This is a genomic window from Corynebacterium hiratae (assembly GCF_009708045.1).
GTDB lineage: Bacteria > Actinomycetota > Actinomycetes > Mycobacteriales > Mycobacteriaceae > Corynebacterium > Corynebacterium hiratae.
In genome coordinates this window covers 115,211-230,553 of record NZ_VIOG01000001.1, presented here as the reverse complement: position 1 = coordinate 230,553, position 115,343 = coordinate 115,211, and the positions used below count along the sequence as shown (strand labels likewise).

General features: G+C 61.8%; 106 protein-coding genes, 3 tRNA genes and 2 pseudogenes (2 of these 111 running past the window's edge). 37 read left to right on the top strand and 74 right to left on the bottom strand.

What is annotated here, in order from left to right; translation table 11 throughout:
* Positions 1–531 carry the 5' portion of a heme o synthase gene (locus tag FME68_RS01030; RefSeq protein WP_049157448.1) on the bottom strand. The gene continues 414 nt to the left of window position 1, outside the view, so the window shows 531 of its 945 coding nt (coding positions 1–531); it begins with the start codon at positions 529–531; its stop codon lies beyond the left edge, outside the window.
* Positions 532–846: 315 nt separating this feature from the next.
* Here FME68_RS01030 and tkt point away from each other — a divergent pair, with 315 nt between their 5' ends.
* From tkt to pgl, 5 genes are all read left to right on the top strand, one after another.
* Positions 847–2,922, top strand: a complete 2,076-nt coding sequence (tkt, locus tag FME68_RS01025) for a transketolase (RefSeq protein WP_158395614.1) — start codon at positions 847–849, stop codon at positions 2,920–2,922.
* Positions 2,923–2,963: 41 nt separating this feature from the next.
* Positions 2,964–4,052, top strand: a complete 1,089-nt coding sequence (gene tal / locus FME68_RS01020) for a transaldolase (protein WP_102233915.1) — start codon at positions 2,964–2,966, stop codon at positions 4,050–4,052.
* A gap of 209 nt (positions 4,053–4,261) precedes the next feature.
* The gene (zwf, locus tag FME68_RS01015; protein ID WP_369816149.1) at positions 4,262–5,713 is read left to right on the top strand and encodes a glucose-6-phosphate dehydrogenase; all 1,452 of its coding nucleotides are present in this window, start codon (positions 4,262–4,264) and stop codon (positions 5,711–5,713) included.
* A gap of 21 nt (positions 5,714–5,734) precedes the next feature.
* The gene (locus FME68_RS01010; protein ID WP_158395446.1) at positions 5,735–6,667 is read left to right on the top strand and encodes a glucose-6-phosphate dehydrogenase assembly protein OpcA; all 933 of its coding nucleotides are present in this window, start codon (positions 5,735–5,737) and stop codon (positions 6,665–6,667) included.
* 55 nt (positions 6,668–6,722) lie between these two features.
* Positions 6,723–7,484, top strand: a complete 762-nt coding sequence (pgl, locus tag FME68_RS01005; protein ID WP_046649107.1) for a 6-phosphogluconolactonase — start codon at positions 6,723–6,725, stop codon at positions 7,482–7,484.
* A gap of 113 nt (positions 7,485–7,597) precedes the next feature.
* Here the strand turns inward: pgl and secG are convergent, their stop codons facing one another.
* The 29 genes and pseudogenes from secG to pyrR all read right to left on the bottom strand — a co-directional run bounded on the left by secG (position 7,598) and on the right by pyrR (position 39,918).
* Positions 7,598–7,831 (bottom strand): preprotein translocase subunit SecG, encoded by a 234-nt coding sequence (secG, locus tag FME68_RS01000; RefSeq protein ID WP_046649106.1) that lies wholly within the window; start codon positions 7,829–7,831, stop codon positions 7,598–7,600.
* Positions 7,832–8,011: 180 nt separating this feature from the next.
* Positions 8,012–8,791, bottom strand: coding sequence for a triose-phosphate isomerase (tpiA, locus tag FME68_RS00995; RefSeq protein ID WP_046649105.1), 780 nt, complete (start codon positions 8,789–8,791; stop codon positions 8,012–8,014).
* Between the two features lie 44 nt (positions 8,792–8,835).
* On the bottom strand, positions 8,836–10,053 hold the full coding sequence (locus FME68_RS00990) for a phosphoglycerate kinase (RefSeq protein WP_102233912.1): 1,218 nt from the start codon (positions 10,051–10,053) through the stop codon (positions 8,836–8,838).
* A gap of 207 nt (positions 10,054–10,260) precedes the next feature.
* On the bottom strand, positions 10,261–11,268 hold the full coding sequence (gap, locus tag FME68_RS00985; RefSeq protein WP_046649103.1) for a type I glyceraldehyde-3-phosphate dehydrogenase: 1,008 nt from the start codon (positions 11,266–11,268) through the stop codon (positions 10,261–10,263).
* 444 nt (positions 11,269–11,712) lie between these two features.
* Positions 11,713–12,702, bottom strand: a complete 990-nt coding sequence (gene whiA, locus FME68_RS00980) for a DNA-binding protein WhiA (protein ID WP_328287669.1) — start codon at positions 12,700–12,702, stop codon at positions 11,713–11,715.
* Between the two features lie 101 nt (positions 12,703–12,803).
* On the bottom strand, positions 12,804–13,802 hold the full coding sequence (locus tag FME68_RS00975; RefSeq protein ID WP_158395608.1) for a gluconeogenesis factor YvcK family protein: 999 nt from the start codon (positions 13,800–13,802) through the stop codon (positions 12,804–12,806).
* 87 nt (positions 13,803–13,889) lie between these two features.
* Entirely contained in the window at positions 13,890–14,771 is an 882-nt protein-coding gene (gene rapZ / locus FME68_RS00970; RefSeq protein ID WP_070511748.1) for an RNase adapter RapZ, read from the bottom strand.
* 62 nt (positions 14,772–14,833) lie between these two features.
* On the bottom strand, positions 14,834–16,888 hold the full coding sequence (gene uvrC / locus FME68_RS00965) for an excinuclease ABC subunit UvrC (protein ID WP_328287668.1): 2,055 nt from the start codon (positions 16,886–16,888) through the stop codon (positions 14,834–14,836).
* Complete coding sequence (locus tag FME68_RS00960) at positions 16,888–17,514, bottom strand: PH domain-containing protein (RefSeq protein WP_046649098.1); 627 nt, start codon at positions 17,512–17,514, stop codon at positions 16,888–16,890. The genes uvrC and FME68_RS00960 overlap by 1 nt, the downstream gene beginning before the upstream one ends.
* A gap of 85 nt (positions 17,515–17,599) precedes the next feature.
* The gene (gene ribH, locus FME68_RS00955) at positions 17,600–18,082 is read right to left on the bottom strand and encodes a 6,7-dimethyl-8-ribityllumazine synthase (protein ID WP_158395443.1); all 483 of its coding nucleotides are present in this window, start codon (positions 18,080–18,082) and stop codon (positions 17,600–17,602) included.
* 75 nt (positions 18,083–18,157) lie between these two features.
* Positions 18,158–19,420 carry a bifunctional 3,4-dihydroxy-2-butanone-4-phosphate synthase/GTP cyclohydrolase II gene (locus tag FME68_RS00950; protein WP_046649096.1) on the bottom strand — a complete coding sequence of 421 codons (1,263 nt, stop codon included), beginning with the start codon at positions 19,418–19,420 and terminating at the stop codon, positions 18,158–18,160.
* 11 nt (positions 19,421–19,431) lie between these two features.
* Entirely contained in the window at positions 19,432–20,070 is a 639-nt protein-coding gene (locus tag FME68_RS00945) for a riboflavin synthase (protein WP_144013160.1), read from the bottom strand.
* Positions 20,071–20,095: 25 nt separating this feature from the next.
* The gene (ribD, locus tag FME68_RS00940; RefSeq protein ID WP_328287667.1) at positions 20,096–21,121 is read right to left on the bottom strand and encodes a bifunctional diaminohydroxyphosphoribosylaminopyrimidine deaminase/5-amino-6-(5-phosphoribosylamino)uracil reductase RibD; all 1,026 of its coding nucleotides are present in this window, start codon (positions 21,119–21,121) and stop codon (positions 20,096–20,098) included.
* Positions 21,118–21,795, bottom strand: coding sequence for a ribulose-phosphate 3-epimerase (gene rpe / locus FME68_RS00935; RefSeq protein ID WP_158395441.1), 678 nt, complete (start codon positions 21,793–21,795; stop codon positions 21,118–21,120). The genes ribD and rpe overlap by 4 nt, the downstream gene beginning before the upstream one ends.
* A gap of 28 nt (positions 21,796–21,823) precedes the next feature.
* A complete protein-coding gene (locus FME68_RS00930; protein ID WP_158395439.1) occupies positions 21,824–23,458 on the bottom strand; it encodes an RsmB/NOP family class I SAM-dependent RNA methyltransferase in 1,635 nt (544 codons plus the stop codon).
* Complete coding sequence (gene fmt / locus FME68_RS00925) at positions 23,455–24,456, bottom strand: methionyl-tRNA formyltransferase (protein ID WP_328287666.1); 1,002 nt, start codon at positions 24,454–24,456, stop codon at positions 23,455–23,457. The genes FME68_RS00930 and fmt overlap by 4 nt, the downstream gene beginning before the upstream one ends.
* A 53-nt stretch (positions 24,457–24,509) precedes the next feature.
* A complete protein-coding gene (def, locus tag FME68_RS00920; protein ID WP_158395437.1) occupies positions 24,510–25,019 on the bottom strand; it encodes a peptide deformylase in 510 nt (169 codons plus the stop codon).
* A 127-nt stretch (positions 25,020–25,146) separates the two neighbouring features.
* A complete protein-coding gene (locus FME68_RS00915) occupies positions 25,147–27,189 on the bottom strand; it encodes a primosomal protein N' (protein ID WP_158395435.1) in 2,043 nt (680 codons plus the stop codon).
* Between the two features lie 11 nt (positions 27,190–27,200).
* Positions 27,201–28,424: a methionine adenosyltransferase gene (metK, locus tag FME68_RS00910; protein ID WP_328287665.1), complete on the bottom strand. Its 1,224-nt coding sequence runs from the start codon at positions 28,422–28,424 to the stop codon at positions 27,201–27,203.
* Positions 28,425–28,539: 115 nt separating this feature from the next.
* Positions 28,540–29,807, bottom strand: a pseudogene (gene coaBC / locus FME68_RS00905) (bifunctional phosphopantothenoylcysteine decarboxylase/phosphopantothenate--cysteine ligase CoaBC).
* 151 nt (positions 29,808–29,958) lie between these two features.
* Complete coding sequence (gene rpoZ / locus FME68_RS00900; RefSeq protein WP_046649090.1) at positions 29,959–30,261, bottom strand: DNA-directed RNA polymerase subunit omega; 303 nt, start codon at positions 30,259–30,261, stop codon at positions 29,959–29,961.
* 38 nt (positions 30,262–30,299) lie between these two features.
* Complete coding sequence (gene gmk / locus FME68_RS00895) at positions 30,300–30,869, bottom strand: guanylate kinase (protein ID WP_158395433.1); 570 nt, start codon at positions 30,867–30,869, stop codon at positions 30,300–30,302.
* An 8-nt stretch (positions 30,870–30,877) separates the two neighbouring features.
* A complete protein-coding gene (mihF, locus tag FME68_RS00890; protein ID WP_010186801.1) occupies positions 30,878–31,198 on the bottom strand; it encodes an integration host factor, actinobacterial type in 321 nt (106 codons plus the stop codon).
* A 270-nt stretch (positions 31,199–31,468) separates the two neighbouring features.
* Complete coding sequence (pyrF, locus tag FME68_RS00885) at positions 31,469–32,317, bottom strand: orotidine-5'-phosphate decarboxylase (protein WP_158395431.1); 849 nt, start codon at positions 32,315–32,317, stop codon at positions 31,469–31,471.
* On the bottom strand, positions 32,301–35,642 hold the full coding sequence (gene carB / locus FME68_RS00880) for a carbamoyl-phosphate synthase large subunit (protein WP_158395429.1): 3,342 nt from the start codon (positions 35,640–35,642) through the stop codon (positions 32,301–32,303). Before carB ends, pyrF begins: the two co-directional genes overlap by 17 nt.
* Before the next feature lie 30 nt (positions 35,643–35,672).
* Positions 35,673–36,836, bottom strand: coding sequence for a glutamine-hydrolyzing carbamoyl-phosphate synthase small subunit (carA, locus tag FME68_RS00875; RefSeq protein WP_070701925.1), 1,164 nt, complete (start codon positions 36,834–36,836; stop codon positions 35,673–35,675).
* Positions 36,837–36,951: 115 nt separating this feature from the next.
* Complete coding sequence (locus FME68_RS00870) at positions 36,952–38,313, bottom strand: dihydroorotase (protein ID WP_158395427.1); 1,362 nt, start codon at positions 38,311–38,313, stop codon at positions 36,952–36,954.
* 42 nt (positions 38,314–38,355) lie between these two features.
* Positions 38,356–39,327, bottom strand: coding sequence for an aspartate carbamoyltransferase catalytic subunit (locus tag FME68_RS00865; protein ID WP_144013576.1), 972 nt, complete (start codon positions 39,325–39,327; stop codon positions 38,356–38,358).
* Positions 39,328–39,918 carry a bifunctional pyr operon transcriptional regulator/uracil phosphoribosyltransferase PyrR gene (gene pyrR / locus FME68_RS00860; protein WP_046649084.1) on the bottom strand — a complete coding sequence of 197 codons (591 nt, stop codon included), beginning with the start codon at positions 39,916–39,918 and terminating at the stop codon, positions 39,328–39,330.
* 161 nt (positions 39,919–40,079) lie between these two features.
* On the opposite strand from pyrR, the gene FME68_RS00855 reads away from it, so the two are divergent.
* Genes FME68_RS00855 through FME68_RS00835 form a run of 5 tightly spaced genes read left to right on the top strand, consistent with a single transcriptional unit; the run spans position 40,080 to position 43,562 of the window.
* A complete protein-coding gene (locus FME68_RS00855; protein WP_328287664.1) occupies positions 40,080–41,477 on the top strand; it encodes a TIGR01777 family oxidoreductase in 1,398 nt (465 codons plus the stop codon).
* Between the two features lie 28 nt (positions 41,478–41,505).
* Positions 41,506–42,021 carry a YbjN domain-containing protein gene (locus FME68_RS00850; RefSeq protein WP_046649083.1) on the top strand — a complete coding sequence of 172 codons (516 nt, stop codon included), beginning with the start codon at positions 41,506–41,508 and terminating at the stop codon, positions 42,019–42,021.
* Positions 42,014–42,535, top strand: coding sequence for a YbjN domain-containing protein (locus FME68_RS00845; RefSeq protein WP_158395425.1), 522 nt, complete (start codon positions 42,014–42,016; stop codon positions 42,533–42,535). Before FME68_RS00850 ends, FME68_RS00845 begins: the two co-directional genes overlap by 8 nt.
* Positions 42,532–43,047: a hypothetical protein gene (locus FME68_RS00840; RefSeq protein ID WP_175972908.1), complete on the top strand. Its 516-nt coding sequence runs from the start codon at positions 42,532–42,534 to the stop codon at positions 43,045–43,047. The genes FME68_RS00845 and FME68_RS00840 overlap by 4 nt, the downstream gene beginning before the upstream one ends.
* 2 nt (positions 43,048–43,049) lie before the next feature.
* Positions 43,050–43,562 carry a hypothetical protein gene (locus FME68_RS00835; protein ID WP_158395423.1) on the top strand — a complete coding sequence of 171 codons (513 nt, stop codon included), beginning with the start codon at positions 43,050–43,052 and terminating at the stop codon, positions 43,560–43,562.
* Positions 43,563–43,565: 3 nt separating this feature from the next.
* Here the strand turns inward: FME68_RS00835 and FME68_RS00830 are convergent, their stop codons facing one another.
* From FME68_RS00830 to FME68_RS00795, 8 genes are read right to left on the bottom strand one after another with little or no spacing between them, the layout of a single operon-like run.
* Positions 43,566–44,420, bottom strand: coding sequence for a PPK2 family polyphosphate kinase (locus tag FME68_RS00830; RefSeq protein WP_158395421.1), 855 nt, complete (start codon positions 44,418–44,420; stop codon positions 43,566–43,568).
* Between the two features lie 25 nt (positions 44,421–44,445).
* The gene (locus FME68_RS00825; RefSeq protein ID WP_144013571.1) at positions 44,446–45,201 is read right to left on the bottom strand and encodes a sulfite exporter TauE/SafE family protein; all 756 of its coding nucleotides are present in this window, start codon (positions 45,199–45,201) and stop codon (positions 44,446–44,448) included.
* Positions 45,202–45,207: 6 nt separating this feature from the next.
* Positions 45,208–45,684, bottom strand: a complete 477-nt coding sequence (gene coaD, locus FME68_RS00820; RefSeq protein WP_070511700.1) for a pantetheine-phosphate adenylyltransferase — start codon at positions 45,682–45,684, stop codon at positions 45,208–45,210.
* Positions 45,685–45,686: 2 nt separating this feature from the next.
* The gene (gene rsmD / locus FME68_RS00815) at positions 45,687–46,313 is read right to left on the bottom strand and encodes a 16S rRNA (guanine(966)-N(2))-methyltransferase RsmD (protein ID WP_070681172.1); all 627 of its coding nucleotides are present in this window, start codon (positions 46,311–46,313) and stop codon (positions 45,687–45,689) included.
* A 42-nt stretch (positions 46,314–46,355) separates the two neighbouring features.
* Positions 46,356–48,452: an ATP-dependent DNA helicase RecG gene (locus tag FME68_RS00810; RefSeq protein ID WP_158395419.1), complete on the bottom strand. Its 2,097-nt coding sequence runs from the start codon at positions 48,450–48,452 to the stop codon at positions 46,356–46,358.
* A 3-nt stretch (positions 48,453–48,455) separates the two neighbouring features.
* Complete coding sequence (locus FME68_RS00805) at positions 48,456–49,895, bottom strand: DAK2 domain-containing protein (RefSeq protein WP_158395417.1); 1,440 nt, start codon at positions 49,893–49,895, stop codon at positions 48,456–48,458.
* A gap of 10 nt (positions 49,896–49,905) precedes the next feature.
* Positions 49,906–50,514, bottom strand: a complete 609-nt coding sequence (locus FME68_RS00800) for a uracil-DNA glycosylase (protein WP_158395598.1) — start codon at positions 50,512–50,514, stop codon at positions 49,906–49,908.
* A 35-nt stretch (positions 50,515–50,549) separates the two neighbouring features.
* Entirely contained in the window at positions 50,550–51,515 is a 966-nt protein-coding gene (locus FME68_RS00795; protein ID WP_102233886.1) for a thiamine-phosphate kinase, read from the bottom strand.
* Positions 51,516–51,607: 92 nt separating this feature from the next.
* Here FME68_RS00795 and FME68_RS00790 point away from each other — a divergent pair, with 92 nt between their 5' ends.
* Positions 51,608–52,522, top strand: coding sequence for a DUF3515 domain-containing protein (locus tag FME68_RS00790; protein ID WP_046649072.1), 915 nt, complete (start codon positions 51,608–51,610; stop codon positions 52,520–52,522).
* Positions 52,523–52,588: 66 nt separating this feature from the next.
* Here FME68_RS00790 and FME68_RS00785 read toward each other — a convergent pair whose 3' ends face one another.
* Complete coding sequence (locus tag FME68_RS00785) at positions 52,589–53,659, bottom strand: D-alanine--D-alanine ligase family protein (protein WP_046649071.1); 1,071 nt, start codon at positions 53,657–53,659, stop codon at positions 52,589–52,591.
* A 21-nt stretch (positions 53,660–53,680) separates the two neighbouring features.
* The gene (locus tag FME68_RS00780) at positions 53,681–54,679 is read right to left on the bottom strand and encodes an NAD(P)H-dependent glycerol-3-phosphate dehydrogenase (protein WP_070681350.1); all 999 of its coding nucleotides are present in this window, start codon (positions 54,677–54,679) and stop codon (positions 53,681–53,683) included.
* Between the two features lie 149 nt (positions 54,680–54,828).
* On the opposite strand from FME68_RS00780, the gene FME68_RS00775 reads away from it, so the two are divergent.
* Positions 54,829–55,827: an NUDIX hydrolase gene (locus FME68_RS00775; RefSeq protein ID WP_158395413.1), complete on the top strand. Its 999-nt coding sequence runs from the start codon at positions 54,829–54,831 to the stop codon at positions 55,825–55,827.
* 46 nt (positions 55,828–55,873) lie between these two features.
* On the opposite strand, the gene FME68_RS00770 is transcribed toward FME68_RS00775, so the two are convergent.
* From FME68_RS00770 to leuC, 3 genes are all read right to left on the bottom strand, one after another.
* Positions 55,874–56,758 carry a sulfur globule family protein gene (locus FME68_RS00770; protein WP_158395411.1) on the bottom strand — a complete coding sequence of 295 codons (885 nt, stop codon included), beginning with the start codon at positions 56,756–56,758 and terminating at the stop codon, positions 55,874–55,876.
* Between the two features lie 75 nt (positions 56,759–56,833).
* Positions 56,834–57,424 carry a 3-isopropylmalate dehydratase small subunit gene (gene leuD / locus FME68_RS00765; protein ID WP_158395409.1) on the bottom strand — a complete coding sequence of 197 codons (591 nt, stop codon included), beginning with the start codon at positions 57,422–57,424 and terminating at the stop codon, positions 56,834–56,836.
* Positions 57,425–57,440: 16 nt separating this feature from the next.
* Positions 57,441–58,883 carry a 3-isopropylmalate dehydratase large subunit gene (gene leuC, locus FME68_RS00760; RefSeq protein ID WP_158395407.1) on the bottom strand — a complete coding sequence of 481 codons (1,443 nt, stop codon included), beginning with the start codon at positions 58,881–58,883 and terminating at the stop codon, positions 57,441–57,443.
* Between the two features lie 48 nt (positions 58,884–58,931).
* Here leuC and FME68_RS00755 point away from each other — a divergent pair, with 48 nt between their 5' ends.
* Positions 58,932–59,645, top strand: coding sequence for an IclR family transcriptional regulator (locus FME68_RS00755; RefSeq protein WP_070511683.1), 714 nt, complete (start codon positions 58,932–58,934; stop codon positions 59,643–59,645).
* Positions 59,646–59,685: 40 nt separating this feature from the next.
* Here FME68_RS00755 and FME68_RS00750 read toward each other — a convergent pair whose 3' ends face one another.
* The gene (locus tag FME68_RS00750) at positions 59,686–60,489 is read right to left on the bottom strand and encodes a chymotrypsin family serine protease (protein WP_158395405.1); all 804 of its coding nucleotides are present in this window, start codon (positions 60,487–60,489) and stop codon (positions 59,686–59,688) included.
* A 172-nt stretch (positions 60,490–60,661) separates the two neighbouring features.
* Between FME68_RS00750 and FME68_RS13130 the strand changes: the two genes are divergently transcribed.
* Complete coding sequence (locus FME68_RS13130; protein WP_070681158.1) at positions 60,662–60,952, top strand: hypothetical protein; 291 nt, start codon at positions 60,662–60,664, stop codon at positions 60,950–60,952.
* 131 nt (positions 60,953–61,083) lie between these two features.
* Entirely contained in the window at positions 61,084–61,839 is a 756-nt protein-coding gene (locus FME68_RS00740) for a hypothetical protein (protein WP_158395403.1), read from the top strand.
* Positions 61,840–61,897: 58 nt separating this feature from the next.
* Here the strand turns inward: FME68_RS00740 and FME68_RS00735 are convergent.
* Positions 61,898–61,970, bottom strand: a tRNA-Glu gene (locus tag FME68_RS00735).
* A 636-nt stretch (positions 61,971–62,606) separates the two neighbouring features.
* On the opposite strand from FME68_RS00735, the gene FME68_RS00730 reads away from it, so the two are divergent.
* Positions 62,607–63,011: a hypothetical protein gene (locus FME68_RS00730; protein WP_158395401.1), complete on the top strand. Its 405-nt coding sequence runs from the start codon at positions 62,607–62,609 to the stop codon at positions 63,009–63,011.
* Complete coding sequence (locus tag FME68_RS00725) at positions 63,004–63,333, top strand: transcriptional regulator (RefSeq protein ID WP_144013562.1); 330 nt, start codon at positions 63,004–63,006, stop codon at positions 63,331–63,333. Before FME68_RS00730 ends, FME68_RS00725 begins: the two co-directional genes overlap by 8 nt.
* Here FME68_RS00725 and FME68_RS13125 read toward each other — a convergent pair.
* Positions 63,328–63,600 carry an alpha/beta hydrolase gene (locus FME68_RS13125; RefSeq protein ID WP_158395399.1) on the bottom strand — a complete coding sequence of 91 codons (273 nt, stop codon included), beginning with the start codon at positions 63,598–63,600 and terminating at the stop codon, positions 63,328–63,330. The genes FME68_RS00725 and FME68_RS13125 overlap by 6 nt on opposite strands.
* 321 nt (positions 63,601–63,921) lie before the next feature.
* On the opposite strand from FME68_RS13125, the gene FME68_RS00715 reads away from it, so the two are divergent.
* Both FME68_RS00715 and FME68_RS00710 read left to right on the top strand, forming a co-directional pair.
* A complete protein-coding gene (locus tag FME68_RS00715) occupies positions 63,922–64,152 on the top strand; it encodes a hypothetical protein (protein WP_143342263.1) in 231 nt (76 codons plus the stop codon).
* Between the two features lie 232 nt (positions 64,153–64,384).
* Positions 64,385–64,606: pseudogene (locus FME68_RS00710) on the top strand (IS1249 family transposase); the annotation flags it as partial.
* Positions 64,607–64,671: 65 nt separating this feature from the next.
* Here FME68_RS00710 and FME68_RS00705 read toward each other — a convergent pair.
* From FME68_RS00705 to gltX, 3 genes are all read right to left on the bottom strand, one after another.
* Positions 64,672–64,747 (bottom strand) — tRNA-Glu (locus FME68_RS00705).
* Between the two features lie 56 nt (positions 64,748–64,803).
* Positions 64,804–64,875 (bottom strand) — tRNA-Gln (locus tag FME68_RS00700).
* Between the two features lie 174 nt (positions 64,876–65,049).
* Positions 65,050–66,549 carry a glutamate--tRNA ligase gene (gltX, locus tag FME68_RS00695; protein ID WP_158395397.1) on the bottom strand — a complete coding sequence of 500 codons (1,500 nt, stop codon included), beginning with the start codon at positions 66,547–66,549 and terminating at the stop codon, positions 65,050–65,052.
* Between the two features lie 161 nt (positions 66,550–66,710).
* On the opposite strand from gltX, the gene FME68_RS00690 reads away from it, so the two are divergent.
* From FME68_RS00690 to FME68_RS00655, 8 genes are all read left to right on the top strand, one after another.
* The gene (locus FME68_RS00690; RefSeq protein ID WP_328287663.1) at positions 66,711–69,065 is read left to right on the top strand and encodes a choice-of-anchor M domain-containing protein; all 2,355 of its coding nucleotides are present in this window, start codon (positions 66,711–66,713) and stop codon (positions 69,063–69,065) included.
* A 12-nt stretch (positions 69,066–69,077) separates the two neighbouring features.
* On the top strand, positions 69,078–70,157 hold the full coding sequence (locus tag FME68_RS00685; protein WP_328287662.1) for a choice-of-anchor M domain-containing protein: 1,080 nt from the start codon (positions 69,078–69,080) through the stop codon (positions 70,155–70,157).
* Complete coding sequence (locus FME68_RS00680; protein WP_158395395.1) at positions 70,157–71,656, top strand: anchored repeat ABC transporter, substrate-binding protein; 1,500 nt, start codon at positions 70,157–70,159, stop codon at positions 71,654–71,656. Before FME68_RS00685 ends, FME68_RS00680 begins: the two co-directional genes overlap by 1 nt.
* On the top strand, positions 71,649–72,542 hold the full coding sequence (locus FME68_RS00675) for a choice-of-anchor M domain-containing protein (protein ID WP_158395393.1): 894 nt from the start codon (positions 71,649–71,651) through the stop codon (positions 72,540–72,542). The genes FME68_RS00680 and FME68_RS00675 overlap by 8 nt, the downstream gene beginning before the upstream one ends.
* Positions 72,535–73,263 (top strand): anchored repeat-type ABC transporter ATP-binding subunit, encoded by a 729-nt coding sequence (locus FME68_RS00670; protein ID WP_328287661.1) that lies wholly within the window; start codon positions 72,535–72,537, stop codon positions 73,261–73,263. The genes FME68_RS00675 and FME68_RS00670 overlap by 8 nt, the downstream gene beginning before the upstream one ends.
* Positions 73,260–74,156 (top strand): anchored repeat-type ABC transporter permease subunit, encoded by an 897-nt coding sequence (locus FME68_RS00665; RefSeq protein ID WP_158395391.1) that lies wholly within the window; start codon positions 73,260–73,262, stop codon positions 74,154–74,156. The genes FME68_RS00670 and FME68_RS00665 overlap by 4 nt, the downstream gene beginning before the upstream one ends.
* Entirely contained in the window at positions 74,153–75,457 is a 1,305-nt protein-coding gene (locus FME68_RS00660) for a choice-of-anchor M domain-containing protein (RefSeq protein WP_158395389.1), read from the top strand. Before FME68_RS00665 ends, FME68_RS00660 begins: the two co-directional genes overlap by 4 nt.
* A gap of 79 nt (positions 75,458–75,536) precedes the next feature.
* Positions 75,537–76,640, top strand: coding sequence for an isochorismate synthase (locus FME68_RS00655; RefSeq protein ID WP_158395387.1), 1,104 nt, complete (start codon positions 75,537–75,539; stop codon positions 76,638–76,640).
* Between the two features lie 8 nt (positions 76,641–76,648).
* Here the strand turns inward: FME68_RS00655 and FME68_RS00650 are convergent, their stop codons facing one another.
* The 10 genes from FME68_RS00650 to FME68_RS00605 form a co-directional block, all read right to left on the bottom strand.
* A complete protein-coding gene (locus FME68_RS00650; RefSeq protein ID WP_185963798.1) occupies positions 76,649–77,458 on the bottom strand; it encodes a fumarylacetoacetate hydrolase family protein in 810 nt (269 codons plus the stop codon).
* An 80-nt stretch (positions 77,459–77,538) separates the two neighbouring features.
* Positions 77,539–78,153 carry an exonuclease domain-containing protein gene (locus FME68_RS00645; protein WP_439329101.1) on the bottom strand — a complete coding sequence of 205 codons (615 nt, stop codon included), beginning with the start codon at positions 78,151–78,153 and terminating at the stop codon, positions 77,539–77,541.
* A gap of 2 nt (positions 78,154–78,155) precedes the next feature.
* Entirely contained in the window at positions 78,156–80,024 is a 1,869-nt protein-coding gene (locus tag FME68_RS00640; protein ID WP_158395385.1) for a DUF294 nucleotidyltransferase-like domain-containing protein, read from the bottom strand.
* A 17-nt stretch (positions 80,025–80,041) separates the two neighbouring features.
* A complete protein-coding gene (locus FME68_RS00635; protein ID WP_158395383.1) occupies positions 80,042–81,061 on the bottom strand; it encodes a 3-isopropylmalate dehydrogenase in 1,020 nt (339 codons plus the stop codon).
* A 135-nt stretch (positions 81,062–81,196) separates the two neighbouring features.
* A complete protein-coding gene (gene serA / locus FME68_RS00630; protein WP_049156496.1) occupies positions 81,197–82,783 on the bottom strand; it encodes a phosphoglycerate dehydrogenase in 1,587 nt (528 codons plus the stop codon).
* A gap of 44 nt (positions 82,784–82,827) precedes the next feature.
* On the bottom strand, positions 82,828–83,712 hold the full coding sequence (locus tag FME68_RS00625; protein WP_328287660.1) for a hypothetical protein: 885 nt from the start codon (positions 83,710–83,712) through the stop codon (positions 82,828–82,830).
* A gap of 28 nt (positions 83,713–83,740) precedes the next feature.
* Positions 83,741–85,534, bottom strand: coding sequence for a GmrSD restriction endonuclease domain-containing protein (locus FME68_RS00620; RefSeq protein WP_158395380.1), 1,794 nt, complete (start codon positions 85,532–85,534; stop codon positions 83,741–83,743).
* Between the two features lie 133 nt (positions 85,535–85,667).
* Positions 85,668–86,681 carry a ketol-acid reductoisomerase gene (gene ilvC / locus FME68_RS00615; protein WP_046648105.1) on the bottom strand — a complete coding sequence of 338 codons (1,014 nt, stop codon included), beginning with the start codon at positions 86,679–86,681 and terminating at the stop codon, positions 85,668–85,670.
* A gap of 109 nt (positions 86,682–86,790) precedes the next feature.
* Positions 86,791–87,306 carry an acetolactate synthase small subunit gene (gene ilvN / locus FME68_RS00610; RefSeq protein WP_010186907.1) on the bottom strand — a complete coding sequence of 172 codons (516 nt, stop codon included), beginning with the start codon at positions 87,304–87,306 and terminating at the stop codon, positions 86,791–86,793.
* A 5-nt stretch (positions 87,307–87,311) separates the two neighbouring features.
* On the bottom strand, positions 87,312–89,132 hold the full coding sequence (locus FME68_RS00605; protein ID WP_070701967.1) for an acetolactate synthase large subunit: 1,821 nt from the start codon (positions 89,130–89,132) through the stop codon (positions 87,312–87,314).
* A gap of 314 nt (positions 89,133–89,446) precedes the next feature.
* Between FME68_RS00605 and FME68_RS00600 the strand changes: the two genes are divergently transcribed.
* Genes FME68_RS00600 through FME68_RS00590 form a run of 3 tightly spaced genes read left to right on the top strand, consistent with a single transcriptional unit; the run spans position 89,447 to position 93,116 of the window.
* Positions 89,447–89,980 carry a PH domain-containing protein gene (locus tag FME68_RS00600; protein WP_070681125.1) on the top strand — a complete coding sequence of 178 codons (534 nt, stop codon included), beginning with the start codon at positions 89,447–89,449 and terminating at the stop codon, positions 89,978–89,980.
* Positions 89,981–89,982: 2 nt separating this feature from the next.
* On the top strand, positions 89,983–91,836 hold the full coding sequence (ilvD, locus tag FME68_RS00595) for a dihydroxy-acid dehydratase (protein ID WP_328287659.1): 1,854 nt from the start codon (positions 89,983–89,985) through the stop codon (positions 91,834–91,836).
* Positions 91,837–91,847: 11 nt separating this feature from the next.
* The gene (locus FME68_RS00590; protein ID WP_158395378.1) at positions 91,848–93,116 is read left to right on the top strand and encodes a glycosyltransferase 87 family protein; all 1,269 of its coding nucleotides are present in this window, start codon (positions 91,848–91,850) and stop codon (positions 93,114–93,116) included.
* An 83-nt stretch (positions 93,117–93,199) separates the two neighbouring features.
* Here the strand turns inward: FME68_RS00590 and FME68_RS00585 are convergent, their stop codons facing one another.
* The 4 genes from FME68_RS00585 to FME68_RS00570 form a co-directional block, all read right to left on the bottom strand.
* Positions 93,200–93,514, bottom strand: a complete 315-nt coding sequence (locus FME68_RS00585) for a transcriptional regulator (protein ID WP_158395376.1) — start codon at positions 93,512–93,514, stop codon at positions 93,200–93,202.
* Positions 93,511–93,948: a hypothetical protein gene (locus FME68_RS00580; RefSeq protein ID WP_158395374.1), complete on the bottom strand. Its 438-nt coding sequence runs from the start codon at positions 93,946–93,948 to the stop codon at positions 93,511–93,513. The genes FME68_RS00585 and FME68_RS00580 overlap by 4 nt, the downstream gene beginning before the upstream one ends.
* Before the next feature lie 133 nt (positions 93,949–94,081).
* Entirely contained in the window at positions 94,082–95,077 is a 996-nt protein-coding gene (locus FME68_RS00575) for a DoxX family protein (RefSeq protein ID WP_158395372.1), read from the bottom strand.
* A gap of 28 nt (positions 95,078–95,105) precedes the next feature.
* Positions 95,106–95,990, bottom strand: coding sequence for a LysR family transcriptional regulator ArgP (locus FME68_RS00570; RefSeq protein ID WP_158395370.1), 885 nt, complete (start codon positions 95,988–95,990; stop codon positions 95,106–95,108).
* 70 nt (positions 95,991–96,060) lie between these two features.
* Between FME68_RS00570 and FME68_RS00565 the strand changes: the two genes are divergently transcribed.
* Complete coding sequence (locus tag FME68_RS00565) at positions 96,061–96,750, top strand: LysE/ArgO family amino acid transporter (protein ID WP_158395368.1); 690 nt, start codon at positions 96,061–96,063, stop codon at positions 96,748–96,750.
* On the opposite strand, the gene FME68_RS00560 is transcribed toward FME68_RS00565, so the two are convergent.
* From FME68_RS00560 to FME68_RS00535, 6 genes are all read right to left on the bottom strand, one after another.
* Positions 96,747–98,171 (bottom strand): YkvI family membrane protein, encoded by a 1,425-nt coding sequence (locus FME68_RS00560; protein WP_328287658.1) that lies wholly within the window; start codon positions 98,169–98,171, stop codon positions 96,747–96,749. The genes FME68_RS00565 and FME68_RS00560 overlap by 4 nt on opposite strands.
* A 185-nt stretch (positions 98,172–98,356) precedes the next feature.
* On the bottom strand, positions 98,357–99,412 hold the full coding sequence (locus FME68_RS00555) for an NAD(P)-dependent alcohol dehydrogenase (protein WP_158395366.1): 1,056 nt from the start codon (positions 99,410–99,412) through the stop codon (positions 98,357–98,359).
* Between the two features lie 55 nt (positions 99,413–99,467).
* The gene (gene gatB, locus FME68_RS00550; protein ID WP_010186967.1) at positions 99,468–100,973 is read right to left on the bottom strand and encodes an Asp-tRNA(Asn)/Glu-tRNA(Gln) amidotransferase subunit GatB; all 1,506 of its coding nucleotides are present in this window, start codon (positions 100,971–100,973) and stop codon (positions 99,468–99,470) included.
* A gap of 43 nt (positions 100,974–101,016) precedes the next feature.
* A complete protein-coding gene (locus FME68_RS00545) occupies positions 101,017–102,615 on the bottom strand; it encodes an aspartate:alanine exchanger family transporter (RefSeq protein WP_144013544.1) in 1,599 nt (532 codons plus the stop codon).
* 39 nt (positions 102,616–102,654) lie between these two features.
* The gene (locus FME68_RS00540; protein WP_070511628.1) at positions 102,655–103,686 is read right to left on the bottom strand and encodes a 6-phosphofructokinase; all 1,032 of its coding nucleotides are present in this window, start codon (positions 103,684–103,686) and stop codon (positions 102,655–102,657) included.
* 22 nt (positions 103,687–103,708) lie between these two features.
* Positions 103,709–105,085: an MFS transporter gene (locus FME68_RS00535; RefSeq protein ID WP_158395364.1), complete on the bottom strand. Its 1,377-nt coding sequence runs from the start codon at positions 105,083–105,085 to the stop codon at positions 103,709–103,711.
* A gap of 48 nt (positions 105,086–105,133) precedes the next feature.
* Here FME68_RS00535 and FME68_RS00530 point away from each other — a divergent pair, with 48 nt between their 5' ends.
* Positions 105,134–105,457 (top strand): hypothetical protein, encoded by a 324-nt coding sequence (locus FME68_RS00530; protein WP_158395362.1) that lies wholly within the window; start codon positions 105,134–105,136, stop codon positions 105,455–105,457.
* A 244-nt stretch (positions 105,458–105,701) separates the two neighbouring features.
* Complete coding sequence (locus tag FME68_RS00525) at positions 105,702–106,976, top strand: HNH endonuclease signature motif containing protein (protein ID WP_158395360.1); 1,275 nt, start codon at positions 105,702–105,704, stop codon at positions 106,974–106,976.
* A gap of 204 nt (positions 106,977–107,180) precedes the next feature.
* Here the strand turns inward: FME68_RS00525 and gatA are convergent, their stop codons facing one another.
* Positions 107,181–108,665, bottom strand: coding sequence for an Asp-tRNA(Asn)/Glu-tRNA(Gln) amidotransferase subunit GatA (gene gatA / locus FME68_RS00520; protein WP_070547388.1), 1,485 nt, complete (start codon positions 108,663–108,665; stop codon positions 107,181–107,183).
* Positions 108,666–108,667: 2 nt separating this feature from the next.
* Positions 108,668–108,970 carry an Asp-tRNA(Asn)/Glu-tRNA(Gln) amidotransferase subunit GatC gene (gatC, locus tag FME68_RS00515; protein WP_046649343.1) on the bottom strand — a complete coding sequence of 101 codons (303 nt, stop codon included), beginning with the start codon at positions 108,968–108,970 and terminating at the stop codon, positions 108,668–108,670.
* Positions 108,971–109,180: 210 nt separating this feature from the next.
* On the opposite strand from gatC, the gene FME68_RS00510 reads away from it, so the two are divergent.
* Positions 109,181–109,840, top strand: a complete 660-nt coding sequence (locus FME68_RS00510) for an ACT domain-containing protein (RefSeq protein ID WP_046649342.1) — start codon at positions 109,181–109,183, stop codon at positions 109,838–109,840.
* Here FME68_RS00510 and FME68_RS00505 read toward each other — a convergent pair.
* Genes FME68_RS00505 through ligA form a run of 3 tightly spaced genes read right to left on the bottom strand, consistent with a single transcriptional unit; the run spans position 109,833 to position 113,379 of the window.
* Entirely contained in the window at positions 109,833–110,591 is a 759-nt protein-coding gene (locus FME68_RS00505; protein ID WP_158395358.1) for an HAD family hydrolase, read from the bottom strand. The genes FME68_RS00510 and FME68_RS00505 overlap by 8 nt on opposite strands.
* Positions 110,588–111,358: an HAD family hydrolase gene (locus FME68_RS00500; RefSeq protein ID WP_158395356.1), complete on the bottom strand. Its 771-nt coding sequence runs from the start codon at positions 111,356–111,358 to the stop codon at positions 110,588–110,590. The genes FME68_RS00505 and FME68_RS00500 overlap by 4 nt, the downstream gene beginning before the upstream one ends.
* Complete coding sequence (ligA, locus tag FME68_RS00495) at positions 111,355–113,379, bottom strand: NAD-dependent DNA ligase LigA (protein ID WP_070515613.1); 2,025 nt, start codon at positions 113,377–113,379, stop codon at positions 111,355–111,357. Before ligA ends, FME68_RS00500 begins: the two co-directional genes overlap by 4 nt.
* Before the next feature lie 127 nt (positions 113,380–113,506).
* Between ligA and FME68_RS00490 the strand changes: the two genes are divergently transcribed.
* From FME68_RS00490 to FME68_RS00480, 3 genes are all read left to right on the top strand, one after another.
* Positions 113,507–114,178, top strand: a complete 672-nt coding sequence (locus FME68_RS00490) for a 3'-5' exonuclease (RefSeq protein WP_049157228.1) — start codon at positions 113,507–113,509, stop codon at positions 114,176–114,178.
* 62 nt (positions 114,179–114,240) lie between these two features.
* Complete coding sequence (locus FME68_RS00485; protein ID WP_049157229.1) at positions 114,241–114,753, top strand: ArsR/SmtB family transcription factor; 513 nt, start codon at positions 114,241–114,243, stop codon at positions 114,751–114,753.
* Positions 114,753–115,343, top strand: partial view of a serine hydrolase domain-containing protein gene (locus FME68_RS00480; RefSeq protein WP_158395354.1) — the 5' portion only. The gene runs 408 nt beyond the window's last position; only the first 591 of its 999 coding nucleotides appear in the window; it begins with the start codon at positions 114,753–114,755; its stop codon lies off the right edge, out of view. The genes FME68_RS00485 and FME68_RS00480 overlap by 1 nt, the downstream gene beginning before the upstream one ends.

The window sequence follows — 115,343 nt, the reverse complement described above, 5'->3', positions numbered from 1 at the left end:
CACCACGGCCTGCCACCAACGGTCCGGCTCCCCTGCCGGTGCATTATCACGAATGACGGCCCAACCCACCATGGCGGGCATACAGCCAGCGAGGCCACCCCAGACGATGTTCTGGGAGTTCCGCATCTTGAGGAACTTCGTGTAGACGATGACATAAAAGAAGTTGGTCAAGAGCACGAAGAACGCGGCCAACCACGAGTTAGCGAGCACACCCAGCCAAAAGACGGAAAGCGCCAACATGATCCACGCGAAGATCGCGGCGTTGCGCCGCGAGATGGTCTTGCGCACTAGCGGCCGGGCACGGGTGCGCTGCATCTTCTGGTCGATCTCATAATCGACGACGTTGTTAAATGTGTGGGCAGCCGCGGCACCCATCCATCCACCGAAGATGGTGGAGACGATGAGCCAGAAGTTGGAGGACACAGCTTCGAATCCACGCTGCGCCTGGAGCATAGCCGGGATTGCCGCCACGAGGAGGAGCTCAATGATCCTCGGTTTCGTTAGCGCAAAATAGGCCTTGATGGTCTCCAAGGAACAATCCTCCGTATATCCGGCACGTGGGTGTATGGCTTATGGGTCTGACGTACTGGTCGGCTGCCCGCGCTAAAAAGTTCCCGAGAACTTTGTGGCGAATCCCCGAAGCGTTCTTTGGGGATAGTCGCCGCCCACTGGCTGGCAGCGGGGCAACAGCGTCAACCATGCCAGACTACCGCCCGAAACCTGGTTTATATAATCCCCCGCCGAAGATCGAAAAACCTTTACACTGATTAACGGTATATCTGTTTCCAGAAGCGAAGTGAGGTTTTCGCCGTGTCGAACGAAAAGTTGTCCCCGGAACTGCAGGCTATGGTTGAGCGCCGTTATCCTTCGGACTGGAGTGACCTCGACACTCGCGCCGTGGACACCGTGCGCGTCCTAGCTGCCGACGCCGTCCAGAACTGCGGCTCCGGCCACCCCGGTACCGCCATGTCCCTGGCACCGCTGGCCTACACGCTCTACCAGCGCGTGCTTAACCACGATCCGGCCGATGTTCACTGGGCAGGGCGCGACCGCTTCGTACTCTCCGTTGGACACTCTTCCCTGACGCAGTACATCCAGCTCTTCCTCGGCGGTTTCGGTCTCGAGATGGAGGATCTCAAGTCGCTGCGCACCTGGGGCTCGAAGACTCCGGGCCACCCCGAGGTTCACCACACCGATGGCGTCGAGATCACCACCGGTCCCCTGGGCCAAGGCTTAGCGTCCGCGGTCGGCATGGCAATGGCCGCACGCAAAGAGCGCGGCATGTTCGATGCCTCGGCCCCGGCCGGCGAATCCCCCTTCGATCACTTCGTTTACGTCATCGCCTCCGACGGTGACTTGCAAGAGGGCGTCACCGCTGAGGCTTCTTCCTTGGCGGGCACCCAGAAGCTGGGCAATCTCATCGTCTTCTGGGATGACAACCGCATCTCCATTGAGGACGACACCAACATTGCCTTCAACGAGGACGTGGCTAAGCGTTACGAGGCCTATGGCTGGCACGTGCAGACCGTGGAGTCCGGCGAAGATGTCGAAGCCATCGAAGCAGCTGCCGCCGCGGCACGCGCCGAAACCTCCCGCCCCTCCTTCATCCGAGTTAAGACCGTGATTGGTTACCCTGCACCGAACAAGATGAACACCGGCGGCGTCCACGGTGCAGCTCTTGGCGAGGATGAGGTAGCCGCCACCAAGGAGGTCCTCGGCTTCGATCCGGCGGAGTCCTTCCACATCGACGAGGAAGTCCTCGCGCACACCCGCGAGCTGACCACTCGCGGTGCCGCGAAGCACGCAGAGTGGCAGGAAAAGTTTGACGCGTGGGCAGCTGCCAACCCGGAGGAGAAGAAGCTCTTCGACCGCCTCCAGGCTCGCGAGCTGCCGGCTGACTTCGCCGCAGAACTTCCGTCCTGGGAAGCGGGCGAATCCTTGGCAACGCGCAAGGCTTCCGAGGCCGCCATCCAGGCACTTGCAGCCTCCCTGCCGGAGATGTGGGGCGGCTCCGCCGATCTGGCAGGCTCCAACAACACGGTGATCAAGGGCGCGGATTCCTTCGGCCCAGAGTCCATCACCACCGATACTTGGACTGCCACCCCCTACGGCCGCAACCTGCACTTCGGCATCCGCGAGCACGCCATGTCCGCAGTCATGAACGGCATTGCACTGCACGGCAATACCCGCGTCTACGGTGGTACCTTCCTCATTTTCTCTGAGTACCAGTACCCGGCTGTCCGCCTCGGCGCGCTCATGTCCACCGATACCTACTACGTCTGGACGCACGATTCCATCGGGCTGGGCGAAGACGGCCCGACCCACCAGCCAGTGGAAACGCTCGCTGCCCTGCGCGCCATCCCCAACCTCTCCGTCATCCGCCCGGCAGATGCTAACGAGACCGCTCAGGCGTGGGCGGCGGCCCTTGAGTACAAGGCCGCTCCGAAGGGCCTCGCTCTGTCCCGCCAGAACCTGCCTGTACTCGAAGGAACCAAGGAGAAGGCTGCCGAAGGTGTGCGCCGCGGCGCCTACGTCCTCGTTGAGGCATCGAAGGAAACCCCGGACGTGATTCTTATCGCCACCGGCTCCGAGGTACAGCTCGCCGTGGAGGCCGCCAAGCAACTCGAGGCGGACGGTACCGCGACCCGCGTGGTGTCCGCGCCGTGCCTAGAGTGGTTCGACGAGCAGGACGCTTCCTACCACGAGTCCGTCCTCCCCTCCTCCGTCCGCGCGCGCGTCTCCGTCGAGGCCGGTATCTCCTTGCCGTGGCACAAGTACACCGGTTCCTTCGGCCGCACCGTGTCCTTGGAGCACTTCGGCGCTTCCGCACCTGCTGCGGAACTCTTTGAGAAGTTCGGCTTCACTGCCGAGGCCGTTGCTGACGCCGCCCGCGAGTCCCTCACCGCTGCTCAGGCAGGCTAACCCCCTACTGCTGTCCATTACGAAAGGACCCTGCACACACCATGACACATATTGATGAGCTCGCCCGTCTCGGTACCTCGACGTGGCTCGATGATCTCTCCCGCGAGCGCTTGGATTCCGGCAACCTCCGCGAACTCCTCGACACCAAGTCCATCGTGGGTGTTACCACGAACCCGGCAATTTTTGCTGCCGCAATGTCCTCCGGCACCTCCTACGATGCCGACATCGCAGAGCTAAAGGAAAAGTCCGCTACCGCGGACGACGCGGTGTACTCGCTCGCCATCGACGATGTCCGCAATGCCTGCGATCTCTTCACCGAGATCTATGAATCAACCGATGGCCGGGATGGGCGGGTGTCCATCGAGGTTGATCCACGAATCTCTGCGGATGCGGAGGCAACCTTGGCACAGGCCCGCGAGCTGTGGTCCAAGGTCAACCGCCCCAACCTCATGATCAAGATCCCGGCAACCGACGGTTCCCTTCCCGCCATATCCGATGCTCTGGCAGAAGGTATTTCCGTCAACGTCACCCTGATCTTCTCTGTCGAGCGCTACGCGCAGGTGATTGCCGCCTACAAGGAGGGAATTCAGCGCGCCGCCGAAGCAGGTAAGGATGTCTCCACTATTCACTCCGTGGCCTCCTTCTTTGTCTCCCGCTTGGACACCGAAGTCGACAAGCGCCTCGAGTTGAACGGCTCTGATGAAGCCCTCGCGCTGCGTGGAAAGGCCGGCGTGGCCAACGCCCAACGCGCCTATGCGCTTTTCCTGAAGGAGTTCAAGGACAACGGTAGCGACTTGCCTTCCGGTGCCCACCCGCAGCGGCCACTGTGGGCGTCAACGGGAGTCAAAAACCCTGACTACCCTGCCACCTTGTACGTTTCCGAGCTCGCTGGGCCGGAGACCGTCAACACGATGCCCGAGAAGACCATTGATGCGGTTCTTGCGCAGGGGAACCTGCACGGCGATACGCTGACTGAAGCTTCTGACGACGCAGAGAAGGTATGGGCACAGCTGGAGGCTGTCGGCATCGACTTCGCCGATGTTTTCACCGTGCTCGAGCAGGAGGGCGTCGACAAGTTCGTCGATGCATGGGAGGAACTGCTTGCCTCGATGACAGACCGCCTCTCCTAAAAGAGCATGAGGTTTTAAGTGCTCACCATCGGCGCGCGCCACCAACGGCCATGCAACTGTGGCCGGCGGGGCGCGTGTCGCTATGCTGAGCTGTTGGACTTATCTCACACAGACCGAAAGGACACTTAGTGAGCACTACCAGCGCGTGGGTCAACCCGTTGCGCGACGCGAAGGACAAACGCCTGCCACGTATCGCCGGGCCATCCGGCATGGTGATTTTCGGCGTCACGGGTGACTTGGCGCGCAAGAAGCTCCTCCCTGCCATCTACGACCTAGCCAACCGAGGGCTGCTGCCCGCCGGCTTCACGCTGGTGGGCTACGGCCGCCGCGACTGGGACAAGCAAGCCTTTTGCGACTACGTCCGCGAGGCCGCCGAGGCGGGTGCCCGAACGACCTTCAGTGAGCATGTGTGGGAGCACCTCGCCAAAGGAATCGAGTTTGTCCAAGGCAACTTCGACGACGCTGGCTTTGATAGGCTCTCCGCCCGGTTGTCTGAGCTCAACGCTTCCCGCGGCACCGGTGGAAACTGGGCCTATTATCTTTCGGTTCCGCCAGAGTTCTTCTCCGATATTTGCCACCAGCTAGAGCGCGTCGGCATGGCGGACAGCACGGAAAGCTCCTGGCGCCGCGTCATCATTGAAAAACCTTTCGGCCACGATCAGGCTTCCGCGCGCCAGCTCAATGAGATCGTCAATGCCGTCTTCCCGGAGTCTTCGGTGTTCCGCATCGATCATTACCTGGGCAAGGAAACAGTGCAGAACATCATGGCGCTGCGCTTTGCCAACCAGATCTTCGAGCCGATGTGGAACGCGCACTACATCGATCACGTGCAGATCACGATGGCCGAAGACATCGGATTGGGCGGACGTGCCGGCTATTACGACGGCATCGGCGCTGCGCGCGACGTCATCCAGAATCACCTCCTGCAGCTACTAGCCCTCGTCGCCATGGAGGAACCCTCCTCCTTCGACCCAGAGGCGCTCCAGGCGGAAAAGATCAAGGTGCTGCGCGCTACCAATGCGGTGCACCCGCTTAACAAGACCACCGCCCGCGGCCAGTACTCCGCCGGCTGGCAGGGCTCAGAGTATGTCAAGGGCCTGCGGGAGGAGGAAGGATTCGATCCGGAATCCACGACGGAGACCTATGCCGCGTGCACCCTCGAGGTTAATTCCCGTCGCTGGGCGGGCGTTCCTTTCTACCTGCGTACCGGCAAGCGGCTGGGCCGCCGCGTAACCGAGATTGCACTGGTGTTTAAGACCGCCCCGCACCAGCCTTTTGATCAGGGCCAAGCCGATGCGCTGGGTCAGAATGCCGTGGTGATCCGCGTCCAACCTGATGAAGGCGTCACCATGCGCTTTGGTTCCAAGGTTCCGGGCTCCACCATGGAGGTGCGTGACGTCAACATGGACTTCGCCTATGCCGAGGCCTTTACGGAAGAATCGCCGGAGGCCTATGAGCGCCTGATTCTCGACGCCCTCTTGGACGAGTCCTCCCTCTTCCCCACCAACGAGGAAGTGGAGCTGTCGTGGTCCATCCTCGACCCCATCATTGAGTACTGGTCCAGTATCGGACAGCCGGAGCAATACCGCGCTGGCACGTGGGGGCCGGAGTCCGCTAATAGAATGCTGCGCCGCCGGGGTCATTCCTGGCGCCGTCCGTAGGTCCTTAGGAGGAATGGCCTTATGATTATCCCCTTGCCCGATACGACGACGCGCAAGATCTCTAAGAAGCTTGTAGAGATGCAGGAGCACTACACGCTCACGACCGGCCGGGTCCTCACGCTCATCGTCATGACCGAAGAGGGCGATGACCTGGACAACCTGCTCGCATCGGTGCGCGATGCCTCCCACGAGCACCCTTCCCGTGTCATCGTCATCGCTACTGGAAATCTCGACGAGGACACTCGGCTCGACGCCGAGTTGCGCGTCGGTGGCGAAGCGGGTGCCTCTGAGATCGTCGTCATGCACCTGCATGGCGCCCTCGCGGATCAGGCAGAAGCGGTAGTGACTCCACTGCTTCTTCCCGATACACCAATCGTGGCGTGGTGGCCTACGGCATGCCCGCCGTCCCCGTCCTCTGTTCCGATCGGTGCGCTGGCCCAGCGCCGTATTACCAACGTTGCCTTCGGCAGTGGAGTCGATCAGTACGACCTCCACGTGCTCTCCTCTGGCTATAAGCCCGGAGATTCCGACATGTCGTGGGGCGCCATCACCCTCTGGCGCGGTATCGTCGCTTCGGCCCTCGACAGGTTCCCGCACGAGCCGATCACCTCTGTGAAGATCTCCGGTGCCGAGCACCACGCCGCCGTCGACTTTGCTGCCGGCTGGCTTCTCGACGCCCTCTCCGTCCCCGTTACCCGTACCGTGTCGGACTGCGCGGCGGGTACTTTCCCGATTACCTCGGTGGTTTTCCATCGTCCCACTGCCGATGTCAGCGTCACAGTTGTGGACCCCGCGACAGTGAAGGTCAGTGTTCCGGGCTCCCCGGAATCACTCGTTAGCCTCGCGGTGCGTTCCGAAGCAGAAGTGCTTTCGGAAGAACTCCGCCATCTCGATGCGGATAAGACATACGCTCACGCTCTCCGCGCCTTAGCCCGCGTGGACTACAGTGTGTAGGCATAATCATTTCATCGTTTCCTAGTCTCATCATTCAGAAGGATCTTTCTGCACCATGGTCACGCTTCGCCGCGTTAGCGACATCGACGAGCTCATATCCTCCGCCGCACTCGCCTTTATTGAGACGGTTGCGGCGATTCAAGCCCCAGGCGGCGGCCTCCACAAGGATGGTGTCGCCCGCGTCGTGCTCACCGGTGGCGGAGCAGGAATCGGCATGCTGCGCGAGCTGGCACGGCTTCACGACGCCGCACAACAGCAAGGCAGCGACTACCCAGCATTGGCTGTGGACTGGACGCGCATCCATGTTTTCTTCGGCGATGAGCGCAACGTGCCGGTAAGCGATCCGGACTCTAATGAGGGCCAAGCCCGTGAGGCTCTCTTGGCACACGTGGATATCCCGGAGCGCCACATTCACGGCTATGACCTGGGAGCCGTATCCATGGAGCACGCAGCACAAGCCTATGAGGGCGAGATCCGTGACTTTGCGCCGGAAGGCTTCGATATTCACCTGCTGGGCATGGGTCACGAAGGCCACATTAACTCCCTGTTCCCGCATTCAGAAGCGGTCTATGAAGACACCGATTATGCCTTCGCGGTCCACGACTCCCCCAAGCCGCCTTCTGAGCGCGTGACGTTGACTTACCCGGCCATCAACCGCTCCCAGCGCATTTGGTTCCTGGTTTCCGGTGAGGAGAAGGCCGAGGCTGTCTCCCACCTCGTGGCTGGCGCTGCGGCTGAGGACTGGCCGGCCGCAGGTGCTCAGGGCACTGAGGAAACGCTGCTGTTCTTAAGCGACGATGCCGCGCAGCGTCTCTAACAACAGCTCCCCGGCGGCTTCTCTAGGGCCGCCAATGAAAACTACAACGCCGCGTCCTTCACCTTTATTGGAGAAGGGACGCGGCGTTTGGCGTATGTGTGCGGCGGGACCTTTTAGCTATAAGCCTGCAGCAGGTTCAGAGCCACGATGCAGGCAAGCCAGATAACCACCATGACCACGGTGTAGCGGTCAAGGTTCTTCTCTACCACGGTGGAACCAGAGAGGTTGGACTGTACGCCGCCGCCGAAGAGGCTCGACAGGCCACCACCTTTACCCTTGTGCAGCAGCACGAAGATAGTCATCAAGATTGCGGCAATCACGAGGAGGATTTCCAGTGCCAAGATCATGAAGTAGTTCCTTGTTTACGCGTATGTACAGTGAGTATGACGCGCGTTAGTGAATCACCGTGGTGAGCCACCGTCACGCGTGGGAAAAAGGGCGCGAAGACAGCGCGCAATAATCCTCGATGATACACCACGTGGCGGGCCAGAAACTATTCCGACCCGCCACGGCAGGATGCGGGGAGATTAGGCGCCCTGGGCGGCGTTAGCCGCCAGCTTGGCGAACTCCTCGCCCTTGAGGGAGGCGCCGCCGACGAGACCACCGTCAACGTCGGGCTTGCCCACGATCTCCGCGATAGAGTCCACCTTGACGGAGCCGCCGTAGAGGATGCGGATGCCTTCAGCAACCTCGTCGCCGCCGAGCTCGCGGACGAGCTGACGAATAGCTGCGCACACTTCCTGTGCATCCTCAGCGGAAGCAACCTTGCCGGTGCCGATAGCCCAGACAGGTTCATAAGCGATGACGGTCTTTGCCAGATCCTCAGCGGACAGGCCCTCCAGGGAGTTGCGGGTCTGGGTCACCACGTAATCGACGTGAGTGCCCTTCTCGCGGACATCCAAGGGCTCGCCGACACACACGATGGGGCTGATGCCGTTGGCCAACGCTGCCGCGGCCTTTTCTGCGACGAGCTTGTCGGTTTCGCCGTGGTACTCGCGGCGCTCGGAGTGGCCCACCACTGCCCAGGAGCAGCCCAGGGCGGAGAGCATCTTGCCGGATACCTCACCGGTGTAGGCGCCGGATTCGTGCTTGGAGATGTCCTGCGCGCCATAGGTGAACTGCAGGTCGTCGCCGTCGACAAGCGTCTGGACCGTGCGGATGTCGGTGAACGGGACCATGAAAGCCACGTCGACCTTTTCGTAGTATTCCTTCGGCAAGGAGAAAGCGAACTTCTGGAGGGAGCCGATAGCTTCCTTGTGGTCGAGGTTCATCTTCCAGTTACCAGCGATAAGCGGGGTACGTGCCATGATTAGCCTTTCTCGAAGTCAGACTGTGTTGGGAGGATGGTTGATTAGGATTCCAGGACCTTGACGCCCGGCAGTTCCTTGCCTTCCAGGAACTCCAGGGAAGCGCCACCACCGGTGGAGATGTGGGAGAAGCCGTCCTCGTCGAGGCCGAGCAGTCGGACGGAAGCTGCGGAGTCACCGCCACCCACGACGGTGAAGGAACCATTCTTGGCCGTGGCATCGATGATGGACTGCGCCACACCTGCGGTGCCCTTGGAGAAGGCTTCCATCTCGAACACACCCATCGGGCCGTTCCAGAAGACGGTCTTGGAGGAAGCGATGACCTCATCGAACTTCTTCACCGACTCCGGTCCGATATCGAGGGACATCCATCCCTCCGGGATACCGTCGAGGCCCACAACCTTATTTTCTGCATCGGCATTGAACTCGGTGGCAGCGACGAGGTCGACCGGCAGGACGATCTTATCGCCGAAGCGCTCCAGCAGCTCCTTGCAGTTGTCGATCTGGTCTTCCTGCAGCAGGGAGTTCTGGACGTTGTAGCCCTGTGCTGCCAGGAGGGTGTAGCACATGCCGCCGCCGATGATGACCTTGTCGGCCTTACCGGCGAGCGCCTCAATCACACCAAGCTTGTCGGATACCTTGGCGCCGCCAAGAACAACCACATACGGGTGCTCTGGCTTCTCTGCTACCGCCGCCAGGGTTTCCACTTCCTTCTGCACGAGCTTGCCGGCGTAAGCAGGCAGGCGCTTGGCCACGTCGTACACGGAAGCCTGCGCGCGGTGAACGACACCGAAACCATCGGAGACGAAGGCGCCGTTGTCTGCAGCCAGGGCGACGAGTTCGTCAGCGAAGGCGCCACGCTCTGCCTCGTCCTTCGAGGTCTCGCGTGGATCGAAGCGGACATTCTCCAGCAACAGGACATCGCCCTCGTTCAGACCGTTAGCGCGCTCGTGGGCGTCCTCGCCGCTGACATCCCCGGCGAGGGCGACATACTGATCCAGTGCCTCAGACAGAGCTTCTGCTACTGGGGCCAGCGAGTACTTCGGGTTGACCTCGCCCTTCGGGCGGCCCAGGTGCGCCGACAGGATGACCTTCGCACCGCCTTCAATCAAGGCCTTGATGGTGGGCAAGGAAGCGGTGATGCGGCCGGAGTCGGTGATGTTTCCTTCATCATCAAGTGGGACGTTGAAGTCAGAACGGACGAGGACGTGGCGGCCGGAGACGCCTTCTGCGAGCAGGTCGTCCAGAGTCTTGAAAGCCATGATGTTCTCCTTAAAAGTAGGTACTCAAGCTAAAGGTTAATGCTATTCAATGGGAAAGTGTGCTGGTTCCTTATAAACGACTATCGGCCCAGCGCACGCCACGAAATTATGGAGGGTGAGGCGTGGCGCATGGGCCGGTGTCTAGCCTGTGGAGCTGTCACAGGCGATCACAGCTTGGTTCACTGTGGTCATTCTAAAGAGTCAGTTTTAGAGCTTGGAGGCAACCAGGGAGGTGGTGCGCACGAGCTGGCTGGTATAACCCCACTCGTTGTCGTACCAGCCAAGGACCTTGACGAAGTTGCCGTTGGAAACCTTGGTCATGCCCGCATCGAAGATGCAGCCGTGGGAGTCGGTGATGATGTCGGTGGAGACAATCGGATCCTCGGTGTAGCCCAGGGTCTCGCCGAACTCGCCGGTGGCGGCTTCCTTGATAGCAGCGTTGATTTCCTCAGCGGTGACGTCGCGGGATGCCTGGAAGGTCAGGTCCGTGGCGGAACCGGTGATGGTCGGAACGCGCATTGCGTAGCCGTCGAGCTTGCCCTCCAGCTCCGGGAGAACCAGGGAGACGGCCTTTGCTGCACCAGTGGAGGTCGGAACCATGTTGACGGCTGCGGCGCGGGCGCGGCGCAGGTCGCGGTGCGGGGCATCCTGGATGCGCTGGTCACCGGTGTAGGCGTGGATGGTGGTCATCAGGCCCTTCTCGATACCGAACTTCTCGTGCAGGACCTTGGCCATCGGGGCCAGGCAGTTGGTGGTGCAGGATGCGGCGGAGATGACGTTGTGCTTCTCAGCGTCGTACTCATCGGAGTTAACGCCGTAGACGAAGGTTGCGTCGACGTTCTTGCCCGGAGCAGAGATGATGACCTTCTTGGCGCCGGCCTCAATGTGAGCCTTGGCGGCCTCACCATCGGTGAAGAAACCGGTGGACTCGATGACGATGTCGACGTTGTGCTCGCCCCAGTTCAGGTTCTTCGGATCGCGCTCTGCGGAGACTGCAATCTTGTGACCGTTGACGGTGATGGACTCGTCGTCGTGCTGGATCTCACCGTCGAAGCGGCCCAGAACCGAGTCGTACTTGAGCAGGTTGGCCAGGGTTGCGTTGTCGGTCAGGTCGTTGACTGCGACGACCTCGAGGTCATTGTTGCCCTGTGCGACTGCACGGAAGAAGTTGCGGCCGATGCGGCCAAATCCGTTGATACCTACGCGAATGGTCACTGTAATGTCTCCTCAAATAATCGAGTGAAGTTCTATCGTGGGGGCTTCCGAGACTTTGTCTTTATAGGCAGTGCGGTGGACCGTTCTTGCGGAACCGTTGCCCCTGCCACTTCCGTGACGTGCTCGGTGGTTTTCCCAACACGGCCGATAGTACCCACGGTTTCTGCATCCCGCAGTGCTCCTGACCGTCCCCAACGCGAGTGGTCGCACGAGGCCAAAAAGAGGCGTATAGTGGTTGGGCCGTCGCAGAGAATTTGAGACAACCCTCGAGCTATACACCTGCAGTTATGCCCGTTTGTGTGGGATTATGTTGGGGACTTTCACTGCGGGGTGGGATATCTCACTAAAGCAAAAAAGAGCGGATTAATCCAAAAAGAAATGCGGCAACAGCCGCACGGAAATCGGGCGTGATACCCGGTCTAATGCCCGAACGGGCACGAGTAACTAGGACTCTTCGAAAAGATCCTCAGTGACGGCCTTCGTCGTATCTGGGATCCCAAGCTCCTTGGCACGCTTGTCCGCCATAGACAAAAGGCGCCGAATGCGCCCGGCCACCGCATCCTTAGTCATTGGCGGATCAGCCAAACGGCCGAGCTCTTCCAAAGAGGCTTCACGATGCTGCACGCGCAAGCGGCCGGCATCCGCGAGATGCTCCGGAACGTCATCGCCCAAGATGACCATCGCGCGTTCGACGCGTGCTGCAGCCGTCACGGCCGCGCGGGCAGAGCGGCGCAAGTTGGCATCATCGAAATTATCGAGACGGCGAGACGTATCGTGGGCTTCTCTCTGGATGCGCTTCTTTTCCCATGTCAGGCGCGTCTCTTGGGCGCCCATACGGGTCAGGAGCGCGCCAATGGCGTCGCCGTCGCGCACGACGACGCGGTCCGCGCCGCGCGTTTCCTTTGTCTTCGCCGCCACGCCCAAACGGCGCGCGCAGCCGACAAGAGCGAGTGCAGCCTCCTGGCACGGGCAGGTCACCTCAAGCGCTGAGGAGCGGCCCGGTTCGGTCAAGGAACCTTGCGCCAAGAAGGCGCCGCGCCAGGCTGCTTCATTATCGGCTACAGAACCAGAGATGACTTGTGGAGGCAAACCCACCACGGGGTGGCCGGAGCGTGTTACCAAACCAAGGCGTCTGGTCAGTTCCTTGGCACCGGTGGTGATGCGCACTTGCACGCGACTCTTCTTGGACGAAGCCGCAGGCCCAGCGACGTGGGTGCTGGCGGAAATCGAATAGAGCTCATCGAGTGCGGTGACGAGGCGGTTCGCTACGCTCTGCGACTCCAGTTCCACCTCGTACATCACGCGGTCCCCGGTGATGTGGAGCTCGCCAGCGAACCTGAGGATCGCGGCAACCTCCGCCGCGCGGGCGGACTGGCGCGGCACGGACACCGCCGTAAGTTCCTCCTTGACCTGATCGGTCAATGACGCAGACACCTCGTGCCTCCCCTTTCAACTCGTGGACGTAGCGCACCGCGCAGATTGGCGTGGGCGAGACGCGGCGGTGAACGATGAATGCCCCATAGTCTATCGCGCGCTTAACCGCGATGAGTGTCTGGGGCTCCCGCTGTGGCATCGCGTTCGGCGGCATACTCGGTGTAAAGCTCGGTGAGCACCTGCGCCAGCTTGTCTGGGCAGTGCTTATTAATCGACCTTCCGTCCTCGTCGTATTGGCACACGTCTCGGAAGACTGCCGTAGCGCCCAGAACACTGGCGGCGCGCTGAACAAAGACGCGCTCCGACTCGTTCGGAAGCCCGGATGCATCAACGATAACGCGGTCTACCCGCAGGCTCGGGGCGTGCTGCGCTAGGACATGCAGGTGGCGCTCGGCAGAAAAACCTTGGGTCTCACCCGGCTCAGCAGAAAGATTGAGCACCACCACGCGGAGAGCATCCGACGAGGTAATCGCGTCGACGATATCCGGCACCAGGACGTGTGGAAGAACGGAACTAAACCAGGATCCAGGACCTAGGGTGATCAGGTCCGCGTCGTGGAGCGCGCTAATGGTTTCCGGGTTGGCCCGAGGCTTCTCCGGAATGATGCGCACCCGGCGCACCTGCCCCACGGTCGATGCAACAGCCACCTGGCCGCGGACCGAGCGAATGATACGGGGGTCGTCGTCAAGCCCGGAAACATCCGCCTCAATCTCCAGAGGTAAGTTCACGGCTGGCAGTACCCGGCCGGCTGACTCCGTCAAGCGTGCAACGGCATCGAGAGCGGCCTGGAAATCCCCCAACACCTCAGTGAGTCCAGCGATGAGGAGGTTGCCCACGGCGTGGCCGGCCATCGCACCGGTGCTCTGAAAACGATGCTGCAGCGTCTCGGCCCACAGCTGGCCTTCCTCCGTATCGCTGGATAAAGCGGCGAGCGCCATGCGCAAATCACCTGGCGGAATAATGTCCATCTCGCGGCGCAACCGGCCGGAAGAACCGCCGTCATCGGCCACGGTGACGATGGCGGAGATTGCCTCCGCGCCCGTGCGGCGAGCAGCGAGCAAGGTTTGATAAAGACCATGGCCGCCGCCCAGGCTAGCCATGTGGAGTGGGAGAGTCGTCACGTAAGTACTAGCTTTCAGTCATGTAATAAAAGGAATGAATACGAATCTTCTCGATACGTATCGCGCCTAGTCGCGGGCGATGTCTCGGTGCAGGGTGCTCACGTCCAAGTCTCCGCGCTCGCTAAGGCGGCGGGCGATCTCTTCCGTGACGGCCACGGAACGGTGGTGCCCACCCGTGCAACCAATGCCTACGGTGATGAAATTCTTCCCCTCGTGGCGATACCCCGTGAGCATCGAGTCCAACATGTCGATGAAGCGCTCGATAAAAGGCTCAGCGGCGTCTTGGGACAGAACGTAATCCGACACCGGCTCATCGGTGCCCCGGTAGCCCCGCAGTTCCGGTACCCAATAAGGATTGGGAAGAAAACGGACGTCGACGACAAGGTCAGCGTCCCGCGGAGAACCATGCTTGAAGCCGAAGGACTGGAGCGTGACGTGCTGGCGTTCCCCGCGCATGTCACCGAAGGCAGCCTCGATGGCACGGCGTAGGTCATGAACAGACAAGTTCGTCGTGTCGATGATAATGTCCGCACGCTCACGAATGGATTGCACGGCGGCGCGCTCGCGTTGGATGCCCGCTTTCAGCGTTTCACCGTCCTGCAGCGGGTGCGTGCGACGCACCGAATCGAAGCGGCGAATCAGTACGTCATCGCGCGCATCGAGGAAAAGCAGGGTCGGCTTCATATCCAGCTGCTCTAGTTCATCCAAGGTTTCTGCCAAAGAACCAGGGAACATGCGGGAGCGTACGTCGGTGACCGCGGCGATTTTCGTTACAGGAGAATCCGGACGTGCACACAGCTTCAAGAGGTCAACGATGGCCTTCGGCGGGATGTTGTGGGCGACGTAGTAGCCCTTATCCTCCAACACTTTTGCCGCCGACGTCAGGCCGCCGCCCGACATGCCGGTAATCAAAATGGGCGGAGAATCAAACAACGTCATGGCCTCCATTCTTACCACTTAAGTGGTTGCCACGGTAGGAATCCGGTCTAGGAATACGGTGGGAATCCCTCCTAAGAGTCGTGAAGGTGATCAAAGACGGTCTGAGCTAGTTTGGGACCGAATCCCTTCACCTCAGCAATGTCCTCCACGCTTGCGTCCTTGAGCTTCTTTACCGAGCCGAAGTGCTTCACTAGGTCCGTGCGACGCTGCGGCCCCAAGCCCGGGACCGCGTCGAGGGCGGAGGAGCGCATCCGCTTTGAACGCTGCTGGCGGTGATAAGAAATAGCTACGCGATGGGCCTCGTCGCGCAGGTGCTGGAGTAGAAATAGCGCCTGCGAATTGCGCGGTAGAATCACCGGTTCGTCATCACCAGGCACCCACACCTCCTCCAAACGCTTGGCCAGACCGATGAGTGTTACATCGACGATGCCGAGCTCATCAAACACAGCTTGCGCAGCTGCCACCTGCGGTGCGCCGCCATCTACGATGAAGAGCTGAGGCGGATAAGAGCTGCGTTTGGTCTGGCTCGCCGCCTCTTCGCGCACCAGCTCCTCAGCGAAGGTGGTGTTCTCTAGCTCTTCGTCAGGCACCGCCCGCTTATCGTCATGGTGATGCTTAAACCGGCGGCGGGTGACTTCGGCGATGGAACCGACATCGTCCGAGCGGCCATCGCCCGCCGCTTCCTTGATGCGATAACGCCGGTAGTCGGACTTACGGGGCAGCCCATCCTCGAAAACCACCAGGGAGGCCACAACATCGGTGCCCTGAATGTGGGAGATATCCGTGCACTCGATGCGCAACGGCGCGGAATCCATGCCCAGTGCTTCCTGCAGCTCCTGGAGTGCGGCGGAGCGCGCAGTGAGGTCGCCAACACGCTTGAGTTTGTGCTGTTTCAGTTGCTCCTTGGCATTGCGCTCGACGGTCTCCATCAGCGCGCGCTTATCCCCTCGCTGCGGAACGCGCAGATCGATCTGGGCGCCACGCAGCTCCTCCAAAACGATCTTGACCTCATCGGCTTCATCGGGCAGTTCCTGGACCAAGATCTCCCGCGGAATAGCGTTTCCACAATGCTCCTCGGCATGGGATTCCTGGTCCACTCCCCTACGCTCCAACTTCGCGTCTTCTTCAGCCTCTAGGCGCTGGCGTTCTGCCGCGTCAGAATAGAACTGAATAAGGAAGTTTTGAATCAAAGCCGGCAGACCAGGATCTGGCTCGCCTTCGCGCACCGCGTCAGTCGTTGCCTGATCTCCGGAACGCTCCACAACCCAGCCGCGCTGCCCGCGGATGCGTCCCGAACGCACATGGAAGATCTGGACTGCAGCTTCCAGTTCATCCGAGCTAAACGCAATGAGGTCCGCATCCGTGCCATCAGGCAACACCACTGCCTGCTGCTCCATCAACTTGTCGATGGCACCCAAGTCATCGCGCAGGCGGGCCGCCAATTCAAACTCCAGGTTTTCCGCGGCCTCCTCCATGCGCTGCGTGACCCGCTTGCGAACGGGTGCGGTGTTACCGTTCATGAAGCTGATGAGTTGGTTAACCGTATCGCGATGTTCTTCCGGGCTAACGCGGCCGATGCAGGGGGCATCGCACTTGCCGATATACCCCAGCAAACAGGGCCGCCCCAAGCGCTCGTGGCGGTTGAACACACCCTTGGCGCAGGTACGCATGGGAAAGATGCGAGTGAGAAGATCCAGGGATTCACGCACCGCCCAGGCATGGGAATAGGGACCGAAATAGCGCACGCCTTTGCGGCGTGGGCCCCGGTAGAAAAACGCACGCGGAATGGTCTCCCCAACGGATACCGCGAGCATGGGATAAGTCTTATCATCGCGGTACATCACGTTAAAGCGCGGATCGAAGCGCTTAATCCACGTGTACTCCAGCTGCAGCGCTTCCACCTCGCTGGCCACCACGGTCCATTCCACCGAGGCCGCCGTCAGCACCATCTGGCGAGTGCGCGGGTGTAGTTGAGTGATGTCCTGGAAGTAATTGGATAACCGCGCCCGCAGGTTCTTTGCCTTGCCCACATAGACGACCCGGCGGTTCTCATCACGGAACTTATAAACGCCCGGATCTGTAGGGATACTTCCGGGCGCGGGACGGTACTGAGAGGGATCAGCCACTAGTCATCCTGCGGCATGTAACGGGCTTCTAGGTCGCGGAAAGAGCGGACATTGGTGATCACGTCGTCCTTATCGCCCGACTGCAGGGCCCAGACCGGCACGTATTCAAAGTCCGGAAGCTCGATGCGCGCCATGCGGGAGCCTTCGGGGAAGGACAGTCCGTAGATGACCTGCCACGGGTAGAAACGGGTTCCCACGATATTGCGGACCTCCACCCCGTCGGAGTTCGCGCGCAGCCGCGGGCGAGTCAGAGCCAGCCAAGACAAAATGGAAATCACCACGCCGACGCCGGGGAAAGCGAACTTATCAATCGTCGTTACCGTCGCGCCGGTAAAGGACAGACCCACCGTAAAGCCCATGAAAAGGTGCGCGGCCATAACGAGAATGATCCAGATGATGGCCACCTTGCGCAGGTAGGGAGAGGTAACTTCATACTCCCAGGGCTTGGACGACGTCTGGGCGAAAGGATCCGCGCTGGTATAGGCCAGCATTTGCTCATCGCTCATGCCGCGTCCTGGTCCCCCGGCCGCCATCGACGCAGCCGGCTGCGAAGAGGCGGAGGACTGGTTGGCATGGGCCGACTGTGCCCGCTCTTCGTGCCCGGAAGGCACCTGTGAGTCCGTCATCGAGTTTTCCATCTCCTCATCACTCCGCTGAGGCAGGCCACTCCCCCTGCCGGATACGCAAGGCGGCGTGGTTGCACTTGGCAGCCTACTTTTGGTTTGACTCGTTCAGTGTACGCAACGTGTGTACGGTTTCTAAAGCTGCGTGCATGGCCTCGGCACCTTTATCCTCTTCAGAGTCCGCAAAGCCGGCGCGATCGACGGCTTGCTCATAATCGTTGACCGTCAGCACTCCATTGGCCACCGGGGTCGACTCATCGAGCGCGATGCGCGTCAGGCCCTGCGTCACGGAATCGCAGACGTAATCAAAGTGCGGGGTGCCACCACGAACAACGCAGCCCAACGCAACCACGGCATCATGGGTGCGCGCGGCGGCTTGGACCACGACGGGCAGTTCGAGGGCCCCGACCACGCGCAGGGGCGTGACCGCGGCGCCGGCGGCTTCGGCAGTCTCGAGCGCTCGACGATGCAGCTGATCACAGATCTCTGCGTTCCACGTTGCGGTAACGACAGCGACGCGGATACCTTCCCCGGAGACATTGTTCGGGGTGGGCAGGCCTTCCTTGCTCATAGTGTGCTCCTTGTGCTCAAAGCTTGATACTCAATGCGTGATGGTTAGGGGCGCTGAAGCGCTTTATCCCCAACTCTAGGAGTGTTTCTGATCCCATTCGGCTACCTGGGGCAGATCATGCCCCATCCGGTCACGCTTGGTGCGCAGATAGCTGATGTTCTCCGCTGTGGCGGGGGTAGCCAGCGCTGTGCGCGCGGTGGCATCAATGCCGAAGCCTTGCAGCCCCTCGCCCTTGTGCGGGTTATTGGTCAAGAGGTTCACGGATTTCACGCCGACGTCGCGTAGGATTTGTCCGGCCACGGAGTATTCGCGTGCATCCTCCGGCAGGCCCTGCTCCACGTTGGCATCAACGGTATCGAGGCCTTCGTCCTGCAGGCGGTAGGCCTTGAGCTTGTTGACCAGGCCAATTCCGCGTCCTTCCTGTCCACGCAGGTAGATGACGATGCCGCGTCCCGCTTCTTGCACCGCACGGAGGGATTCCTGCAGCTGCGGACCACAGTCACAGCGCTGGGAGGAAAAGACGTCACCTGTAAGGCACTCAGAGTGAACGCGAACGGGTACATCCTCGGCACCGGAATAGCTTTCCACATCACCAACGAAAAGGGCGATGTGCTCGCGCTTGTCGACGTCATTCGAATAACCTACCGCGCGAAACTCGCCGTACTCGGTGGGCAGGCGGGTTTCGACTTGGCGGTGAACCTGCTGTTCGTTGTGGCGACGCCACTCGATGAGCTGCTCAATGGAGATCATCGTCAGCCCGTGGGCGTCGGCAAAGCGACGCAGCTCCGGGGAGCGCGCCATGTCCGTGGGATCCTCTTCAGAGACGATCTCACAGAGCACGCCAGCTGGGCGAAGGCCTGCCAAGCGAGCCAGATCGATGGCGGCTTCCGTGTGCCCGTCACGTTCGAGCACGCCATTCGGGCGCGCGGCGAGCGGGACCACGTGTCCGGGGCGGGTAAATTCCGAGGGCTTAGAGGAGGGATCGGCCAACCTGCGGATAGTTTCGCAGCGCGAGGTGGCAGAGATACCAGTGGAACCATTAGCCAGGTCCACCGTGACGGTGTAGGCGGTCTGCCGTACGTCCTGGTTCACCGCGAACATCGGGGGTAAGTTCAACCGCTCACAGTCCTCCGGGAGCAGCGGTGCGCAAATGTAGCCGGAGCTATAGCGCACCATAAAGGCCACGAGCTCCGGGGTGGCGAGCTCAGCGGCAAAAATGAGGTCACCTTCGTTCTCGCGGTCCTCATTGTCCACGACGACGACCGCCTTGCCGGCCGCAATGTCCGCGATGGCTTGGTCGACGCTATCTAAACTAAAAGCTGAATCTGCAGCGCTCATAAGGACTTACTCTATCCCTCCGCGCCACTGGCGGAGGCGTTGGGGTGAACCATTTTCTCCACATACTTTGCAACCACGTCTACCTCGAGGTTGACGCGAGCGCCTGGCACCATCGAACCGAACACGGTATCGCGCAGCGTGGTGGGAATGAGTGAGACTTCAAAATAGCTCTCCGCGTCAGGCTCTCCCTGTCCGTCTGACAAGGCCGATACCGTCAGGGAGGTTCCCTGCACCGCGATGGAACCCTTCTCCACCACGTAGCGCTCCAGCTCGGCCGGCAGGCTAAAGCGCAGCACCTCCCAGTGCTCCGACGGTGTGCGGCTCAGCAAGGTCCCGGTGCCATCGACGTGCCCTTGCACAATGTGGCCACCCAAGCGCGTCGTCGGGAGCACCGCACGCTCGAGGTTGACCGGCGCGCCCACTTCGAGTTCGCCGAGGGAACTGCGGTTCAAAGACTCCTTCATGACATCTGCGATGAAGGTTCCTTCTCCCAACTCAGCAACGGTCAGGCACACGCCGTTGACCGCGATGGAATCTCCCAGTTGGGCGTCCCCCAGCACGGTGGTTGCGGCGACGCCGAGGCGCACGGCATCACCCTGCGGCTCCACGCTATCGACGTGGCCAATTTCTTCAACGAGTCCAGTAAACATAGCTAGTACTCCCCTTCCCTATCTTTTAACCTTTGAGCTTTCTATATTCCACGAGCAGGTCCTCGCCTAGCTCAGTAACCGCCACGCGCTGCCACCTCTCAGCCTGGGCCAGATTCTGGGACAGAGCTCGAGTGAGAACTCCTCTGCCCTCGCCAAGAATGACGTTGCCCAGGTAGGCCTGAATACGCTCGACGTAGCCCAACTCCATGAAGCTGGTGGCTAGCCCTGCGCCGCCTTCGACAAGGATGTCTCGCGCGCCGCTGGCGTACAGCTGATCTAGTGCCTCCTGCGGCGTGGAATAGTGCTCGAAGCCGAGCTCGACCAGGTTACTAGCCCCGCCCCGGCTAACATCGCGGGAACCGATGACAACGCGCCGCGGCTGCCGCTCACGCAGCGAACCATCCGGGTAGCGCGCCGTCAACGAGGGATTATCCGCTAACGCCGTGCCGGTTCCAATAAGGATGGCATCGCGCTGCGCCCTATCACGATGCACGTGCTCGCGGGCCCGCTCTCCGGTAATCCACTGGCTACTGCCATCCGCCGCGGCGGTGAAACCATCCAGGCTTTGTGCAAATTTGAGTGTGACGTGCGGGCGGCCGAGACTCACCGCGCTCAACCACGGTTCGAGCGCATCGTCCACGCCCTCCGGCGGCGCGAGCTGTCCCACCGTGACTCCGGCGCGGCGCAGTGTTGCTGATCCGCCCCCGGCTTGTGGGGTGGGGTCCGGGTGGAGGTAGTACACGGCGGCCACGGAGGCATCGATAAGCGCCTGCGCGCAGGGCCCAGTACGACCCGTGTGATTGCAGGGCTCCAGGGTCACCACGGCGGTTCCACCGCGGGCCTTGTCCCCTGCATCGCGCAGCGCCATGACTTCAGCATGCGGCCCGCCCGGGGGCTGGGTGGCGCCGACGCCGGCGACCTGGCCGGCAGCATCGAGAATCACCGCGCCGACCGGCGGGTTCGGACTCGTCGTACCGCGAACCCGCTCGCCGGCCTCCATGGCTACGCGCAATGCTTGCGATAGGACAGCAGAATCGTGGCGTGGAATCACAGCGTGGCCAGTCGGCGCAGCTCCTCGACGGCCGCCGCCTTATCTGCTTGCTTGTAAATGGCCGAACCCGCGACAAAGGCATCACAGCCCGCCTCGGCGGCGGAGCGGATCGTCTCAACAGAAATACCGCCATCGATTTCGATGAGGACATCGAGGCCACGCTCATCGATGGCTGCGCGCAAGGTGCGTACCTTATCCAGCTGATCCGGCATGAAGCTCTGACCACCAAAGCCGGGTTCGACAGACATGACGAGAACCTCGTCGAAGTGCTCAAGGGCATCCAGCCAGGGCTCAATCGGGGTGCCCGGCTTGATCGAGAAGCCCGCGCGCACCCCTAGGTCCCGAATCCTGCGGGCCAAGGCGATGGCCGCGTCCTTGTCGGCCACGGCCTCGACGTGGAAGATGATGCAATCAGCGCCCGCCTTGGCGTAGGTTTCCACCCATTTCTCCGGCTCCTCGATCATGAGGTGAACGTCGAGGGTCTGCGAAGTAATCCCGTCCACCGTCGCCGTAATATCCGGGCCGAAAGACAGGTTCGGCACGAAGTGACCGTCCATGATGTCAACGTGGATCCAATCCGCGTTGGCCACTGCTTTGACCTCTTCGCCCAAGCGGGTGAAATCGGCGGCCAGAATGGATGGGGAGATAATGGGACCAGACGAGTGTGCAGACATGACACTCAGCCTAGTCCCTCACGCGCCGCTAGTCCGCTACTCGGCGAAGGACAGCGAAAAACATCGCGTCGGTGCCGTGACGGTGCGGCCACATCTGGGCAGAGAGCTCGCTGCCGAGATCCCCCATGTCCGGAAGCACGTCGCGCGCATCCAGCTCCTCGACGCGGATCTCTGCCCCAGCGCCATGGCGCTCCACGGCAGCGTCCACGATGCCCCGGGTCTCGCGCAGGTCGGGCGAACAGGTGGAGTACACCACGACACCACCTGGGCGTACGAGGGCCAACGCGGACTCGAGGAGTTCGGTCTGCAGTGTGTTGAGCTCCGCGATATCGGACTCGGCTTTGCGCCAGCGGGCTTCGGGGCGGCGACGGAGTGCACCGAGGCCGGAGCAGGGGGCGTCGACAAGCACGCGGTCGAATCCCGCGTCGAGCCCCGGCGCACGACCGTCCGCACGGTGCACGCGCACGGGTAGGTCACCCACTGTTTTTTCCACCAAGGTAGCGCGGTGCGGGGAGACTTCTACGGCATCGACCTCCGCCCCCTCAACGCGAGCGATAGCCCCCATCAGGGCGGCCTTGCCACCGGGGCCGGCGCACAGGTCCAACCAGCGTCCGCTGTCCTCGCCAATAAGTTCAGCTTCCGTCACCGCGCGTGCGATGAGCTGGGAGCCTTCGTCTTGCACCGCTGCCAATTTCTGACGGACAGGCTCGAGGGAGCCCGGGTCACCCTGCTCAAGGTAGACCGCATAAGGGGAATAGCGTCCCTCTTCGCAGCCGGTAATGAGCGCGAGTTCTTCGGCGGATATCTCGCCCGGTCGCGCTACGAGGTGCACGAGGGGCCGCTCAGAGTCCGCCTCGAGTGCGCGCTCCAGCTCCGCTGTCTGCTCGGCGCTGAGCGCATTATCGTCAGCGGTGTCGAGGAGTCCCAACGCACGGCCGAAGGAGCGGGCGATCCACTCGGGATGAGCGTGGCGGAAAGCCAACGCCGCGACCTCTCCGCTCGGAGCTAGCTTGTCCAGCCACTCTTGCGCAGGTGTGCGGGTGATAGTCCGCATGATGCCGTTGGCAAAGCCCTTGGCTTTCTCGTGGCCGGCCGTCTCCACGAGGCGAACGGTGGTATCGACCGCCGCGTGCGCCTCCACCCGGGTGTAGAGCACCTGGTAGGTTCCCAGTCGCAGGGCCGTGAGCACCTCGGGCGCAATGGCGTCGAGCCCGCGCGACGAGCATTCAGCGATGACCGCATCGAGAACGCCCTCGGTGCGCAGCGTGCCATAGGTCAGTTCCGTGGCAAAGGCGGCGTCGCGGCCGCTGAGCTTGTTCGTGCTCACGGCCTTCGGCAGCGTGAGGTTGGCAAAAGCGTCATCCGCCGCAACCCGCTGCAGTACCTCGAAGGCGACCGCGCGCGGCACGTCCACCCCGCTGCGCCGTGCCGCGGAAATCAGCGACGGGTTCTGGCGATTGCGGTGAGCAGTCTGGGGCTGTCCGCCTCGGCGGTCACGCTGCGCACCGGTGTTCTTATAACCTCCGCGTCCCTTGTGGTCGCGTCCACCGCGCGAGTTTCCACGCTGTTGGCTGCCCCGCTGCTGCTTTCCCTTCTCTGCGCCTGTCCCCGCGCGCTGCGCCGGGTCACCAGACTTGCTGCGGGACCTAAACCCTCCGGTCATGAGAACTTCACCTCGTCTGTGTCTGTGGAATCCGTGCCACGAGAGCCTTGGCCAGCAAGACCTCGGCCCCAATCGGCGGCGTTCATCATCTTCTTGCCGGGCGGTTGAATCTTGCCCAAACGTACCGGGGAGCTACCGGTGCCGACCATGACGGCATTTCTGGCCACGTGCACTTCTCCTGGCTGGAGTGCGCGCACTGCGGCAGCCTCTGGGAGCGCCTCGAATTCAGCGGCTGCCACGCTGTTTACCGGCCCTACCTTCAGGCGGGATTCCCCCATTAAGGTCCAGGCTCCCGGCCCCGGGGTATGGGCGCGGATGTGGCGATCAATGACGTCAGCAGGCAGGGTCCAGTCGATGCGGGCGTCGTCGGTCGCGATCTTGTGCGCATAGGTGGCCTCACCTTCCTGCGGTTGCGGCGTAATGCTGCCGTCCTCCAGTCCATCCATGGTCTGAACAAGGAGGTCACCACCCGCATACGCCAGTCGCGTGAGCAGGTCATCAGCGGTGTCGGTGGGCAGTATTGCTTCCTCGATGGTGGCCAGGATGTCCCCGGTATCTAGGCCCTGATCGATGCGGAAGGTCGTGGCGCCAGTGCGTTCGTCGCCGGCCGCAATCGCTGCCTGGACCGGTGCGGCGCCGCGCCACGCTGGAAGCAGGGAGAAGTGCAGGTTGACCCAGCCGTGCGTTGGGAGGCCCAGCAGATCCTCGGTGATCAGGTTTCCGTAGGCCACCACCGGAATGGCCTCCGGTGCAATCTCCGCCAACCGCGCGCGCAGGGCGTCGCCGTCCTCGGTGCCTGGCTTGAGTGTGGTTGGCGTAAGAACCTCGATTCCGTGTTCCTGGGCCAGCGCCTTCACGGGACTGGGGTGCAGGGTGCGCCCGCGGCCGCGGCGGGCATCAGGACGGGTGATGACGGCGGCTATGTCGTGGTGTGAGGCAATGAGTTTCTCCAAAGCCACGACGGCGGGCTCGGGGGTTCCGGCGAAAACAATGCGCACAGTGGGTGCATGCCTTTCTCTCGTGAGGTTGATTGTTGATTAAAGTCTGATGCCTATGCGTTGAACCACTCCGACTGGCGGATGATCTTCATGGATTCCTTTCGCAACTCATCGCTCAGGCGCTTGAGGAACAAGATTCCGTCGAGGTGATCCGTTTCGTGTTGGATGCAGCGTGCCATCAGTCCGGACGCGAGCATAGACACTGGGCGGCCTTGGGGATCGAAACCTGTAAGGCGTACGGTATTGAACCTTTCGGTAGGCTGGGAAATACCGGGGATGGACAGGCAGCCCTCTGGTCCCAGCTGAGTGTCTTCTCCCACTGCTTCCCACTCGGGGTTGATGATGGCACCGCGCAGGCCGTGCTGATAGTGAGAGCAGTCAAAAACGAAGATGCGCTTGGTCACGCCAATCTGGTTAGCCGCTAGGCCTACTCCCCCGGCGTCTTCCATGGTCTCCAGCATGTCCTGAGCTAGACGCTCGAGCGATGGCCCGAATTCGGTGATCTCCTCGGCCCGGGTGCTCAGGACGGGATCGCCATAGAGGCGAACCTCGCGCACGGTCATAGTATGAACTCCTCGTGGTTTGCAGTCTTTCACGGTAAGCAGGGATTGCCATCCGTAGTGCTCCTGCACCGAGAATAGTTCACAGTAAGCAGTGCGTGCCCTCCAGGGGTGGGGTCGGCTGTTCTGCCTATCCGATGTTGATCGGGTCCACGGCGATGCGCAGAGGCAAAACATCTTTGCGCGCGCTGCGCAGCGAATTGGCCGTTCGCAGCGCCTGCCCAAGCTCCGAGCGCGGCCCCAATGGCGTGCGGATCAGCAGGCGCTGCGGCTCGCCGCCGCGTTCGTGGTCATATTCGCCAGGCAAGCTCACCCCGGGCGGTAGCGGGACCGGGCCAAGAAGTTCCGCGTGCTCCGGTAGTTCTGCCAGCTCCAGGAAAGCGTCGAGCGAGGCATCGGCACCGTCGACGGCCGCCATGTGCACCGCGGGCGGGAAGCGTACCTCGCGGCGTGCCTGCAACTCGGCCGCCGCGGCTCCCACCATGTCCCACCGGCTAAAGAAGCCCACGAGCGGGAGCTGCTCATCTGCTGCAACGATCACCGCTCCGCCCTGCGCAGCCGGGGCCACGAGGGTGGCTGCGGCAGCCCATGTGGTCAAGGTATCCTCCGTAGCTCGGAGATCCTGACGGCCCAGCAACGCCCCGGTTTCCACCAGGAGCGCAGCACCATAGTGCCCTCCCTCGGCAACGCGTGGCTCCGCGCCAGGCGTGGCAATCACCAGCGCGGGGCCGGCAGGGACTTCGTCGACGACTGTGGAGCCACCTGATTGGATAACGCGCGTGTTGGGAAAGGCGCGCCCCATCTCCTCGGCGGTGCGCTCGGAGCCCAGCACAATGGCCCGCAGCCGTGGGGAACCGCACTCGGAACAGCGGTAATGGGCGTCGACACGCCCGCACCAGCGGCACGTGGGAAGCGCGGCGGAATCCTGCGCCCCATCCGCCGCGCCACGAGCAGAGGGCAAGCCTAGCGGGCCATTGCAGTGTCGGCACCGTGCCGGGGATGAGCATTGCCCACAAGCCAGAATTGGGGCGTAACCCTTGCGCGGGACTTGGACAAGGACGGGTTCACCGCGGTCGAGCGCCGCCCGGGTGGCTTGAAAGGCTGGGCCGCTGACCGACGTCGTCCCACCCTGCATGTGCCGCGCCAGATTGATACCGAACGCACCCACCGCAACAATATCGGGGCACGCCGCTTCCAGGGCTTCCGGAGTTGGGAGAAGATCGTGTGCCCATCCCGATTCAACAAGCAGCTGCGCTTCGGCCGTGCGCGCGTGGCCAGCGAGGATAAAGCTGCATTCTTCCTGCGCGGAGCGCGTGCTCAACACCTCTCGCGTGTGGACGTAAGGCTTGAGGTTATCCACCAGGCTATCGTCACCGTCATTGAGGACAACGGCCAGCTTCAGGTTCTTTACTGGGGCGAAGGCCGCGGAACGTGTGCCGATAACGATGCGCGCCTGCCCCGTCAGTGCGGACAGATAGCGGCGGTAGCGAGCCTGCGGGCCAGTACTGTGCGCGAGCACCGTGATCTGCTTGGCGGAAAGGTGGCGACGAAACGCCGCTTCCAACAGGTCAAGGTCACGCTGATCCGGCACAACCATGAGCACCCCGCCGCCTTGCAGCGCCACGCTAGCGCCCAAGGCCGCAAGCGCGCCAGCCCAATCTGACCCCGGTGCGATCTGCCACGCTGCCCGCGCAATGTTTCCCGTCAGCACCGAATCCACGAAAGACTCGCCATGCTGGTAGCTCGACCACGCGGAGAGATCCGGGTGCTCTGCCGTGCCGAGCTCCTCCCAGGGAGTGGTAATATCCGCTTCTTCGGCCTTGGCATGGCGCGCCGGGATGGCGGTGCGGATGATATCGGAGCGCACGCCGCCGTAGCGGGCTGCAAGGGATTCGATGAGCGCCGCCATGGTTGGTGTGTACACCGCATAGGGGGAAATGACGCGTTCGATATAGCGGAGCGAACCGGAAAAATCAGAATCGCTGCTGCGGGAGAGCAAGATGGCGTCTACCAACCTGCCGTTGAAGCGAATACGCACCCGGACGCCCGGCTGCGCGGCGTCGGAATCCACCTCCTCAATGAGGTAATCGAAGCCGCGATCGAGGTGCGCCACCCCTAACAAGGGCAACACCCGCGCGACCGGTTGCTGGGCGGCGGGTGTCTTCTTGGGCATAGCGCCCGATTCTACAGGCCGGCGGCACGGCGCAGGTCGACGGCCCGCGAGGTGTCCTCCCACGGAAGGTCAACATCGGTGCGACCGAAGTGACCGTAGGCCGCGGTTTGGCGGTAGATCGGGCGCTGGAGGTCGAGCTCGCGAATGATGGCGGCCGGGCGCAGATCGAAGACCTTGTCCACTGCGGCCTGGATGTCGGCGTCGCTCAGCCCGCCGTGCGCAGTACCGAAGGTCTCGACGTAGAGGCCAACTGGCTTGGCGCGGCCGATGGCATACGCCACCTGCACCTCGGCGCGGTCGGCAAGCTCGGCGGCCACAATGTTCTTGGCCACCCAGCGCATGGCGTAGGCAGCGGAGCGGTCCACCTTGCTCGGATCCTTACCGGAGAAGGCACCGCCGCCGTGGCGGGCCATGCCACCATAGGTGTCCACGATGATCTTGCGGCCGGTCAACCCGGCATCACCCATGGGGCCGCCAAGGATAAAGGAGCCAGAAGGATTGATGAGCAGCTCGGTGTCCTCGGTGTAGTACTTGCCCAAGTCGGCGTCGTTGACGACCCATTCGACGACGTGCGTGCGCAGCTGCTCGGCCAACCACTCCTGGGTGACGTCCGGATCGTGCTGGGTAGAGATGACGATCGTCTCCAGCCGCGTGGGTACATCATTCTCGTCGTAGGCGTAGGTGACCTGGGTCTTGCCATCGGGGCGTAGGGAAGGCACGATGCCCTCCTTGCGCACTTGGGTGAGACGGCGCGATAGATGGTGCGCCGTGGAAATCGGCAACGGCATAAACTCCGGGGTCTCGTTGGTGGCATAGCCAAACATGAGGCCCTGGTCACCCGCACCGTACTGGTCATCGTCTTCGAAGGTGCCGGAACGAACCTCGGTGGAGGTATCCACGCCAGCCCCGATCTCTTGGGACTGCTCACCAATGGCGACGTTGACGCCACAGGTATGGCCGTCGAAACCAACGTCGGAGGAGGTAAAGCCAATCTCCACGAGGGTCTTGCGAACGATCTGGGGGATCTCTACATAACCGGTGGTGCGCACCTCGCCCACGACGTGCACCTGCCCCGTTGTCACGAGGGTCTCTACGGCGACGTGGGCGTTGGGGTCTTCTTCGAGGAGGGCGTCAAGAATGGCGTCCGAGATCGCGTCACAAATTTTATCCGGGTGGCCTTCAGTTACGGATTCGCTGGTAAAGAGGCGTACCGCCTGTGCAGCTTTGTCAGTCACAAGTCTTCCTTAAGCTAGTTCTGCGCGTCGTGGGTGGGACAGCGCCTTGCCCACGCCTCGGCTGATAACACCGCCCCATCGTAGACCAAGCGGTCTACAGCTGCAAGAACGACCACTACTTTTTCAGGATTTCATTCACAGCTTCAAGTATCTGCGCGGCCACGACCTGTTTCGAGCCAGGCTCAACCACCACTGGCTCGGCATCACGCCGCAGGATCCACCCAGCGCTCGTGGGCTGGCCAAAGACCTTTCCCTCCCCGACCTCATTGGCCATGAGTACATCGCAGCCCTTCTTTGCGAACTTCCGCTGGGCGTACTCCAGGACAGTCGTCGTCTCATCACCGGTCTCTGCGGCGAAGCCGACGATGATGGCATCCGGGTTGAGGGAGCCACTGTCGCGACGCTCGACGAGGCCCTTAAGGATATCTGGATTTTCCACCAGTTCCAGATGCGCCAAATCAGCGTCCGCGGTACCCTTCTTCATCTTTGACTCAGCCACGGAGGCTGGGCGATAGTCCGCAACGGCCGCGGCCATGATGACGATGTCCGCGTCAGCGGACTCTGCATTCATTGCCTCCTGCATATCGCGGGTTGAGGTCACCCGCACGACCGCGGCACCGGAGGGAACCGGAAGCGCCTCCGTATTACCGGCGACGATGGTGACATCGGCACCCCGCTGTGCGGCAATCTCAGCCAACGCAAAGCCTTGTCTCCGGACGAGCGGTTGCCAAGGTAGCGCACTGGGTCAAGGTTCTCTTGCGTGCCGCCAGCGGAGATCACGACCTTCCGGCCCTGCCAATCATGGTCCACGCGGTGGCCGGCAATGATGGTGCGAGCAAACTCCGCGATCTGCTCCGGATCCGGTAACCGGCCTGCGCCCGTATCGGTACCGGTCAAGCGGCCGTGGGCGGGCTCCATGACAGTAACTCCGCGACGGCGCAGCGTAGCCACGTTGTCTTGGGTTGCCGGGTTAAGCCACATCTCCGTGTGCATCGCTGGGGCGATAATCACCGGACACGTCGCAACAAGGACGGATGCGCTGAGAAGATCGTCGGCGCGACCACCAGCCAAACGCGCGATCAGGTCCGCGGTTGCCGGGGCAATAACGATGGCATCCGCTTGCTGGCCTAGGGAGACGTGCTGGACTTCATCCACCGCATCAAAGACCGTGGTCGACACCGGATGCCCCGACAAGGCCTCAAAGGTCGCCGCCCCAACGAAGTTCAGCGCAGCCTCGGTAGGAATCACGCGAACATCATCGCCATGCTCAGTGAAATCGCGGATAAGATGGCACGCCTTGTAGGCGGCAATTCCTCCCGCCACTCCGATGAGGATGCGCCGCCGTTGAGCCGACCCCGCCCCTGCGGACTCTGGATGATTCACGGCGCTACTTTCTTGAGCTTCTTGGAAATGCTGTACGTCCTTCACTCGGACGATGTTACCCAAGACGCTCTGAACCCACCCAGTATCTTGGCAGACACGTGGGTGGGTTCAGTTCAGAATGTGCTGTAGGCAGCTACCGGCACGGAAAAGCTTAGTTGCCTTCCTCGTGGTCCAGCAGGCCGGCTTCGATTTCGCGCAAAGCGATGGACAGCGGCTTCTCCCCCGGTTCCGGGGTCACCAGCGGTCCGACAAACTCGAAGACGCCTTCATCCTGTTCTTGGTAGTAGCTGTTGATCTGGCGTGCGCGCTTAGCGGCGAAGATCACCAGAGCGTACTTGGACGAGACCTTGCCCAGCAGTTCATCGATCGGCGGATCGGTAATGCCCGTCGGCGGATCGAATACTGGTTCCGGCTTAACGGCCTCAGAATTAGCAGGTGTGGTCACGTTGGTCACATGCACCTTTACTGTTGGTAGATGGTCAAAATCGTGGTCTATCCACGCAGGATAGCACTAATAGCGGCAACGGCCTCATCGAGATCTTCATTGACAACGATGTGGTCGAACTCCTTTTCCGCGGCAAGCTCCGACTCTGCGGTCTGCAACCGGCGGTCGATGACATCCTGCGGCTCGGTCCCACGCCCTGTCAGGCGCTCGACCAAAACTTCCCAGGATGGTGGGGCGAGAAACACGGTTTCCGCCTCCGGCATCGCCGCCTTCACGTTGCGGGCGCCTGCAAGATCAACCTCTACCAACACCGGGCGTCCAGCCGTCATCGCTTCTTGGACCGGCTGGGCGGGCGTCCCGGAACGCTGCAAACCGCCGTGGATCTCTGCCCATTCGAGCATGTCACCAGCGTCGATATGCTCTTGAAAGGTCTCTGGTGAGACGAAGAGGTAGTCCACCCCATCAGTCTCTCCGGGACGGGGTTGGCGCGTCGTCATGGAGACGCTGAAGTAGAGGTTGTCGACATCGTCGCGCAGGCGCGAAACCACCGTGGATTTGCCCACAGCGGACGGCCCGGCCAGAACGACCAGGCGCCCGCGTGCAGTTTCGTCAGCCATTGCGCTAATTACTCGCCGTAGCCGAAACGCTCGAGCAGGGCGCGACGCTGACGGTCACCCAGGCCACGCAGGCGGCGGGTCTGAGCAATCTCCAGGTCCTCCATGATTTCCTTAGCCTTGACCTTGCCAACCTTCGGCAGGGCCTCGAGGAGAGCGGAGACCTTGGTCTTGCCGATGATCTCATCGGTCTCGGCCTTCTCCAGAACTTCCTGCAGGTTGGTCTCGCCGCGCTTCAACGCAGCCTTGAGCTCAGCGCGAGCCTTGCGGGCCTCAGCGGCCTTTGCGAGAGCTTCTTTGCGCTGCTCATCTGTCAACTTGGGAAGGGCCACGGGTTTCCTCCGATTTCATTAGTTCGAACATTGTCTTCTGATGGCTAGCACCAGAATCTCGGCTCACGGTGGGAAGGTTTCCCCAGCGCGGGATAGCTTTTGCTACCTCCACGAACCGACTTCTGGCAATCCTAGCACTGGTCTGTACGCGATGACGCAACGCGGCCCCCTTCTTTTAAAGGTTCCCGCACGTCAACGCACATGCCTTAAACAAAATACCAGGTAAACGGCGCGCCCGATAATCCAGCACGCCGCCACCTGGTCTGAGTATTAATCCCGGAACTCCGCCGCGGTATCCACTACGGCTTTCCGCAGGTCAGAGACACTCGGCCCCTGCGAAAGAATGGCCCGGGAAACGTTGGCAAAGCCGAGCTCGGGCGCCGCTGCGGTGAGTTCCCTTACATCGGCGGGCGTAGCGCCCTGGGCGCCCACACCCGGCAGCAGCACCGGACCGTTTAATTGGTCTAGTGCAGGCGGAGCCTCCAACGTCGCGCCCACGACCACACCAAGGGCACCCACGGTGGTGTCTGGCCCAGCCGCAGACGCGTTGCGCTGTGCAAGCTCATCGACGACGCGCTGCGCCACGCTGCGGCCGTCCACGCTCAACGACTGCAACGCCACGGCCTCCGGATTGGAGGTCGCCGCAAGAACAAAGACACCTCGTCCAGTTTCCTCCGCTAGATCGAAGACTGGACTCAAAGCACCCACACCGAGGTAGGGCGAGACCGTCACAGCATCGGAACGCAGCGGCGAGTCCTCCCCCAACCAGGCTTGCGCGTAGCCCGCCATGGTGGAACCGATGTCTCCGCGCTTCGCGTCCGCTAGGCTCAGACAGCCCTGCTCGCGGAGCCCCGCGAGGGCCTCCTCAAGAACTGCGAAGCCGCGCGAACCGAAACGCTCAAAAAAGGCCACCTGTGGCTTCACCACCGCGGCGGTCTCAGCGAAGGCCTCTACACAGCGCAGCGTAAACGTGCGCAGACCATCCACATCAACCGACAGGCCCCAGGCCTCGAGCAGATGCGGGTGCGGGTCGATGCCTACGCACAATCGCCCGCGCTCCGCACCGGCTGCTACGAGGCGCTCACCGAAAGACGGCGACTTCCTAGTTGGCTGGGTCATGCTCAAGCTCCTGCAGCGCGCGCACCTTGAGATCCCCGCGACGCAGAGCCTCAATGCCCTGCACTGCGGCGGTCACGCCCTGGACGGTCGTCACCAACGGAATGCCCACGGATACGGCAGCAGCGCGGATGTCATAGCCGTCGTGGCGGGCACCGGCGGAGCCTGCCGGGGTGTTAAGGATGAGATCAACCTTTCCAGCCAAAATCTGGTCCACGATGGACTCCTCGCCCTCCGTGGCCTCCGATACCTTCCGGGCGACCTCGCACTCGACACCGTTGCGGCGCAGCATCTGCGCGGTCCCAGCGGTAGCCACGATGGTGTAACCCATGTAGGCCAGGCGCTGAATCGGGAAGATGAGCGTGCGCTTATCGCGGTTGGCTACGGAGACAAACACGGTTCCCTCGGTGGGCAGCTCGCCGAAAGCGGCCATCTCACCCTTGGCGTAGGCGGCGCCGAAGTTGTCGGCCAAGCCCATCACCTCACCGGTGGACTTCATCTCCGGGGACAGCAAAGTATCCAGCAGCTGGCCATCGGGGCGACGGAAGCGGTTAAACGGCAGCACAGCCTCCTTGACCGCAATCGGGTGCTCCAGCGGCAGGGAACCACCGTCGTAGGTAGACGGGATGATGCCCTCCTCCCGCAGCTCGGCGATGGATGCCCCCAGCATGACGCGCGCGGCAGCCTTGGCCAGCGGAACGCCGGTGGCCTTGGAGACGAAAGGCACGGTGCGGGAGGCACGCGGGTTGGCTTCGATGACGTAGAGGGTGTCATCCTTCAAGGCGTACTGAACGTTCATCAGGCCCTTGACGCCGATGCCGTGCGCTAGGCGACGCGTCGACTCCCGCACCTTCTCAATATCCTCAGGTCCCAGCGTCATCGGCGGCAGAGCGCAGGAGGAGTCACCGGAGTGAATACCGGCCTCCTCGATGTGCTCCATCACGCCGCCGAGGTAGACCTCCTCGCCGTCGCACAGCGCGTCGACGTCAATCTCGATGGCGTTATCCAGGAAGCGGTCGACGAGGACCGGGTGATCCGAGGTGATCTCGGTAGCGCGCTCGATGTAGTTGCGCAGCGAATCCTCGTCGTAGACGATCTCCATGCCGCGGCCACCCAGCACGTAGGACGGGCGGACCAATACCGGGTAGCCGATATTCGAGGCGACCTGGCGGGCCTCCTCGAAGGAGGTCGCGGTGCCGAAGGCCGGTGCGGGAAGCTCGGCTTCAGCAAGCACCTTGCCGAACTCACCGCGGTCCTCCGCCAAGTCGATGGCAGCGGCAGACGTACCCACGACCGGAACGCCGGCAGCGGTCAGGCGCTCAGCCAGGCCCAACGGGGTCTGTCCACCCAGCTGGACGATGACGCCGGCAACCTCACCGCACGCGGCCTCCGCGTGGTAGACCTCCATGACGTCCTCGAAAGTCAGCGGCTCGAAGTAGAGGCGGTCTGCCGTGTCATAGTCAGTCGACACCGTCTCCGGGTTGCAGTTGACCATGACCGTCTCGTAGCCCTCACGGGAAAGCTCCAGGGCGGCATGCACGCAGGAGTAATCAAACTCGATACCCTGACCGATGCGGTTCGGGCCAGAGCCCAGGATGATGACCTTGCCCTTCGTCTTCTCGTCGCTTGCGCGGACCTCGGACTCAGCGTTCGGATCCAGCTCATAAGTGCTGTAGTGGTACGGGGTCTGCGCCTCGAACTCACCAGCGCAAGTATCGACGGTCTTGTACACCGGGCGAATACCCAAGGACCAGCGCAGGGAGCGCACGCCATCCTCGCCAGCGAACTCTGGGCGAAGAGCCGCGATCTGGGCATCGGACAGGCCGAAGACCTTGGCGCGGCGCAGCAAATCAGCGTCCAGAACCGGCGCACTCACGAGCTCCTCGCGGAACTGGACCAGCGCCTCCAACTCAGCGAGGAACCACGGGTCCAAGTGGGAGTGCTCGTGCAGCTGCTCGATGGTCGCACCGAGGCGCAGGGCCAGCTCGACGTCGTACATGCGGCCCTCTGTCGGGCGCTCCAGGTCCTTGAGAACGGCCTCGAGATCCGTAGCGCGCTCCCCGGCAAAGTACTCATCTGGCTGGGTCCAGAAACCTGCGGGCTTGGATTCCAGGGAACGCATGACCTTATTCAGGCCGGAAATGTAGTTGCGGCCGATACCCATGGCCTCGCCCACAGACTTCATGGTGGTGGTCAGGGTGTCATCGGCGCCCGGGAACTTCTCAAAAGCAAAGCGTGGAGCCTTGACGATGACATAGTCCAGAGTCGGCTCGAATGCAGCCGGGGTCACACCGGTGATGTCATTGCGCACCTCATCCAGGGTGTAGCCAATGGCCAGCTTGGCGGCCAGCTTGGCAATCGGGAAACCGGTGGCCTTGGAGGCCAGCGCCGAGGAGCGGGATACGCGCGGGTTCATCTCAATGGTGATGATGCGGCCATCATCCGGGTTCACTGCGAACTGGATGTTGCACCCGCCGGTGTCGACGCCCACCTCGCGAATGATGGCGATACCCTGGTCGCGCATCTTCTGGTACTCGCGATCCGTCAGAGTCAGGGCCGGCGCCACGGTGACGGAGTCACCGGTGTGGACGCCGAGGGCATCGACGTTCTCGATGGACGCGATGACCACCACGTTATCGTCACCATCGCGCATGAGCTCGAGCTCGAATTCCTTCCAGCCCAGGATGGACTCCTCGATGAGGACGTTCGCCTCTGGGGATGCAGCCAAGCCGCCGCCGGCAATGCGCTCAAGGTCCTCCTCGTTGAAGGCCAGGCCAGAGCCCAGGCCGCCCATGGTAAACGACGGGCGAACGACAACCGGCAGGCCGAGCTCGGCGACAGTCTCGTGGACCTCCTCCATCGTGTGGCAGACGCGGGAGCGCGCGGATTCGCCGCCGATGGAGGCGACAATATCCTTGAACTTCTGGCGGTCCTCGCCGCGCTCAATCGCGTCGATATCAGCACCGATGAGCTCGATATCGTACTTCTTCAGGATACCCAGGCGGTCCAGCTGCACCGCGGCATTGAGAGCGGTCTGGCCGCCGAGGGTGGCCAGCACGGCGTCGATGGGGTTGCCCTCTTCCTTTTCCTTCTGGAAGATCTTCTCGATGAACTCGGGCTCGATGGGCTCCACGTAGGTGTGGTCGGCGAACTCCGGGTCCGTCATGATCGTTGCCGGGTTGGAGTTGACCAGCGTAACGCGCAGGCCTTCCTCCTTGAGCACGCGGCAGGCCTGGGTACCGGAGTAGTCGAATTCGCAGGCCTGGCCAATAACAATCGGACCGGAGCCGATAACCAGGACGTGATTGATGTCGTTGCGCTTTGGCATGTGTTTCTTCTTCCTTTTCCTGGTTGCGTTCTACTTGTTCGGGGACTTTTCAGTCATGAGCTCGATGAACTGGTCAAAGAGCGGGTTTGCATCGTGCGGGCCAGCCGCGGACTCTGGGTGGTACTGCACGGAGTAAGCCATGCCATCCTTGAGCGCAACACCTTCAATGGTGTTGTCGTTGAGGCAGGTGTGGGACACCACTGCCGGGCCGAAGTCGGTATCGAATTCCTCACCGGCCGGGTCTTCCTTGCCCGAGGGGCTGGCCAGGGCGAAACCGTGGTTCTGAGAGGTGATGTCGATCTTTCCGGTCAGCTGGTTGCGCACCGGCACGTTGATGCCGCGGTGGCCGAACTTCAGCTTGTAGGTATCCATGCCCAGCGCACGGCCGAGGATTTGATTGCCGAAGCAGATGCCGAAGAACGGGTACTTGGCGGCGAGGATGTCTCGGACAATGCCAACCATGGTGTCCGCAGTAGCCGGGTCGCCCGGACCGTTGGAGACAAACACACCATCCGGCTTGTACTGCTTGATCTCCTCGAACGGGGTGTTGGCGGGAACCACGATGGTCTCGATGCCGCGCTCGGCGAAGTTCTTCGGTGTGGCGGTCTTGACTCCCATGTCGTAGGCCACGACGGTGAAGCGCTTCTCCCCTACGGCCGGGAAGGTATAAACCTCATCAGTCGAGACCTCTGCCGACAGGTCGAGTCCGGCCATGGAGGGCTGGTTCTTCACCTCAGCGATGAGCTCCTCGACGTCCCGCTCAGCATCGGCACCGGAGAAGATACCGGCCTTGATGGAGCCGTGGTTGCGCAGGTGGCGCACCAGGGTGCGGGTATCGATGCCGCTGATACCAATGATGCCCTGCTTTTCCATCTCCTCCGGCAGTGAGCGCTCGGCGCGCCAGTTGGAGACGCGGCGGGCAAGGTCGCGGATGACCAGACCGGCGACCCAGATCTTGTCGCCGTGGGACTCATTGTCCTCATCATTCCAGCCTGTATTACCAATCTGCGGCGCGGAGGCCACGACGATCTGGCGGTGGTACGACGGATCCGTCATGGTCTCCTGGTAGCCCGTCATGGCGGTGGTAAAGACGGCCTCGCCCAGGGTCGTACCCGTGGCGCCAAAGCCAAAGCCACGGAAGGTGCGGCCATCAGCGAGGACCAGGATGGCGGGGGTGGTGGTAGTGGAAGTCACTGTGTGTTGAACCTTTCAGTGAATTTTCTCGGTGAAGGGTGGTTGTGTTGGGGACGTGCGTTGGTGTGCGTTGACTACTTAAGTGGTGAGCAACTCTGATTGTCGATTATCCCGATTACTCGGCCGCCTCGCTGGCGCTTTCAGCCGCTAGGTCGTAGGTCACCGCACCGCGCAGGATGGTGTAGGCCACGCGTGCGCCGAATTCCTCCCCCTCGTACGGGTTGTTCTCCGACTTCGATGCCAGGCGCGTGGAATCGGATACCCACTGGTGTTCCGGATCAACGATGGTGAGGTTCGCTGGCTCTCCCACCGCAATCGGGCGGCCATGGCCGGGCAGGCGGGTGATCTCTGCCGGGCGTTCCGACATGACGCGGGCAACGAAGCGCCAGTCGGCCAGACCGGTGGCGACGAAAAGCTTGGCGATGACCGCCAGGGAGGACTCCAGCCCCAGCATGCCCGGCTTGGCGTGCTCGAACTCGACGCACTTGTCTTCGCTGCCGTGCGGGGCGTGGTCGGTCGCCACGACGTCGATTAGCCCGTCGAGCAACGCCTGGCGCAGGGCCAGTGTGTCGGATTCCTCGCGCAACGGTGGGTTAACGCGGTAGACGCCGTCGTAGGTCACCAGCTTGTCATCGGTCAGCAGCAGGTGGTGCGGAGTCACCTCGGCGGTCAGCGGGATGCCCTGTTCCTTGGCCCACTTGAGAAGCTCCACGGTGCCCTTCGTCGAAGCGTGGCAGATGTGCATGCGGTTGCCGTAGTCACGCGCGAGCAGTGCATCGCGGGCGACGATGGATTCCTCGGCGACGCGCGGCCAGCCGCGCAGGCCCAGGCGGGCGGCGACCTCGCCCTCGTGGGCGCTAGCGCCTTCGGTCATGCGGTGATCTTCTGCGTGCTGGGCCAGAAGAACGTCAAGGCCCTTCGCGTACTCCAAGGCACGGCGCATGAGCTGCGGGTCTTGGACGCACTTGCCGTCATCAGAGAACATGCGCACCTTGGCATCCGAGCGGGCCATCATGCCAAACTCGGTCAGGGTCTTGCCCTCAAGGCCCTTCGTGATGGAGCCAACCGGGTGGACATCGCACAGGCCGCGTGCCTGGCCCTTGGCCCAGACGGACTCGGCGATGATCGGCTGATCCGTCACCGGTGACGTGTTAGCCATGGTGAACACAGCGGTAAAGCCGCCCTTGGCGGCAGCGCGCGAGCCGGTTTCGATGGTCTCGGTGTCCTCGCGGCCCGGCTCACGCAGGTGAACGTGCATGTCCACCAGCCCTGGCAGCAGCACGTTGCCGCCACCATCAATGGTGCGGTCGACGCCTGCCGCCGGGGTTATATCGGTGGCAGCACCGATGGCTTCGATGACGCCATCCTTGATCAGGATGCTGGTAGGTTCGCCCTCACCATAGGGGCGAACGTTGGTGATGAGCAGAGTACCGGCCGCGGGAGCAGAGAGCACGCCGGTGTCTGGATAATTAGTCATGGATTCTTCAGCTCTCCTCGTTGCTAAGTGGGACATCTCGATTTAGATACCGGCGTTCTCGCCGTTGGTGAGCAGCGTAAACAAGGCGGCCATGCGCACGTGGACACCGTTGTTGACCTGCTGGAGGACCGCGGTGTTGTCATAGTCAGCCACGGCGTAGTTGATCTCCATGCCGCGGACCATGGGGCCTGGGTGCATGATGATGGCGTCCTTCTTCATGGCCGCTGCGCGGTCCTTGGACAGCCCGTAGAGAGTGGCGTACTCGCGGTGCGAGGGGAAGAAACCGCCGTTCATGCGCTCTGCTTGCACGCGCAGCATCATGACGACGTCTGCCTTGGCAACCTCTGCATCGAAATCGTGGGAGACGCGCACCGGCCAGGTGTCGACGCCGAAAGGCAGCAGCGTCGGCGGGGCGACGAGCGTGACTTCAGCACCCAGCGTGGAGAGCAGGTCCACGTTGGAGCGCACCACGCGGGAATGCAGGCAGTCACCGACGATAGCCACGTTAAGACCCTCAAAACCGGTGCCGGCTGCCGAGCGATCCGCGTTCAGGTGTAGGCGCTGGCGCATCGTGACGGCGTCGAGAAGCGCCTGCGTGGGGTGCTGGTGGGAGCCATCGCCGGCGTTAATCACGCTCGGGCCCTGGCCGCCGGGCGCTACCCAGCGAGCTAGCTGCTGTGCCGCACCGGAGGAAGGATGGCGCATGATGATGGCGTCCGCCCCGATGGACGCCAAGGTCAACCCGGTGTCCTTGAGGGACTCGCCCTTCTTGACCGAGGACGTCGAGGCGGAGAGGTTAATGACATCCGCCGACATCCACTTGCCCGCCGTCTCGAAAGAGGAACGAGTGCGGGTGGAATTCTCGTAGAACAAGGTGAAAACGGTGCGCCCGCGCAGCGTGGGCAACTTCTTGACCTCGCGGCCTTCCAGGGCCTCCCGGAAGCGGTCGGCCTCATCCATCAGACCGAGAATCTCCTCGGCGCTGTGGTCGGCGATGTTAATGAGGTGCTTCATTTATGCCTCCTTGCCGGGCTGTGCAGTGAAGCGGGTGAGAACGACGGCATCGCGCCCATCAATGTCGGCGTTGTACACGGTGACATCCTCATCCCGCGCGGTGGGGATGTTTTTGCCCACGTAGTCGGCGCGAATGGGTACCTGGCGGTGCCCCCGGTCCACGAGGACGGCGAGCTGGATGATGTCGGGGCGCCCGATGTCCGCGAGGGCATCGAGTGCGGCGCGGATGGTGCGGCCGGAGTAAAGAACGTCATCGACAAGAATGACGGTGGCGCCGTCGATGCCGCCGTCAGGCACCGTCGTGGGCTGCAAGGCACGGTGCGGGCGGGCATATAAATCGTCTCGGTACAAAGTGATGTCGAGGGAGCCCCAGGGAATCTCCACCCCAGAGAATTCCTCAATCTTTTCGGCAAGGCGCTGCGCCAAAGGCACGCCACCAGAGGGAATGCCTAAGAGCAGGACTCGAGAAGAATCACTCGAATCTAGCGCCGTCTTTTCAATGATCTGGTGCGCGATGCGTGCGACAGTACGCGCGACGTCTGAGGAGCTCAGCAGCTCGTTGGACTCCGCGTGGGTGCCGGATTCACTCATCGTGACCTCCTTCCCCGCCTCACGGTGCGGTCTTTAAAGGATGTCGGACAATGGTTCAGTGGACTTGTCTATGCTTGAAAGCCAGCACTAACCATAGCACTCTTCACGCGTGCTTGGTACGCCCTCGCACCCCCGAATCTCCTGAGGCAGGTCTATAGACAGTGAGTTTCACTACCCAGCACGTTGTCCCCGCCCCGCGCGAAGACGTATGGCAGTGGCATACCCGCCAGGGGGCGTTTGCTCGCCTCACCCCACCTTTCGGTTTTATGACCCCGCTTCAGCAAGCCGAGTCCTTGGCCGATGGAACCTCAATATTGGGCTTTCCCGGCGGCCTGAAATGGGTTGCCCGCCACGACCTCAGCCGCTACCAACCGCGGCGCTCTTTCGCGGATGTCTGTATCAACGCCCCCTTCCGATCCCTGGCGAATTGGCGCCACGAGCACTTCTTTGAGGATCACCCGGAGGGCACGCTCATCACGGACAAGGTGGAGACCCGCATCCCCGCCGGAGCCCTGGAATCGATCTTCGCTTACCGCCAGCAGCAGCTCATCGAAGACTTTCGCTTTGCCCACAGGCTCGGCGCGCTCAACGCCGAGCCCCGCACGGTAGCGATAACCGGAACGCACGGGACGGTGGGCGCGGCTGTGGCTGCGCAATTGGGCACCCTGGGCCACACCGTCATCCCTTTGGTGCGATCCAACCCCGGGACTGGCGAGCGCCTCTGGCGCCCCCAGCTGCCGGCGAAGGATCTGCTGGAGGGCGTTGACGTTCTCATCCACTTGGCCGGCGAACCTATCTTTGGGCGTTTTAATTCCGCACACAAAGAGGCCATTCGGGATTCCCGCGTTGAACCTACCCGCCTACTGGCCCAAGTGGCTGCTGAGAACCGGTCCCTGACCGCCATGGTGTGCGCCTCCGCCATTGGTATTTACGGCCCGGACAGGGGTGAGACGGAACTGACCGAGGAATCGGAGCGCGGCGAGGGTTTTCTCGCTGACGTCGTCGCCGACTGGGAGGCGGCGTGCGAGCCTGCGCGGGAGGCTGGAAAGCGCGTGGTTAACCTGCGTACCGGTATTGTGCAATCAGCCAATGCGGGGATCCTGCCGCTGCTACGCGGGCTGTTTTCCACTGGTCTTGGCGGCGCTTTCGGCAAAGGCACCATGTGGAATAGCTGGATTGCACAAGATGATCTTTCTGACATGTTCGTCCGCGCCGCGCTCGACCCAGCCTGGCACGGCGTCATCAACGCGGTCTCCCCCACTCCGGTGCTCAACCGCGATTATGTTGATGCCCTTGGTTCCTTGCTCCACCGCCCCACCATCATTCCGATTCCCAGCGTCGGTCCGGCGCTGCTGCTGGGCAAGGAAGGTGCGCGTGAGCTTGCACTAGCTAACCAAAAGGTTCTGCCCACGCGCGCGGAAGCGCTCGGCCATACTTTCCGCTATCCCGAGATCGCTCCAGCGCTTGCCCACGAGCTGGGCGGGGAAAAACTCTTCGAGGACCCCACCTGCGCACCCCAGGAAGACGGCTCCGGTAGTGTCGGGGCCGGAAAAGATTAAGAAGAATGTAGCGAAGTGAGTAGAAGAATTGACTGACACCACTAATCACGACGAAGCGCAGCAGCGCCAGCTGCAGCCCGATACTCCGATTGAGGAGGTCACACTCGAGCGCATTGCGGAGATCTTTAAGTCAGAAGGCTTGGAATACCGCATCGAAGAGCAAAAGACGCAGGACGGCCAGACGGTCAACCTTTTGCGCACCGGCTTCTCGAACGCCGCCATTGCCTTCCAGCTGGTTGGCTCCTCCCTCATCGTTGATTCCGTGTGGCGCGGTTCCGTGCCCGCCTCCGAGGGCCCGGCGCTCCTCATGCACATCAACGCCTGGAACCAGGATCACTTCACGCCGACGTTCCGCTTCTTTGAGGCTCCGGACAACGCCTTGGCAGTCTCCGGTGCGCGCGATCTCGACCTGACCCACGGCGCTTCCCGCAACCAGTTAGGCGCGTTCGTCATGTCCACCCTGGATGCCGTGTTGCAGTCCTTCGAGTGGATTGAACAGCAGTACCCGCAGCTCGTCACCTGGAAGGAGCACAACCATGACTAATCCTGCGACTACCCCCGCCGAGGATCCACACGCACTCCCGGAGGTCACCCTCGACCGCATCATCGAGGCAATGAAGACCTTCGACATCGAACTCGAGCCGGTCCCCGGCCGCGACGACGCCGCCACCGCCAACCTCAACGGCCTGCCGTGCATGTTCGCTGTGCTGGAAAGCGTTGCCATCGTGCGCTGCGATGTGCCAACGGACGTCAACTACGCCAAGGCCGACGCCGGCCTTTTCCTCGCGGCTAACCAGATCAATTCCGTGGCTATGGGGGCCCGCGCCGTCATTGCTGACTTCGACGGCATGTTGCTCGTGCGCACCGAGGCCGATATTCCGTGCGCGGCCGGCATGACCGACGAACAACTCGCGGCCGCGCTGCGCGCCTCCGTGGATGGTGTCATCAACGCCCAGAACGCCATGGTCGCCGCCGCCGAGGAAATGGCCAAGCTCGGTTCCGAATCTGCTGCACAGGCGGGCGAGGGAACCGAGGGCGCCCAGGGTGAGCAGCAGTGACCGATCTCCACGTGGTTGAGCCGGTCACCATTGACCGGCTGGCGCAGTTGTGCGAGCTTATCGACGCCGACTACGCGCTCATCGAAGCTGCCCCCGAGGAAGGCGACGCTCCTGGTGCCGGCGACGACAACGCCCCCGCGCGCCGCGTCCTGCAGACCGGTGTGCCGCATATCGCGGTGCACTGTGACCTCGACGCGGAAGGCGACGTATTGAGCGCCTTCGCCTCCTGGGAAGGCACGCTTCCCGCGCACCTCGAACAAGATGTTGCTGCTGCCGTGGCGGAGCTGAACTGGGCCAGCGTGGCGCCCACCTTGAACTTCCTCGTCGAAGAGGACGCGAAGGGCAACGCGGAGATCCACCTAGGCGCCAACCGCGCCATGGCCGTGGGCGAAGGTTTGTCCTTGGCCCAGCTGGGGCATTTCCTGCTGAGCTCACTCGCCAGCTTCGCGGAGATTTTCGACGTCGTGGCGCAGCGTTTTCCGCAGGCGGTCACCTGGAACGAGGAGGAGTAGGAATGAGCCACAACGCTAGCGAAGGCACCGATCCTTTCGACATCCTGTCTGGGTCTCCGCTGCCCGCCGTCAGCCGGGATAGCGTGCTGAGCGTGCTCAACGGTACGGAACTGGATATGGCGGCCACCGCGCACCCAGAGGACCCCACTGCGGCGGTTGCCCGCCTCAATGACCTTGATTGGGTTATCACCGTCGACGATGGCCTCGTGCGCATGGAATGCGTGCTGCCGACGCAGCTCGACGCGGACATGCTCCCGATCTTCCACGTCTTGTGCAACGAGTTCAATTCCAGTGCCTTCGATGGGCGCGCGCTCGTTGGCCTCGTTGAGGATGAGGTGGAGCTGCGTGGTGATGCCTGCTTCGTCACCACGGCGGGTCTGAACGAGGACCAGCTCTTCCACGCCCTCAACCTGGGAATTATCAATGCCCAGGAAGCGCTGTTGTCCGTCCTCGATAGTTTCAACGCCGCCGCCCGTGAGCTCGCCAGCGACGTCGATGAGGCGCAGAACGACTAGTTCTTAGTCGGCGTCCTCGATGCGCTGGCGCTCCACCTCCGGGTCGAAGTCGGGCGCCGGCCACTCGAGGTCAAGATGGCGCAGGAGATCCACGATGAGGAACTTCAGCGCCATGCGGGCGTATTTCTTGTTATCGGTAGGAATGACATACCAGGGCGCATAGTTTTCATCCGTGCGCTGGATGGCGTCCTGGTAGGCCGCCATGTACTTATCCCAATAGGCGCGCTCCTCCACATCGGCGGGATCGTATTTCCAGAACTTGTCTTCCCGCTCCGTGCGCTCTAGCAGATTCTCCTTCTGGGCTTCCTTGGACAGGTGTAGGAAGATCTTGATGACCTTGACACCCTTCGCTGTCAGGTCGAGCTCATAATCCCGGATAGCCTCGATGCGGCGGTCCACTTCTTCTCCGTCGACCCACTCGTGCACGCGCTGAATGAGGACGTCTTCGTAGTGGGAGCGGTCAAAGGCCACAATCTGTCCCGGCTGCGGGTCGTGCTTGCGGATGCGCCACAAGAAGTCATGTTCCAGCTCTTCCTCGGTGGGCTTTCCGAAACCAACCGTGGTAGTTCCCTGCGGGTCGAAGGTGCTGAGCACGTGGCGAATAGCACCGCCCTTGCCCGAGGTATCCATTCCCTGCAACACAATGAGCACCGCCGGGGCATCCTCACCATAGCTGCGGCCGTTGGCAAAGAGCCGCTCCTGCAGTTCATAGAGCTCGTCATCGTACTTGGTGAAACGGGCATCGAGCTCGTCCTTGTCACCGTCGAAGCCGGGGGTTGCGGAGGCATCGACCGAGTCGATCTGAAAATTCTTGCCTGCGCGCAGGGAGAGCGCGTCTTCAATCTTGAACTTCGCCATGGGTCCACCTTACCCAGGCAGTGTTTTAAGCGCCCAGCGTGGAAATACCGCGCAGCAGAGCACTTAGCGCTCCCAGGCTAGCCAGCGCCAGCGACAACGTGTGGGCTTTTTCCCGCGAGACGTGCCCGGCGATCTTCTTGCCCAGGAGGATACCAACGCACATGCCGATTATTCCGCAAGGCCACACCAGCCAATGCAGGCCCTCGAAACCGCCGGAGCCCAGGAAGTACTTCGTCAGAACAGAGGACAATCCGCCGATGACAAAGCAGGGTTGCAGGGTCGCGGCGAGGATTGACTTAGGCCACCGCGCAGCCTGGGCGTACACGGTGATGACGGGGCCGGCGACGCCGGCCAGGGTATTGGTAAAACCGCCCAAGATACCCGCGGAGATAGAGGGCCCCGTCCCCCGCATCTCGGGGACGAACTTGCGGCCAAAGACCACTACGCCCAGCGCGATCAACAAGGCGGCGCCCACGAGCACCAACAACGCCGAGGTATCGATGCGCGCGATCAGCAGCGCCGCCGGGATTGAGCCGAGGACCATGAAGGGGCCGATGCGCAGCCACTTATCCCACGCCACATTCTCGCGCATCGAATAGGTCGTGAGGATGGCGTTAATGCAGGCCAAAACGTTGATGACCATGATGCCTTCCACGGGGCCGAGGAAGAGCGTCAAGATGGGGCCGCCAATGAGGCCCAACCCCATGCCGGAGACTCGCTGCAGGCAGGAGCCGACTATGACGGTAACGAGGACGACGAAAGGTATTGCCAGTACAGACATGTCTCCTTAGCCTCGGTAGCGTTCCATTACGGCGGCCGCAACGTGCTCTGGGAACATACCCGTGACATCGCCGCCGTACTGTGCCACCTGCTTGCACAGGGAGGAGGAGATATAGCCGTACTTTTCATCAGTGAGCAAGAAGACAGTATCGATCCCGGAAAGGCGCCGGTTCATCTGTGCCATCGGCAGCTCATACTCGTAGTCCAAGGAGGAGCGCAGGCCTTTGACAATGGTGTCTATGCCATGGGCACTGGTGTAATCCACGAGCAGGCCGCCCCACCAGTCCACCTGGATCTCTGGCGCGACGGTACGGCGGATGAGATCCACGCGCTCCTCCACGCTAAACAGTCCGGACGGCTTGTCAGGATTTCCCGTCACCAGCACGGTGACCTTGTCAAACAATTCGCTGGCGCGGCTGAACACGTCAACATGGCCTAGCGTGATGGGGTCGAAAGATCCCGGGCAGACGGCGTGGGTGGGCATGGCTAATCCTCCTTGGTTTCGGTCATGGCGGTGTCTTCGCTACCCGCGTTGTCGCTGTAGTCGCTGTCCTCAGCGCGGTGATAAATCGCCATATCAAAACGCGCAATGCCAAAGGTCCGCTTCTTGAGTTTCTGGCCGGTGGGCTCAAAGCCTTCCGGCCACTGCGTCTGCGGGGAATCCACATGGCGTTCGATGACGACGATTGCGGCATCATCCAACACCGGTTCGATCGCGGCCAACAGCCCATCCACATCATCGAACTCATAGGGAGGATCCGCGAGCACCATATCGAAATACCCGCGCGGTGCGGTCGCTAGATAGGACGAGGCCTTCATCTCGCGTACCTCGACGCGCGGGTGCTTCACCACCCCAATGTTGTGGCGGATGATCTTCACCGCCGCAGGATTGTTTTCCACCAAGACCACTTCCTCAGCGCCGCGGCTGGCTGCCTCCAGGCCTAAGGCACCAGAGCCAGCAAAAAGGTCCAGCACCCGGGAGTCGATGAAACCCCAACGCACGTTCAACGATGAGAAAAGGCCCTCGCGGGCACGGTCAGAGGTAGGTCTAGTCCCGGCTTCCGGCACCTTGATGGTGCGCCCCCGGGCCTCCCCAGCAATGATTCTGGTCATGGCCTCTACCCTATCTCCCCACAACTGCGCGCGGTGACTGGCCTAGTTCTTCTCCAAAAACTCCTGCTCATCCGCACTCAAATTGTGTGTCAACTCCACCGCTAGCTCGGGATTACGCTCCACCAATGCGGCAGCATCAGCATGCGTGCGCTCAACAATGTCCCTATCATGGCTGAGATCCAGCAGCTTCAGAGTGCGTTTGGTGCCAGATTGCAGCGTTCCTAGGATGTCCCCTTCGTGGCGCTGCCGAAGATCTAGCTCCGCCAGATCAAAACCTGACGGTGTATCAGCGATGGCCTGGATGCGCCGGTAGGACTTGCTGTCGGGCTCGGCGGTGGTATGCAGCAAGCACACGGAGTCGTTACCACCGCGCCCCACGCGCCCACGCAGCTGGTGCAACTGCGAGACGCCAAAATTCTCCGATTCACGGATTAACATCACGGTGGCGTTGGGCACGTCGACGCCAACCTCGATGACGGTGGTCGCCACGAGGACGTCGATTTCCCCGCGGGCGAAGCGCTCCATGACCTCATCCTTATCGAACATTTTGCCGTGGAGCATCTCCACCCGCAGCCCCCGCAACGGCAAGTTGCGCAGCTGTACGGACATCGTTTCCACGCCGCCTTCGCCTTCAATCCGCGGGCAGACGATATAGGCTTGGTGCCCCTTTTCTACCTCTTCGCGAATTCTCTCGATGGCGCGGCGTACCCATTCCGGTTTCCATTCGGGCACCACCGCGGACAAGATGGGCTTTCGCCCGCCAGGCAGCTCCTTGAGAGTGGACACGGCCAAATCACCGAAGACGGTCATGGCAATCGTGCGCGGGATCGGTGTCGCCGTCATGACCAGCAGGTGGGGACTCGTGCCCTCCCGGGTCTTGGTGCGCAGGCTATCGCGCTGCTCCACGCCGAAACGGTGCTGCTCATCCACGATGACGAGGCCCAAGTCAAAGAACTCCACCGTGTCTTGGATGATGGCATGCGTTCCGATGACGATATCGGCCTCGCCGGAGACAATCTCCAGCAGCGCCTGCCGCTTCTCCGCCGTCTTCATCGAGCCGGTCAACACGGTGACGGTGACTCCTTCGGGAACGCTGGCGCTAATCGACGCCCCATGCTGCGCCGCCAGCACCTCCGTCGGCGCGAGAAGGGCGGCCTGCTTACCGGCGTCGACCGCCTGCAGCATGGCACACGTGGCCACCAGGGTCTTGCCCGAGCCCACCTCGCCCTGCAGCAGACGCATCATGGGCGCGGTGCCACACAGGTCCGCGTCGATCTCCGCGATGACGCGGCGCTGGCCCGCAGTCAGTTCAAAGGGCAGCTCGCTGAGCAGTTCGTCACGGTAGCCCTCCAAAATCGCTGGCATCGGGGTTGCCGTACGCGCCTTAACATCGCGCTGGCGCAGGGCCATAACCAGCCCAATCGACAGCGCCTCATTGTATTTCAAACGTTGGATGGCGCGTTCGGGCCCGTGCTCACCCGGTTCGTGGATCTCGCGGACGGCTTGGTCCAGCGTCACCATCATGCGGTAGTCCAGTGGCTCCGGAATCGAAGGCGTGTGTTCCAGCACCTTGTGGATAGCGCCCATGATGTACCACGATGTCACCTTCCCGCTCGCCGGGTAGACGGGGATCCACTCGCGCTGCAGGAAGGTGTCCAGTGAACCGAACTGGGAGAGCTTCTTCAGCGAGCCCGTCCCCTGCCCGGACGTGCTATCCAGCAAGGATTCCTGATAACGGCCGGGATCGAGGATGAGGAAGTCCGGGTGCTGCAGGCTGGGGTATCCCCGAAAGTACTTCAGCTTGCCAGACAGCATGACGCGCATGCCGCGCCCCAGCACGCGCTGCACGTAGTGCGCGTTAAAGAACGAAGCCTGGACTCCACTATCCATGTAGAGAATAAAGACCATGGCTTTGGAGGTGTGCTTGACGCGAACATCCTCAATGACACCGGTGATGGTGACGTGGTCACCGTCCTCGGCACCGCCGAGGCCGACGTCCTTGTTGTGGCGGATGTAGTCGCGTGGATAGTGGCTGAGCAGCTCGCCGCACGTGGTGTACCCGAAGGCTCGCTTGATCGCTGAGGCATCCTTCTTTGCCAGAATCTCCGTCAGCGCACGGTCATCCTGCCACCCCAGCATGGCTTACTCCACCCCGATCTCGGTACGCAGCCCGGGAACTCGCAGCACTACCACGTCGACGCCTAGGAGCTGCGCCAGCTCGTCCTCATCGATCTCGAGTCCGGTGAGCACGGTGATCTGCTCCCCGCCGTAAGCCAATTGGCTGCGGCACGACGCCACAATCCCGTCGAGGCATTCTGTATCCGGATGCACCACCCGCATCGAGCGTGCGGCATCCGCCATGGCGGCCACTGCCTCGGCGGTGTGGGTGGAACCCGGTGAGTAGACCGACAGCGCGGCGAGCCCGGAGACGAGGGAATCAGTCGGGATAAGCGTGGCTGTGCCGGGCGCACCGCCGTAGCCGTTGGGCAAGAAGAGATCACCCGCCTTCGCGGCGCGAGGGCCGTCGCCGGGCTTGACGGTATCCGCCCCGGCCTTTTCAAAAAGCTCGCGGGCGGCTCCTTCGGGCACTGCGGCGAAGATTCGCCGCCCGGCACGATCGATGGCCTGCATTTCGCCGGCCGCTGTATCTCCGGCGGAGGGAAGCACCTCGAGGCGCAGGTTACTGACTTTTCCGAGGCCATAGGCTTGTTCGATGACCGCACCGGCTTGGGAGCTATGGATGTGCACGCTCGCAGAATCCTCCGTGGCTCGCGCGATGACGAGGCTATTGCCCAACGGGTTGAGGGCCTCCTCGATCTGGGCGAGGTCTCCCTCGAAGAAGAAGATGACTTCAATCTCCGGGCCGGCCCCAGGCTGTGGCGCGGCACAGTTCTCTCCGTGAGACGGCAGCGATTCGCTCTGCGTGGGCTCTGCCCCTACAGTCTCTATAGCCACAGGTTCGGGGACGGTGTCTTCACCGGTGAGCTGGGCCAGCAAGCATTCCAACAAGATGACGAAGCCTGCTCCGCCGGCGTCTACGACACCGGCCTCGCGCAGCGCCGGCAGCTGGGAAGGAGTCTCCGCTAAGGCTTGCCGGGCGGCGTCGACCGCCGCGACCACAATACCGTGCAGTTGCGCGCCGGACTCCTCGGCGGCCTTACTAGCAGCGGCGGCCGAGGCACGCAGCACGGTGATGATGGTGCCTTCCACTGGGGAGGCCAGAGCACGGTCGACCAGCGTGACGGCCAGCGAGAGGGCATCCGCCAAGACCGAACCATCCACCCGCGAATCCGTCGTGGCGTCAGCCACCCCGCGCAATACCTGGGACAGCACCATCCCGGAGTTGCCGCGCGCTCCGCGTACCGAACCGATGGCCAGGGCTTCAGCCACGTCCATCTCGCCTTTATCGGCCTCCGCCAGGGCAGATTCCATGGTGTGCGCCATGTTGGATCCCGTGTCAGAATCGGGCACCGGGAACACGTTGAGGGCGTTAATCTCGGCGCGGCGGCGCTGTAGCTCCTTAACGGTTCGCGCGGCCCACTCGTGCAGGCCACGGGCATCCAACTCGGCGGGATAAGACATGTTGGTTAGTCTACAAGCGCCAGTCCACTGTCGAGACGCCACGGGCCTCTAAGGCCGCATTCGCCCGGGAAAATGGACGCGATCCGAAGAAGCCGCGTCGTGCTGACAGGGGTGAAGGATGCGGGGAGGTGATGCACTCCGTACCCGGCAGGAAGGCCTGGCAGGTTTGGGCATCGCGCCCCCACAAAATGGCCACGATATCGCGCCCCGCCAACGCTCTGATGGCGGCCTCCGTAATCGCTTCCCAGCCCATCCGCCGGTGCGAGCCGGCCTGGCCCGGGGCCACGGTAAGCACCCTGTTCAGCAGCAGCACGCCCTGGTCGAACCACGCCCGCAGGTCCCCATCCGCGCGACCGTCGATCCCGAGGTCATCGTGAAGCTCGACGTAGATATTCTGCAACGAGCGGGGAGCCGGCACCCCGGGGCGCGTAGAAAAGGACAAGCCCATGGCATGGCCCGGGGTGGGATAGGGATCTTGGCCCACGATGAGGACACGTACGTCGTCGAGGGGCATCGACAAGGCAGCGAAGACGTCCTCGGCCGGGGGCAGAAAGTCTTGGCCGATCTGCTGCTCAAGGCGCGGCAGATTCTCCTCCAGCGCCTGCCGGATGTGGGGCATCCACGAATAGTGAATACGAGAGGTATCGATGTGGCTCACGCAAATCCCTCCCAGCCCTCGCGATAGCGAGGCTCCTCTCCGCTGATGGTGACACCGGTACCGCGCATCACCCGGCCTACTTCCCGGAACCCAGAGGGAGCGGCCTTGTACGTGGTGGCCAACAGCGTGTGATCCTCCCCTCCCGTTAGGACCCATTCCCACGGATCGATATCAAGCACCGCGCCGGCAGCAGCTAGGAGCGGATCCGGGGCAATGGCTGCGCGGTCGAGGTCGATGCGCACCCCGGAGCGTTGTGCCAGATGCCCCACATCACGCACTAAGCCATCCGAATTATCTGTCATCGCGGTCGACCCCGTTGCCCGAGCGATAACCCCACGCCCTGGGCTCAGGGTGGGTGCACAGTGGGCGTCGATCAGCGGCCACAGCTCCTCTAGTTCCGGGGGCAGCGCGCGGCCAAAGCGCTGAAGCAGAGCAAGGCCCGCTCCGGAGTACCCAATCTTGCCGTGCGCCACCAGCTTTTGGCCCGCGCGTGCTCCATCTAGGGTCAGCGGCGCCCCACTTCCTCCCAAGGAGCCCATCGCCGTGACATTGATGACTAAGCTGTCGCTGCGGGTAAGGTCGCCGCCGACCAGCTCTGCGTTATAGACCGCGCAGCGCTCAGCGATGCCCTGCGCAATCCCCCGCACGAAATCCACCGGGGTTTCCCCTGGGGCGGCAATAGCCAGCAGTGCTGCGGTGGGCCGGGCACCCATCGCCTCGATATCGGCGAAATTACGCACGATGGCCTTCTGCCCGATTTCTGCGGCAGTCGACCAATCCCGGCGGAAATGCCTGCCTTCCACCATCATGTCTGTCGCTGCCACCGTGCGGGAATTGGGCGCTGCCGGGTACAGCACCGCGGCATCGTCACCGTTGAGCGCGCTCGGGGCAGCGGTGACAATCTCATGGATGACTTGCCGCTCACCGGCTTGGTCGAGGGTATGCGATAAACCCACCGTCACGGACTCCTTTGTGTTGCGCGGGCCACGCACTGTACGCGTGCGCACCGTCCACGTTCGTTCTTCCTGGACTATCAGCGATAGGATAAGCCCCTATGGATACCCAATTTAACCGCACCGCAATCTACGTCTCACTCGGGATCGCCATCGCGATGGTCTTCGCGGTGATTTTTGGGGCAAAATACGTCTTCACCACCGCTGCCCAGCAACCGGTGGCGCTGCCTCCCACCCCATCTGAGGCGGCGGATTCCCCCGAGTGCGCCGCCGTGGTCGATGCGCTGCCAGACAAACTACTGGGGTACCCACGCGTCGATCTTGTCGAGCCAGCTCCCGCGGGTGCTGCGGCGTGGGCGAAGAGCTCGGAGGACAAGATAACGCTGCGCTGCGGTGTTGACTTGCCGCAGCAATTTACTGAGTATTCCCAGACCGTCGAGGCCGACGGCGAATCCTGGCTGCAGGTCGTCGACGCCACTCCCGGCTCGAATCTCACGACGTGGTACAGCACCAAGCGCGTTCCCGCCGTCGCGGTCACCACCACCTCCGACAACGCGCGCGACGACGCCCCGGAGGGTCTCGGTGATGCTCTCGACCACTTGGAACAGAAACAGCAACAGCCCAATGCCGCTCCGCTATCGCAGCTGAAGGCGGGCCCGGATTCCATGTGCAGCCGGCTGGAAAAGGCCCTGCCGGAGACCCTCGCGGAGGGCTACTCGCGCCGCGAGGATGTCGGTGACAAGAACACCTGGGTCTACAGCGCGCCGGGCCAGGAAGAGATCGTCGTGCGTTGTGGTGTGGCTGCACCGGAGAACTACCGTGCAGGTGTCCAGCTTCAGCAGGTCAATGACGTGCCCTGGTTCGAGGACACCACCCTGGCGGAGGGCACCACGGCCGGCACGTGGTTCGCGCTCGGCCGGGCGGAGGATCTCGCGCTGTCTGCTCCGCAGGAGGCAGCCAATTCCGCGCTGGTGCGGCTGAGCGACGCCCTCGTGGCCGCCACCCCTTCCCAGTAGCAACCGCGGCCTGCTCCTCTACCGCCTGCCCTTCGCACTCAGCTGAGGGACTAGGCGGGCTAAGGACTAGGAACGCGCGAGCGCGGTTTGGATGAGGGTATCCAGCAGCTCGGCATAGCCCACACCCACGGCGGCGAATACCTGGGGGTACATCGAGATGGGTGTGAAGCCGGGGAAGGTGTTCACCTCGTTGATGCAGTAGGAATCCTCGCTGACGAAGAAATCCACGCGGGACAGGCCGGCAGCGCCCAGAGCACGGAAAGCCTCAATAGCGCGCTGGCGGAGCTCAGCGGTTAGTTCATCGCTCAACGGCGCAGGGATTTCCGCCGAAACGCCCTCGTCGATGTACTTGGCATCGAAGTCATAAAAGCCTTCTTCGGACTCCGTAGTGCCCAAAAGTTTGGCGGGAACGGAAGCCTGGAGGCTACCGTCTGGGTGCTCGAGGACGCCCACTTCCACCTCTGCACCGCGAATTTCCGGCTCGACAAGGACCTTCTCGTCGGACTCGTAGGCTAGGGCCAGCGCGTCCGCGAAATCCTCCCACGCCGAAACCTTGGACACACCGATGGAGGAACCACCGCGCGCCGGTTTCACAAAGACAGGCAGGCCGAGGCGCTCCTTTTGGGCGTCGCTCAGCGTGGCTTCCCCAGTGAGCACCTCCTGGGGCGCCACAGGCAGACCTTCCGCAACCAGCAGCTTCTTGGTGAACTCCTTGTCCATTCCCACAGCCGAGGCCAGCACGCCCGCGCCCACGTAAGGGATGCCGGAGAGCTCGAAAAGCCCCTGGACCGTCCCATCTTCACCGTAGGGGCCATGGAGAACCGGCACAATGACATCCACTTCGGTGTAGTGCTCATGGCGAGTGACGTTGTGGATGCGTCCGCGCGTGGCGGGGTTGAGGGAAAGCGCCAGCTCATCGTGCAGCTCTACCTCGGGCAGGCGCCCATCTACGATGCCGAGGCCCTCCCGACTGCCCTGAGTCCAGGTGCCCTCTCGCGTGATGCCGATCGGCACAACCTCATACTTGTCCGGGTCAAGGTGCTCCATGATTGCGCCGGCGGAGATGCACGACACTGAATGCTCGGAGCTGCGCCCGCCGTACACTACGGCCACGCGCACAGGATTCGCTTCAGTCATACCGAGCAACTTTACTCGGCTTTACTCAGCTTTCTTGGTGCGACCCATCAGAGCCACGATCATGTCGTCGACAGTCACGCCGCGGTGGCACACACCGAAGACCGCTTGGGTAATAGGCATCTCTACGCCCGCGCGCTGCGCCAGCCTAAAGATGGAATCGGAAGAGATAACGCCTTCCGCTACCTGGCCATTGGTGGCGGCTGTGGCTTCCTCCAGGGTGCCGCCCTGGCCGAGGCGGTAGCCAAAGGTGCGGTTGCGGGACAACGTCGAGCTACAGGTTGCCACGAGGTCACCCATACCAGCCAGACCAGAGAAGGTGAACGGGTCCGCTCCCAGCTTCACGCCGAGACGAGTAATCTCCGCGAGACCTCGAGTAATGATGCTGGCCATGGTGTTGTTTCCCAGCCCCTTACCCGCAGCCATGCCGCAGGCAAGTGCAATCACGTTCTTGCAGGCACCGCCAATTTCCGCGCCGATAACATCGGTGTTGGTATAGGGCCGGAAATAGGGTGCTGCGGCGGCATGCTGGACAGCCTTGGCACGGTCGGCGTCGCGGCACGCGATAACCGTAGCTGCCGGCTGCTCCTGGGCCACCTCCTTGGCCAAGTTGGGCCCGGAGAGCACCGCAATGCGGTCGGGGGAAACCCCTGCGGCATCGGCAATCACCTCGCTCATCAGGCTAAGGGTGGACTTCTCCACGCCCTTGGAAATCGATACTAAAGTTGCATCCTCCGGCAGCAACGGCGCCCATTTTTCCAGGTTGGACCGCAAGGTCTGCGAGGGGACGCCGAAAATGACGATGTCCGCACCCTCCAGCGCATCAGCTGGATCGGTGGTAGCGCGGATGGAGGCGGGCAACGGAAGATCTGGGAGATAATCCGGGTTCTCGTGGCGTGCATTGATGGCCTGGGCTAGCTCTTCACGGCGCGCCCACAAGCGGACGTCATTGCCGGCATCGGCAAAAACCTTTGCCAGCGTAGTTCCCCACGAGCCCGCACCCAATACTGCTACGTTCACTATGTGCCACCTCACTGTAGATTCCCGGTATATCGGCTTTCCCCATTAAAGCACGCTCGGCATTAAAGCACGCTCGGCGCGTAAGGCTGCATCGCGGCAGTGAGTGGAGGAAAATGGAAAAGGTTAGAAGCTACTGGCGCAAAAGGAGCAGCATGCCCAAGGCAAAGAACATGCATGAGACGGACAAAGACATCAAATCCGAGGTCTTTATTTCTGGCCGACACCAAGAAGTGCCCGTCGATCCGGCCGATGAGTTTAAGCGCACGACCCTGGCCGCCGGTGCGGTTCTCTGGCGCGGTGACCCGCACGATCCGGAAGTCGCCCTCATTCATCGCCCGCACTATGACGATTGGTCACTGCCCAAGGGCAAGGTGGATCCGGGCGAATCCCTTCCTGTTACCGCCGCGCGCGAGATCCTCGAGGAAACCGGTTATACCGTGCGCTTGGGCAAACTCATCGGCAAGGTAGCTTACCCAGTACAAGGCCGCACCAAGGTGGTCTACTACTGGCTGGCGCGGGTGCTCGATGGCGAATACACCCCGAATCAGGAAACCGACGAGCTGCGCTGGATGAAGATCGATGATGCCTGCGCATTGCTCTCTTATGACGTTGATGCACAGGTCTTGGCCAAGGCAAAGAAGCGCCTGCGCCTCGCACCAACGACCCGCGTTCTCTACGTGCGCCATGCCCGCGCGCACCAGCGCCGCACCTGGGAGGGTGATGATGACCTGCGCCCGCTGGATAAGAAGGGGCGCCGCCAGGCGGAGATGCTCGTGCCGATGCTCACGCCTTTCCATCCGACCGCCATTTATAGCGCCCCGCCGCAGCGCTGCCAGCACACCGCTGCCCCGCTGGCCGATGAACTCGGCATGGACATCGCCGTTAACAAAGCATTCGGCGATGATGTCTTTGCTGAATCACCTGAGACCGCCCGCGCCGCCTTTCAGCGCGTGGTCGACGGCGGCGGCGTTCCGGTTATCGTCAGCCAAGGGCTGACAATCCCCGGCATCATCGAGTCCTATGCACCGAAGTTCATTCAAGAGCCGATCAAAGAACTCAAATTCAAGAAAGCTTCGGTGTGGGTTCTTTCCTTCAACGACGGTGAGCTTACGGGCGCAGACTATCTAGCTAGCCCGCTGCCGGTGCGATAAGCACTACATCGCCACTTCACTAGGTACCTTTCACCGCCCTGCCGTTCTATTCCCACCGCACAGCAGGGCGGCGCTGCATAGCGCGGGTGAAAAGGACCATCCCGAGCGCCCAGATCGGATAGGCGGCAAGGAAGCCGACGATGGGGATAAATACGACAAAGCTCGTGATGAGGGAACAGACCAGAATAAAGAGCAGCGACTGCCCTAGATTCTCCATGATTAGGTCGAGGGCCTCTCGGAAGCAGTCCATTAGAGGCTTATCGGGGTTATCCGCCTTGATCACGGGCGCTGGCCACAGGAGCGCATAGAGAATCAATCCGGGGAAGCCACCCGCAATAGATCCGAGCATTACCAAAATAAAGAAGCAAGCATAGACACCGGCGCAACCACTCAGCTGCGCAAACCTAAAGTAGTCGCGGAAGGTGACCTTCTCCCCATCAGCGATCTTCCGGGAACCATTGAAGAGGTTCGCCATCATCCAGCAGAGATAAGCGTAGGCGGCTAGCGCCATGACCACCATAAGAGGTATCCCCACGGTAGGAACCAGGGGTTCAATGTCCCTGCCGCTTTCTTCCATCGCTGCGGAGATGCCGCCTAAAACGGTTCCCGGCACAAGAAGAAGAGCAAAAGAGATAATGAGATGCACCAGCATGGCCAGCATCCCTGGCACAGGCTGCTTCAGGTAGCCCTTGAAGGTTTGGCCCACAATATCCATGGCGTCGATGGGCTGCGCGGGAGCCCCGCCTTGTGGATTGCCAGGCGCGGCGCCGGGCTGGTGGTACCCAAAGCTTGCCGGCTGCTGGTAGCCGTAGCCGTTGGGTTGCTGGTAGCCATAACCTGCGGCGTCGTGATAGTCATAGCCACTATGCCCGCCTGCACCGCCGAACTGATTGCCGCTGTCCCCGCTAAAGCTTTGATAAGGATTGCTCATGCCGAGGATGTTAACGCCGATATGTGGCCGGTGCCACAGGAGGCGGGGAACACTCCCACACCCCCATTGCTCACGCTAAGACGCCACGACGCGGGGCTTGAATCCCGGGCGCTTGTCCTCAAAGGCCTCGATATCGTCTTCATTGCGCAGGGTCAGCCCAATGTCGTCGAGGCCCTCCATGAGGCGCCAACGGGTGTAGTCATCGATCTCAAAGGTGTAGCTGTTGCCGCCAACGGTAACCGTGCGCGCTTCCAAATCAACGGTGGTTTCGGTCTCTCCGGCCTCCAACTGCTTCCAGATGAGCTCGATGTCTTCTTGTTCCATGAGCCCCGTCAGCAGTCCGGCCTTGCCAGAGTTGCCGCGGAAGATATCGGCGAAACGGGAGGAAAACACCGCCTTGAATCCATACTCAGCAAGCGCCCACACCGCGTGCTCACGAGAGGAACCGGTACCAAAGTCCGGACCCGCGAAAAGCACAGAGCCTTCCTTGAACGGTTCCTGGTTGAGAATGAAGTTCTCGTCGCTGCGCCAGTTAGAAAACAGGCCTTCGGCAAAGCCAGTGCGCTTGACGGACTTCAGATAGCGCGCAGGAATGATCTGGTCGGTATCCACATTGGAAACTCGCAGCGGAACGCCGACGCCAGTATGAGTTACGAACTTCTCCATTGTCTTCTCCCTTTCCTTAGGCGCCGGCTACGGCGGCATCGTCGATATCAGCTGGTGCGGCCAGGTGGCCCAGGACTGCTGTCGCCGCGGCAACGGCCGGGGACACCAAGTGGGTACGGCCACCGGGGCCTTGGCGGCCCTCAAAGTTGCGGTTGCTTGTCGACGCCGACCTCTCCCCCGGCTTCAGCTGGTCCGGGTTCATACCCAGGCACATCGAGCAACCCGCGGTACGCCATTCAGCGCCGAAATCGATGAAGATCTTGTCCAAGCCTTCCTCCTCAGCCTGCGCCTTGACCACCGCCGATGACGGGACCACCATCATGCGGGTATCGGCAGCGATGCTACGCCCCTTGACTACCTCGGCGGCGGCGCGCAGGTCCTCGATTCGAGCGTTCGTGCACGATCCCAGGAAGACAGTGTCGATCTGGATATCGCGCAACGGCGTGCCCGGCGTGAGGTCCATGTACGCCAGGGCCTTCTCGACTGCGGCCTTCTCGCCGTCGTCACCACACTCCTCCGGGTCGGGCACCACAGCGCTCAGTGGCAGACCCTGGCCCGGGTTGGTGCCCCAGGTGACAAACGGGGTGAGGGCGGAGCCATCGATCTCGACGACGGTATCGAACTCGGCGCCTTCGTCGGTCGGCAGCGTCTTCCAGTATTCAACCGCGGCATCCCAGTCCTCGCCCTGCGGGGCGAACTCGCGGCCCTTGACGTACTCAAAGGTTGTTTCATCCGGAGCAACCATGCCAGCGCGGGCACCAGCCTCGATGGACATGTTGCAGATCGTCATGCGCGCTTCCATCGACATCTTGCGAATGGCCTCGCCGCGGTACTCGATAATGTGGCCCTGGCCGCCGCCAGTGCCAATCTTGGCGATGATAGCCAAGATCAAGTCCTTGGCGGAAACACCTTCCGCCAGCTCACCGCTAACCTCGATAGCCATCGTCTTGAAAGGCTTGAGCGAAAGCGTCTGAGTGGCCATGACGTGCTCAACCTCGGAGGTACCGATGCCCATGGCAATGGAGCCGAAGGCGCCGTGCGTCGAGGTGTGCGAGTCACCACACACAATGGTCATGCCGGGCTGGGTGATACCCAACTGCGGACCAACGGTGTGGACAATGCCCTGCTGGGCATCACCCATCGAATGCAGGCGTACGCCGAACTCCTCGCAGTTCTTGCGAAGGGTAGACACTTGTGTACGGGAAACTTCGTCCTTAATCTCCAGGAGATTTCCGGTCTTTATACCCACGGTGGGAACGTTGTGATCCTCCGTGGCTAAGTGCAACTCAGGGTGCCGCATCGTCCGTCCAGCCAGGCGCAGACCGTCGAAGGCCTGCGGGCTGGTAACTTCATGCAAGAGCTGGAAGTCAATGTAGAGGAGATCAGGCTCGCCGTTCTCCCCCTTGCGCACGACATGGTCGCGCCATACCTTCTCTGCGAGTGTCAATTTCTCAGTCATGTTTCTCTCCACTTGAAATCTCAATTAATGGGACGTAGATTTCATTATATGGGAGAGTATAGCGCAGTATCAGGAATAAAGGTATTGGATCGCGCAGTTGCCATCATGATGGCCGCGACCAACCGCCCCTCCACGCTTAACGAGCTTTGTGAGACCACCGGCCTGCCACGAGCAACCGCACATCGTCTCGCCACAGCACTCGAGGCACACCGGATCCTCACTCGCACACCCGACGGAAAGTGGGGTGCGGGCCCCGCCCTTCCCGGCAACCGCGATCGCATCATTGAAACCGCCGGACCCATCATGGAAGAACTCCTTGAGGCCACCGGTGAGTCCGTACAGCTCTATGAGCTATCTGGAACAACCCGCACGTGCATTGCTACACGCGAGCCGGAGATTGGCCTGCACAACGTCGTACCCGTCGGCCGCCAACTACCCCTTACTTCCGGCTCAGCCGCCCGCATCTTCGCAGCTTTTGCGGATGTACACGTTCCCGACGCCCTCTTTAGCGAGCACGACGTCGAGCTCGCGCGTACCAACGGCTACTCCGAATCCATCGAGGAGCGCGAGTCGAATCTCGCTTCCGTTTCCGCCCCCGTCTTCGACGCCGCCGGCAACTTTATCGCCGTACTCTCTGTCTCCGGCTCCGCCGAACGATTCCGCCCCTCCCCAGCGGAGAAGTTCGCTGACGTGCTTGTCGACGCCTCCTCCCGCCTCACCGCCGCGCTATCCCACGACGCTCCGGGAAAAGCGGGACGCTAAAACTCGCCCACGAATTCCCATCTGCCTAGATACCAGCCGTTTAAATACTCAGCCCGAAGTACATGGCTAGGCCGCGCAACCCTTCCGGACCCGTGCTACTCGTCGAAGACAGCGCCTCTCCCCTCTCCTGCACCAGGCGCACTGGGTTTCCCGGCTCCCGGTTGGGGCGACGCGGTACCCAGCCTTGGTGCGGCAAGTGCGCCAACTCGTCGGCGCGCGGCATGCGAGCATAGTTAGAGAAGGTTATGGTCTGCCCATCGCGGCTAGCCTGAGTGATCCCCTGGTAGATGCCCACCACACCCGGCTGCCCCGGCACGGAGACTGCTCCACCGCTGTCCCCTGGCGCCAACGCCACGTCCACAACGTAGTTCATTCCTGGGAAGAGCCCCGGGCCACGCACCGCGGTGCCACACTGGCGCTCGGTAGCCTGCCCGTCGAAGCACACCGTTGATCCCTCACTAGGCACGGGTGCCATTCCATCTCCGGTGAGCGGGTTTCCCGCAGAGTAGGTCCCACCAGCAAACTGGATATAAGCCAGGTCATGCCCCGCCGCACCCGAGGGCTTGAACCAGCGCAGCGTACCTACGTGCTGGCCTGCGTCGTTATACATCTGCTCGCCATTGAGACCGCAGTGCGCCGAGGTCCATGCCCGAGTGGCCTCAACATAGCCGATGCTGCACAGAGAACCATCGGAGGCGACAATCTTTTGGCCTTGGGTAACCGGCACGCCCTCGCCAGCCATTGCGGGGGCAGCAAACCCAATGGCCAGCGAGCACGCGCCCACGACAGAAGCCAGGCCAGACAGAAGGCGCGAAGAACGGTGCTGAAGAGACTTTTTCATCATTTCCCTACTCTAGCGCTTTTCACATATGAATCACCTTTCACTTCGTGCACAGCCATCAGGGTGGGGCACCCCCACCCACCCCCACTATTGAAAACATAGTGAAAATTCGCTTTACTGTAACTATCAGCTACTGAAAATGGAGTGAAAATCCCCGATTCTTTGAGGAGGAATCATGACCCACACCATCCACGACGAGCACACGCACACCCACGGCGAGGGCTGCGGCCACGTTGCCTTCCCCCACGACGATCACACTGACTACCTGCACGACGGTCACATCCACCGTGAGCACGAGGGCCACTGGGACGAGTGCGAGACGTCCGAGCACCACATTCACGAGGACCACGATCACGAGCACGGCGAGGGCTGCGGTCACGTCGCCATCCCGCACGGCGATCACGTGGACTACCTGCACGATGGCCACCGCCACGCAGCCCACGACGGTCACTGGGACTGCCACTAAGGCTCCTCGTGCTAGCACAGACTCGCTAGCACAGACTTTTGCTGCCCGCCTACTCGGTGTTCTGCACTGAGGGTTGGGCAGCTTTCCCCGTTTTCCCCACCATATGGCTAGGCGGGCGTTAGTGTGGGGTCATGACTTCCCCGCAGACCCCTTCCTCCGCACGCCGATTCCTCACGGCATTGACCGCCGTAGCCGCCGCGGGTCTACTCGCGGCTGGTTGCTCCTCCACCACCACCGAGACCGCCGCCCCAGACACGGCCCCGGCCACCTCTGAGGCAACAGAGCCATCATTCAAAAACACCTATCCGGCTTTCCAGCCGCTTAAAGACGACTCCCACGCCGAGGTGCCTGCAGGCCCCGAGCCCACCGTTCCCGGTGGCTCCGCTCCAGAAGGACAAGCAGGCGCCCAGCCGCAAGGCGCACAGCAGCAAGCTGCACAACAGCAGGCACCACAAACGACGCCTCCCCACCTTCAGGGAGTAGAGCCTGGACAGTACGTCATGCCACCTGGAAGCCGGAAAACCATTGAATCCGCGCGCATTGGTTCGATCAACCACATCCACGAGCAGCTGCCAGAGAAGCAGATCAATGGCGCAAAGGTCGATGTCTTCGGCACTCCCGCCACGGTATGCCAGACAGGTGATGGCTACAACGTCACCTACATCCTCGCAGGGCCGAATACCAGCTGTGATTTTGCCCGCTCGACTGCCGGCCACCTCATGGGGCTCACCATAAGCTCTTTGGAAGATCTACGCGGATACGTCCCACCACAAATCTCGGTCACCAGTCCGGTTACCCACCAGTCCTACGACCTCGCATGCAGGACCGACGACCGCGAGATCATCCGCTGCACCGGCGGTAACAACGCGGAAATCATGATCGTGTAGCACCCACACTAAAGAAGTAAAGCGCTAAGCCATGTGCATGGCTTAGCGCTTTTCGTTGTACCCCGTACGGGATTTGAACCCGTGTTACCGGCGTGAGAGGCCGGCGTCCTAGGCCGCTAGACGAACGGGGCTCGCTTAGCTGTCCGTTGCGGACTTGCTAAACACTATAGGATCCCCAAAAGGTTGCACAAATCGGCACGTAGAAGCACTTTTTACACAGATAAAATCCCGAACCTCGTTGCCGCTTTCGGCTGCGATGGAAACATTGGCTCTCAAGGCCTGGGCGCGGATCGAATCAGTGGTTATTCCGCTGGCGTGCCGTGGGCTGCTGGGGCCGGAGCACTTGTTAGTCATCGCTAGAGGTTCGGGAGGACACGTGCGCTAACAGCATGTGGTGCAAGGCTCCTACTTCGCTCGAGTGTTGGCTTTAAGAAGTTGTGGATTATGGCGATGCCGCCTAGTACTATCTGCTAGAGTCGCGTCGGCGATAGTGATGATTTTCAGCTTCCGCCATCCACTCTCCTTTCTGTCGGGAATGCGTTGTACCTGCAGTGTATGACCAGAAAAGGCATACCGGTAGGAGTTAGACCAATTGGCCGCTGGTCCGCCCCCTGGTACTCCACCGCCCCTCCCGTCCACCTCGCCGAAGATGCACACCGGTATGGGGTAAAACCAGACCACTCAGATAGTACGAGAAGCCACACCCCTTTACTTGCCACTAGTGCAAGCGTTAAGCTTGCACTAGTGGCAAACAAGGAAGGCAAGTTATGAGCGACGAACTCAAAGTCATTGGAGAGGTTCAACAACGAACAGCTTGGAAGCAGAGCGAGTGGGCGGTCGCACTTGTAGCGCTCGGCATCGGCAGTAGCCTCGCAGTCTCTAAGCTGTCGTGGTGGTACACCCTCGCAATCCTCATACCGACCTTCATTCTCGGTTACCTCCTCAAGGACAAAATCGCGAACCCTTTTGTTCGCCCCAATCCCAACATGGGGCCAAGGAACGATCGCGCCACGTGGTCACGCGTACTGCTCCCCGCCGCAATGATTTTCTCCACCACGCCGACACCTGATACATGGCCATGGATGATCACCAGCGGCGTCGTCGTTTCAGCAGCAACGGCTTGGATGCTCTATGAGAACCGCAACGCAGCCATAAAGGGCTCAAATGCCTAAGGACGCACGCAACCAATCCCCTGAGCTGGATCCAGTTATCCACCCGATTAACCGACTCAGAATCTGTGCCACGCTCTACTCCGCCGGTGCCACCGACGATCGGCAAATGAAGTACAGCACGCTCGCCGAGTTGACCGGGCTGCCCGCCGATACACTTTCCAAGCAGTTAAAGCACCTCGAAGGCTGCGGCTACATTAGCCGCGCCCGAGAGTACGGTTCTACCCGCGCCAAGGACACTGTGTGGGTCACGCTTACTGAGGCAGGCGCACAAGCTTACGTGCAGCACGTGGAGGCGCTCAAAGCCATGACTGAGGGCCTATAGGCTGCGCAGCCATTGCGCTATGCGATCCCCCAGCTGTGGAAACTCGGCATAGCCGTCACTCTCAAGGAAATGTCCAGCGCCGTGGATGGTGATGGGCGCGGCCGAGAGGGCGTCGGCAAGCTGCTGCGTGAGGGAAGGGTCCACCAGGACATCGTCAGTAGACACGAAGACCTCTGCGTGAGCGATGTGGGGTTTGACAGCAGGCACGTCGACGTGGGCCTGGCCAATAAATTCATCAAGCTCTGGGATGACACGAAGCTTCACCACAAACCCAGAGACAACAAAGAGCCCAGGAAGCTCCCACTCGCCCTCATGCGATCTACGCTATCCTAGGATAGGCGCCAGAAGGAGGCTATGTTAATGAGACGCATGATGACGCGGATAGGGTTCACTAGTATTGTCTCCCTATTACTCTCCTCTTGTAGTTTTGATGACCCATTGGCTTCTCATCTCGCGTCCGTAGAACGATCGGGACATGCAATCCCCGTTACTGAGTCCATCACACTGGAGGAACTCTACGGACCAGAGTGGACTGAGTTTTCGGTCGTGTGCCCATACACTCCGTATCAAACAGTCAAAGAAACACTTATGGCTGATGATCCCCCTGTTCCAGAACACGGCTTCTCCGATCACGAAAACTTCCTTTTTCTTAGAGGAAAGGGCGACAGCGAACAATGGGTGAGGTTCTCTCAACAGGCTCTCGATCTCTGTTCTCCATCAAGTCCGTCTTCTTTAACCATGGAGTCAACGACAGTTGCTCTCACTTTTTCTCTGGATAATCCGGGTAGTGCTTGGATTCTAACCGACTTGAACAAGTAGTCATATGGGCTCGCTGCTCCTGGGCAGTATCGGGAACACTCAGATTGGGGTCAGCGTGCACGCCCAGGCGATCATCGTCGCGGCCTTGAACGAGCAGTGGGATCGTCTTGACGGTGGCCAGCAACGGAGCATCGTGAAGGGCCTGACCCTGGAAAGTAGACACGTCGGGGGTTAGCTATGCTGCTCGGGTCAGTGTAGCTGATTGGAGTGCTTCGAAGTCACCGGTCGCTGGACTCACACCTGGACTCATGCCAGCGTGCGCAAGGCCTACAACAGTCTCAACCACCTCTGGCGCAGCAACCTGCTGTTTGTCTACCTCAACCCACCCGACGGAGTCCTTGATGTACACCGAATCAAAGCCACCACCAACAGCCTTGAAGGCGGAATCAACTCCCAGCTGAAACTACTAGCACGCACTCACCGCGGAAGACGCGGAGAACACCAACGACGAATGCGGGTGCATGGTCGCCAATTATAAGAAAAAGAGCGGCAAGCTTATCGTGCTTGCCACTCTTTGAATGGTACCCCGTACGGGATTTGAACCCGTGTTACCGGCGTGAGAGGCCGGCGTCCTAGGCCGCTAGACGAACGGGGCGTAGAACTGTGACGACTTACTGCAAAGTGCTGCTGCACCTTGCGCAGTTATCACTGCTGGCCTACCAGGACTCGAACCTAGAATGACGGTACCAGAAACCGTTGTGTTGCCAATTACACCATAGGCCATTATCGCTTCGAACTAGCTCGGGGCTTTGCCCCCTCGCTGCTCGCTGCAACGGTTTATAACTATATCCAGCACTACCGATACACACAAATCGCCAGGCCAGAAAGCATTTTCGGGGCGTTAGGAGAGACACCTAACGCCCCGAAATTACAACTCTGTGAGACTGCCCAGGAGGACTACTCAGCGCTCCACGGCGTGAGCGCCTGCGCAGCCTTGAGTCGAGCCAGCGTGGACTCTTTGCCCAGCAACTCCATGGACTCAAACAGCGGCGGGGAGACCTGCTGACCAGAGATAGCTACACGCAGGGCACCGTAGGCCTTGCGGGGCTTGAGGCCGAGGTCGTCGATAAGCGCGGCGGAGAGAACCTTCTCAATCTCCTCCGTCTTCCACTCCTCGAGCTCCTCCAGCTTGGCAATGGAAACCTCCAGCGGCTGGACCGCATCCTCCTTGAGGTTCTTCCGGGCCGCCTTCTCGTCCAGCTCCAGTTCGGTGTCCGGCGTGGTGAGGAAGGACATGAGGCCATAGGCGTCGGACAGCGTCTTGATGCGGGTTTGCACCAGATCTGCGGCGAAAGCGAACTTCTCCTCCGGATAGTCGGCCGGGAAGTCGGTGTACTCGGTGAGATAGTCGCGCAGGCGCTGCGCAAAGTCTGCCGGCTCCAGCAAGCGAATGTGATCCGCATTGATAGCCTCGAGCTTCTTCTGGTCGAAGCGAGCAGGGTTCCCCAACACGTCGTGGACGTCGAAGTTGGCGATGAGCTCGTCGACGGAGAAGATGTCCTGGTCCGCAGACAGGGACCATCCCAAGAGCGACAGGTAGTTGAGCATTCCCTCCGGGATGATGCCGTTGTCGCGGTGATTGAACAGGTTGGACTGCGGGTCACGCTTGGACAGCTTCTTGTTCCCCTCACCCATCACGAAGGGCAGGTGGCCAAACTCAGGCGTCTTCTTGGCAATGCCGAGCTCCACGAGCGCCTCGTAGAGGGCGAGCTGGCGCGGCGTGGAAGACAGGAGGTCCTCTCCGCGCAAAACGTGGGTAACTCCCATAAGCGCATCGTCGACCGGATTAACCAGGGTATAGAGCGGCGCACCGTTCGAGCGCGCCACGACGTAGTCGGGCTGGGTCTCCGATTTGAAGGTCATCTCGCCGCGCACCAGGTCGGTCCAGGACCAATCCTTGTCCGGCATGCGCAGGCGCCAGACCGGCTTGCGGCCCTCCGCCTCGAAAGCGTCGATCTGCTCCTGGGTGAGGTCGCGGTCGAAGTTGTCGTAGCCCAGCTGCGGGTCGCGGCCGGCTGCCTTGTGGCGCTCCTGCACCTCTTCGTTGGTGGAGTAAGCCGGATAGACGTAGCCGCCATCCTTCAGTTTCTGCAGGACGTCGGCGTAGATGTCCATGCGCTGCGACTGGCGGTAAGGCTCGTCCGGGCCACCGACGTTGACGCCTTCATCCCAGCCGAGGCCAAGCCAGTTCAGGGAGTCGATGATGGCCTGGTAGGACTCCTCGGAGTCACGGGCAGCATCGGTGTCTTCAATGCGGAAGATCAGCGTACCGCCAGTGTGGCGGGCATAAGCCCAGTTGAACAGAGCCGTGCGGACCATGCCCACGTGGGGCGTGCCGGTAGGTGAAGGGCAAAAACGGACGCGGACGTCGGATGTTTTTTCAGTCATGCCCACCATCGTAGTTCAGCGCCGCATCGCCGCACCGCCCGCCCCACTTGGGGGTAGTTGAACTCCGTTTCCACTAAGGCTGAGCAGCACCTTTTCCTCATACTTACCGGTACTGGTTTCCATTACCTATAGTGAATTCTCGTTCAAGAACTGAAGAAAGGTCTCCCATCGTGGTTCGTACCCGCTACGCGGCTCTGCTTACGTGCGCCGCACTCCTCGCCTCTCCCGCCACCGCCGTTGCCGGCCCCGACGACGGCAAGCACGTGGCCACCCAAACGCACATCGACTCCCCCAAGGCGTTTTGGGAGGGTAATTCTCTCACCCTCAAGAGCCATTCCGCAGAAAGCAACCACGACCTTGCCGACACGGTCACCTGGGTGGGCAAAGGCTGGGACCAGAACGGAAGCAACCAATACCAGTTCACAGTCCCCGAGGACCCGGCACTTTCCTTCCTCGGAAAGGCTGGCACGACCTACTACATGGCACCTGCCCGCGTACAGGGCAGCCTGGACCCGGTATGGATGGGCTTCGGTGCGGACACCGAGCTGCCTGTCGATGACTTCCGCGACAACATCGCTTCTCTCGACCTCTTAAGCGTCGATGGCCCCGGCGAAGTAGAGATGTTTGGCTACTACCCCGGCCCCGGCGGCCTGCAGCGCTTCTTCGGAACCACCGAGGGTGCCCCGCATTCTGCCTGGCTGACGAGCGGCACGCACACCCACAACTACACCGTCTTCACCAAGCCTGGGCGCTACCAGCTGACCTACCGCACCACCGCGCGCGACAAGGACGGCAAGCTCATCGCTTCCGCACCGACCACCACCTCCATCCAGGTGGGCGGTCAGCGTCCGGCCGCCGATCCAACACCGTCACTCAAGGAGCGGTTCGACAAGGCCACCGCGGGAGATGCCAGCGCACAGGACTACCGGTTGACCATCGCTCCGAAAAAGTCCGGAGACAAGGATGGGGATGAGCGCCTCTCCTCCATCGACTTCACCGGCGGCAGCAACGGCACGCTCACGCTGCTGATCGACGGCTACTTCCTCACCGATCTGCCCGTGAAAGACGGTCAAGCACACTTCGATGAGTTCCTAGGCCCAGAGGCCTCCACGATCCAGGCTGTCTACACCCCGGAGGACGGCAGCCCGCGCTGGATCTCCGAGGAGCTCGCCTACTCAGAGAACGCCGAGCTTTCCACCACCTCGAAGAAGTCTGCGGAGTCCTGGGCAGAGACCACCAACCCCCGCCAGCTCTCCTCCGATCAAGAGGTTTCGGTATCTAACCCGGAGCTGTCCGCGCGGGCCATTCCGGAGGGCGAGGACGCAACACGCATCATCGTTGAGGCCGCCGATAAGAAGCTCGAAGGGTACGTCCATGGTGGCTTCTTCAGCAAGGGCAGCGAGCTTCCCGACGTGGAATTCGACGGGGTCATCAGCAACGGCCGCGCGGAGTTTGTGGTCGGCGCAGACGCAAGCTTCAACGGCAATACCGTGCGCCTGGATATCCTCCCGCACCCGAGCATCAAGCAAGATTCCGGAAGCATCACGCTCACCGAGAACTTCTCCTTTGGGCAGAAATACGAGGGCCGCGGCGCACTCGGCACAACCTCCAAGGCCCCTTCCACCAGCCCGGACAACAACACCAAGCCAGAGGCAGGAAAGTACACCGGTACGTGCGTTGACAAGGCGGTGCTCGACCATGGCCACGTCGATATCGCTGTCACTCGTGACGGCGATAAGTTCCGCACCCGCCTCAAGGATGAGACGGCCATCGTAGACAAGAAGACCGTCGAGCGCCCGCTTGATGACGTTGTCCTCGCCATCCACAACAACGCCCTGCGCCCCCGCCCGGAGGCGCTCAAGGGCAAAGACTTCGACTACCTGGGCAAGGATAAGTTCTTCCTGCTCCCTCAAACCCAAGAGCAGAGCATCATCTGGCCGGGTTATAACACCCAGGCGCTTGACTACCAGGACTACAAAGACGGCACGGTAACCCTCAACATCAAGCCCGTTGAGATGCCCGACGGCGCACAGGTGGGCCTATTCACCACCGAAGGGTTGGGCAAGGGCTTTACTCCCTTGATCAACTCCGCCGAAGGTGACTACTCCATTGAGACCACCTTCGCCTCCCACACCCACACCAACTGGGCGTTTACGAAGCCGGGGATGTACAAGCTCGAGGTCAGCTACTCGGCCACCACTACAGACGGAAAAGAGATCACCTCCGAACCGCAGACGCTCACCGTGGCCGCCGGCGACGCCGCGATCAAGGACTGCGTGAGCGCGAAGGACGGAAACAAGGGCGGAAACAAGGGCGAAGGCAACGACAAGCCCGGCAGCACCAAGCCGAACGACAACAAATCCAGCGGCGAGAAGGACATGAAGTCCTCTATGCCCAAACTCGAGGGTTTGTGGGGCCTCGTGCTTCCCGTTGTCTTGGCCATCGTGTTCCAAGGTTTCCTCAACTTCTACAACAACCACCGCGGCCAGATTGAGTCTCGCCTCAACGGCCTGCTTCATCGCTAGAAAGGACACCGCGTGCACCGCACCACAGAGCTGCACAGAGTCACTGCTGCCCTCTGCGCCATCGCCGTGGCGCTGGCAGTCGTCTTCACGGGCCACCCGGCCACGGCCCGCGCCGATGGCGAGGTTTTCGACACCGGACACGTCGACGCCTTCTATGTCTCCGCACCCGGCGGTGAGCTCACCTTGTCAATGAAGGAAGACATCACCGGTAGCGGTGTCGTCCGCCCAGGCAACGATGTCACCCTCAAAGTGGCCGAGGAGGCCTGGAGCGAGGCCACCGAGGGCATCGATGGGATTGGCGCACCGACGTATTACCTCCCCCAGACCCAGGACAGTTCGCTGCTCTGGCCGGGATGGGATACCCAGTCTGCACAATCGGCTGGCTACACCGACATCAACTTCGAGTTCGTCGAGGTCACCGGCCCCGGTGATATCTTCGTCTTCGAAACGGCAGGCTTCGGCGATATCCAGCCTGTCACCGACGCCGGCGCGCTGGACCTGGTGTCCGGGGACGTCATCAACCAGGCCTACCCGGCACACCGACACGTCAACTGGGCTTTTAGCGAACCCGGTATCTACACCATGACGGTGCAGGCAGAATCCAACGGGGACACGAGTAACCAGGTCACCTATACCTGGGACGTCGGTGATGCAGAAGCCACGCCCCGGGAAGAAGAGTCGGATACCGACCACGGTGCTGAGAGCTCTGCTGAGCCCGACGACGTCACCTTGGGCGAGGCCTCTTCCGACGAGCCTGTCTCCTCGAACTCAGGCTCCCGCTCTGGGGGCGGAAGCTCCGGAGGCGCTACCCGCGGTGCGGCGTCGGCTGCGGGAACTAAGAACGCGGAACAAAAGGCACAGGACAAGGAGCGAAAGGGCCGCTCAGAGCGCAAGGAAAGGAAGGAGCGCAAGCCTGCCCGCGCAGCCGACAAAGCAGCGCCAGCCGCGGAGAATGTAGAGACGGTCGCTGCTGCCGGCTATTACGACAGCGGGCAAAACCTACTGCCGTGGGGCATCGGAATCTTGGGCCTCGGCATGCTCGTGCTTGGCCTAGCCCTAGCACGTCTCGCACTCATGAAGGGCCGCGACTAATGCCGCACGGAGTACGCACCCGGACGCATCCCATCGCGCTGCTCTCGGCGGTGCTTATTGGCGCGTCCACGCTCAGTGGTTGCGCGAGCACCGCCAGCGGGGACGATGCGAAGCTCAAGGTGGTGGCAACGACGCCGATTCTGGGGGACGTCGCCAAGCACGTGGCCGGGGACGACGCTGCGGTGACCACGTTGATTCCTGCGGGCAAGGACCCACACACCTTTGAGCCGAGCTTGCGCTCGGTGCGGGATGTCGCCAACGCGGATGTGCTGCTGGCCAATGGGTTTCTCCTCGAGCCGCAGAACCTGTTGAAGACGCTGCGGGAATCATCGGATGTTCCGGTCACCGAGGTAGCGGACCAAGCGTCCACGCGCGGGGCCCGTCTCGTGCCGCTGGTGGAAAACGTTGCCCTCGATGCCGTCTGGCTGGGGTTGCGTGTGCGCAATGCCCCGCCGGGTACAACGAGCGTAACCATGAGCCTGCTCGATGCCGAGGGGCCAGGCGATGTTGCGGCCTACGTCGTATCCACGTTTGGTACGCCCGAAGCACTCTTTAACACGGCTGATGGTCTGGACGAACGCGACGATTCCACGACGCTGCCGGCCAACGCCCACACGCACGTCTCGTGGGCCTTCACCAAGCCGGGCATATACCGTCTCACTTTTGGCGCAACTGATAGTTTACCGCAGGAATTCACGGTGGCCGTAGGCGTACAGCCACCTGATGGAATGACCTCCCTGGATGCGGGACACGTAGATATCACCGCGGACCTGTCCACGGGCGAGCTCGACTTGGAGGATCAAGGCGAAGGTTTCGACCCGCGCACTACGGCGTTGAGCATTCCCAACTCCACCCTGCAGCAGATTCCGCCGGATCCCGCTTACCGCTTCCTGGGGCGCCCGGGTGAAGAGACCTACCTGCTGCCTCAGGCTGTCCTGGGCAAGCACATCCACGGCGAGGTTGACCCGCACCTGTGGCACAACGCGGCCAATGGCATCAGCTATGCCGAGGTCATCGCCGAGCAGCTGGCCGTGGCGGATCCGTCCCACGGCGCGGACTATCGGGAGCGCGCTCAGGACTACATCGAGCAGTTGCATGACGCGGACGCGGAGGTGCGGCGGCTCATCGAAGACATCCCGGAGCGTAACCGGCACTTGGTCACGCCTCATCACGGCTATGCCTACCTGGAACAAGGTTATGGCCTTGATATTGCGGGATTCGTCACTCCCAACCCGGCCATCGAGCCTTCGCCGCGGGACGTCATCGCCCTGCGCCGCACGTTGGAGAATCTCCGCCTGCCCGCGGTCTTCGTCGAACCTACACAACAGGCCAGCGCCGATGTCATCCGTGAGGCTGCCGAATCCCTTGGGATCGCGGTCTGCCCCATCTACGGCGACACTCTCGATGACACCGTCCCCACGTATCTCGACCTCCTGCGATTCAACGCACACTCACTCAACCGCTGCTTAGGCAGCACCACGAAGGAAACTCATGTCTAATCGCACCATCCACACACTAGGCACGTCCCTGGCGGCAACACTGACCGCTGCGGCGCTGGCTTTCGCACCGGTGACCGCGTGGGCCGGTGATCTGGCCCAGGTCGTGAGCGCCGATGAAGAGGTCGCCGCACCTGGGACAGAGGCCACCATCGACCACGGTCACGTGGACCTCGGGCTACTGCTTGTCGACGGGCAAGCCCAGTTCCTCGCCCGCGATGATTCAGCAGCCACGCCGGTGTGGCGTGATCCTGCTGACGTGGTCTTCGACGTCGGCGACAATGCCCAACTCACCCTTCCGGAGGACAAAGCCTTTTCCTTTGTCGGCGCCGAGCCTGGATCGCAGGTGTGGGTCGTTCCCCAAACAGAACAAGCCGACGTGCCGTGGCTGGGCTGGAATACCCAGGCGCCCTCGCTAACGGAGAACGTTGACCGCGGCCTCACCATGGAGTTCTTAGGCCACCAAGGGCCGGGCGAGTTTTCCCTCTTCCTACAGAACGGCGGCTTCGAAGAACCGCAACTGCTGTGGTCCACCGCAACCGGGGACACGGACGGTTTCTGGGTGGACCTGGGCACGCACACGCACGCTAACTGGGTATTTAGCGAGCCCGGCATCCACCAGGTTCGGGTACGCATGAGCGGGCAAGGCGCGGGCGAGAGCGCCGGGAGCGATGTCGCTGCCGAGGCCACGTTGACCTTTGCCGTCGGTGCAGGCACCGACGTCGCGCAGGCACACGCCGCGCAGTGGGATCCGAGCTCCGAGTCCTCGGGTGCCTCAGCGGGCGCCGCGGTGCCGGTGTGGGTCTGGGCACTCGCCGGTGCGGGCCTACTCGTCCTCGTCGGGGCTGTGTTTGCGGTGCTACGCGCGAAAGGCGGGCGCCGTGGCTAATCCCTTCATCTCAATCAACGACCTGGCAGTATCGCTTTCTGGCCGCCAGGTCATCGACGGCGCATGCTTCGACGTCGACCCCGGCGAGTTTATTGGGCTTCTCGGACCGAACGGAGCCGGTAAGACCACGCTGATGCGCGCCGTTCTGGGGCTGGTCCCCTTCACCGGTACCATCGACGTCACCACCTCGTTGGGCTACGTTCCGCAGCGCCACGACGTGGAGTGGGACTTCCCCATCAGCGTGGCCAAGGCAGTGCTCAGCGGGCGCACGCGAATGGTGGGCTGGTTCCGGCGGCCGGGCCGTGCTGACAAGCAGGCCGCCCGCCGCGCCATCGAGTTGACCAATTTGGAAGAGTTCGCACAGCGCCCCATTGCGCAGCTGTCCGGCGGCCAACGCCAGCGCGTCCTCATCGCCCGCGCTCTGGCCTGCGAGCCCGAGGTGCTGCTTCTCGACGAACCCTTCACCGGACTCGACGCTCCCAACACCGAGGAGCTACTGACTCTTTTCCAGAAACTTACCGACCAGGGAAGCAGCGTGGTCATGTCCACGCACAACCTCTCCGAGGCCGCGCATTCGTGTTCGCGACTGGTGCTCTTTAACCGGGGGATCGTCGCGGACGGGCCCGCTGAGGACCTGCGCCTGACCCCGCAGCCGTGGAGCGAGACCTTCGGGGTATCGGCCTCCTCACCGCTGCTCTCTGCGATTGGGGTGGCGGCATGATCGACATTTCGCTTGTTGAGTTCTTCCAGGACCTGGCCAACCCGCACCTGGACTTTTTGGCCCGCGCGGTCGGCATCTCCATCCTCGCGGCGATCGTGTGCGGGGTGGTGGGGTGCTACGTCGTGCTGCGCGGGATGGCCTTTATCGGCGATGCCGTCTCCCACGCGGTGTTCCCGGGTCTGGCTATCGCTTTCGTGCTCCAGGGCTCAGTACTGCTCGGCGGCGCCGTGGCGGGCTGCACCGTCGCCGTGCTCATCGCGTGCTTCTCTCAGCGGCGCACGGTCCGCGAGGACTCCGTCATCGGTATCTTCTTCGCCGCATCCTTTGCGTTCGGCATGGTCATTATCTCCCGGGTGGAGGGCTATACGGCCTCGCTCACGAGCTTCCTCTTCGGATCGCTGACGGGTGTCTCCCGTGCAGATCTCTACACCGCGTTCATCGTCACGGTGCTCATCGTTGGGGCCGTGGTCTTGCTCGGCCCCCAGCTCACCGCCACGTGCTTGGACAAAGAGACCGCCCGCGCGATGGGACTGCCCGTCTTTGCTCTGGACATCGTGCTCTACCTCTGCGTGACCGGCGCGGTGGTCATCTCTGTGGGCACCATCGGCAACGTCCTCGTGCTCGCCCTACTCATTACCCCGGCGGCCACGGCGCGGCTGCTCTGTGACTCGCTGGGGTCGATGATGATCGCCTCCGCGGCCATCGGTTCGCTCGGCAGCTTCTTCGGCATCTATCTGGCGTGGGCCATCGATCTTCCCGCTGGTGCGACCATCGTGCTGCTGCTTACTGCTTGCTTCCTCGCGGCGTGGGCGCTGTCCCCTCTTCTGCATTCTCGTCGTGCCACGGCATCCTCCCTGCACCCATCTGAATCAAAGGAGTCCCTGTCCGCATGAACATCCGTCCCCTAACCTTGACCGCTGCCGCCGCTATCGCCCTGAGCTCGCCGACGATGATTGCTTCTGCAGCGCCCGCTGTTGCCGCGGAGCGCGCGGGCGAGTCCTCCTGCGATGCCAGCTCCCTGCATGCCTTTAGCCGCGGACACCAAGATCTCGCGCTGGTGGGAGATTCTGGCAACATCTCCTTCATCGCCCGCGACGATGAGTCCGGCAAGGACTACGATTCCGGCGAGTTCTACGTGGAGGTCGGCAGCAATGCCGCCTTCGATGAGTCAGCCGGAAGCGATATCCCGTCGAGTGGTTGGCAGATCCCCCAAACCCAAGACCCGGCAATCCCCTGGCTTGGTTTCAACACCAGCTACCTCGACCCGGCAACGGCCGAGGGCGCTACCCTGTCGCTAACGCTGCACAGCGCACCGGAAGGCGGACGTATGGTGGGATTCCAAAACTCCCTGGGTGCAGCGCCCACCGTCCTCTTTGATTCGGAAGACCCAGACATCACCTGGGACTACCCCGATCACTTCCACAGCCACACCGGGATCATTTTCACCGAGCCAGGCGCCTATGCCGCAACCTTCACGTTTACGCTCAACGATGGCTCGGAGCATTCCATCGACGTTCCTTTCCTCGTAGGTGAAGCGGAGCCCGACGAGGTGTGTCAACTGGATTGGGGTGCCAGTGCCGGCGCTGGGCAGGGCTCTGGTTCTGGCAGCGCGAAGAACCGCCCGCAGCAGTTGGCCAAGGAGATCAACGACACCTCTAAGTCCATCGCTCAGTTAGACAAGACGATGGATAAAACCTTCAAGGAGGCCGAGGCCGTCCTCAACGGCGCGCAGCCCTCCACGTCCAGAGACGCCAAAGACTCGAAGCAGTCTGAGCGCTCCGCGCGAAGCACCGAAAAGAAGCCGGCCGCAGATGCTTCTGAAAGAAGCCAACGTCCTGAGACGCAGGGCCAGCGCGCCCCACAGAACGGATCATCCCACACTGTGGAACAACAGAGAGATTCCACACATCGGAACACCTCGAACGGGCGCTCTGCTACTCGCGCGAAAGAGTCCGGGAGTACCGCGGCGCCCAAGAAGGAACGAAGCACCAAGCATACCGCCGCGGCGCAGCGCCCCGCCCCAAGCACGGAGGAACAGCAGGCTGGAAGCGCAAACATCCAGGCTATGAGCTATGGCGCACCGATGGCCGGCTTCTGGGCGGGCTTCCTTGCGGGCATGGGTTCCCTTGCGCTTCTCCTCGGTATCGGGCTGTTCATCGCTGTGCAGTTCTTCCGCCCGCGCAACCGCGACTAGTCCCCTAGGGGCGGTCACCCCGCATAAGGAGTGGATCTGGTTTCGGTAAGAAGGAAAGAAGGAACTAGAGTTATTCCTTATGTGTGAAAACAGACCCTCCACCGCCCCCGACTTCCTCCTGTCCCGCGCGACGGGGTCTGTGCGTACCCAAGGTTCGGCTGCGACCTTCAGCGATGTCGATGCCGCCGTAGCCGAGCTGCGTGCCGGCGCGGTCCCGATGATCGTCGGCGCGCTTCCCTTCCACAAGGGAGATCCGGCCGCTTTGACAGTCCCGCGCAACATTATCCGTGAGGACGGCCCGCTCGAGCCACATGCCTACTACCGCAGCGGCACGCTCAACGCGCGGGTTACCGGTTTCGATCCGGAACCGGAGGAACACCTTCGCCGCATTGAAGCAGCCATCGCCACGATCGAGGCGTCGAAGTTGGACAAGGTAGTCCTCGCCCGCGCCGTTGACATTGAGTTCAACGCCCCTGTCGATCCGCTCCTCGTCGCCGCGCGGCTGATCGATCTGTCCTCCCATCGCGATGGTTTCATCGCCGACCTCACCCCGGCGGGGCGACCCGGAGCGATGCTCGTGGGCTCTTCCCCGGAGGTGCTCATCAAGAAGCAGGGTTCAACAGTCACGGCCTTCCCCTTGGCCGGATCCGCACCCCGGCAGGCAGATAAAGCACGCGACATCATGGCAGGTCAGGACCTGCACAATTCCGAGAAGGATTTGCGCGAGCATGCCTTCGTGGTCGACCACATCCGCCGCATCCTGCAGCCGCTGTGCGCGACTCTCGACGCCCCCGCCTCACCCCAGCTCACCTCCACCAATGAAATGTGGCATCTGGGCACCCCGATTGCGGGAACCCTCAAGGACTCCAGCATTACGGCACTGGAGCTGGCCGAGTTGGTTTACCCCACCCCAGCTATTTGCGGCACCCCCACCGAAGCTGCACAGGCGCTCATCGAGACCGCTGAGACCGACCGCGGCTTCTATGCCGGCGCGGTGGGCTGGTGCGATGATTCCGGCGACGGCGAATACATGGTGGCCATCCGCTGCGCGGAGGTCTCGGGCGATGGCCTGTCCGCCCGCGCCTGGGCGGGCGGTGGAATCGTCGTGGATTCCGACCCGACGGCCGAGCTTCAGGAAACCACAGCGAAGCTGCGCACCATTCTCCGCGCGCTCAACCTCTAGAGCAGCGACTAAGCGCGCTCGATCGGGTTCTTCAAGCTACCTACGCCGGGGATCTCAATTTCGATGGTATCGCCCGGCACCATCGGCGCCGTGCCAGCCGGGGATCCGGTGGTGATGACATCGCCCGGCAACAGGGTGTAGGACTGCGAGATCTCAGCGATAATATCGCCCATCTTCACGATCATCTGGTCGGTGTTGGAGTCCTGTTTCTGCTCGCGCTTGCCATCGTGCGTGAGGTAGGCGTTGATCTTCTGATCATCGAGATTGATGCAGTCCAGGTCCGTCTCAATCCACGGGCCCAGCGGGCAGAAGGTGTCGATCCCCTTCGCGCGTGCCCACTGGCCATCCTGGAACTGCAGGTCGCGGGAGGACACATCGTTACAAATGGTGTAGCCGACAACGTGATCGCGCCATTTCTCCGGATCAATATTCTTCGACACCTTAGAGATCACCACAGCGAGCTCGCCCTCAAATTCGACGTTGGTGGCAAACTCCGGAATCTTGATGGGTGCGCCCGGGCCAATGACCGCGGTGGAGGGCTTGATGAAGATGGTCGGCGGCAGGTGCTCGGCAGACTCCTTGAAGACCTCCGCGACGTGATCGGCGTAGTTGCGGCCGAGTGCTACGACCTTGGTCGGCAGGGTCGGCGCCAGCAAGCGCACCTCACTCAGCGGCCACTCGCGTCCAGTGGGCTCCGGCGGCGTAAACGGGGTGCCGGAAATTTCCTTGGCCACCAGCTGATCCAGCGGGGCGTCGGCGGGGCCATCGATAATGGCGAAACAGATACCTTCGGTGTGAGCAATTCGTCCTAAACGCATAACGGCCATACTACTCGCAAGGATTTTTAACTCACGATCAGGGGCCTGTAGTAAAGGTTGCAAAGAAAGCGTCGTCTATCTCAGCGTTGGACGACGTCTCCCAGGGTCACCGCTCGCGTGCTCCCCCGCTGCGCCAGGTATAGCTCTGCGCAGGCCAAGGCGTCGCTCAGCGCATTGTGGCTGCCATAGCGCGGCAGACCATAGCGCTCTCGGACGCGGGGAAGGCGTAGGTCCTCGCCGCGCGGGTAGGTGCCCATGCGCTCCATGTGGCGCCGCTCCAACGCAAAGGTATCCACCACGCTCAGCCGCGGGCGCTCTCCGAACACCGCGCGGGATGCAGCCTCAATGAATCCCACTTCAAGTGCTGCGAAGTGTGCGAGCAACGCGCGTCCCTGCACCGCCTGGCGCAACTGCTCCATAGCGCTCTCCAGCTCCTCTCCGGCGTCGATGACGTTTTGGGTCAGCAGGTGGACATGTGCGTCGTCGGCCACCTGCGCGCCGCGCACCACGATATATCCAGCCCCGGATAAGTCGATGGTTCTGCCATTAACCGGAACCCAGCCGATAGAGACGATCTTCCCCGTGCGGGGGTTAAGGCTGGTCGTCTCCATGTCCACGGCCAGCAAGCCCACGTCATCAAGGGGTGTAGTGCGCGGGGCGCGCCCCAGTCCGCCCGGCGGCTCCAGCGATTCCACATCTAGATATTCCTCACTGGGTATTTGGTCGCGAGGGCATTCTGCATCGACTTGATCGCCCGGAAAGCATCGCGCAGGTGCTCGCGTTCCATGCGCCCCAGGCTCTTGGGGTCGATGTTGTAATTGGGCTGCTGGCCCTCGCGCAGCTGGTGGGCTTGGTGTTGGAAGGAGAGGGAGCGCAGGTAGTCGAAGGCGTCGAGAAGCTCCTGTGCTCCCTGTTGGCTCACCGCATGACCCGCTGCTTCCCTGAGGCGGTGGCGGGTATCCACCACCGTCGAGCCGGAAGCCAAGGCGAAGAGCCGGGCCATCTGTACGATTCCGGCGGTCCCGCCCTTCTTAATGTCGAGGGTGTTGGCGTAGTCGCCATCGCGTTCCACCACCAGCCCTCTGAAGAAGGTCAGCGGCGGCTCGCGGCGCGCTGCCAAGCTGGCCAGGTGCGCGTGCAAGCGAGTTGCGCCCTTACCCATTTCTACGGCAGCAGTGTGAACTTCCCGGCCCAGCTCCTCGCTGCCATAGAGGACACGGAAATCGAAGAAGATCTGTGCGTTGAGCAGAGCCTCCGGTTGGGGCTCCCGGATCCACCTACGGAAGGTATCGATCCAGTGGGTCCGGGGCATCCGCCATTCTTCGTTCATCGCCATCATGTTGCCGGGGCAGAGAACTTGGCCGGCGTCGGCAAGCCCCTGGCAGACGAAGGAGCTCATCCGCGCGAAGTAGTCGCCGTGTACCGCGGCATCGTAGTCATCAGCAAGGACCAGAGCATTGTCCTGATCCGAGGCTAGCGCCATTTCCCGGCGGCCCTGCGAACCGACGGCCACGAAGGCATACTCGACCGGCGGGGGTCCAAGTTCCTCCTCGGCTAGCGTGCACAGGCGGCGAGCCACGGCATCAGCGGCGAGCGTGACCAGGCTGGAGGCTTCCGCCGGGGTGGAGCCGCGCTCCACGTAACGCCCGGCCAGGCGCGTGGCTTCCTGAAAAGCGCCACGAAGCTCAGCGGCACTGCTGCGCCGTGAGAGATCCGCGGTGAGGTAGAGCGGATCGTTATGGAGCAGGCGCGTAACGTCCGACTGCGTGACAATGCCCTGCAATGCGCCCTCGGTGACCACCGGCAGGTGGTGGATACCTCGCTCGGCCATGTGCAGCAGCGCCTCCATGGCGGGGGCATCGGCAGATACCGTCAGCGGGTTGGGCGTCATGATCTCCCCCACCGCCTGGCCAGGATCGCGGTGAACGGCGAGCACGCGGGAGCGCAGATCGCGGTCCGTCACGATGCCCTTAAGGCGGGTGCCGTTCTGGTTCCCGGGCTCCACGACGAGGAGCGAGGACACACTCCGGTCAGTCATCATGCCAGCGGCTTCCGCGATCGTGGTGGTGGGCGGAGCGGTGAGCACGTCGGTGCGGATAAGGTCCTGCAGCGGCGTGCGGAGAACATCCGTCGGTGCGGAATCGGACAGCTCGCGGGCGGCTGCTCGGATCTGGCGCGACTTGGCCGAAAAGAACCGTGCGATGTCTGGGTTGCGTTGGGCGCACTCGCTAAAAGCGTGCTGCGGCAGGGTGAAGACCAGACTGTCTTCGACCGCGACCATCTCATAGACGGAAACCGGCTCACCCTGCAGCGTGGAATAGCCGAAGGTCAGCCCGGGTTCGCGCCGATCGAGGAGGACGCCATCCTCTCCCAGAACATCTATTGCCCCGGTGCGGATGATGTGCAGGAATGCGTTTTCCTCCCCGAGCCGGACGGGGACATCCCCGCGGCGCAGGTAGATCATGCTCAGCTGTGCAGACAGCGCGGTGAGCTCTTCCTCCGGCAGGCGGGAGAAAGGCTCGTGCTGGGCGAGGAAGCTAGTGACCTCGTCTATTTCGACGCTCATGCGCCAACCATACAGTGCTAGGCGCGCAGCGCGGAGGCGATTCGGTCACCAATTTCGGTGGTCTTTGGCTGTGCATCCCCACGGGAGGAGACGTCGGCAGCAACGGCCTCTTCAATGCGCACAGCGTTGTCCTCGTCACCGAGGTGGCGCAGTAGCATCGCGGCCGAGAGGATCGCCGCGGTCGGATCCGCAATCCCCTTGCCCGCGATGTCCGGGGCAGAACCGTGGACAGGCTCGAACATGGAGGGATTCGCACCGGAGGCGTCAATGTTTCCGGAGGCGGCCAAGCCGATGCCACCGGTAACAGCACCGGCCAGGTCAGTCAGGATGTCACCAAAGAGGTTATCGGTCACAATGACGTCGTAACGCGTGGGATCGGTGACCATGTAGATGGTTGCGGCATCGATGTGGTTGTAGTCCACGGTGACCTCCGGGAACTCCTGTGCCACCTCGTTCACGGTGCGCTGCCACAGCCCACCGGCATTGACCAAAACGTTGGTCTTGTGCACCAGCGTGACGTGCTTGCGGCGGGACATCGCGCGTTGGAAGGCATCGCGCACCACGCGCTCAACGCCGTAGCGGGTGTTCTGGGAAACCTCCGAGGCCACCTCGTGCTCGGTGCCCTCGCGCAGAGTTCCTCCGTTACCGCAGTACAGGCCTTCGGTGCCCTCGCGCACGACGACGAAGTCGATATCGCCCGGGTTAGCCAGCGGGGAGGTGGACGTCGGGTACAACTTGGAGGGGCGCAGGTTAACGTGGTGGTCGAGCGCAAAACGCATCTTCAGCAGCAGGCCGCGCTCCAAGACGCCGGGCGGAACCTCACCGGGGGCGCCAATCGCACCGAGCAGGATGGCGTCGTGCTCGCGCAGGGAGGCCAGGTCGGCGTCGGTAAGCAGCTCTCCGTTGCGCAGGTAGCGTCGAGCACCCAGGTCGTAATCGGTTGCCTCGATGTCCTCGCGCACCGCGCGCAGAACCTTGAGCGCTTCCGCGGTTACCTCGGGGCCAATGCCGTCGCCGCCAATCACTGCAAGTTTCATTTTGTGGGATTCCTTTCTCACATATTGGATACTTGAGAGAGTACCACCCTCGAGCCCTCCATGAAGCCGAAACCCCCTGAAGAACCATGACTGGCTCTGCAGGGGGCGGTGGACTCCACTCAGGTGCGGTGTAGATTAGGCATCCAAATCGAGCTGGTGGCAGGTAGCCCCCAGCGCCGAGTTGATCTCCTCGACGAGCTCCTCTGGTACCTCGCGCTCGACGCGCAGAATGAGCACAGCGTCGGAGGCGTCCTTGCCCTGGGTCAAGGCGGCGGCGACAATGTTGATGCCGGCAGAGCCCAGCTTGGTACCCACGGTACCCAGCGCGCCCGGGGCATCCTTGTAGGAGAAGAAGAGGTTGCGGCCGGTAGCGCGCATATCGACGCCGCGGCCGTTGATGCGGATAATCTTCTCCACCCCGTCAATGCCGGTCAGGGCACCGGTCAGCTGCGATACCTTACCGTTGGGGCCAATCACCCTGACGCGCACCGAAGAGCGGTGGCCCTTCGACTCCACGTTGGTCTTCACGTCCACGGTCACGCCGCGGCTTTCGGCGATCTTCATTGCGTTAACGAAGGTGACAGCCTCCGAGACCACGCCGGAAAACAGTCCGCGAACAGCAGACAGACCAAGAGCCGAGACATCCTCGTTGGCCAGCTCACCGCAGGCCTCGACCTCCACGGCAACCGGTGCAGCATCCAGCAGGTTGCCGGCTACCAAGCCCAGCTTGCGGGTCAGGTCCAACCAGCCGGCGACTTCCTCGCCGACCCGGCCGCCTTCAACGTTGACGGCATCCGCGACGAACTCGCCGGCCAGTGCCTTCAACACGGAGGCGGCGACATCGGTACCGGCGCGGTCCTGCGCTTCGACCGTGGATGCGCCCAAGTGCGGGGACACGGTAACTTGCGGAAGCTCAAACAGCGGGGAATCGGTGCAGGGCTCGGAAGCATAGACGTCGAAGCCTGCGCCGCGGTGGTGGCCAGACTTGATGGAGGCAGCTAGCGCCGCTTCATCGACGAGGCCGCCGCGGGCGGCGTTAATGATGATCTGGCCCTTCTTGGCCTGCGCCAAAAGCTCGGCATCGAACATGCCGGCGGTCTCCGGGGTCTTGGGCAGGTGGATCGTCACAAAGTCAGAGCGGGACATGAGCTCCTCAAGGCTCACCAGCTCCACACCCAGCGCTGCCGCACGGGCCGGGTTGGCATAAGGATCGTGCGCGATGATGGTGGTCTCAAAGGCCGCCAGGCGCTGGGCAAAGAGCTGGCCGATGTGGCCGAAGCCCACGATGCCGATGGTCTTGCCATAGATCTCGACGCCTTTGAAGGACGAGCGCTTCCACTCGCCTTGGCGAAGAGACTGATCCGCCGCCGGCACCTGGCGCGCGGTGGCCAGGAGCAAGGCGATGGCCTGCTCGCAGGCGGAGTGGATGTTGGAGGTCGGCGCGTTGACAACCATGACTCCACGCTCAGTGGCGGCTGGGATGTCAACGTTGTCCAAGCCAACGCCGGCACGGCCGACGATCTTCAGGTTCTCTGCGGCGGCCAAAACCTCCGCGTCCACGGTCGTGGCGGAGCGGACGAGGAGCGCATCGGCCTCAGGCACTGCGGCGAGAAGTTCCTCGCGGTTTGGGCCATCAACCCAGCGAACCTCAACGGTGTCACCGAGGGCATCAACAGTGGATTCGGCAAGCTTATCGGCGATAAGTACGACCGGCTTCGACATAACTTCCTTTACTAGTCAGAATTGGAGATGCCGAGAAGTGTAGTTTATTCTTTCCAGCCCTGAGTGATTTTATGCGTGAATTCTGTCACTGAACCGAATTCCGGTCCGAGGGCCACGATAGGCCCCTCCGACAGCCCTGCCGTTATCGCCGCGCCGGCCTTCGTCGCCGACGGATCTGGCTCGGTCATGACGAAGACCGTGCCACCGTAGGCGGTGGCATTGACCACGTTGGCTAGGGGGCTTTCCGCGGTCGCCACAATCACCGGCGCCATTTGTGCGTCGCGGCGCGCCTGGGCCGGAATAGCCGGCATCTTTTCCTTCGTTATGTGCTGCGGCAGGGGCTCCCAGGCGGCCTTGAGCTCCGTTTTCGTAGAGGAATCCAAGCGTGCAATGTTGTCAACCATGCGCTCACGGCTCATGACCACCTTCGACGTGAAACGAAAAGCGGTGTATTCCCCCAGCGCCTTGGTGTTTCCTGGGTCGTGGATAACTTCAAGTTGCCCGTTCTGGCTAGCCCACGGAACGTTACCGATAACGAGGAGCTGGTCTACGTCGAGATCAGCGAGCAACTGTGAAATCTGCGGGCGAATCGACGCATCGTACGTCACCATGGGCACGCGCTGGGACACGCTCAACGTCGCCGCGCGCAGGGCCGCGGCATCCGTCTCTTCGGCGAGGATCAGCGTATTGCTCTCCTTGAAGAACAAGCGCGCAGAGTCTATGCCCCAGCGGTCCCCCACCACGGTGACCTCGTTGGCGAATTGGGGGTCGATAAGCCGCAAGCGGTTCTCCTCGCTCGCGCGGGCCAGGTCGATGTCCGCTTCGGGGAGGGCGGTGATGTCCTGCGTGAGAATCGGCTCGCCCCGCCCCAGCGAGGAACAGCCCGCAGCGCCTAGGCCCGTCACGACTAGCAGCAGAGCTACAGGCACGACCTGTAGCGCACGTGGAGAAGGAACCTTAACGCGCAAAGGCCTGCGGGCCCTCCTCGCCGCCGGAAAGGTTCGCCTCATCCACGTCGCGCACCACCTGCTTGTTGAGTGCATATTCGACGATGCCGACAAAGCGCTCGCGGCGATCGGCGAAGAACTGGTGCGCGGTCTTCGCAGTCAGGAGCTCCGGATCTAAGTCGTGGGAGGCCAACACACTATCGAACTCGGCATCCTCCATGATCGACTTTGACTGCACGCGCGGCAGGTAGCGCTCGGGCGAATGCCCGTCCAGGACCACCTCGGTGCGCTTGCCCATCGGCGTGCGGTTGAGCACGGAGTTCGCCAGCACGCCGCTGATACCGTGGCGCTCGCACCAGCGAAGCGGGAAGACCGGGAAGAATCCCGGCTGCAGCTCCTCGAAGCTATGGCGGTTGAAGGCGCGCCCCGTCCGCCAATCCTTGGCGCCGCGTGCCATGAGCAGAGCGTAGAGGCCGTGCCATACGCCGTCGTTCTCCCCCACGGACAGCAAGCGGGACTCGCGGAAGGAAGCATCGCGCACCGTCTTCGGAACGTCCTCGGTATCGCCGGCAACCCAGCTGGTCACCTCGTCGACATCACGGGCAGCGCGCAGCTTGACGGCCGAGGAGCCGTAAAGCTCACCGAAGACACCGCTCCAGAACCACTGGTTGAGGCGGTCCCAGGATTCCTGGCTGGAAAGCACGCCCTTCTTCTCAGCCAGACGTGCCAGGATGACCGCCAGCGGGATAATCTGCTCGGAATAAGGCACCTGCTCCAGGGACAGGATGCAGCGCTCAGCCAAGAACTCGGCGACCTCACGGAAGGTAATCACGAGGGTCTCCGCGGCCTTGCGGTACTCAGCGAGCGTCAGTTGCAGGATGTCTTCGCGCTGACCACCAGCGTTGCCCTTCTCCCCCGACACCAGCAAAGACACGGCCGAGAGGAACTCGTTGCGGCCAATGCCGTCGAGCGCCGGGAAGGAACGCAGCTGCTTCTCGACGGCCGCCCAATCCTCCGCCAGGTGGAAGTCCGGGTCTTCGGAGGCAAAGACAGCCGTGAGCAGATCGAAGACATCCATCTGCAGACCAGCGGAATTTACCTGCGCAAAGATCGAGCCGATACCGGCGCTTGCCGTCTCCCGGGAGAGGCGGATCATCGGCACGGTGTAGCCGGACAGTGGGCGCAGGATGCGGTTGTTGAAGGCGGCAACCACATCACGGGTGGCACCATCGTTGGCGGCTGCGAGCTCGAAGAGCATGCTGGTGCCTTCCTCGCTCAGCAGGGCTGAGACCGGGATGCAGCACTCCTCGATTGCGGCCTCGCGGGTGTTCAAGGAACCTTCGATATCCGGCGCGAAGTGGGAGCGCAGCTCACCATGTTGGTTGACGGCGAAGACGGCCTCGTCCGGCATGATGTCCTCCGAGGTCGCTATGCGCAGGTCCACGTAGTACTTGCGGGAGACCTTCTTGGAACGAAAATCAGTGGTATCGACGAAGCCCTCGCCGCGGAAGCAGTGATACAAGGTGGTAAGGCGCTGCTGCCCATCAAGCAAGAGCAAGCCCGGGTTCACCCCGGTATCCGGGGCACCAGCCAATGGGCGGGGGCGAAAGCGCATAGTTTCGTTGCGGGTATCCAAGGCCATTAATGCGCCGAGCGGGTAGCCGCGCAAGACGGTGACGATCAGCGATCTAATGCGGTCCTCATCCCAGGAATAAGAGCGCTGGAAGTCAGGCAGCTGAATATCACCGCGATCGATGCGAGCGAAAAGGTCATTAAGGTCATAGCTTGGCGTAGAGAAACCCATGACCTCGAGCCTACCGCCAAATGTGGGAACGTGCCCGTTTGTGCGCGAACATCACATTGCGGGCACGGATGGCCCGAGTAACGAAAAATCCCGCCAGCCGGTGGCCAGCGGGATTACTCAGATCCAGTGCGATTTATGCCGTTGCATCCAGTGGGTTTTTGACCCAGCTCATGAGATCGCGCAGCTTCTCACCGGTCTTCTCGATCTCGTGATCGTTGTAGCTGGCGCGCAGCTCCTCCAGCTCCTTGTTGCCGCCCTCAACGTTGGCGATCAGGCGCTTGGTGAAGGTTCCGTCCTGAATGTCGGACAGGATGTCCTTCATGCGCTGCTTGGTGTCAGCGTCGATGACGCGAGGACCAGAGATGTAGCCGCCGAACTCTGCGGTATCGGAGACCGAGTAGTTCATGTTCTTGATGCCGCCCTCGAACATGAGGTCAACGATGAGCTTCAGCTCGTGCAGGCACTCGAAGTAGGCCATCTCCGGCTCGTAACCGGCTTCCACCAGCACCTCGAAACCGACCTTCACGAGCTCCTCGGTACCACCGCACAGAACGGCCTGCTCACCGAAGAGGTCGGTGACGGTCTCGGCTTCGAAGGTGGTCGGGATAACGCCGGCGCGGGCGCCGCCGATGGCCGCGGCATAAGACAGTGTCAGCTCGCGGCCCTCGCCCTTCGGATCCTGCTGGGTAGCGATCAGGCAGGGCACGCCCTTGCCGTCGACGAACTGGCGGCGGACCAGGTGGCCCGGACCCTTCGGCGCAACCATACCGATGGTGATGTTCTCCGCCGGCTTGATCAGTTCGAAGTGAATGTTGAGGCCGTGGCCGAAGAACAGAGCGTTGCCGTCCTCCAGGTTTGGCTCAATGTCCTCGGTGAAGATGGTCGCCTGGGACGTATCCGGGGCTAGCAGCATGATGACGTCAGCCCACTTGGACGCCTCAGCGTTGCTCAGGACCTTAAAGCCAGCCTCTTCCGCCTTCTCGCGGGACTTGGAACCCTCGCGCAGGCCGATCGCCACCTCAACGCCAGAGTCACGCAGGTTCATTGCGTGGGCGTGGCCCTGGGAGCCATAGCCAATGATGGCGACCTTGCGGCCCTGGATGATGGACAGGTCGGCATCGGAATCGTACAGAGTCTCAATAGCCATGTTGTTGTTCCTTCTCTCTGTGGTTCGTTGTCACTACTCAGTGAATAGTGACGTGGTCTACTGAATTTGTATCACATTTTGGGACACGATGCCCACAATGTGAGATTATTTATTTGCTCGGTGCCATCGCCTTCGGGCCACGCCCCAGCGCGACGTTTCCGGACTGCACCAGCTCACGGATACCGAAGGGCTCGAGGACGTCGAGAAGCGCCTGCAGCTTGCCCGGCGTACCGGTGGCCTCCACCACCACGGACTCCGGCGATACGTCCACGATGCGGGCGCGGAAGATGTTCACCGCGTCGACCACCTGGGGGCGGTTCGAGTTATCCGCGGCCACCTTGACCAGCATGATGGCGCGGGCAATGGTGTTTTCTTCCTCCAGCTCCACCACCTTGAGCACCGGAACAATCTTGTTGAGCTGCTTCGTCACCTGCTCGATGACAACCTCGGAGGCGTCCACAACGATGGTCAGGCGGTTGATCCCCTCGGTTTCGGTCCGCGCGGAGACCAGCGAGATGAGGTTGTAGCCGCGGCGGGTAAACATACCGGTCACGCGGGAGATGATGCCCTCAATGTCCTGGACCCGCACGGACAGGATGTGTCGGGTGATGTCGTCTTTAGCCATTGTTCTTAGGCCTCCTCGAGGGATTCGTGAATGTCGGCCGGATCCTCGGCCGCGGACTCGTTTTCATCAAACAGCGGGCGCAGGCCCAGGGCGTACTGAATTTCCTCATTGGAGGCGCCGCCACCAATCATCGGCCACACCTGGGCATCCTGGCCCACGATGAAATCAATGACCACCGGGCGGTCATTGATTGAGCGCGCGCGCTCAATCGCGGGGCCAATCTCTTCTGCCGTGGTGACGCGAATGGACTCGCACCCCAGGGCCTCGCTGAGCTTGACGAAGTCCGGGACGTACTCATCGTGCTCACGCAGCTTGGTATGGGAGTACTTGTTCTCATAGAAGAGCGTCTGCCACTGGCGCACCATGCCCAGGTTTCCGTTATTAATGACAGCCACCTTGATGGGGAATCCCTCCACCGCGGCGGTGGTGAGCTCTTGGTTGGTCATCTGGAAGCAGCCATCGCCGTCAATCGCCCAAACCTCACGCTCCGGGCATGCGGCCTTAGCGCCCAGCGCTGCGGGTACGGCGTAGCCCATCGTGCCGGCACCGCCGGAGTTGATCCAGCTGCGCGGGTGCTCGAAGTCGAGGAACTGTGCCGACCACATCTGGTGCTGGCCGACGCCCGCGCAGTAGATAGCCTCCGGCCCCACGATGGAGCTGAGCTTCTGGATAACCTCCTGCGGGTTGAGCAGCCCGTCCGACGTCGGCTCGAAACCGCGCGGGTAGCGCCGCTGCAAATCTCCCAGGTACTCCATCCAGTCACCGAGGTTCGGGGCATCCAACTCCGCGTCATTGGCATAAGCCTTGGTCAGACGAAGGAGCACCTCGCGCGCATCACCCACGATGGGAACAGCTACCTCACGGATCTTGCCGATCTCGGCCGGGTCGATGTCGGCGTGGATGACCTCGGCGTGCGGAGCAAAGGTATCGGTATCACCGGTCACGCGGTCATCGAAGCGCGCGCCCACGGCGATGATAAGGTCCGCGCGCTGCAGCGCCGCCACCGCCGGCACCGTGCCGTGCATGCCGGGCATGCCCATGTGCTGCGGGTGATTATCCGGGAAGGCGCCGAGCGCCATGAGGGTGGTGACCACCGGGATGCCGGTCAGCTCAGCAAACTCGCGCAGCTCGCGGGAAGCCTCCGCCTTAATGACGCCGCCGCCAACGTAGAGCACCGGGCGCTCCGCGCGGGCAATACGCTGAACAGCCTGCGTGATCTGGCGCGGGTGCGGGGTCGTGGTGGGCTTATACCCCGGCAGGTCCGGCATGACTGGGCCGGAGTACTCCATCAGGGCGTTCTGGACATCCTTCGGGATATCCACGAGGACCGGGCCCGGCCGTCCGGTGGACGCCAGGTGGAACGCGGCAGCAATAGCCCCCGGGATGTCCTCTGCCTTGGTGACGATGAAGTTGTGCTTCGTAATCGGCATGGTCACACCGCGGATATCGGCCTCCTGGAAGGCGTCGGTGCCCAGCAAGGAGCTGCCCACCTGACCGGTGATGGCCACGACCGGCACGGAGTCCAGGTTGGCGTCCGCCAGCGGGGTCACCAGGTTGGTGGCACCCGGACCGGAGGTGGCAATCATGACGCCTACCTTTCCGGATGCCTGGGCATAACCTTCGGCGGCGTGGCCGGCCCCCTGCTCGTGGCGGGTGAGCACGTGGCGCAGCTTCGTGGATTCAAAGAGGGCGTCGTACAGCGGAAGCACGGCGCCGCCCGGAATGCCGAAGACAAGCTCGGTGCCCAAATCTTCGAGGGTACGGACAATGGCGTGTGCGCCCGTGATGCGCTCGGGCGCCCGCTGTGGCGGAGTGGAAGCTGTCACGGTTGTTGTGCTCCTTCAGTGGGGATGGATATCGGAGAGATCATCCAACTAATAACGCCCCCGCTGTCCTTCCTGGGTGTGAAGGTAACGGGGGCGCTTGCTGGTCGACGTCACTAGTGGACTCGCTACGGCTCGCGCCGCCCGGGTACTACTACGAGGTGAAGTCGAATAATGATCATGGGCTAAACTGTACACTGATAGAAACGCCACCGCAGGCATTTACCCCCATTTTTGGGATCTTTTTCTCATTTTGCGAGATTGCACAGGTGGGGCGGTTCGCCACCGCGCCACGCTGTCAATTACGATGACCCACTATGACGTCCTCACACCCGCAGAACGCATCAACTCGTGCCGAACACCCCGCGGCCGAAACGTTCAAGCCCACCCGCGAACACCTCCTCGGCATCGGCATCCTCGCCGCCATCGCTTTCCTCAGCATTGGCTGGGCCCCGAAATACCTCTTCTGGATCCTCATCTTCCCGGTGTTGGCCATCTGGTGGGTCCTGCGTGCCCGCACCACCGTGGACGCGAAAGGCATCCACATCACTTATGGCTTCCGCGGCCCCAAGGACATCGCGTGGAAGGACTTTAAAGGCATCGGATTCCAGCGCTCGAAGGCCTACGCTCGCACCACCAGCGGCGACAACCTCAACCTGCCGGGCGTGACTTTTAACTCCCTCCCCCGCCTTGCCGCCGCTTCCAACGGCCGCATCCCCGACGCCCTGACCGCTGGCCGCGAAGCCGCCGATGACAAGGTCGTCATCGTCCACCGCGATGGCCAGCAAATCCTCCTTACCAAGGAGGAATACGCCGAGTACCTCAAGAAACACCCCGAACTGAAGGATTAACCGTGTACCCTCTCCGCTCTAAAGTCACCACCGTTGGCCGCCAGGCATCCGGTGCACGCGCACTGTGGCGCGCTACCGGCTCCAAGGAGAGCGACTTTGGCAAGCCGATCGTTGCCATCGCCAACTCCTTTACCCAGTTCGTTCCCGGCCACGTCCATCTCAAGAACGTCGGCGACATCGTGGCCGACGCCGTGCGCGAAGCCGGCGGCGTGCCCAAGGAATTCAACACCATCGCTGTTGACGATGGCATCGCCATGGGCCACAGCGGCATGCTCTACTCCCTGCCTTCGCGGGAGATCATCTCCGATTCCATCGAGTATATGGTCAATGCCCACACTGCCGACGCCCTGGTGTGCATCTCGAACTGCGACAAGATCACCCCGGGCATGTTGAATGCCGCGCTGCGCCTCAACATTCCCACCATCTTCGTCTCCGGTGGCCCGATGGAAGCCGGCAAGGCTGTTGTCGTTGACGGCGTGGCGCACGCGCCGACGGATCTGATTACGGCCATTACAGCGTCGGCCAGCGATGCCGTCTCCGATGAGGACTTGACCCGCGTGGAGGAAAGCGCCTGCCCCACCTGTGGTTCCTGCTCTGGCATGTTCACCGCCAACTCCATGAACTGCCTCACCGAGGCGCTCGGCTTGGCCCTTCCAGGCAATGGCACCACGCTGGCTACCCACAGCGCCCGCCGCGATCTCTTCGAGCAGGCCGGCCGCACCATCGTGGACCTGTGCCGACGCTACTACGGCGACGAAGACGACGCCGTCCTTCCGCGCTCTATCGCCACCAAGGAAGCCTTCAGCAATGCCATGGCTTTGGACATGGCTATGGGTGGTTCCACCAACACCATCCTCCACACGCTGGCCGCCGCGCAGGAGGGCGAGGTGGACTTCACCCTCGAGGACATCAACGAGATCTCTTACCGCGTGCCCTGCCTGTCCAAGGTGGCCCCCAACGGCACCTACCACATCGAGGACGTGCACCGCGCCGGCGGCATCCCCGCCATCTTGGGCGAGCTGCGCCGCGCCGGCCATTTGAACCTCAAGGTCCACACCGCGCTTTACGACAACGCTGAGGAGTGGCTCGACGATTGGGATATCCGCGGCGGCAAGGCCACGGAGGCCGCCCTCGAGCTTTTCCACGCTGCCCCCGGCGGTGTGCGCACCACCGAGCCTTTCAGCCAGTCCAACCGCTGGGATGAGCTCGACACCGACGCTGCCAATGGCTGCATCCACGACGCCGAGCATGCCTTCTCCTCCGACGGCGGCCTGGTTGTCCTGCGCGGAAACCTCGCCCCCAACGGGGCCATCGTCAAGGCCGCCGGCGTGGAGGAAGAGCTGTGGACCTTCACTGGCCCGGCCCGCGTGGTGGAGTCCCAGGAGGAGGCCGTCTCCATCGTCCTCAAGAAGGAAGTCCAGCCCGGCGATGTCATCGTCATCCGCTACGAGGGCCCCGCGGGCGGCCCCGGCATGCAGGAGATGCTGCACCCGACCTCCTTCCTCAAGGGCTCCGGTTTGGGCAAGGCTTGCGCCTTGATTACGGATGGTCGCTTCTCCGGTGGTACCTCCGGCCTGTCCATCGGCCACATCTCCCCCGAGGCAGCCCACGGCGGTCTCATCGGCCTGGTGGAAAACGGTGATCCCATCACCATCAACATCCGCGAGCGCCAGCTCACCCTCGACGTCGACGAGGACGTTCTCGAACGCCGCCGCGCCATCGAGGAGCAGCGTGAGAAGCCCTGGACGCCGAAGGACCGCAACCGCCCGGTCACCAAGGCCCTGCGCGCCTATGCCAACATGGCCACGTCCGCTGACCGTGGTGCGGTGCGCGTGGTGGATGGTTACGTCAATTAGAGTATGGGGCGATGAATTTCGCCACTAACGCCGCAAGGCGCACACTCCTGACCGCCGCCGGGCTCATCATTGGCCTGGTGGGCGTCATCCGCCACGTCCTCCACACGGACTTCCCGGTGGACATGATCATTTACCGAGAGGGCGTGCGCGCCTTCATGGAGGGCCGCTCGGTCTATTCCGAGCCCATGTACGCCGGGGACTTGGCGCTCCCCTTTATCTACCCGCCCTTCGGGGCGCTGGTCATGGTGCCGCTGACTGCCTTTGACTGGATGAGCGATTCGCTCGCCGGCGACATCATGATCGTCCTCTCGGACGCCCTGGTCTTTGCCTGCCTCTACGCGATCTTCCGCGCGCTCAAGGTGCCGCACCTGTGGCCCACCGTGGCGATCGCGTGGGCCGCGGCCATGTTCTTTGAACCCATCCGCCTCAACAACGGTTTTGCGCAGATCAATATCGTCATCATGGCGCTGGTCATCTTTGATCTTGTTCCCCGCGAGCGCAAGCTTCCGCAGGGCTGGCTGATAGGTCTCGCGGCGGCCATCAAGATCACCCCGTTGGCCATGCTGCTCTACTTCCTGCTGCGCCGCGAGTGGCGGCCCATCCTCACGGCCTTAGCCTCCGCCGTCGTGGCTACGTTATTGGCCGCCGCTTACCGCTGGGAGGCCTTCGTCGAATTCTTCAGCTCGAAGCTTCTCGATATGGGCAAGGGCGCAGACTTCGGCGTGGCTACGGACTATCAGTCCAACTCCTCGCTCAAGGGCGTCATCCAGCGCCTCTTTACCTCCCAGGAGGCCATGGACAACCACGGCACGCTCATCAACGTGCTGTGGCTCGTGGCTGCGCTCGCAGTCATCGGCCTTGGCTCCACCCTTATCCTGGCACAGATGCGGCGCGGCCTGCTTGTCGACGCCCACCTCACCACCGCCACCACCATGTTGCTCATCTCCCCCGTTTCGTGGTCCCACCACTGGGTGTGGCTGTCCCTCATCGTGCCGGTTCTGGTCTACCGCGCCTGGTCCTGGCGCAATTCCACCTGGGTCGCTGGCAGCTTGCTGGCTGTGCTGGCTGCCTGGACTGGCATGCTGCTCACCGTTCCGCCGAAGTGGTGGTTCGGCGATAGCATCGATGTTCACGCGATGCCGCTGTACCAGAAGTTCTTGGTCGATGATTTCGTGTGGCTAGCACTCCTGTGCTGGATTCTCTACGCCATCTGCCTCAAGGTTCAAGGCAATAAAGCAGACAAGCCACAAACCGAACTCGCTGCGGCCCAAACCAACTGAGCCCCGAAACGCAAACTGCCCGTTCTGACAAAGTTATGCGCCGCCATTGCAAAAAATGGGAAAACTTTGGCAACACGGGCACCTCAGCCCTCGGCTAAAACCTTGAGTGCTGCCAAGTGGCCGTCGAAGGCGCTCTTGCCCTTCTCTGTCAAGGCCACCCACACTGAATCTTTAGCACGGCTGGTGCCATATTCGCGGAAGCGCGTGACGTAGCCAGCTTGCTCTAGAGCTCCGAGCTGCTTGGACAGGGAGGCATCGGAAAGCTCCGTGCGGTCGCGCAACATGGCGAATTTCATCTCACGGTTTACCTCCCCGCCCTGCGTGGCGCCGAAGGCATTGAGCGTGGCGCATATCTTAAAGCGGTTGAGCGGGTGAATTATCGGATCGAGCTCACTCATCGCGGCATCCTATTCAGCGCACCGGTGTGCAACGTCCAAAAGACCGACAGACTGCACAGCACACCTGCGATGCACGAGGCAATAACGTGTCCTTCAACGAAAGGGTTGAAGAGCGCCGGCAGAATCATAAATCCCAATCCTGCGTAGAAGCGCCAGGTCACATTCCTAGAGGCGTACGGATCAACCTTCTGGCGCATTGAATCCCTCACCCCCGTGCGGTAAAAGACGGCAAGACTCACCAAGAGCGCGAGTAGAAGAAGCAGTCCACCAACAGGAACGAGAGGATGGACGTCATCCTTGATCCACATGTAGGCAAACCACGCGCCGTACGCCGCCGCTGCGAGCAGACTTAGCCAAACGGGTGGCCGTTTGGCCGCGGCCAGCCGTTGTTGTTCCTCAAATGCGAGCGCGTCCCGAACATCCTGATTGGACAAAACTAAAGCTCCCCTCCTGCGGCACCAAAGTCATTGTTTTCCATTACGGAAAGCAACTTACTTTACACAACGGAAAATAACAAGAGTTTGTATATAGCTGCAGGCTGGGAGCGTAGAAACGTGCTAACAGCGCCTAGTTCAGCGGGTTAACGCCCGCGCCAAACCACCAGATGGCAACGAGCGCGGCCACGCCAATGACGACGAAAATCCAGGACGTTGCCAATGGGCGGCGAGTCCACGAGCGGTTAAAGTCCAGGGAGATGAAGCCCGGACCGGTGAACTGCAGGGCCACCGCGATAACGAAGAGCACCAGGCCCAGCCAGACGCTCTCATTCCAGGCAAAGACATCCAACCCAGCACCCGAGGCGTTGAGGCCGTGGATAGCGGAGAAGCCAGTGACGATAAGACCGAACATGGCCGCCAGCGGCGTCACCAGTCCCAGCAGCAGGAAGGCACCGGCGATAAGCTGGACGGTCGGCACGCCGATGGCAAGTGCCGCTGCCATGGTGTACTCGCCGAACTCGTTCTCCAGACCCGACAGGCCCTCGTTGCCGCCGAGCTTGAAGAAGGTCGAGGCACCCGCCACGAGCAGGTAAACGCTGAGCGCCAAGCGCACGAAGAGCAAACCGAAGTCGATGGTGCCGCGGCGTGCTGGCTCCGGCTTCTCCTCCACGGCTGCAGGCTCGGAGTCCACGGCGGGATCGGCAACGGCAACCGTGCTTGGTACTTCCTCGTAGGTCTCAGTTGCTGCGGACTCGGTTGCGGTTGCCGATACCGGCATAGCGGTTGTCTGCGTATCAGGCTCGGCCATGGCCTCCGCGCGCGGGAAGGCAGTGGTCTCGGTTTCAGCTGCAGCGCTGTCGAAAGACAAGGACTCGCGGGTGGCGCTCTCAAAGGTTTCGGTTTTGGCTTCAGGCTCTGCCTCAACAGCAGGCTCCTCAGCCTTCTTCGGCTTAATCACCTGCGGCTCGGCGCGGCCGGGGCGTTGGAAGAGGCTACTCTTCTTCGGCTTATCGGCAGCTTCTACAGCTTCTGCCTCAGGCGTGCTGTCCTTCACGGAGTCTTTCCCCGTGTAGGTCGGGATATCGTCATCAAAGTCGGTGGCTTTATCAGGAGTTTTATCGCTCATGCCTCCAACTTAAGGCAGCACAGCGCCCTTATGGTGCATCTTTATCGGCGCGGCGCGTAGCTAAAACCGCACGGCCTGCGTCTAAGACATCTGCCGTGAGGTCCGCGAGCACTTCCGACTCCAGCCGCCAGCGTTGCCAATAGAGGTCAATGTCGAGCGGGAAGTCGTCGAGAAGCACCAGCTCTCCCGTCTCCAGCAGGGGCTGGGCCTGCAGCCTCGCCACCAGACCCCAGCCCAGGCCGTAGCGCACGGCCTCTACGTAGGACTCCGAAGAGGGAATCTGGGATACCCTCGCGCGCAGGACATGGGAGTCGATGAAGCGCTCGCGCATGGCGTCATCCAAGGTGGCGTCGTTCGGACCAAAGCCCACGATGGGCAGGGTATCCCAGTCTTCGAAACCCTCCGCCAGGCTGGGTGCAGCGACGGCAAAGTAGCGCATGGTGCCGAGGTAGGTGGATTCGCAACCGGAGACCGGAGTTTGCTCGCGGGTGACCGCGCCCAGCACGTCGCCGCGGCGCAGCATGGCCAACGTGCGGGCCTCATCCTCGATGCGTATACGCAGCGCCGCCTCACCGCGCTCGGCGGTGCGCTGGACTACAGGGCGGAACCACGTGGCCAGGGAATCCGAGTTGATAGCAACGGTGAGTGGAACGCGGGACAGGCGCTCGGTCAGCCGCGCATCCGCCTCAGCTTGGACCAGCGCCATGCGCCGTGCTGCTTGGGCGACGATCTCCCCTGCTTCAGTCACGGTGACGGGAGCTCCGCGGCGCAGAAGGATTCGACCAGTCGATACTTCCAGCGCTTTGATGCGCTGACTGACGGCCGAAGGAGTGATTCTCAACACAGCCGCAGCCCCCTCGAAGGATCCTTCATCGATGATGACCAGCAGAGTTTCAGTATGGAGTGGGTTCATGAAGCTATTTTAAACCAGCTGTAGAACATTTAACTGGACTTCATATGGCGCTATGCGCAGACTAGAAACCATGTCAGTATTGCTCGCAGGATTTGCGCTGGGTCTATCCCTCATCATCGCCATCGGACCGCAGAATGCCTACATCATCAAGATGGGCATTAAACGCGATCATGTCGGCGCCATCCTGTTGGCGTGCTTGCTTTCCGACGTCATCCTCATCACCGGCGGCACCGCCGGAGTCGGCGTCCTCGTCGAGCGTTTCCCCACCGCGCTCGTCGTGGTCAAGTACTTGGGCGCGGCCTACCTCATCTACTTTGGGTTCACGTGCTTCCGCGACGCGTTTAAGAAGGAACAGGATTCACTGGTCATTGAGGAAACCGCACCGGTAGCGCAGGTCGTTGAAGAGAACTCGGGCAATTCGGGAGCTTCAGGAACCTCCGTACTCACCAAAATTCGCCCCCGCGTGCGCTCGAATTCCTGGGTCAAGCCGGTCCTCGGTGCGTTGGCGCTGACCTGGCTCAACCCCTTGGCCTACGTCGACGCGCTGGTCATGCTGGGCTCCATTGCCAACCAATATGGCGACCAGCGCTGGGTCTTCGCCGGCGGTGCGATTCTAGCCAGCGCCGTGTGGTTCCCCTCCCTCGGCTTTGGTGCCTACAAGCTCTCCCACGTGCTGGCCAAGCCGACGACGTGGCGCGTAGTCAACATCGTCATCGGCTGCGTCATGCTTGCGCTGACGGCGAAGCTCCTGCTTCTCTAGTTCTTCTTTGATTCTTCAGGGAGCTCTTCGTCTTCGGCGGGGTCTCCCACCGCGCCGGTTTCCTCGACCCAGGCCTTGATTTCTTCGTCGGTGCGGTCCTGCTCCACAGCCTCGCGCTCGGTGTAGTAGGAGTGGTCGTTGCGGTTTTCCTCCCACTTTTCTTTGTCGAAGTCGAGCTCTTCATCCGAGTCAAGCTCCTCCACCACATCGGAGACGAGATCCTCGAAGAGGGCTTCATCGTCCATGTTGGAGTCAGCGATCTGCTGGCCGATTTCATCGTCGTAACGCGCCGCGTCGTACTCTGTGTCGGGGTGCAGCTTGAGGTGCAGCAGGGCGCGGATGCGCTCACGGCGCAGGCCCTCGTCCTTAATCTTGCCCAGGGAACGCAGCCACCCAATCACCAAGATAGCCACGAGCACGATGCCCATGTAGCCCAGGACCGGGTAGACGTACTGCATCAGAGCCTTGAAGCCGGCGAAGGAGACGGCGAAGCCAGCGAGGCAGCCGGCGATAAAGATGATGCGGTACTTCGATTCCTTACCAGAAGACAAACGCTTGCCCAGCGCGTAGAACATACCGATGGCCGTGTTGAAGATCATCAGGTAAATGATGATGGCCATGATGACGCCAAGCGTCGGGTGGACGTTATCCACCAAGGTCAGCATTGGGATATCGGAATCGCCAACGTTCTCCGCGTTCATCAGCAGCGAGAAACCGGCGATGGCCATGAGCACCGCGTAGACCGCGCCACCCACGATGCCGCCGACGCCTGCCTCGCGCGGGCTGATGTTATCGCCGCCGATCACCAGGGACATCGATACCGCCAGGATGAGGGCCAGGCCGTTGTAGTTCAGCGCGGAAATGAGCCAGTGCGGGATTGGGGACTCAATCGCCTCGGAGGCGGCAATGGCCGCATCGACGTTGTCCGGCATGTGCAGCAGCGTGTAGGTGCCGGCGAAGAGCACCGCAATGATGATGGTCGGCGTCAGGAGACCGATGACCTGGGAGACCTTATCGACGTCGAACATGCCCGTGATAAGAACCAGGACGAGCATGAGCAGGGAACCAACCCAGGCCGGCCAGCCAAACTGCTGCTGCATGTTGGATCCGGCGCCAGCCAGCATGACAAAGCCCACCGCAAAGAGCGTGAGGATCACCGCGACATCCAGAATGCGCGAAATGATCGGGTGAGTAATGTTCCGGAAGACCTGGTTGTGCTCGCTGGCGTGGAAGTAGCTTCCCAGCTGAAGGAACACCGTGCCGGCGAGGGTCATGACCAAGCCGGCTACCAGGATTCCCCACATGCCCGGAATACCGAAGGACGTAAAGTACTGGACAACTTCCTGTCCCGTGGCAAAGCCCGCACCCACGAGCAAGCCAATGAAGGACAAAGCGATGCCCACGACGTTTTTATAAGACACGTTTTCCTATCTGTTTTCTAGTTTCTTCTTTTTATGCTTAGTGGCTAGTGCATAAAAACGCGCCATACTTTGGCACAAGCATGGCGTTACATAGGCTCTACCTTACGCCAACCTGATAGGAAAACATGTGTGCGGCTGTGGAGAGATTGCTCCTACAACCGCTCAAGCATGAGCCGGCTCACCTCTTAGTGCTCGGCAAACGTCGCGGTATCGATGACGAAGCGGAATTTCACATCACCCGCGACGACGCGCTCATAGGCCGCGTCTACCTCATCGACGCCCACCTTTTCGATCACCGCGCCCAGGCCGTGCTCGGCGCAGAAGTCCAGCATCTCCTGGGTTTCCGCGATGCCACCAATATTGTTGCCGGTCAGCACCTTGCCGCCGCCGACCAGGCGGTTAAGGTGCAGCGGCAGTGCTTCCGGCGGTAGGCCGACCACCGACATAATGCCGCGCGGCTTGAGGAGGCGCAGGTAATCTTCGAGGTCATACTCGGCGGAGATGGTGGACAGGATGAGGTCAAATTCGCCGCGGTGGTTCCTGAAGAAGTCTTCCTCTTCGGTGGTGGCCAGGGTACGGCTCGCCCCCAGCTTCTTGGCCTCCTCTGCCTTGCGCGAGGTGCGCGAGATGACCGTGACATCCGCGCCCTTGGCGGCAGCAATCTGCACGCCCATGTGCCCCAGGCCGCCCAAGCCTACGACGGCTACCTTCTGGCCTTCCTTGACGTCCCAGCGGGCCAGCGGAGAGTACGTAGTGATACCGGCGCAGAGAAGGGGTGCTGCCACGTCAAAATCAAGGGCCTCCGGGATGCGTAGGACGAAGTCCTGATTCACCACGATCTTTTCCGCATAGCCGCCCTGAGTAATCGTGCCATCGACATCCGTGGAGTTATAGGTTCCTACACCGCCCTTGAGGCAGTTCTGTTCCATTCCGGCTTGGCACTGCTCGCACTCGCCACAGGAATTCACCAGGCAACCCACGCCAACGCGGTCACCCACCTTAAATTTGGTGACCTCCTCCCCCACGGCGGAGACCACACCGGCGATCTCGTGGCCAACGGTCAGCGGAAAGTGCGCCTCGCCCCACTCGTTGCGGATGGTGTGGATATCCGAGTGGCAGATGCCTGCTGCTTTGATGTCGATGACAACGTCATCGGCGCGCGGCTCGCGGCGCTGGATGGTCACGACTTCGAAGGGCTCGTTCGGACCGGTCTTCTGCAGTGCTTTAGTAGAAATAGTCATGGCGACCACGGTACCCCGCAGCCGCCTGACCTCGCCTAATGGAAATCTCTACCGACTAGGAGAGCTTCTTCGCAATCAGCTTGTTGACCTGTCCTGGGTCAGCCTTACCCTGGGTGGCCTTCATGACCGCACCCACGATGGCACCGGTGACCTTCTTGTTGCCGGCCTTGTACTTCTCCACGATGTCCGGGTTAGCGGCCAGGGCATCATCGACGGCCTTCTCGATCGCGCCGTCATCGCGCACGACCTCGAGCCCGCGCTTGGCGACGACCTCGTCGACGTCACCCTCACCGGCCAGCACGCCGTCGACCGCCTGGCGAGCCAGCTTGGTGGTCAGCTTGCCTTCCTTGACCAGCTCAACAACGCGAGCGACCTGCGCCGGGGTAATGCCGAGAGTGCTCAGTTCAACGCCAGCCTCATTGGCCTTACCGGTCAGGTAGGACACCCACCAGGAGCGGGCCTCGTCAGGAGTGGTGCCGGCTTCCACTGTTTCGATAATGAGATCGAGAGCGCCGGCGTTGACCAGGTCACGCATCTCCTCGTCCTTGAGGCCCCACTCCTCCTGGATGCGGGCGCGGCGAATCCACGGCATCTCCGGCAGGGTCTGACGGATTTCCTCGACCCACTCGCGGGAGACAATCACCGGCGGCAGGTCCGGGTCGTTGAAGTAACGGTAGTCCTCGGCGGTTTCCTTCGGACGGCCCTTGGAAGTCGAACCATCCGTTTCCTGGTAATGGCGGGTTTCCTGGACGATCTCGCCACCGTCGACAAGCACCTGCGCCTGGCGCTGCATCTCAAAGCGCACCGCCTGCTCCACCGAGCGCAGGGAGTTGATGTTCTTGGTTTCGGTACGGGTGCCGAACTCCTCCTGGCCCACCGGGCGCAGCGAAACGTTGGAATCCACGCGCATCGAGCCCTGATCCATGCGGGCATCGGACACACCCAGTGCCGCGACGAGCTCACGCAGAGCAGAAACATAGGCGCGGGCGACCTCGGGGGCGCGCTCGCCAGCACCAATGATCGGCTTGGTCACAATCTCGATTAGCGGGATGCCGGCACGGTTGCAGTCCACCAGCGAGGTCGTTGCGCCGTGAATGCGGCCATCGGCACCCCCCAGGTGGGTCAGCTTGCCGGTGTCCTCCTCCATGTGAGCGCGCTCGATCTCTACACGCCACTCAGTGCCGTCGTCGAGGACGACGTCGAGGTAGCCGTCGTAGGCAATCGGCTCATCGTACTGGGAGATCTGGTAGTTCTTCGGCTGGTCTGGGTAGAAGTAGTTCTTGCGGGCGAAACGCGAAGATTCCGCAATCTTGCAGTTCAGCGCCAGGCCGATCTTGATGGCGCCTTCCACACCCTTGGAGTTCACTACCGGCAATGCGCCCGGCAGGCCGAGGGACACCGGGTCCACGTTGGAGTTGGGGGCTGCGTTGAAGTTCGTGGGCGAGGTGGAGAACATCTTGGTCTCCGTATTGAGCTCCACGTGAACTTCCATGCCCATAACGGGTTCGAACTTTTCAAGGACCTCGTCATAGTCCATCAGGTCATACATCGCAGCAGTCATGCGTGCCATCTTAGTATGTCAGCGCGACACCGTGCGCAACCGCCTAACCCAACAAGGTGATGCCGTGCGTAATGAGAATCTTGGCTATCATCGCCGCCGGATACACCATGGCATAGCCCAAGGCGACGCGCTGGTCAGTGTTCGTCCGATTGTTCACGAAAGCGAGCACCGCCGGTTGGGTTTGCGCGCCCGCCATAGCACCCGCGGTCTTCGTGGCACCGACGCGCAGGAAGCGGCGCATGACGAGTGCGAATCCAGTCGCCACCAGCGTCGTGATGATCATGCCGAGCAGGAGAATCTTCCACCAGGCTCCACCCGTAAAGGCACCGGCGATTTCCCCGCCCGCGTTTGTTCCGGCCTGGGCCAAGAAGAGCAGCAGTCCGAGTTCGGAGAGGATTGTGTTGGCCGAGTGCGGCAGTGCTGTGACGGTATTGCCGATGCGCCCGATACGCGCCATGATCAACGCCACGATGAGGACGCCCGCGGCAGCACCAAGGCTAAAGGAAGAGCCGCCTGGGAGCGGGATTTCGAGGTGGCCCACGAAAACGCCGAGGGCCATGCCGAGGCCCAAAGACACCGGGTTGATATCTGTCAGACCTTGCGAGGAATCACCAAGAAAAGTGGAAATCTCCCGCAGGGACTTCTTGGAACCGACGACGCGCACGCGGTCGCCGAGCTCCACGATGTGTTCGGGGATAGCGACCTGGTCATTATCGGCGCGACGAACTCGCGAGATACGCGCGCCCCAGCGATCCGCCAGCTGGTTATTCAGCTCAGCGATGGTCAGGCCCGCCAAGCTGTGCTCGGAGATAGTGATGCGGCGAAAGTCCAACTCGTGGCGGTCATCATTGAGGATCTGCGGGGACTCGCGCCCGGCTCGCTCAATGATGTTGTCCAGGTCCTCCGGGGCACCAACGAGCGTGACCACGTCACCGGGGTGCAGCACGTCGAAGAATTTCGGCAAAACGATAAGGTTGCTGCCCACGCGGCGCAGGCGTGTTACCTGCACTTCCCCATTGCCAATATCAGCGATCTCCGCGACCGAGATCTCGCGTTGAATCTGCATGTGCTGGCGCGTGACGGGTGACAGGGTGTCGTCGTCATTGCCGGCGTCGCGAAGCACGAGCACCGTGGCACCGAGCATGCCGATGACACCGAACAGGTAAGCCACCGCGTAGCCCACTGTAGCCGAGCCCGGATCGCCCGTGGCTTCCGACGCCGCCGCCAACGCCGGGGTATTCGTCACCGCACCAGCAAAAGTACCAGCGATGGTGGCATTCGATAGCCCAAAGACATAAGTGCCCAACCCCCACGCGGCAAGCGCCGCGATGATGAAGACTCCGATCATCGACAGCACTGGGCCCGTGGCCGTCTTCAGCGACTTGAAGAAGGACACACCGGAGTTATTGCCAATGCCGAAGGCAAAGAGCACCAAGCCGAACATGCCCAAGATAGGAGGAACGGAGGCCTCCACCCCGGCAGCTGATGCGGCTGCTGAGAAGGCGATGCCGAGAAAAAGCACGGCCGCCGCGCCCAAGCTGATGCCCCGCGTCTTGATGCCGCCGAGTGCCATGCCGACACCTATGAGCAGAAACACCAAGAGGACCGGCTGCTCAGCCAGATAAGCTAATACGCTTGTCATCGCTACCTTTAGAAACTATGGATGAGCTAACGGTGGTGTTTAGCCAAACAGGGCCTGTGCGTTGGCATAACGCTTGGCCGGAACCACCTTCAGCTTGCCCACTGCGTCCTCGAGAGGCACGAGTTCAATGTTCTCGCCATGGAGAGCCACACACATGCCGGACTGGCCGTTGTGCGCAGCACGGGCGGCATGGGTGCCGTAGCGAGTGGCCAGCACGCGGTCATAGGCCGTCGGCGTACCGCCGCGCTGGATGTGACCGAGTACGGTGGTGCGCACGTCGTAGCCGGTGCGCTTCTTGATCTCATCACCGATAACCTGGCCAATTCCGTTGAAGGTCTGGTGGCCGAACTGGTCCACACCGCCCTCTTCGAAGTCCATGGTGCCTTCCTTCGGCAGCGCGCCCTCAGCGACGCAAACGATGCCGTACTTCTCACCCATCTGGAAGCGGCGCTCCATGGCCTTGGTGATATCGGCGATATCGAACGGAACCTCGGGGATCACCGTGTAGTGCGCACCGCCGGCCATGCCAGCGTGCAGCGCGATCCAGCCAACGTGGCGGCCCATAACCTCGACGATGAGGATGCGGTCGTGGGATTCAGCGGTGGTGTGGAGGCGGTCGATCGCGTCAGTCGCCACGGATACTGCGGTGTCAAAACCGAAGGTGTAGTCGGTAGCGTTGACGTCATTATCGATGGTCTTTGGCACGCCCACGACCGGGATACCGTTATCGGAGAGCCACTTGGCACCCTTGAGCGTTCCCTCACCACCAATGGCGATGAGTGCATCGACCTCAGCATCAGCCATGTTGGCCTTGATGGTGTCCAACCCAGCCTTGAATTTATCTGGGTGGAGGCGGCCGGTGCCAAGGATGGTTCCGCCGCGCAGGAGGATGCGGTCGATCTCTGCGTCGTCATAAAGGTCACGGCGGCGGTCTTCCATCAGACCAACCCAGCCGTCCTCGTAGCCGACGACCGTATCGCCGAACTCGTTGGATGCGGTACGAACGACCGCGCGGATAACAGCATTCAGACCGGGGCAATCACCACCGGATGTCAGTACAGCAAGACGCATGACATCCAATCTACTCGCTTCCCTATAGCCTCGCAGTTTCCGCTACCGCATGCAGGGTGTCGCGGAAGAAGAGCGAAGCCACACACCCCGCCGCTAGCATCGCAACGATGACCACGAGGGAATCCGCGGCCCCCGCTACCTGCATAACCGCTGACACGGCGGCCACTCCGATGACCGACCCCACCTGCCTGGACGTGTTATAGACGCCGGATGCCGCGCCCATGAGATCTGCGTCAATATCGCGCATCGTCGTCGCGGCGTTGGAACCCCAGATGAAGGACTGTCCCGCCCCCAGCGCCGCGCAGGGCAGGCACAACCACCAGGCCGACACTTCAGTCTGCATGAGGAACCACAGTGCGAAGAAGGTCGCAATCAGGATGCCGAAGCCCGCGACCGCCAAACGACGTGGGTGCAGCTTATCCGCCAGAATGCCCGCCAAGGGCGACACGCACAGAGAGACCAGCGCCATGGGTGTGACGATGATTCCGGCATCGCGCGCCGACATGTCCTGCTCGACCTGCAGCCACATCATGATTGGAATCATCATCGACGCCGCCATAAAGCCCATGGACACGATGGCTACTGAACCTGCGGAGTAGTTGCGGTCCTGAAACAGCACGAGCGGGACGAGCGCCGCCATCCCCCGGGCCGATTGCAGGCGCACGAAAATATACATGCCAAGCACACCAGCAAGGAGCAGGACCCAAATCCACCACGGCCAACCAGTCTCTGGGCCCTGTTGCACTGCGAAGACGAAGCACGTTAACGCGATAAACGACGCCCCCACTGAGACGAAGTCAATCTTCCCCATCGCCGTTGGCAAGGAAGGCACCCACAGGCCGGATAAGACGATTGCGGCGACAACAAAAGGAATATGAACCCAGAAAACAGCTTGCCAGCCAAATGCAGCGACGACGAAGCCACCCAAGAGCGGCCCGGCGAGCGTGGCCAAAGACCCAACCACTCCCCAGACGCCGAGCGCACGGCCGCGCCGCTCCCGCGCGAAAATACGGTTGATGACGGCCATAGTCTGGGGCATTTGAATCGACGCGCCGAAACCTTGCAAGGCTCTTGCTGCAATAAGAAACTCCACCGAGGGCGCTAGCGCGCACAGCAGCGCGCCGATGCCAAAGAGCCCGACGCCCAACTGGAACATTTTCTTCTGGCCGTAGATATCGCCGAGGCGGCCGGTAAACAACAGCGGCACGACCACGGCGAGCAGATAGATGGCGGAGACCCACAGCACCTGGTTGACATCGGCGTGGAACTCACGGCGGACGTCGGGAAGCGCGACGGCAATCATCGATTGGTCGAGCAAGGACATGAAAAAGCCCAGTGATAGCGCGGCCATGGCGAGCCACGCTTGCTTCTCCGACGGCGGCGTTCCTCCGAGTTTCATGCAGCGAAGTCTAGCCACCGCACGCTCACGCGGCCTAAACTGAGGCGCATGGGAATGATTGATATCAAGAAACCGCAGGACGTATCGACGGCAGCGACCGTCACGCTGGGACTTATCGGCGGCTGGCTCACCGCCCGGGAGACTGGCATTCGCCCGCTTGGCGGCGTGGTGCTTGCCGCCGCTGGCGTGTGGGCGGGCCGCAGCTGGTGGGCTAAGACGAACCCGGCCACTACCGTTGGCCTGGCGGCTCTGTACACCGGCGCTTTTGGCCTCTCTCACCCGCTAGCTAAGAAGATGGGCTCCTGGCCGGCAGTCCTGACCATCACTGCCGCGAGCGCCGGCGCTGCCTACGCGCTTTCCGACGCCAAGTAGATCCCCCACCCACGCCCCCTTCGCGCTGTCACTGACGGACGGAGGGGGCGTTTTGCGCTCTTGCACAGGCAAAGAATCCAACATCTCGCCATCGAATGTGCTGGCTAACACATGGTGGCTACCCCCGTTTATAGTAACGACTTGACACGAATTCACCACGAGCTATAGCCATACGGGGTGTGTGGCACTAGAATCATGGTTAGAACACTTCTTCTAACACATGTTTATCTCGGGGGAGATACCCATGACCACTGCCACACGCCCGCCAACCTTTTTCTTCTCAACTACTAACCCGAATAACCCACACGCCATAGCCCGCGCCACAGCACGACGAGCCACCTACAACACCTGGGTCGGGGCTATGCCCAGCCTGCAGGCTGATATCAACACCACCGCACTATCCCTGGTTGCTGCCTGGTCACTGCCCGAAGGCCACATCAAATCCGGCCTGCGTGCTATCCACCGCCTAGATAGCCTGCCGAAAGTCAAAGCCATACAAGACACCCACTGCCTGCTCGACATCGAGTCCCTCATTGCTATTGATCAACCCATGTCAGCACTGACAGCCTTAACAGATGAAACCCTAGACTTCATCGACACCCTCCTAGCTGACTTCTTCACCCCTTCTAAGCCCAATCAGGCTTTTCCCACACGTAGTCAAATCAGGCGCAAAGTCCGCGATATCTGCAAAACCCTCGATAACTCCATCGCCTACCAGGACACCCGCCCTAAAAATACATACCGGTTTTCTTCTAACGGCACCTCAGCCTGGTTAGAACTGCACTGTGATGAAGACACCGGCATTAAACTCGATGCCTTCATCCACCACACCGCAACCAAGCACGATCTGACGATTCCGGAGGCAGTCATAAAGCTGCTTTCCGGTGAGATTAAGCCACCAGCTACCGTGGTGTTACACACCTACCAGGCCTGCGATATTGAGGATGCACCAACCTTTATTGAAGGCTTCGGCTGGCGGGCTAAGCCGATGCCGCATGATAAGACCCGGGACTTAACCGGTGACGTCGCCGAAGCAGATGGCTACCAACCAGGAATCATCATGCGCAAACATGTCGAAGGCCGTGACGGGACCTGCCGGGTCGGCGGGTGCGGCAAACCAGCTTTCCTTAGCCAGTTGGATCATCGGCATAACTGGGCTGAAGGCGGGCCCACCCATCCGAAGAACCTGGCGTGTTTATGCCAGGGGCATCACAACATGAAAACCGATGGCAGCCTCAAATACCTGCTGGACCCCTACAGCGGGGATGTCATCTGGCTATATGAAGACGGCACCTGGACTATTACCGAAGCCGACGGGCCGCTAGCACCCAAGCAGAAACGGTGGGCACAGACCGTAGCCCAACACATCACCGCCACCAGGAAACGCGTACGCGAGCAAGCCCAACACTTAAAACAAGAACTCGACGACTACGCACAACAACAAGCCAAAGCCAAAGCAGAAGCCAAGCATGAGAGCAAGACCGACGCTGATGCCGGCACCGACGACATCCCCTTCTAACCCCGTCGTCGAATGAGACGACGAAAGCCGAAGGGCCCCGTCGTTTCAAACGACGAAACCCGCCCAAGGAAACCGAAAGGAAAAGAGAAAGACTACGAACCAGCAAACACACACCGTCGGATAAAACGACGAAGGCCGGCGGCCTCCCACGTCAGTGAAAGACCCCGGCTCATGCGCACTACGGGCTGGCCCGAAGTGTGTCTACTACTTGCGCCCTGCTTCGTAGGCGGCGCCGACCTTGTACAGGCGGTCATCCTTAAATGCCGGTGCCATGATCTGCAGGCCGGTGGGCAAGTTGGTGTCGGATGCCATTCCGGAAGGAACGGACATGCCGCACACGCCGGCGAGGTTCAACGGCAGGGTGCACAGGTCGAAGTTGTACATCTCCATCGGGTCCTCGACCTTCTCGCCCAGCTTGAAGGCTGTGGTCGGGGTGGTCGGAGAAACGAGGACATCGACCTGCTCGAAGGCACGCTCGAAGTCCTGTGCAATGAGGGTGCGAACACGCTGCGCTTGGAGGTAGTAGGCGTCATAGTAGCCGACGGAAAGGGCGTAGGTACCCAGCATGATGCGGCGCTTGACCTCGGGGCCGAAGCCAGCCGCGCGGGACAGGGACATGACCTCTTCCGCAGAGTGGGTACCATCATCACCCACGCGCAGGCCGTAGCGCATGCCGTCGAAGCGGGCCAGGTTGGAGGAGACCTCACACGGCATGATGAGGTAGTAGGCAGCGAGAGCGTCATCGAAGTGCGGGCAGTCGACCTCAACGATCTCTGCGCCCTGAGACTTTAGCTGCTCAACGGCTGCGTGGTAGGCCTCCATCACACCCGGCTGCCAGCCATCGCGCTCGAATTGCTTGATCAGGCCAACCTTGACGCCGGACAGATCGCCATTAGCGCCCTCCTTGGCAGCGGCGACTACCGGCGCAACCGGCTTGTCCACGGAGGTGGCGTCGAAGGAGTCGTGACCAGCAATGATTTCGTGCAGCAGTGCGGTATCCAAAACCGTGCGGGCAGTCGGACCAGCCTGGTCCAGGGAGCTTGCAGCGGCGATGAGGCCGTAGCGAGACACCGTGCCATAGGTCGGCTTTACGCCCACGGTGTTGGTCAGTGCGGCCGGCTGGCGAATAGAACCACCGGTGTCGGTACCGATGCCCAGCGGTGCCTGACCAGACGCGAGGGCCGCTGCGGTACCACCACCGGAGCCACCCGGGGTGCGCTCGGTGTCATAGGGGTTGTGGGCCGGACCGTAGGCGGAGTTCTCGTTGGAGGAGCCCATCGCGAACTCATCGAGGTTCGTCTTGCCCAGGATCGGGATACCGGCCTCGCGCAGCTTGGTCACCAGCGTGGCGTCATAGGGTGAGACCCAACCTTCCAGCATCTTGGAGGCGGCGGTCGTCGGGGCGTCGGTAGTCACCAGCAGGTCCTTGAGCGCCAGCGGCACACCGGCCAAAGCGGAAGCGGGCGCTTCGCCAGCGTCGAGGGACTTATCGACAGCGTCGGCAGCCGCCAGCGCTTCCTCAGCACCAACGTGCAGGAAGGCGTTGAGTTCACCATCGGTCTCCGCGATGCGGTCCAGGAAGGCCTGAGTTACTTCGCGGGAGGTGAGCTCGCGGGAGTGAATCTTCTCAGCCAGCTCGGCGGCGGTCAGTGCGGTAATGCCCTCGGTGGGCGCAATGAATTGTGCCATTCTTATTCGTCTCCTCCACCCAGAATCTGCGGAACCATGAAGCGGTCATCCTCGGTCGCGGGCGCCTGATCCAGAGCCTGCTCAGCGGTGAGGGTGCGCACGATGACATCCTCACGCATCGGGGCGTTAACGGAGTGCGGGTGCGACATCGGCTCCACACCTTCAGCCTCGACCTTGCCAACCGCGGACACCGAGTCCACGATCTCGTCGATCTGCGCGGCGAACTGTTTTAGTTCTTCCTCGCTCAGGGCCAATCGCGACAGCTTTGCCAGGTGCGCGACCTCGTCACGCGAAATATCAGACACGCGAACTCCATCCTTTTATTCATTGAGACGGTTGATAGCTAAGCACCCATGGTACTGCACGGCTGGTGCCACGCCACCACCACTCCTCCCCCTACACACCACTGAAGCTATTGAATAGTATTCGATACGTTGGGTACCATCGATCAAGTTGTACAAACTATTCGCATCAGCGATTTCCCTACCTAGTCATCTTCCCCCAGAAAGAACGATATGTCGTATCTCGTCCGTGTCCTACTCCCTGACACTCCCGGCAGCCTTGGCCTCCTCGCCAACGCGATGGGCAGCATCGAGGCCGATATTCGTTCCGTGGATATCGTGGAGAATTTCCCGGACGGCACGGTCATGGATGACATCGTCCTCGATCTCCCCCAGTCCACCATGGCTGATGAGATCATCACCGCTGCACAGACCGTGGAGGGCGTAGAAGTTGACTCCATCCGCCCCTTCAGTGGACGCGTTGACCGCCGTGGGCAGATCCACGTGCTGGCTAAGGTGGCTTCGCAACGCAACGTCACCGCCGCTATGAAGGAAGTGTGCGCAGCGATTCCGAAGGCGCTGACCTCCAATTGGGCCATCGTCATTGCTAATGACGACAAGATCAGCCGCATTGCTGCCTCCGACGCCGCGCCTGCCGACGACGGCTCGATCCCCACCGACCTCAACATCACCTCGGCGCGCGTGCTCAATCCGGAGAAGGACACGTGGATTCCTGAGTCGTGGACGCTGATCGAATCCGCGCTGGCTGCCGCTCCCCTCGTGGGCACGAAGTATGTCGTCGTCATGGGCCGCGTCGGCGGACCGGACTACCTTGCCTCCGAGGTCGAGCACTTGGGTGACTTAGGCGCTATCTTGGGCGCCTTCCTCACCTAGTTAGCAATGCGTTGAGTCCCGCGGCGACGTCAGGAACCACGTGGTCCACCTCGTCGGTAATCTGCGTTCCCGGGAACGTGAAGGACTCGGTGGCGATGGAATGCATCGAGAGATCGTTGAAGCTATCGCCGAAGGTGTAGAGTTCAGCTCCTTCGTGACCGAGGTGGCCAAGCAACCGCGTCAAGCCCTCGCCCTTGTTTTGCCCGGGCGGCATGATGTCGTAAAAGTCACAGTTGAACGAGGACTCGACTGCACAATGCGCACGGACCCACTCGTCCACCTCGCGGCGCAGCTCAGCGTTGCCTGGAATCCACAGGGACATGAGAACGGTGCTGCGCTTGGCGACGTCCCCCGGATCCATCACTTCCGTATTCGCCACCATCGAGGATTCCCGGCCAGCCAGCCCATCCCACACCACCTGGTCTGCTCCAGACAAGCCTGTGAGGTAGATATTCAACGGCAGCCCAGTGAAACGGTCGATGACGGCTTGGACGATATCGCTGGGCAAGTGCTCCTCGTGGAGGATCGAGTAATCGCCGTCCGTGATGACGGTGCCGTTGTAGAGCACGTGGTAATCCAGCTCCACGCCGAATGGCTCAAGGGTGTTGCGTGCATTGGCGATGGACTTGCCCGTCGCGGAGATGGCGAGGTTGCCAGCGGCCCGCCACGCAGCGATGGCTTCCTTTACGGCCTCAGTTATGTCTTCGTTGACGTAAACGGTTCCATCCATGTCCAAAGCCGCAATCTTCATGTCCCGTAGTGTATTAGACCTTTCACGGCCGAGTCCACCACCGCGGTGCACGCCTCCTGGATGTCGGGTTGCGCCCAGGGGAAGGTCAGGGAGACGTCGGCAAGCGCGTGCATAGGCAGGTCATTGTGACCATCACCTAAGGTGATGAGCTCAATCTCGGAACGCTCGCGGCTAAGATGTTCAAGCAGCCAAGTCAAGGCGAAGCCCTTGTTGTGGCCGGGCGGCGTGATATCGAAGAAGTTTCGGTTCATCGCGGTGCCGACGGGAAAGCGGTCCGTCACCCACTGCGCAATCTCTTTCTGTAGCTCTGGGTTACCCGGCGTCCAGGCGGCGACGAGGGGGAAGACTTCTTTTTCGATGTGCTCGGGTGAAACTGGAACGGGCTCGCTGATGATGGGATTGTGCACGCCCTCCACGTTGCGCACGAGGTGGCCGTCGGGGCCTTCCAAGCGCGTGCAATACAGGTCGAGCTTCGGAATATCACGAACCCGCTCATACACAGCACGGACCACCTCGGGCGGCACGTGGCTTTCATAGAGCAGTTCATAGTCGCCATCCATGATGACGGTGCCGTTGCACAGCAGGAAGTAATCGAAGTCGACACCGAAAGGCTCAAGCGCACGCCGCGCCGAGTGCGACGACTTACCCGTGGCCACGACGGCGAGGTTGCCCGCAGCGCGCCACTGCGCAATGGCCTCTGGGACTTCCTCAGGCATATACCCATCGAAGTAGATGGTGCCGTCGAGGTCGAAGGCGGCTAGCTTCATGCCTCGCCCGTTTCCAGCAGACGGGTGAAGCCCTCTTCATCCAGGATGGTCAGCCCCAGATCGCGGGCCTTCTGTTCCTTGGATCCGGCATTCTCTCCGACCACGACGTAGTTCGTCTTCTTAGACACCGAACCGGATGCCTTTCCGCCGCGGGTGATAATGGCCTCCTTGGCCGAATCACGAGTGAAGTTCTCCAAGGTACCGGTCACCACCACGGTGATGCCTTCAAGGGTCTGCGCCGGCTTATCGCTGGCTTCCTCCTCCATGGTGACCCCGGCGGCGGTCCACTTCTGCACGATGTTGTCGTGCCAATCCACCTCGAACCACTGCTTGAAGGATTCCGCGATGATGGTGCCCACACCATCGGTATCCGCCAGCTCCTCGACCGATGCTGCGCGCAGCACTTCCATGGAGCCAAAGCGGGTGGCTAGTGCACGTGCCGCAATGGGGCCGACGTGGCGGATCGACAGCGCGACGAGCACCCTCCAGAATTCAGCCTGGCGGGCCGTCTTGAGGTTCTCCAGCAGCTTCTTACCCGAAGCATTGAGCGCGCCCTTCTGCGTGGTGTAGACCGAGGATTTGAGGAGTGCTTGTTCATCGAGATCGAAGAGGTCCGCCTCATCCTTGAGCACTCCGGAGGAAATCAGATCCGCGGCAGCCTTCTCCCCCAGCTCGCCAATGTCGAGCGCCTTGCGGGAGGCCAGGTATTCCAGGCGTGCCGCCAGCTGGGCCGGGCAGCTACGAGTGTTCGGGCAGCGCCAGTCCTGGTCGCCTTCCTTCTGCGGAGCCAGCTTCGTACCACAGGCAGGGCAATTCTCCGGAAAGACCCATTCAGTCTCGCTGCCATCGCGCTTGTCCAGAACGGGGCCGAGGACCTCAGGGATGATCTCTCCGGCCTTGCGGATGATGATGGTATCCCCGATGAGGACATTCTTGTTCTTGACCTCGAATTGGTTGTGCAGGGTGGCCATGGAAACGGTCGAGCCGGAGACGAAGACCGGCTCCATGATGGCGAAAGGCGTCACGCGCCCGGTACGTCCCACACCGACCTCGATGTTGAGCAGCTTGGTGGTGACCTCCTCCGGCGGGTATTTATAGGCAATAGCCCAGCGCGGCGCGCGCGAAGTCGCGCCCAAGGCGCGCTGGCTGGCCAGGTCATCGACCTTGATGACAAGCCCGTCCATTTCAAAGTAGGCGTCGTGGCGGTGCTCCTCCCAGTACGTGACCCGCTCTTGTACCTCCTTGGCTGTGGTGACCCGCTGGGTATAGGGAGACACCGGAAATCCCCAAGCCTCTAGGGCCTTGTAAGCATCGTGCTGCGAGGTGGGCTGGAATCCCTCGCGCGCGCCAATGCCGTGACAGACCATGTGGAGCCGACGCTTCTTGACGTCCTCTGGGTCCTTCATGCGCAGCCCGCCCGCCGCCGCATTACGGGGATTGGCAAAGGTGGGCTTGCCGTCTTCGCGGCGCGCGGAGTTGATCTCCTCAAACTCATCCGGGCGCATGTACACCTCGCCGCGGACCTCGACCAGGGAGGGAACCGGATACTCTTTGGTACCCGTCAGCTCGTGCGGGATATCGGGGATAACGCGTGCATTGGCGGTGATGTCCTCGCCCACACGACCATCACCGCGTGTGGCGGCCGTAGCGAGCTTGCCATCGCGGTAGACCAAATCAATGGACAGGCCATCAATCTTGAGCTCGGTCAGATAAGCCTCGGCCGGCGTGCGGTCCAGCCAGTCCTGCAGCTCATCCGCACTGAAGACGTTGTCCAAGCTGTACAGGCGCTCCAGGTGCTCGATGTCGACAGCACCTTCCGGCGCAGCACCGACCTGCTGGGTTGGCGAATCCGGGGTCTGCAGCTCCGGGTGCTCCGCCTCAAGCGCCAGCAAGCGCTGGAAGAGCGCGTCAAAGTCCGCATCCGGGATTGACGGCTCACCGTTGTAGTACAACTCACGGTGCTTGCGCACTTCCTGGGCAAGCTCGGACCATTCGCGTTGGATATCTACTGCATCACTCACGAGTCACTAGTGTAGCGGGGCTACCGGACATGCCTATGACCTGCGGATGGTCATTCTGCAAGAGTTCGTCCGTCATTCTGCAGCACTTCCACAGTGCGTGTCCGAGCCGGGCGCTAGAGTGTTGTCCATGAACTTCGACGCCACCCGCATGCTCTCCTTCGACCTCGAAACCACCTCCGTGAAGCCCAAAGAAGCCCGCATCGTCACCTCTGCCCTGGTGCGTATCGACGGGCGCGAAGTAGACAAGCGGGAAATGCTCGCCGACCCCGGCGTGGAGATCCCCGAGGAAGCCGCCAAGATTCACGGCATCACTACTGAGAAGGCCCGCGCGGAAGGTCGCCCCCACGAGGAGGTGCTCAAGGAGACGGTCGATTCCATCTATCAGGCCTGGGACGAGGGGCTCACGCTCATCGTCTACAACGCCGCCTACGATCTCTCCGTCTTGCGCGCGCTGACCGGGGACTTCACGGTCAACGGCCCGGTGTTCGATCCTTTCGTTATCGACCGCGTTAAGGATAAGTGGCGCAAGGGCAAGCGCACCTTGGAGGAGGTCTCCGCCCATTACGGCGTGGAATTGAGCAACGCGCATGAGGCGACTGCCGACGCCCTCGCGGCCGCCCGCGTGGCCTGGAAGCAGGTGCGCCAGCACTTCCCTGAGCTAGCCCAGATGGATACCAACGAGCTCATGGAGTACCAGGCCGTCGAGTGGTACAAGGACCGCGAATCCTTCAAGAAGTACCTGGAAGGCCGCGGGCGGGACGCCTCGGATGTCTCCACCGCGTGGCCGATGATTTCTTAACTCCCACCCCCTCACCCAAATAGCACTTGCCAGTTTTCTAGAGTTCTGGAATTCTAGAAACCATGGAAACGACAGTCGAAGCACGCCTCGCCGAACTCGAAGCGCGCGTCGCCGCGCTTGAGGGGCGCACCACGCCCACCGACGCCGGCCCCGCATCCACCGCGGAAGAAGGCTCGGCCTACTGGCTGGTCGACGCCCTCGCACCCAACGAGCAGCTTCCCGACGGCTCCATCATCTTTGGCGGCAACATAAACGTCGGCAAGCGCACTTATGCCTATCAATGGCAGCGCCCCACGAACTTCGTCACCGACGAGGATTGGGCAGAAAACCTCGAGCGCCTATCCGCTCTTGCCCATCCAGTCCGCGGCGAAATCCTGCGCCGCCTGCTCGCCGCACCCGCGACAGCCGCAGAGCTTGTCGAAGAAGACATCGTCTCCTCTACCGGCACCGCCTACCACCACTTGAGCGCGCTGACCCATGCCGGCTGGACCACGAAGTCTGGCGGCGAGTATTCCATCCGCCCCGCCCGAGTTATCCCCCTTCTCACCATCATCACCGCGAGCGAGGACCACTAATGCGTAGAATGTCCCTAGCCGTCATCGCTGCCATTGCCGTTGCAGCCATCCTGCTCATCACAGGGCCGCAAAGGATTACCCTGGCAAAAGACAAAACTGGCGACGAAGCCTTAGCTGCCCAGTTGAAAGAGCACTCAGAGTCCGGCTTCCACAACCTCACTGCCTTTACCCTCCAGGACGGCAAGGTCACCTTTGCGGGACTGGGCAGCGACGAGCACACGGAGGTCGAAATCGGCTCCGTAACCAAGATGTTCACCGGCGAGCTGGCCCACCAGCTCGTCGAAGAGGGAAAGCTGAGAACTGACACCACTGTGGGCGAGGTCCTTGACGTCGGCGATGCACCCGTCGCTGACGTCACCGTAAGGGAGCTGCTCGACCATACCTCTGGACTACCCGCCGTCGCCAAAGCGAACGTCCTCAGCTTTTTCGCCTCAACGATCACCGGTTCGAATCCCTATGAAGGTGAGACCGTAGAGGACATCGTGGACGCTGCCACGAAGGCCGAGCTAAAGGACCGCGGCGAAGAGTCCTATTCCAATCTTGGGTACGGACTCTTGGGCCACATGGTGGAAACCGCCGCTGGGCAGCCT

Coding starts and splice junctions, on each gene's coding strand:
- tkt (WP_158395614.1), top strand. CDS start 847: ATGGTTGAGCGCCGTTATCCTTCGGACTGGAGTGACCTCGACACTCGC.
- tal (WP_102233915.1), top strand. CDS start 2,964: ATGACACATATTGATGAGCTCGCCCGTCTCGGTACCTCGACGTGGCTC.
- zwf (WP_369816149.1), top strand. CDS start 4,262: ATGGTGATTTTCGGCGTCACGGGTGACTTGGCGCGCAAGAAGCTCCTC.
- FME68_RS01010 (WP_158395446.1), top strand. CDS start 5,735: ATGATTATCCCCTTGCCCGATACGACGACGCGCAAGATCTCTAAGAAG.
- pgl (WP_046649107.1), top strand. CDS start 6,723: ATGGTCACGCTTCGCCGCGTTAGCGACATCGACGAGCTCATATCCTCC.
- secG (WP_046649106.1), bottom strand. CDS start 7,831: ATGATCTTGGCACTGGAAATCCTCCTCGTGATTGCCGCAATCTTGATG.
- tpiA (WP_046649105.1), bottom strand. CDS start 8,791: ATGGCACGTACCCCGCTTATCGCTGGTAACTGGAAGATGAACCTCGAC.
- FME68_RS00990 (WP_102233912.1), bottom strand. CDS start 10,053: ATGGCTTTCAAGACTCTGGACGACCTGCTCGCAGAAGGCGTCTCCGGC.
- FME68_RS00975 (WP_158395608.1), bottom strand. CDS start 13,802: ATGGCTAGCCTGGGCGGCGGCCATGGTCTTTATCAAACCTTGCTCGCT.
- rapZ (WP_070511748.1), bottom strand. CDS start 14,771: ATGGAGGCCATGACGTTGTTTGATTCTCCGCCCATTTTGATTACCGGC.
- FME68_RS00960 (WP_046649098.1), bottom strand. CDS start 17,514: ATGACGGACTCACAGGTGCCTTCCGGGCACGAAGAGCGGGCACAGTCG.
- ribH (WP_158395443.1), bottom strand. CDS start 18,082: ATGAGCAAGGAAGGCCTGCCCACCCCGAACAATGTCTCCGGGGAAGGT.
- FME68_RS00950 (WP_046649096.1), bottom strand. CDS start 19,420: ATGAGCGCTGCAGATTCAGCTTTTAGTTTAGATAGCGTCGACCAAGCC.
- FME68_RS00945 (WP_144013160.1), bottom strand. CDS start 20,070: ATGTTTACTGGACTCGTTGAAGAAATTGGCCACGTCGATAGCGTGGAG.
- rpe (WP_158395441.1), bottom strand. CDS start 21,795: ATGTCTGCACACTCGTCTGGTCCCATTATCTCCCCATCCATTCTGGCC.
- FME68_RS00930 (WP_158395439.1), bottom strand. CDS start 23,458: ATGACCGGAGGGTTTAGGTCCCGCAGCAAGTCTGGTGACCCGGCGCAG.
- def (WP_158395437.1), bottom strand. CDS start 25,019: ATGACCGTGCGCGAGGTTCGCCTCTATGGCGATCCCGTCCTGAGCACC.
- FME68_RS00915 (WP_158395435.1), bottom strand. CDS start 27,189: ATGCCCAAGAAGACACCCGCCGCCCAGCAACCGGTCGCGCGGGTGTTG.
- gmk (WP_158395433.1), bottom strand. CDS start 30,869: ATGGCTGACGAAACTGCACGCGGGCGCCTGGTCGTTCTGGCCGGGCCG.
- pyrF (WP_158395431.1), bottom strand. CDS start 32,317: ATGACCCAGCCAACTAGGAAGTCGCCGTCTTTCGGTGAGCGCCTCGTA.
- carB (WP_158395429.1), bottom strand. CDS start 35,642: ATGCCAAAGCGCAACGACATCAATCACGTCCTGGTTATCGGCTCCGGT.
- FME68_RS00870 (WP_158395427.1), bottom strand. CDS start 38,313: ATGACTAATTATCCAGACACCGGCGTGCTCTCTGCTCCCGCGGCCGGT.
- FME68_RS00865 (WP_144013576.1), bottom strand. CDS start 39,327: ATGAAGCACCTCATTAACATCGCCGACCACAGCGCCGAGGAGATTCTC.
- pyrR (WP_046649084.1), bottom strand. CDS start 39,918: ATGAGTGAATCCGGCACCCACGCGGAGTCCAACGAGCTGCTGAGCTCC.
- FME68_RS00845 (WP_158395425.1), top strand. CDS start 42,014: ATGACTAATCCTGCGACTACCCCCGCCGAGGATCCACACGCACTCCCG.
- FME68_RS00835 (WP_158395423.1), top strand. CDS start 43,050: ATGAGCCACAACGCTAGCGAAGGCACCGATCCTTTCGACATCCTGTCT.
- FME68_RS00830 (WP_158395421.1), bottom strand. CDS start 44,420: ATGGCGAAGTTCAAGATTGAAGACGCGCTCTCCCTGCGCGCAGGCAAG.
- FME68_RS00825 (WP_144013571.1), bottom strand. CDS start 45,201: ATGTCTGTACTGGCAATACCTTTCGTCGTCCTCGTTACCGTCATAGTC.
- coaD (WP_070511700.1), bottom strand. CDS start 45,684: ATGCCCACCCACGCCGTCTGCCCGGGATCTTTCGACCCCATCACGCTA.
- rsmD (WP_070681172.1), bottom strand. CDS start 46,313: ATGACCAGAATCATTGCTGGGGAGGCCCGGGGGCGCACCATCAAGGTG.
- FME68_RS00810 (WP_158395419.1), bottom strand. CDS start 48,452: ATGCTGGGGTGGCAGGATGACCGTGCGCTGACGGAGATTCTGGCAAAG.
- FME68_RS00805 (WP_158395417.1), bottom strand. CDS start 49,895: ATGTCTTATCCCGCCGAGTTGGATGCCCGTGGCCTGCACGAGTGGGCC.
- FME68_RS00800 (WP_158395598.1), bottom strand. CDS start 50,514: ATGCCCCACATCCGGCAGGCGCTGGAGGAGAATCTGCCGCGCCTTGAG.
- FME68_RS00790 (WP_046649072.1), top strand. CDS start 51,608: ATGGATACCCAATTTAACCGCACCGCAATCTACGTCTCACTCGGGATC.
- FME68_RS00785 (WP_046649071.1), bottom strand. CDS start 53,659: ATGACTGAAGCGAATCCTGTGCGCGTGGCCGTAGTGTACGGCGGGCGC.
- FME68_RS00775 (WP_158395413.1), top strand. CDS start 54,829: ATGCCCAAGGCAAAGAACATGCATGAGACGGACAAAGACATCAAATCC.
- FME68_RS00770 (WP_158395411.1), bottom strand. CDS start 56,758: ATGAGCAATCCTTATCAAAGCTTTAGCGGGGACAGCGGCAATCAGTTC.
- leuD (WP_158395409.1), bottom strand. CDS start 57,424: ATGGAGAAGTTCGTAACTCATACTGGCGTCGGCGTTCCGCTGCGAGTT.
- leuC (WP_158395407.1), bottom strand. CDS start 58,883: ATGACTGAGAAATTGACACTCGCAGAGAAGGTATGGCGCGACCATGTC.
- FME68_RS00755 (WP_070511683.1), top strand. CDS start 58,932: ATGGGAGAGTATAGCGCAGTATCAGGAATAAAGGTATTGGATCGCGCA.
- FME68_RS00750 (WP_158395405.1), bottom strand. CDS start 60,489: ATGATGAAAAAGTCTCTTCAGCACCGTTCTTCGCGCCTTCTGTCTGGC.
- FME68_RS13130 (WP_070681158.1), top strand. CDS start 60,662: ATGACCCACACCATCCACGACGAGCACACGCACACCCACGGCGAGGGC.
- FME68_RS00740 (WP_158395403.1), top strand. CDS start 61,084: ATGACTTCCCCGCAGACCCCTTCCTCCGCACGCCGATTCCTCACGGCA.
- FME68_RS00730 (WP_158395401.1), top strand. CDS start 62,607: ATGAGCGACGAACTCAAAGTCATTGGAGAGGTTCAACAACGAACAGCT.
- FME68_RS00725 (WP_144013562.1), top strand. CDS start 63,004: ATGCCTAAGGACGCACGCAACCAATCCCCTGAGCTGGATCCAGTTATC.
- FME68_RS00715 (WP_143342263.1), top strand. CDS start 63,922: ATGGCTGATGATCCCCCTGTTCCAGAACACGGCTTCTCCGATCACGAA.
- gltX (WP_158395397.1), bottom strand. CDS start 66,549: ATGGTGGGCATGACTGAAAAAACATCCGACGTCCGCGTCCGTTTTTGC.
- FME68_RS00680 (WP_158395395.1), top strand. CDS start 70,157: ATGCCGCACGGAGTACGCACCCGGACGCATCCCATCGCGCTGCTCTCG.
- FME68_RS00675 (WP_158395393.1), top strand. CDS start 71,649: ATGTCTAATCGCACCATCCACACACTAGGCACGTCCCTGGCGGCAACA.
- FME68_RS00665 (WP_158395391.1), top strand. CDS start 73,260: ATGATCGACATTTCGCTTGTTGAGTTCTTCCAGGACCTGGCCAACCCG.
- FME68_RS00660 (WP_158395389.1), top strand. CDS start 74,153: ATGAACATCCGTCCCCTAACCTTGACCGCTGCCGCCGCTATCGCCCTG.
- FME68_RS00655 (WP_158395387.1), top strand. CDS start 75,537: ATGTGTGAAAACAGACCCTCCACCGCCCCCGACTTCCTCCTGTCCCGC.
- FME68_RS00650 (WP_185963798.1), bottom strand. CDS start 77,458: ATGCGTTTAGGACGAATTGCTCACACCGAAGGTATCTGTTTCGCCATT.
- FME68_RS00640 (WP_158395385.1), bottom strand. CDS start 80,024: ATGAGCGTCGAAATAGACGAGGTCACTAGCTTCCTCGCCCAGCACGAG.
- FME68_RS00635 (WP_158395383.1), bottom strand. CDS start 81,061: ATGAAACTTGCAGTGATTGGCGGCGACGGCATTGGCCCCGAGGTAACC.
- serA (WP_049156496.1), bottom strand. CDS start 82,783: ATGTCGAAGCCGGTCGTACTTATCGCCGATAAGCTTGCCGAATCCACT.
- FME68_RS00620 (WP_158395380.1), bottom strand. CDS start 85,534: ATGGGTTTCTCTACGCCAAGCTATGACCTTAATGACCTTTTCGCTCGC.
- ilvC (WP_046648105.1), bottom strand. CDS start 86,681: ATGGCTATTGAGACTCTGTACGATTCCGATGCCGACCTGTCCATCATC.
- ilvN (WP_010186907.1), bottom strand. CDS start 87,306: ATGGCTAAAGACGACATCACCCGACACATCCTGTCCGTGCGGGTCCAG.
- FME68_RS00600 (WP_070681125.1), top strand. CDS start 89,447: ATGACGTCCTCACACCCGCAGAACGCATCAACTCGTGCCGAACACCCC.
- FME68_RS00590 (WP_158395378.1), top strand. CDS start 91,848: ATGAATTTCGCCACTAACGCCGCAAGGCGCACACTCCTGACCGCCGCC.
- FME68_RS00585 (WP_158395376.1), bottom strand. CDS start 93,514: ATGAGTGAGCTCGATCCGATAATTCACCCGCTCAACCGCTTTAAGATA.
- FME68_RS00575 (WP_158395372.1), bottom strand. CDS start 95,077: ATGAGCGATAAAACTCCTGATAAAGCCACCGACTTTGATGACGATATC.
- FME68_RS00570 (WP_158395370.1), bottom strand. CDS start 95,990: ATGAACCCACTCCATACTGAAACTCTGCTGGTCATCATCGATGAAGGA.
- FME68_RS00565 (WP_158395368.1), top strand. CDS start 96,061: ATGTCAGTATTGCTCGCAGGATTTGCGCTGGGTCTATCCCTCATCATC.
- FME68_RS00555 (WP_158395366.1), bottom strand. CDS start 99,412: ATGACTATTTCTACTAAAGCACTGCAGAAGACCGGTCCGAACGAGCCC.
- gatB (WP_010186967.1), bottom strand. CDS start 100,973: ATGACTGCTGCGATGTATGACCTGATGGACTATGACGAGGTCCTTGAA.
- FME68_RS00545 (WP_144013544.1), bottom strand. CDS start 102,615: ATGACAAGCGTATTAGCTTATCTGGCTGAGCAGCCGGTCCTCTTGGTG.
- FME68_RS00540 (WP_070511628.1), bottom strand. CDS start 103,686: ATGCGTCTTGCTGTACTGACATCCGGTGGTGATTGCCCCGGTCTGAAT.
- FME68_RS00535 (WP_158395364.1), bottom strand. CDS start 105,085: ATGAAACTCGGAGGAACGCCGCCGTCGGAGAAGCAAGCGTGGCTCGCC.
- FME68_RS00530 (WP_158395362.1), top strand. CDS start 105,134: ATGGGAATGATTGATATCAAGAAACCGCAGGACGTATCGACGGCAGCG.
- FME68_RS00525 (WP_158395360.1), top strand. CDS start 105,702: ATGACCACTGCCACACGCCCGCCAACCTTTTTCTTCTCAACTACTAAC.
- gatA (WP_070547388.1), bottom strand. CDS start 108,665: ATGGCACAATTCATTGCGCCCACCGAGGGCATTACCGCACTGACCGCC.
- FME68_RS00510 (WP_046649342.1), top strand. CDS start 109,181: ATGTCGTATCTCGTCCGTGTCCTACTCCCTGACACTCCCGGCAGCCTT.
- FME68_RS00505 (WP_158395358.1), bottom strand. CDS start 110,591: ATGAAGATTGCGGCTTTGGACATGGATGGAACCGTTTACGTCAACGAA.
- FME68_RS00500 (WP_158395356.1), bottom strand. CDS start 111,358: ATGAAGCTAGCCGCCTTCGACCTCGACGGCACCATCTACTTCGATGGG.
- FME68_RS00490 (WP_049157228.1), top strand. CDS start 113,507: ATGAACTTCGACGCCACCCGCATGCTCTCCTTCGACCTCGAAACCACC.
- FME68_RS00485 (WP_049157229.1), top strand. CDS start 114,241: ATGGAAACGACAGTCGAAGCACGCCTCGCCGAACTCGAAGCGCGCGTC.